The sequence below is a fragment of the Variovorax sp. V35 genome, from assembly GCF_041154465.1.
GTDB lineage: Bacteria > Pseudomonadota > Gammaproteobacteria > Burkholderiales > Burkholderiaceae_C > Variovorax > Variovorax boronicumulans.
Genome location: NZ_AP028666.1, coordinates 4,506,548 through 4,621,890 on the forward strand (window position 1 = coordinate 4,506,548; position 115,343 = coordinate 4,621,890).

The following is a 115,343-nucleotide window of genomic DNA, read 5'->3' on the forward strand; positions in this document are numbered from 1 at the left end:
CAGGTCGACGCCGTCTTCGAAGGCGAGCGTGGAGCCGGCAAACAGCGAGAGGGTGTCGAAGCCGCCGCGCCGGACCGTGTCGGTGCCCAGCCGCCCCTGACCGTAGGCGAGGGCGTCGTCGTCGACGCCGGCCTGCAGGGTGTCGGGCGCGAGCGGTGCGCCTTGCGCCACACCCAGCACCAGCACGCGGTGCCGGCGCACGCGGTCTTCCGCCTGCTGCAGCGGGTCCAGGTGCAGGCGCAGGCCCGGCGTGCCGAGCACCACGGCCAGCGTGCCGCCGGCCGCGCGCTCGCCGCCCGCGACGGCGCGCAGTGTGCCGTCCAACTGCAGCCCGTTGTACGACGCGAGCGAAATGCTGCCGCCGTTGCTGGCGACATCGGTGGCGCCCATTCCGGGCACGTCGAGCACCGCATGCGTGCCCGAGGCGTCGAGCAGCGCGCCCGGGCGCACGACGACGAAGTTCTGCGACGCGGTGGCCTTGCTCCCCACCGCATCGATCTCGCCGCCGACCACGATGCTGCCGCCGTCGCGTACCAGGCCGTAGCGCTTGCCGGTGGTGTCGGTGGCGGTGGCCGCATGCGCCGACGCATCGAGCACCGCCTGCCCGCCGATCCAGATCGAGCGGGCATGGGCCGTTGCATTGGCAATGTCGGCCTCGAGGTCGGTGATGTCCACCGTCTTCAGCACGATGCGCCCGCCGTTCGCGCGCAGCGTGCCGTCCACCGTGAGCTGACCGGCGCTGCGCACCTCGATGGCCTGGCCCGGGTCGACGTGGATGGCCGCGCCCTTGCCCATCACGGCCTGCACCGTCGGCAGCTCCTTGGCGAGCGTGGTCGTCGTGCCGGCCTGCAGCGACAGGCTCGCGCCCTTGCGCTGCGTGAGCACGGCTTGGGTGGTGTCTTCCTGGTAGAGCGGCGGCGTCCACACCTCGAGCGCGTCGGCCGGACGGCTGCCGGTGGCGACGTCCTGCGCGTGGGCGCCGAAGCGGTACACCGGCATCGTCACGTCGATCTGCGCACCGTCGGCCACCGTGAGGCCGTGGTTGCCGATGAGCGCATAGCGGCTGAAGCCCTTGTCGAAGAAACCGGCGTCGAGCATCAGCGTGTCGGCCTGCGCCGTGCCCGAGGTGTCGCCGATGGCGACGCGCATCGTCTGCACGCTCAGCGTGCCGCCGCCGTCCACGCCGTGGCCGCGCAGCACCGCGCCGTCGAGCGCGACATGGCCGCTGCCCGTGTTGAAGCCGTCCGCCTCGAGCGTGACGCTGCCGCCCTTGCCGCCTTGCTGTTTGGCCTTCGACAACAGCGCCGCGCCGGACGACACGTCGATGACGCTGCCGGTGCCCAGCACCACATCGCCGGTGCTGCGCACGGACACGCTGCCGCCGTTGCGATACGCCACGCCGCCCGCGTCTGCGGGGTTCGTCAGCAGGTGGGTCCACAGGCCGCGGGTGTCGAGCGTCGCACCGCCTGCGAGCACCACCGAGGTCGTGCCGCCGTCGGGCGCGGTGAGCGTGCTGGTGTCCTTCAGGTAGTTGAGGCTGACCTGTTCGAGCACGTTGCCCAGCTGGATGCCGCCGCCGCGCGCGACGAGGTCGGCGTTGACCTTCACGCTCGGGCTGTACAGCACGAGGTGGCCGCCGTCGCCGACCTGCAGCGCCTTGTCGACCGCGATGCTGTCGGTGGCCGCGATGCGCACCGCGCCCAGGCGAAAGCCGCTGAGCTGCGCCGCATCGAGCACCAGCGTGTCGCGGCGTTCGGCCGGCAACGCCGTCGCGAGGTCGAGACCGGCCGCAATGCCTTCGGCCGTGTCGCCGAGCACCACGTTTTTAATGCCGGCGCTGTCGAGCCGCCGGTGGATCGCACCGGCCGTCTTGTCGTAGTAGGCGTCGTAGCGGCCCACGACGAGCTGCCCGCGCTGCGCCACCGCGCCGGTCGACTGCTGGTAGCCGTCGAGCCCGGCCTGCCGCGCCTGTGTCTGCCGGTCGCCCTGGAAGGTCTCGCCGACGATCTCGCCTTCGAGCACCGCGGCCTGGGTGCCGACGATCAGCAGGCCGGCGTCGCGGCCCACGGTGTAGCCGCTTTCCAGCCGCGTCTGCGGGCCGATCAGCGGGTTGTAGAAGAAGCCCGTGGTCTTCTTGCCCCAGCGCGCGTGCTCGTCTTCGAAACCCTTGTAGACGCCCGTGTAGCGCAGGTCGCCCGGCGCCTTCGAGACTTCGTAGAGCCGCCCGTCCGCGCCCTTGAGCCAGCTCTGGTTGAGCCTGCCCGTGAGCACGTCGAGCGTGCCGCCCGAGATGTTGATGCTCGCGCCGCGCTGCGTGACCAGCTCGCCGCCGCTGAAGCCCACCACGCCGCCCTGCGCCATCCACTCGCCCACGCCGTGCGCCTGCGTGCCGAGGTAGCCGCCCACCTCGAGCAGGCCGCCGCCGGTGTACCAGCGCTCGCCCTGGTAGCCGCCGGTGCCGCCGGGCACGAAGACCAGCGAGCGCCGGTCGATCCACAGGTCGTTGTTGTTGAGGTTCTTGCTGTCGCGGTTGAGCGGCGCATCGCGCTGCTCGTTGCCCTGCACGTTGATCTTGATGTTGTTGGACTCCATCGCGAGCTTCACGCCCACCGCGCCCGACACGTCGATGCGCGCACCCTCGCGCACGAGGCTGCGCTGCTTCGCGTCGACCACCACCTGGCCGCCGGTGGCCAGCGTGAGCGAGCCGGTCTGGAACTCGACCGTGCCGCCGCTCGCAACTTCGACGCGCGACAGGTCGCGGCGGTCGTTGCCCGCCAGCACGATGCTGCCGGTGCCCAGCTGGACCGCCGGCGCCATGAGCCCGGCGCGCTGGCTGTCGAGCGCGGTCGCGCCGCCGGTGTCGAGCACGATGGCCGTGGTGCTGCCTTCGCCGAACCGGACCTGGCCCGTGGCGCCGGTCGCGTTCAGGTGCACCGTGCCGCGTGTGTTGACCGAGGTGCTGGAAAGGACGACGCCGCCCTGCACCACTTCGCGCCCGGCCAGCGTGACGTCGCCGGTGGTCGCCTGGATCAGCCCGGTGTTGCGCACCATGCCCGCCGGGCTGTTCGTGTCCAGCGTCACCGCGACTTCGTTGCCGCGCGTGGTCGAGCCCAGGTTGCCGTCGGTGCCCACGCCCTTGCGGATGGTGAAGTGATCGCCCGCCGCCAGCATCGTCTGCCCGCCGGGCGTGGCAATCTCGCCGGCGTTGTGCACCTCGGCGCCCAGCAGCAGCACATAGCCGCCGCCCTGCGTGGCCGAAGCGGGTGCGGGCGTGGAAAGCCTGGCACCGGCCTGCACCTCGACGCGGCCTTGCGCGTTCTTGAAGTTGGGTGTGTTGCCGTTGGCGTACACGCCGTGGGCCTGGAACTGCGCGTCGTCGATCTGCGCCGCCGCGGCCACGAGGTTGCGCGTGTCGACCTGGCTGCTGCCGCTGAACACGATGCCGTTGCGGTTGGCGACCATCACCGTGCCGTCGGCCCTGATCTGCCCCTGGATCTGCGAAGGCCGCGCCTGCGGGTCGTTCACCTTGTTGAGCACCGCCCAGTCCTTGCGCTGCGCGAAGGCCACGGTGGTGTTGCGCCCGACGTTGAAGGTCTCCCAGTTCAGGATCGCCTTGTCGGCCGTCTGCTCGACGGTGACGACCGTGCGGCCGTCGACCTGCCGCTGCGAATCACCGGTCAGTGCGCGCGCATTCGACCAGCCGGCGGTCAGCGAATTCGTGTCGACCTTCAGGCCGCCTTCGGCCAGGCCGTCGGGCACCGAGGGGTCGTTCTGCGCGGCGCGCCGCGCGGCCGCCTGTGCCGCCTGCTGCGCCGCGATGCCGCGTGCCGCCAGGTTCAGGTTGCCGATCGACTGCTGCAGCTGCTCGCTCGCGCGCTGCTGCTGCGCGAGCGGACCCGCGAGCTGCGCCGCCGGCAGCCCGTTGGGCATCAGGCCGGTGGCCGTGGCCGTGGCCTGCGCCGCGCCCTTGGCGTTGAACCAGGTCGGGCTGAAGGCGCGCTGCGCATGGGCCGGCGCGGCGGCCGCACCGGCGGCCAGCGCCAGCGCCATGGCCTGTGCCAGCGGCGAAATCCGGAAGCTCCTCGCCTGCACGGCAGCGCCCTGGCGGCGGCTGCGGTGTCCCTCGTGTGTGTTCATCTGACGCCCAGTAAAGAATGAAATGCACCGGCACGGAATCCGTGCCCCTTACTGGACAGACCGACAGACGCAAACAAAACCGCTAAGTTTCTGGACCAATCCTGAGTGCACGCGAGGGCCAATCAGGCTGTCACATTCATCAGCTAAGGAGCAGCACGCCGCCCGGCAGTGCGCGCACCTCGAGGTCGTACGAGCGCTGGATCTGCACCAGCACCGTGTCGAGCGAAGCGATGGCGAAACGCCCGCTGACTTCGCGCCCGGCCAGGCGCTGCGCCAGCAACACCACGCGGCCCGGCCGGTAGCGGTTGATCTCCTCGATCACGTGCGCCAGCGGCGTCTGCCGGAACACCAGCACGCCGCTGCGCCAGGCCGAGGCTTCGCGGGTGGCCACAGCCGCCACCGGCCCGAGCGAACCCGCGTCGTACAGCACCTGCTCGCCGGCCTGCAGTTCGCGCGTACCCTTCGCGTGCGTGACGCGCACGCGCCCTTCCAGGCAGGTCACGCAGCCCCGGCCCGCGAGGTAGCGCACCTCGAAGCGACCGGCCTGCGCCTCGCTGCGGGCCGCGCCCGCCACGACGCCGAAGGGCTGCGGCCCGGCCACCAGGTCGAGGGCCGCCTCGCCCGCGATCAGGTCGATGCCGACGACGCGGCCCTCGACGCTGCGACGCTGCACGCTGGTCTGCGTGTTGAGCACCAGGTCGACGCCCTCGGCCACCTGCACCGCGCGCTGCTCGCCGGTGGACGTGCGGTAGTCGGCGCTCCATTCGCCGAACGACGGCCACAGGCCCAGCGGCGGAGAGACCACCGCCACGCCCGCGGCGCCGGCCGCGCCCACCGCCGCGCCGAGGAACGCGCGGCGCGCAGCCACCGGCCGCGCCGACAGGATGGGAGGTCGTTGGACCTCGGCCGGCATGCCGCCGATGGCCGGGTCGAGCGCTTGCCACAGGCGCCGGGCCTGCGCCAGCGCGGGCTGGTGCAGGGGATTGCCGTCGCGCCAGCGGCGAAAGCCCTCGACGTCGTGCTGCGTGGCCGCGCCGGACGACAGCCGGCGCAGCCAGGCCTGCGCTTCGCGCAAGGCCTGTGCCTGGGCATCGGACGAGGTCATCGGGGCTTCAACCCGGGCGCGCTGAAAGATGTCGCATACCCATGAGACGGCTCTCGACGCGGTGAACCGCACTTTATTTTTCATGCGACTCCCTCCCTTGCGGCATGCGGTCCGCGCGGCCCATGCGGGCGGCGATGTGGTCATGCGCGTCCTTGAGTTCCTTCTCCACCGTGCGCAGCGAGATGCCCAGCCGCGCCGCCACCTCGCGCTGCGGCAGGTGCTGCCAGCGCACCATCACCAGCACCTGCCGGCGCCGTGGCGGCAGGCGCTCGATGAGCGCGCGCAGCGCGGCCAGTTCCGCGCGGTCCTGCGCGATCTGCGCGGGCCCCGGCGCGGGATCGGGGGTTTCGTCGAGCAGCGCCTCGATCTCGTCGGACGTGGCCAGGCGCCCCTGCTTCGCGACCTGGTCGTAGGCCAGGTTGACGGCCACGCGCAGCAGGTAGGCGGCGGGGTCGTGCACGCCGTCGATGTCGTCGCGGCTTTCCAGGCGCAGCCAGGTGTCCTGCAGCGCGTCGCCGGCGCGCTCGGCGTTGCCCAGCCGCCGCGCAAGCCGCTGCTTGAGCTCGTCGTAGCGCGCGACCAGGAAGTCGCGCAACGCGGGCAGCGCGTTCTCGGGCATGGCGGTGGCGTCAGTGCCGCACCGGGCACTCGAGCCCGGGCGTCTGCGAGCGCGGCAGGATCAGCATCGTGAGCGGCTGCGCCATGTCCGGCGGCGGCGCGCGGTCGATGCGCAGTTGCCGCAGCGTGTCGAGGATGGCCTCGTCGCGCACGCGCTCGCCGCTGGTGTGCAGCAGGAAGGCATGGGCGATGCGGCCGGTGCCGTCGATCACGAAGCGCATCGCGGCGCGGTAGCCGCCCGGCGCTGCGCGCGGGTGAGCGCACAGGGCTTCCCAGACGCGGGTCTGCACCAGCCCGTCGTAGCCGCGGTGCGCGGTGGCGGGCGCGGCCTGCACCGCATCAGCCGGGCGTGCCGGCGCGGGCACAGCCGGCGCGAGCCGGAGCACGAAGGCGGTCGTGGCCCCCACGCCGGCGTCGTCGGCGACCAGGCCCGTGCCCGCGAGCAGCGCATCGAGGGCGGCCTGCGCATCGAACAGGCCATGCACGGGCGCGGCGTGACGTCCGGCCACGCGTTCGGCATCGAAGAACACGGGCAGCCCGGTCGCGCGGCCGTACTGCTCCAGCGCGGCGGCCAGCGGCTGGGCTGCGATGTCGAAGGCGATGCGCGCGGCCTGCGGCCGAAGCGGCGCCGCGTCGGACTGCGCGCGGGCGCTCATCCACGGCCCGGTCATGCAGGCGACCAGCGCGATGCCGGCCAGGGAGACGAGAGGAAAGGAAGGAGGTGCATGCCGCATGAGTTCGATACGCCCGGCGAAAGCCGCGGCCCGGGGGGCATGTCGAAGCGGATGCTAGGTTCGCTGCATGACGTTCGGATGACTTGGCCGGTCAGCGCGAGGCCTTCTCAGCACTTCGGCGACCCGGCCTGCGCGCAGATCGGCACGAAGATCCGCGCCCCCGCGCGCTGCACCAGCAGCGCCGCCGTGCCGTCGGCCCCTTCCAGCGCCTGGGCCAGGGCTTCGGCGCTGTCGATCGGCTGGCCGTTGAGCGCCAGGATGACGTCGCCCGGCTGCACGCCCGCGCGCGACGCCGCCACGTTCACGCGTTGCACCAGCAGCCCGCCCTCGACACGCAGGAACTGCCGCTCGGCCGGCGCCAGCGGGCGCACCGCGAAGCCCAGGCGCGAGGGCACCGAGGCCGCCGCCGCCGCATCGCCTTGCAGGCGCGGCGTGTCGTAGCCCTCCACCTTCACCTCGACCACGTGCTCGGCGCGGTCGCGCCACACCATGAGGCGCGCGCGCTGCCCCGGCACCTGCTCGGCGATGAAGCCCAGCGCGTCGGCCGCCTGCACCACCTCGCGGCCCTGCACCGACAGGATCACGTCGCCGGTCTTCAGCCCGCCCCGCGCCGCCGCGCCGCGCGGCTCCACGTCAGTCACCAGCGCGCCGGCCGGGCGCGGCAGGCGGAAGGTGTCGGCCAGCGCCTGCCCCACCTCCTGCACGGACACGCCGATGCGCCCGCGCGTGACGGTGCCGGTGGCCAGCAGCTGGTCCTTGATGCGCATGGCGGCGTCGATGGGAATGGCGAACGACAGCCCCTGGTAGCCGCCGCTTCGGCTGTAGATGCGCGAGTTGATGCCGATCACCTCGCCGCGCAGGTTGAACAGCGGCCCGCCCGAGTTGCCGGGGTTGATCGGCACGTCGGTCTGCAAAAACTGCATCGACTCCGCGCCCGGCAGCAGCCGCCCCTTGGCGCTGACGATGCCGGCCGTCACCGAGTTGCCGAAGCCGTAGGGCGAGCCGATGGCGGCCACGCCGTCGCCGGGCTCCACGTCCGCCGGGTCGCCGATGCGCACGGTGGGCAAGCCGGTCGCGTCGATCTTCAGCAGCGCCACGTCGGCCAGTGCATCGAGGCCGATGAGCCGCGCCCGGAACTCGCGCCGGTCGGGCAGCTTCACGCGGATCTGCGTGCCGTGCGCGACGACGTGCGCGTTGGTCAGGATGAGCCCGTCGGCGCTCACGAGGAAGCCGCTGCCCAGGCTGCTCTCGTCGGCTTCGGCCGGCGGTGCGCGCAGCAGCCAGCGGTCGCTGAAGCGGCGCGCCGGCACCGACGGCCGCTCCACGCCGATGTGGACCACGGCCGGCCCGTAGGCCTTGACCAGTGCCGCGAGCCCCGGCACGGGCCACGGCATGGCGGCGTGCAACGGCACTGCAGCCGCAAGGCCCAGCAGCGCCACGCAAAGGCGCCGCGATCGGTCAGGTGCGCGCGACAAAGCTCAGCGTGAGTTGCAGCACCATCGGCTGGCGCATGTCGCGCGGCGGCGGCTCGGCCAGTGGCTGCGCGGTGAGCAGCGCGCGCAGGTCGGTGTCGGCCTGCGCATCGCCCAGCGAATCGAAGGCCACGCGCTCGACCTTGCCGCTGCCCGCGACCCACACGCGCACCACCACCGGCGCGGGCGGCACGGGCTGGCCTTCTTTCAGCATGCGTTCCTGCATCCAGGTGTGCAGGCGCACCACGGTGTCGCTGGCCGGATCGCTGAGCGACGACTGCAGCTGGTTGCTCGCGAGGTTGGCGTAGCTGATCCAGTGCTGCGGCACCTGCGGCTGGGCCTGCGCCGATGCGGCCAGGGGCGCGGCGGCGGCGGACAGCCCGAGGCCGAGCCCGCCGAGCGCCAGGCGCAGGCGGCGCCAGCCGAGGGTTTTGCCGAAAGAAAAGGTCATGGGAGTTCCAATGAAAAGTCGAAGAAGGACGCTCAGCCGCACAGCACGCCGACCGCCAGGGTCGAGGCCCGCGCGGCGGGCGACTGCTGCGGGCCGAGCTGCGGTTCGCGGCTTTGCGTGTAGGCGATGCCGTGGGCGTCCAGGAAGTCGCGCAAGCGCGCCGCCGGCACCGCGCGCACCCGCGTCACGCCGCCCGCCACGCCCGCGGCCGAGGCCGCGCGGCTGAGCACCATGCCCGACGCATGCGGCGCGGCGGCGACACGCTCGACCACCACGCCGAGCAACAGGCCGTCGGCGCCCAGCACCGCGCTGCCGCTGGCGCCGGGTTGCACGCCCGACAGCAGCTGCAGGCCGTCCACGCCGGGCACGGTCATGGCGTTGCTGAGCAACGCCGCGCGATCGGGCATGCGCTGCAGCACCGCGTAGGCCTCGGTGAACACGCCCACGCTGCCCGGGGCCGGCGCGCGCGCGTCCGCCGCGAGCGTGGCGTGCAGGTACGGCGTGAGGGTGGTGCGCAGCACCGCGACATCGAGCTCGGCGCTCTCGGCGATCACCCGGGCCTGCGCCACCTGTGCGTCCTTGAGGGCGAACAGCGAACGGCAGTCCGCCACCGCATGGCGCGCGGTCAGCACGTCGCCGGCGGCGTTGAGGAACACGCCGCTGGCGTTGGCCTCGGGCGGCGCGGCATGCACCGCACCGGCCAGGACGGCGAACGCCGTGGCCAGCAGGAACGACGCCCACGGGCGCGGGCGGGGGCCGGCAGAAGACAACAGCAGTGGGGGCATCGGACAGTCACGAAAGCTCTGAGACAAAGACGGAACTGCGCGCCCCGGAATGTCGTTTGTCACAAAAATTTCATCTGCCGCCCTTCCCTCTCACTGCCCCAGCAGACGCCGCTCCTGCGCCGTGAGCTTCGTCTTCTGCGCATCGCCCAGCGGCCCGCGCCCCAGCACCTGCACCGGGCTGTGCACGTCGTAGCCGACCGGGCGCGCCGTGGCGCGGCCCGCGTCGGCCGGCGCGGCGGCGCCGTCGGCGGCCTCGTTGCCGAAGCCCAGCACGCGCACCGAGAACACCGACGGCAGCGCCTGGCGCGCCGCCGCGCGTTCGCGCTGCATCGCCTCCTGCGCCGCGCCCACGGCCTGCGAGGCCGCCGCGCTGGCGTTGGTGAGCGCGCCTACGTTCACCGAAGCCACCACCGGCAGGCCGGCCGACTCGCCCTTGACCTGGATGTTGGCCGCGTTCACCACCTGCAGGGCCGCGAGGTTGACGTTGCCCGACACGCGGATGCCCGCCTCGCCCGCGTCGATGGTGCCCAGCGGCGCGATCAGGTCCATGTCGCCCGCAGGCACTTCGGCGATGGGCGCCAGCGTGGCCAGGCCGGCGCCCGAGCTGGGCACCTGCGACGACAGCTTCACGTTGCCGATGTTGTCGTACACGCGCTTGGGCGGCGTGTAGACCAGCGTGGTCTTGGAACCGCGGCCGGCGTTGATGTCGCCCTGCTCCGACCAGGCCAGGACGTCGCCGCCGAAGGTGGTCATCACGCGCGACAGGCCCAGCAGCAGGCTGCCTTCGCTGAACAGCTGGATGTGGCCCATGCCCTGCGTGATGACGCCCGCGCTGCCCGGCGGCACCGCGCCCTGCACGCCCACCACGATCTGCCCGCCCGGCGCGAGCATCTGGATGTCGCCGCCGAAGTCGGTGTGCACGCCCGAGGGGCCGTACAGGATGATGTCGCCGGTGCGCACGATCTCCTGGCCCGCCGCGTCGAGGTCGGGGAACAGCGTCGCGATCATGCCGCGCCCGCGCAGGTAGCTGCCGTAGCGCGGACCGTCCACGTCGTTGTACTCGCGGCCCCCGGCACGCAGCTCGGCGAAGTACACGCCGCGCAGGAACACGCGTTGCTGCTCGGGCGCCAGCGCCTTGAAGTACGCGAGCGCGCTGCCCGGGTCCTTCACGTCGGCGCTGGTGGCCACGAAGCCGTAGCGCTCCTTCAGCCATGCGGCCAGTTCGGCGTCGTAGGTCTTCACCACGCGGCCCGGCTGGCTGGCCAGCGACTGGCCGGGGCCCGACTCGGCGCGCTTCGCGGGGTCGAGGTAGCGATCGGCGATGGCCGAGAAGTCCGGCCCGCCCACGCCCATCGGGCCCATGCCGGCCATCATCGCGATGCTCGCGCCGGGGCGCGTGTCGCCCTCGGCCAGCGCGCCGCGACTCACCACGCTGGCGCGGTCGTCCTGCGTGATGTGGCGGCCGGCCGACACCTCCAGCGTGCCGGGGCCCGCCACCTGCAGGTTCGCGTACAGGATGTCGCGCCCGGCCTGCACCAGCGACACGTCGCGCGGGTCGTTGTTCACGATCAGCGCCTCGGTGCCGACGATGTCGCGCCCGGCGCGGATGCGTGCCGGCGCGGCCGAGCGGTACCAGGTCTCGGGCGCGGGTTCGCCGCTGGCCTGCACCTTGCGTGCCGTGCCACTGGCCAGGCCCAGGATGTCGCCGCGCACGGCGTAGAACAGCGAGGGCGGCGCATCGGCTGCGTGCAGCGCGCGGGCGCCCAGCGTGTCCGGTCCGAAGGCGAACAGAGGGTGGTTGTCGACCACCCCGTAGTTCGGCACGCCGGGCGATCCGACCATCGAGCCCTCCGGGCTGGTGTTGTAGACCACCGGCTGCTGGCGCGAGTTGTAGCCCACGAAGGCGGGCGCCCAGGGCGTGGGCAGCGGCGTGACCGCGCCCGACATCCCCACCGGATAGCCGCCGCCGAACAGCGAGTTGCCCGCCAGGAACTCGAGCGCGCCCAACGGCGAGGGCGCCAGCACCAGCGCACGGCCGGGCGCCTGCGTGGCGGGCGTGGCCGAGAAGCCGAAGTACAGGCTGCCCGAGGCCGCCGTCGCGCGCAGGATCGACGGGTAGACCGTGACGTTGTCGCTCATGTTGATGCTGCCCAGGTACCGGCCGGCGGCCTCCCGGTTCGCCAGGTCGGTGCCGGGCGTGAGGTTGCCGCCCGCGCTGAACAGGTTGATCGCGGTGCGGTCGGTCCACAGCGTGAACCAGCCCTGGCCGATGCCGTACTCGGTGCCGTCCAGCTTGAATGCCGAGCTGTTCGGCACCCGCGCGCGGCCCGCGTCGGCCACGCTGGTGAGCACCAGGTCGCCCGGCGTGTCCAGGTACATCGCCGAATCGCCCGGCACGAGCACGATGCCGGCATTGCCGACGCCGATGGTCGGGGTGAAGGGGTCGATGGGGCGCGTGTCCTTCACATCACCCTCCTGGCCCGGCAGCGAGAACGCGTACTTGCGGTAGCGCACCTCGACGCCGCCGATGGCGGAGGCCGACACGGTGGCCGCGCCGCGCAGGTTGACCAGGGCGCCGTTGAGGTCCTGGTACTGCGTATTGGTGCCAGAGCTGCCGTACTGCGCCGCGGCCAGGTTGGGGTTGACGACGCCGCCGATGCGCAGCTGCAGGTCGCCGCCGCCGGTGAGCGTCAGTTGCCCGTTCGCGTCGACGCGGCCCGTGCTGCCGACCGCCGCCACGATGGCCTCGCTGCGCTGCCAGACCTGGCCGTTGCCCAGCCGCGTGGTGAGGCCCGCGTCGCCGCCCGCGCGCAGCGTGAGGTTGCCGCCGCCCAGCGTGCCCATGCCGGTGAAGCCCACCAGGAAGGGCTCGGGGCTGCTGTCGGTGCTGAACTGCGCACTGGCCGGCAACGCGTAGGTGCCGAAGTTGATCCACCACGACGTCGCGATGCGGTCGCTGCCGGCCAGGGCCGTGCCCGAGCCCTGGCGCCACAGCCAGTTGCCCACCGCGGCGCTCGGCGCCTGTCCGCGCTCGCCCGAGAAGTGGCCCCAGACGTCGCCGACGACGTTGCCGCCCACCGTGATGTCGAGGTTGCCGCCCTGCTCGGGGTACCACGCCTGGTAGGCCGCGAGCGCGCCGCTGTAGTCCGCCGTCTGCGGGCCGATCACCGAGCCGCCGACGGCCTTGCCGCGTGCGAGGTTGAAGGGGTCGAGGCCGTTGGCGTCGAGCAGCGGCGCCGAGCGCGTGCCGGCCGTGTAGACGCCGAACGGCGACTCCATGACGAAGTTGCCGGCCGCCGCCAGGCCCAGGTCGCCGGTGCCGGTGCGCAGCACGCTGAACATCGGCGACAGCGGCGTGTACTTGGTGACGTCCTTGACGGGGTTGATGACCGTCGTGCAGATGCCCGGCCCCCACTCGCAGATCGTGACGTATTCGGGCAGCACCGGCGTGCCTTCGACGAAGCTCGGGTCCCAGTCGTCGCCGTTGGGGCCCCAGAAGTAGGAAAGGCGCGCCGGGTCGACCACGCAGGTGCCCTCACCACCCCAGTCGCAGTAGCCCGCCTCGAAATCCAGCGGGTCCATCGGCGTTCCCTCGTCGTGGCCCCACATGGGCCCGTTCGGCCCCCACAGGAAGCCGCTGCCGCCCGGCGTGAGCTTGACGTTGTACATCGCGTGGCTGTCGGCCAGGATGAGCGCGCCGTGCTTGGCCGGGTCGACCGCGCGGCGGTCGGCCGAGTCCAGGTCGGCGCCAGCCGTGAGCTGCAGGCTCCAGCTCGTCGTGCCCTGCCCCAGCATCGGCGCCACGGCCCAGTTGCGGCCCTGCACGCCGTCGACTTCGGGCCGCAGGTTCACGGCCGCGTCGTTCGGCAGCTGCACATCGGTCAGCGACGGAATCACCGCGCCGCGCGCCAGCGCGATGGTGCCGTCGGCCTTCATCGCGACCGGCAGGCGCACGCCCTTGGGCCACACCATCGCCTGCACGCTGGCCTCGGCGCGCAGCGCGGTGCCCGCACCCAGCTTCATGCCGCTGTCCAGCACCACGGCCTCGCCCAGCACCGTGCCGGCCTTCAGGCGCACGCTGCCGTCGGCGTTGTAGACGTTGGCGCGCAGCACCGTGCCGGCGGGCAGCGTGTAGGCCGCGCCCAGCGTCACGGTCACGGGCAGCACCGTGCCGGCCGGCAGCGCCATGGCTTCGGCGGGCACGTCGTAGTTCAGCAGCGCGTCCTTCGGGAACACGGTGCCCTTGTCGAGCACCACGCCGTCGATCGGCACGACGATGTCGCCGCCGTCGGGCGTGAACGGCGTGCCGAACTTCGTGCGCTGCTCGGTGAGGTACCAGCCCTTGTCGTCGGGCGTGGCCGGCGGCGGCGCGAAGCCGTCGTTGATGCTGCCGTACACGTTGAGGTTGCCGCCCGCGCGGATCACCAGCACGCCAGGCTCGCCGAAGCCGCGGCGCGCCGGGTCGTTGCGGTTCGCACCGGGGCCGTAGCGGTAGCCCGAGAGGTCGATGTCGCCGACCACGCTGAGGTCGCCCTCGCCGGTGCTGCTGACGATCTCCACGCCGGGGCGCAGGTGGTAGCTGCCCAGGCCCGCCAGGCGCGCCGACAGCGAGGTGTTGGCCAGCGCCTTGTCGATGAAGGCGCTGCTGTGGCCGTCGATCTCGTCGAGGTACTTCTGCGTGATGAGCTGCGGCACATGGCCCGTGACGTCGGGCGCGCTCGCCAGCGGTGCGTCGCTGTAGGTGCGGAAGGCGTTGACCGCGATGCTCTTCGCGCCCTGGATCGCGGGCGTGCCGCCGACGTTCACCGCCACGTCGTCGTCGCCACGTCGCGGCGCGTTCAGCGCGAGCGTGCCGCGCGATGCGCCGTCGTTGCCCTGCGCCGCGCTCACGGCCGTGCCCGCGCGCAGGTCGACGGCCGCGCCGCCGCCCACGGTCAGCGTGCCGTGCGTGCTCGTGAGGTCGACGATGGCGCGGTTCGGGCTGTCGATGATCTTGCCGTAGCTGTCCACGCGCAGGCCGGTGGCGTGCGCGTCGAGCGTGCCGTTCACCGTGAGGTCGCCCTTGGCCGCAAGGCGGATCGCGCCCACCTGGAAGCCGCTGGCGTCGATGCGGCCGTTCACCGTGAGGCTGCCGCCATCGAGCGTGACCTCGACCACGCGCGCCTTCACTTCGTCGCCGATGGCGAGGTCGCCCTGCTTGATCTGGAAGCGGCGCGCGCCCGTCACGCCGCCTTCGTTCAGGCGCGTGTTCAGGCCCGCGAAGTCGGCCACGGTCTGGCCGCGCACGCTGATCTCGGCCGCGTCGTAGGGCACCACCGTGCCGCCCGCGTCGTACGTGCCGCTCGCGGTGCCGAGGATGCGTCCGCCCAGGTCGATGCGGCCCGCACCGGCGCCCAGCGCCGTCGCCTGCAGCGTGCCGCCGCGGTTGTGCGTGGCCGACAGGTCGATCACCGAACCCGCCGCCTGCACAATGTTGCCGGCCGTGCTCGTCACCTCCAGGTCGCCGCCGCGGCTGTAGCGCGTCTGCTCGAAGAACTTCACGGCGCGGCCCGCCAGGTCGATGCGCGAATTGGCGCCCAGCGTCACGTCGCCGCTGGCCGTGAGCTGCAGCTTGCCCGAGGGCAGGCCCACCGTGCCGTCGATGGTGATGTTGCGACCGGTGAGCGCCAGTTGCGCGCCCAGCGCTGCGTCACCGGCGGGCTGCGCGCCTGCCGGTGCGCTCACCACGATATCGCCGCCCGCCGTGATGCGGTTGTTCGAGCCGGCCTCGCCGGTGAGCAGCGGGGTGCGCAGGTTCAGCTGGCCGCCCGTGTGGTCGTAACCCTTGCCCGTCACGTACGCGCCCTGCTGGTGGTACACGCCCAGCGTGCCTTTGCCGTTGGCGGTGATGCGCTCGCTCGCGTTCAGGTTGACCGTGCCGAAGCCCAGCGCGAGCCGGTCCGCCGAGTAGCCCGCGTCGGGTTGCGTGCTGGGCGCGTGGCCCAGCACGATGCGCGCGGCCGACACGTCGAGCGTGCCGTGGCCCAGCAGGCTGCCGATGGCGCCGCCCGGTGCGTTCCCACCGGGAAAGATCTCGTCGTTGCCGGGCGGGCGCGGCGTGAGGCCGGTCCAGATGAATTCGCCGGTCGTGATCTTCGCGGTGTCACCCGCGCCGCCGTAGCCGTAGATGGCGGGCGTGCCCAGCACCAGCCGTTCGATCGACGACACGCCGGTGGCGGGGTCGAGCGTGTCCAGCGACACCGCGCCGTAGATGTTCACCGACTCGCGCGCGTTCAGCACCAGCGTCTCGACCGCGGGCACGCCCTCGCCCTTGTTGCCGGCCAGCAGGTTCGCCAGGATGACCTGGTTCATCGACAGGCCCGACGGCAGCTGGCCGTTGGCCGCCGCCTGCTGCAGCGCCGCGTCGCTGCCCAGGTTGACCGAGGACACCGCCAGCAGCAGGCTCTTCGCGCCATAGCGCACGTTGTCGGCCATCGTGAACGAGCGGTTCGTGGCCACGGCCAGCGTGCCCTCGCCGTACAGCGTGGTGTGGCCGGTGCAGGCGCCGCTGGGGCACGCGCCGATCTGGACCGTGGCGGGTATCCCCCCGGCGACGGGCGGCAGCAGGTTGATCCAGCCGTTCGACAGGCCCAGCACCCCGCCCAGGCCCGCCGAGAACACCACGCCGTCGGTGGAATCGTAGGCCGGCGCACCGGCGCCCAGCGTGTTCAGCGACGCGCCCTGCTCCACCTGGATGCCGTCGCCGTAGCCGCCGGCCACGAGGAAGATTTCCGCGCCGCGCAAGGTCGCGCCGCTGCGCACGACAACATGGCCGGTGTTCGACTTGAAGGTTGCGTAGTTGTCGGCATACGGCAGATCGATCTGGCCGCCCAGGATCATCCGTGGCGCGCCGAAGGCGTTGAGCTGGTCGGCCTGCAGCGACGCGCCCGTGAACCCGGCCGTGCGCTGCGCGCCCGGCGCCGTCACCTCGATGGCGATGCCCTTCGCCGACAGCGTGCCGCCGAAGCCCGTGCTGCCGGCCGCCGGGTTGAACAGCGCCGTGCCGTCGAACTGCAGCATCGACACGCCGTCCTTCGGCTTGGAATAGAAGTAGTCCAGCAGCAGGTTGCGGGCGTCGGCCGCGATCTCGCCGCGCACGCCGCCGCGGCGTGCCGCGTCGGCCACCACGAAGGCGTCGTAGCCCATCTCGTTGTAGCTGGCGTGCTGCTTCACCAGCGCCGCCGGCGTGACGACCAGGTGGCTGGCCAGCGACGACTTCACCGCCGTGTTCGCCACGCCGAGGTAGCCGCTCGCCACGTACGAGCCGTAGCCGGCCGGCAGCGGCGTCGCGGGCAGCGCGCTTTGCGCCCCCACTTCCACGCGGAAGGCACCGGGCAGCAGCGCGTAGGTCGAAGGCAGCAGCGTGTAGGTGCCGGCCTTGAGCCCGCCCACGTCGTGATCGAGCGTGACCTGCCGGCCGATGGCCGGCTCGCCCGCGCCCGCGTCCGGCGACACCGGCGCGTAGCCGCCCTGGAAGCCCGGCACGATGGCGTACACGCCGTTGCCCGCCTTGCTGAAGGTGTTGGCCGGATTGGCGTTGGCCAGCGGCGTGCGCAGCACGTCCACCGAGCCGCCGCGTCCGCTCACGAAGCCCGCGCCCGTGAGCTCGCCGCCACCCGACAGGTCGAGCAGCGCGCCCTGGTGCCCGACCACGCTGTCGCCCGTGAGCAGGATGCCGCTGCTGCCGATGGCGCGCTTGTCGATGGGCGCGCCCGCCACGCTGTAGCCGATGCCGTCGGTCGTGCCGCCGTAGGGCATGACCAAGCCGGCGCCGCTGACCGAGGTGATGCTGCCCGGCAGCAGGTCGACCACGGTGGCGCGCGCCTCGAAGGTGCTGCGCCCGTCCTGTCCCACGATGAGGTTGCCCAGCGGCGCGCGCACGATGCCGCCCTGGCGCACCGTGCCGCCCCCGAGCGCCAGGGTGCCGAATGCCGACTGCGGCATCGCCACGTCGCCCTCGACCTGGCGGCGGATGTCGAGCACGCGGCCCTCGTCGTAGCCCGCGCGGATCTGCGCATTGGCGCCGGTGGCGGGGTAGATCTGCGCGGCGGTGAGCGTGAGGTCGCCCAGCGTCGCCAGCTCGGTCGTGGTCGCGCCCAGCAGGCCGAGCGTGGGCGTGCCGCCCAGCAGGCGCAGGTCGCCGCGGCTGGTCATGTGCACGGTGTCGAAGCCGCGGCGGTCCACCACCTGCGCGGGGCCGGTCTTCATGGCGATCTCGCCGTGCGCGCCGAAGCCCACGCGGTCGCGGATGTCGATCAGGTCGGCCTCGGCCGTGAAGGTGGCCTCGCTCGCGCGGGCCGATGCGCCGTGGCGCCAGGTGGTGGTGTAGATCACCTCGTTGTCCTGCTTCGGCGCGCCGGTCACGCCGGCCAGCCGCAGGTAGGACGAGGCGAGCCGCACGCTCGAATCGGTGGCCGCGCTGTCGGCCAGCGCGAAGCTGCCGGCGTACAGGCGCAGGCTCTGCGCGGTCGTGAGGTCGACGTGGCCGTCGAAGCTCATCAGGCCATTGACCAGCAGCGACAGGTTGCCGAAGCCGCCGTCGCGCACCTGGTCCGCGCTCAGGCGCCCCTTGCCGTAGGCCAGCGCCGCGTCGGCATGGCCCGGCTTGAGGGTGGCCGGCAATCCGCTGGGCTGCTGCGCCTGCGAGATCACCAGCTCGCGCGCCTGCCGCACGGCGTCGTCGACGGTGTAGATCTTCGAGAACACCGGCGCTTCGAGCGCCACCGCGAGCGTGCCGCCCGCCGCATTCGCGCCGCCCGCGTGGGCGCGCAGCGTGCCGTCCAGGTACAGGCTGTGCGCCGACTTGAGCACGATGCTGCCACCGTCGCTGGCCACGTCGAGTTCGCGCCACAGGCCGCCCACGGCCGGCACGTCGATGCGCGCGTGGCTGCCCGAGGCATCGAGCAGCGCACCGGGGCGGATGACGATCGCGAGGTCAGGTGCGTTGGCCGCGCCCTTGGCTTCCCAGTCGAGCGCGCCGCCGATGGCGATGGTGCCGCCGTTGCGCACCGTGCCGTAGCGGCGGCCGTCGTCGCCGATGCCGGTCTGCGCGCGCGCCGCCACGTCGAGCACCGCGCCTTCGCCGATCCACACCGAGCGGTTGTGCGGCTGCAGCGAGGTGCTCAGCGGCGAATTGAAAGCCGGCGCCTCGATGCCGATGGCGATGCGCCCGCCCCAGGCGTTGAGCCGGCCGTCCACCACGACGCTGCTCTGGCCGCCGCCGAGCAGCTGGATCGAGCGGCCCGGATCGACCGTCACCACCGCGCCCGCGCCGATGGCGAGGTTGCCGCCTTCGGTGATGCGGCGCTGCGCGCGCAGCACGAGGTCGGCGCCCTGGCGCTGCACGACCTCGCGGTTCACCGTGTCCTGCTGCAGCAGCGGCGGCGTCCACAGTTGCAATGCGATGCCGGCTTCATGATCGGCACCGGCCCCAGGGGCGATGCGGTAGACCGGCATGACCACGTCGAGCTGCGCGCCCGGCGCGACCGTGAGGCCCGCGTGGCCGTTGAAGTCGTAGGTGGAAAAGCCCGACTGCAGGCGCGACGCGTCGAGCACGAGCTGCGTCGCGTCCGACAGCGCCGGGTCGGGACCGATGAGCAGCGCGTGGCCCGTTTCGATCTTCAGCGTGCCGCCGCCGGTCGCGCCATGGCCGCGGATCTCGCCGCCGAGCGACAGGCGCCCCTTCGCATCGGTGGGCGACGCGGCCGAGTCGGCCACCAGCGTCACGTTGCCGCCCTTGCCGCCCCTTTGCTTGCCCTTGGCCAGCAGCGCCGCGCCCGACGACACGTCGATCAGGCTGCCCTGCCCGACCGTCACGCCGTGCGTCGATTCGAGGCGCACCGTGCCGCCGTCGATGACCGCGAGCGTGGCCGAGTCCTCAGGCGCCGTGCCGATGTCGACGCGGCGCCCGCGCAGGTCGAGCGTGACGCCGTCGCGCACGGTGAGCGACGAATCGGCGTCCTTCGCCAGCACGCGCGGCTGGGCGCCCGCCACCGGCGACGTGAAGACATTGCCGGCTTCCAGCGCGCCGCCGCGCACCGTGACGTCGGCGCCGATGTCGATGAACGCGCCGAGCAGGGCCATGCGCCCGCCGTCGGCCAGCGTGAGCGCCTTCTCGACGTTGATGCTGCCGCGCGTGCCGATGTCGAGCACCGACAGGCGCTGCGCATTCAGGTGCGCCGCGTCGAGCCACAGCGTGCCGATGCGCTCGTCGGCCAGCGCGTCGGCCGCGGCCATCTGTTGCGTGATCGGTGCCACGTCGCCGAAGCGCACGTCGGTGTCGAACAGGTCGATGCGGCCCAGCGCGCCGTAGCGCCCCACCGCCAGCACGCCGCCGCGCGCCACCGCGCTCTGCGACTGGCGGTAGCCGTCGTCCAGCGCGGCGTCGCGGGCGCGCGTCTGCTGCGCGCCGTTGAACACCTCGGCCACGATGTCGCCTTCGAGCACCGCCGTGGGCGCGCTCACCACCAGCCGGCCGGCGTCGCGCCCGACGGTGTAGCCGTTCTCCAGCGAGCGTTGCGGCGCGATCAGCGGGTTGTAGAAGTAGTCGGTGTTCTTCTTGCCCCAGCGCACGTGCTCGGCCTCGAAACCCTTGTAGACGCCGTCGAAGAGCATGTCCGACGGCGCCTTGTCCAGGCTGTAGAGGCGCCCGTCGCTGCCCTTGAGCCAGGTCTGGTTCAGGAAGCCGGTCTGCACGTTCAGCGAGCCGCCCGACAGGTTGACGTTCGAACCCGCCTGCGTGAGCACCTCGGCGCCGCCCAGCACCACGGTACCGCCCTGCGCGGCCCATTCGCCGATGCCGTGGCCCTGGTTGCCCAGGTAGCCGCCGACCTCGAGCAGGCCGCCCGCCGCGTACCAGCGCTCGCCCTCATAGCCGCCCACGCCGGGCGCCACGCGCACCAGCTTGCGCCGGTCGATCCACACGTCGCTGTTGAACAGCTTGCCGCTCTCGCGGTTGCGCGGGGCGTCGCGCGTCTCGTTGCCCTGCACGCTGACCTTGACGTTGTTCGATTCCATCGTCACGTTCACGCCCACGGCGCCCGACACATCGAGGCGCGCCTTGTCGGCCACGAAGCTGCGGCGCGCGGCGCTGGCCGCGATCTGCCCGCCGGTGGCCAGCGTGAGCGACTCGCCCTCGAAGCGGATGTCGCCGCCCGAGACGATCTCGATGCGCGACTGGTCGCGCCGGTCCGACAGCCGCGAGAGGTTGTCGAAGAGCGCAGGCGGCACGAGCGCGCGCGCGGCGTCCTGCGCGGCCGACTCCTTGAGGAGCGCGTCGCGCTGGCTGTCGAGCGCGCTGGCCTTGCCGTCGTCCTCGATCAGCACGGCCGTGACCGCGCCCTTGCCGACGGCCACGTTGCCGCGCGTGTCGGCGGCCGAGTTCAGCAGGTGCACCGTGCCACGCACGGCGACGGTGGAGGTGGCCAGCGCCACGCCGTCCTGGCGCACGTCGCGGCCGGCCAGCGTGATGTCGCCTTCGCGCGCCACGATGAGGCCGGTGTTGCGCACCGTGCCCGCCGTGCTGTCGGCCACGAACTGCGGCGCGATCTCGTTGCCGCGCGTGGTCGAGAAGGCATTGGCCTCGGTGCCCAAGCCCTTGCGGATCACGAAGCTGTCGCCCGCGGCGAGTTGTGCCTGGCCCTTGCGCGCGGCGATCTCGCCGGCATTGGCCACCTCCTTGCCCAGCAGCAGCACGTAGCCGCCGCCCTGCGTGACGGAGCCGGGCTCCTTGGTGGTCAGCCGTGCGCCGGCCTGCACCTCGACCTTGCCCTGGTCTTCCTTGCGCGTGGTGAAGCTCGGCGCGGTGTCGTTCGAGTAGATGCCGCGCGCCTTGAACTGGTCGTCGCCGATGTGAGCGGCAGCGGCCACGAGGTTGCGCGTGTCGGTCTGGCTGGTGCCGCTGAACACGATGCCGTTGCGGTTGGCGACGAGCACCGTGCCGTCGGCCTTGATCTGGCCCTGGATCTGCGACGGCCGCGCCTTCGGGTCGTTCACGCGGTTGAGCACGGCCCAGTCGGCCTGCTGCTTGAAATCGACCGTGGTGTTGCGCCCGACGTTGAAGGTCTCCCAGTTCAGGATGGCCTTGTCTGCCGTCTGCTCCACGGTGACGACGGTGCGGCCGTCGACCTGCTTCTGCGAATCGCGGTTGAGCGCGCGGGCGTTGAGCCAGCCGGCACTGAGCGAATTGGTGTCGACCTTCAGGCCGCCCTCGGCCAGGCCGTCGGGCACCGAGGGTTCGTTCAGCGCGGCGGCGCGTGCGGCGGCCTGCGCGGCCTGCTGCGCGGCAATCGCCTGCGCCGCGAGGCCCAGGTTGCCGAGCGACTGGCGCAGCTGCTCGTTGGCTTTCTGCTGCTGCGCCAGCGGGTTCGTCAGCATCGAGGCCGGCGTGCCGTTGGGCAGGTAGCCCGTGACCACGGCGGTGCCCTGCGCCACGTTCTTCTGCGCCATCCATGCGGCGCTGAAGGCGCGCTGCGCCTGTGCATTGCCCGCCAGGCCCGCCATGGCCAGCGCGAGGGCGGCGGCGTGCGCGACCGGCGCGCGGCGGAATGTCTTGTTGCTCATGTCATACCCCAGAGAAAAACCGTTCTGGAGAAGAGACCGGGCTCACCGGATGCGACCGACACGCGCGCTGCAAAAGTTCGGGAGAATTTGCTAACGAAGACGACGCGCCGCTTTTTTCACAGCCGCGTCACACAGCGCGGCTATCCGAGCAGCACGATGCCGGCGGGCAGCGACGTGAGCTTCGCGCCGTAGCTCACGGCGATCAGCGTCTCGACATGCGGCAGCTCGTCCAGCCGCAGCCGCGCCTGCACCTTGCGGCGGCCGAGTTCGGCGCGCGTGACGATGAGGCGGCCCGGGCGGTAGCGGTTGATCTCGTCGACCACGGCCGCGAGCGGCGTGTCGTCGAACACCAACACGCGCTCGCGCCAGGCGGCCACCGCCGCGAGGTCGGGCGCACGCGCCACCTCGGCCTCGCGCCGGCCGCCGTAGCGGATCTGCTGCGCCTGCCCGGCCACCAGGACGCGCTCGCCGTCGCGCAGCTCGACCGAGCCCGCGAAGCAGGTCACGCACACCTCGCCACCGGTGGCGCGCACATTGAAGCGGCTGGCCGACGCGGCCACGAGGCGCGCGCCGCCCACCGTCATGGTGAAGGGCGCGCGGCGCGCCGCATCGAGCTGCACCTGCGCCTCGCCGCCGAGCATGTCGAGCACGGGCGGCTCGCCCTCGGCGCCGCGCGCGAGGTTGAGGCTGGTCTGCGTGTTCATCTCGACCACCGCCGCCGCGTCGGCCAGCACCACGCGGCGCTGCTCACCGGTGCCGGTGCGGTAGTCGGCCGTCATGTCGGACAGCGCGGGCCACAGGCCGGCCGGCGGGCGCACCACCACGAAGGCGGCGGCACCGGCCGCGAGCGCGGCGCCGAGGAACTGGCGGCGGCCGAACATCGGCGGGCGCGACATGGCGATGGCCGTGGCCGCGCGCGGCGGTGTGTCCGTCGCGGGCATGCGCCGTGCCACCGCTTCGGCGGCGGGCCGGGTCAGGTCCCACAGGCGCGTCGCCTCGGCCATGGCCTGCGCGTGCTGCGGGCTGCGGGCGCACCAGCGGCGGAAATCCTGCGCGTCGCCGGTGGTGCCGCGGCCGGAGGTCAGGCGCACGAGCCAGTCGTGCGCCTGCGTTTCCAGCGCGGCGCGTTCGCGGTCGATTGGAGTGGGTGCGGCCATCATGTCTTTAGAAGGTGTGAATGGATCCGCCGTGGCCGAGCAGCCCGTTCAGGCACGTCCCATCAAGGCGCAAAGCGCAGCCATAGCCAGGGCTATGGCGAGCATTTGCAACGCGGAGGGGGCGTGTCTGGGCGGGATGAGCGGGCATGGCGGGTTCGTTCACACCTTCTCTGACTGTTTTCCCGCGCCGGGACCGAACCTTTGGATCACATCGCGGCCCAATCGGCCGGCGCAATGCACCAGCGCGGCCTTCACTTCACGCTCGACGATGCGCACCGACACGCCGTAGCGCCGCGCCAGGTCGGCATGCGGCGTCTCGTCCACGCGCGAGGCGATGAAGATGTCGCGGCGGCGGCGCGGCAGCTCTTCGAGTGCGCGCTCCAGCGCCTGCACCTCGCTGCGCGCCTCCGAGACGCGGGCCGGGTCGTGGCTGTCGTCCGAGAAATGCAGCAGCTCCTCGACCTCCACGAAGTCGAGCAGCCGCCCGTGGGAGATGCGCCGGTCTTCCGCCACGTTCGACGCGATGCGCAGCAGGTAGGCCATGGGGCTTTGCACCGGGCCGGGGTCGCTCATGCGCTGCACGCGCAGCCAGGTCTCGTGCAGCACGTCGTCGGCCTGCTCTTCCGAGCCCAGGCGGCGACGGAGCCGACTGCGGAAGTCGATGTAGCGGCTGGTCAGCAGGCTGCGCAGGAAGCCGGGGGTGTCCTGTTCCACGGCGTGCTCAGGGAGAAACCGCTGCGTCGCAGACGTCGGGGCGGTCGCCGGTGCGCGGCAGCAGCAGCACCGTGAGCGGCTGGTCGGCCTCGCCTTCGGGCGGACGGTCGAGCACCAGCGTGTTCATCGCGGCTTCGAGCGCGGCGTCGCGCTGCGCCAGGCCGGTGGAACTGAGCAGCCGCGTGCGCCGCACATGGCCGCTTGGGCCCACCCACAGCTGCACGAGCGCGCGGTAGGTGCCGGGGCGCGCATGCGGCCAGCGGCACAGCGTGCGCTCCAGCGCCTGCTGCACCACGCGCGCGTCGCGCGGGGACATGGCGGGGGCGGCGGGCGCGGCCGGCGCCGTCGCAACCACGGGCGGCGCCGCCTCGGCCTCGACCAGCGTGAAGGTGCGCGCGTCGGTGTGGCGCGCGGCCAGCCGCGTGCCGGCCAGCAGGCGCTGCAGCGCCTCGCGCGGGGTGAACAGGCCGTGCAACGCGGCGGATTCGAGGCCGGCGGTGAGCTGCCCGTCGAAGAACACGGACTGCCCCGTTGCCTGCGCATAGACCTGCACGGCGGTGGCCAGCGGCTGGGCCGGCAGGTCGAAAGCGATGCGCCCCACCGCATCGGGCGAAGGCGCAGGTTCGCCGGCATGCGACACGGCCGCGAGGGACAGAATTCCGAGGATCAGGGTCAAGACACACACCCACCGTGACCGAGCAACGCGAGACATGCCGGGTCCTGTGACGAAGGAGGAATCGCAGGCGCCGGGCTGGTGCCGCGTACTGCTTTGGTGCTCGGAATGCTAGTGACGCTTTGTGACAGCTTGAATGCATCGCAGCCACCGACCACGGTCCGAAGCGCCCCTGTCGCTGGCGACAATGCCCCCATGACGTTCGACCTCTTCGACGCCCCGCCACGCGCCGCGCGCGAGCCGATCGGCCCGGCCGCCTTCGTGCTGCCGGGCTTTGCATTGCCGCGCGCCGAGGCGCTGCTCGACGCCATCGACGCCATCGACGGCGTGGCGGCGCGCGCGCCGTTCCGCCACCTGGTCACGCCGGGCGGCTTCACCATGTCGGTCGCGCTCACCAACTGCGGCGCGCTCGGCTGGACCAGCGACCGGCGCGGCTACCGCTACAGCGCGGTCGACCCGGACAGCGGCGTGCCCTGGCCCGCGATGCCCGAGGTCTTTGCGCAGCTCGCGCGCGACGCGGCGGCGCTGGCCGGCTTCGACGGCTTTGCGCCCGACGCCTGCCTGGTCAACCGCTACCAGCCGGGCAGCCGGCTCTCGCTGCACCAGGACCGCGACGAGCGCGACCACGGCGCGCCGATCGTGTCGGTGTCGCTGGGCATGCCGGCGGTGTTCCAGTTCGGCGGGCTCGCGCGCGCCGACAAGACCACCCGCATTCCGCTGGTGCACGGCGACGTGGTGGTGTGGGGCGGCGTGGACCGGCTGCGCTTTCATGGCGTGCTGCCGCTCAAGGACGCACCGCATCCGCTGCAGGCGCGGCTCGGCGCGCAGCGCATCAACCTCACCTTCCGCAAGGCAGGCTGATGCGCGCATGACGAGTTCGACGACCCCCACCACCGAATCCCCCGGCCGCGCCATCCGCGCGCTCTACGCCGCGCTGTGGCACTTCGCGGCCGGTGCGCGTGCGCAGCTGCTGGCCGCCACCGCGCTGCTCGCGAGCTCGCAACTGATCCGCCTCACGCTGCCCTACCTCGCCGGCCAGGCCATCAACGCGCTGCAGCGCGGCGACCTGCCCGCGGCGGGCCGCTGGATCGCCACGCTCGCGGGGGTGTACGTCGGCGCGTGGGGGCTGCACGGGCCGGGCCGCATCCTCGAGCGCAACGTGGGCCTGAAGGTGCGCGAGACGCTGGCCGACCAGCTCTATGCGCGCATCGCCGCCGCGCCACTCGCATGGCACGACAGCCACCACTCGGGCGAGCAGCAGCACCGCGTGCACCAGGCCAGCCGCGCGCTCGCCGACTTCGCGCAGAACCAGTTCATCTGGCTCACCAACGCCGTCAACTTCGTCGGGCCGCTGGTGGCGCTGGCGCTGCTGTCGCGCACCAGCGGCGTGACGGCGCTCGCGGGCTATGTGCTGATCGGCGTGGTGATCGTGCGCATCGACCGCGCGCTCATGAAACTCGCGCGCGCCGAGAACGACGCCGACCGGCGCTACGTGGCCGCGCTGCTCGACTTCCTGGGCAACGCCTCCACGGTGATCGGCCTGCGGCTGCAGGGCGCGTCGCGCCTGTTGCTGCGCCGTCGCATGGCGGCCGTGTCGCTGCCGCTGAAGCGCACCGTGGTGCTCAACGAAGGCAAGTGGTTCGCGGTCGACCTGATGGGGCTGGCGCTGACCTGGGGCCTGGTCGTCATCTATGTGTGGCAGGCGCGCGCGCCGGGCCAGGCCGTGATGCTGGGCGCGGTGTTCATGATCTACCAGTACGCGCAGCAGGCGGCGGGCGTGGTCACCTCGGTGGCGGCCAACTTCAGCTTCTTTGCGCGCATGCACACCGACTACAGCAGCGCCGAGCCGATCTGGCATGCGCCGACGAGCCCCACGCTCGAGGCCCCGCCCGAGGCAGTGCCGGCGCACGAACGCATCGACGCCCAGGCGCCGTGGACGCAGCTGCAGGTCGCGCAGCTGCAATGGCGCTACGCCCCGCGCGGCGTCGTCGCCGTCACCGTCGCCGATGATCCGGCCGCGCCCGCACGCAGCGGCCTGCACGACGTGGCGCTCTCGCTGCGCCGGGGCCAACGCGTGGCGCTCGTGGGGCCTAGCGGCGGCGGCAAGAGCACGCTGCTGCGCGTGCTGGCCGGCCTGTATGCGCCGCACGGCGGCACGCTCTCGCTCGACGGCGAGCGGACCGACTGGGCCCGGCTGCGCCAGCTCGCCACGCTGATCCCGCAGGAGACCGAGCTGTTCGAGGCCAGCGTGCGCGAGAACCTGGCCTTCGGTCGCCCCTGCGACGATGAGCGCCTGCGCGCCGCGCTGCACACGAGCACCTTCGACGAGGTGCTGCAGGCCACGCGCGGCGACCTCGACAGCGCGATCTCGGAACGCGGCTTCAACCTGTCGGGCGGCCAGCGCCAGCGGCTGTGCCTGGCGCGCGGCGTGCTCGCCGCCGAAGGCAGTTCGCTGCTGCTGCTCGACGAGCCGACCAGCGCGCTCGACGCCGCCACCGAGGCGCGCGTGCTGGGGCGCATTGCGGCGGCGTTTCCGCAGGCCTGCGTGATCGCCTCGGTGCACCGGCTGAGCCTGCTCGAACGCTTCGACACGGTGATCCTCATGGAAGCCGGCCATGTGCGCGACCACGGCCCGCGCGACGAGGTGATGGCGCGCCAGCCGATGCTTCGGGAGGCAGTGTCCGGCAACAAGCAGTAGGAACCCTCCTGCGCCAGAACGCGGCGTTCACACCCGCCGCGCTGGCATGCCTTCTGCAACAGTATCGACATCCATTTGTTCACGCTTGGCCCTGCGCGGTCCCTTTTTGCGCGCCGGCTGCGTTCCAATCACATGGTTCTTCATTCCGCGAGCGTTTCCCGCCCCATGCGTTCTTCCCGCGCCACCCTTCCGCTCGCCCTGCTCGGTGCCCTGCTGGGCCTGTCCGCCTGCACCACCGGCACCACCGCCGAACAGCGCCAGGCCGCCGCCAGCAAGCCGCCGCCCACCGACTGCATGGCCTGGGTCGGCGCCGACCGCAACGCGCGGGTGGGCGGCTACCTGCTGCCGCAGGCCGGCACCGCGGTGAACGCCGGCGGCCCGCGCGTGTGCGTGCCCGTGCTCATGAGCGCCTACCCCGTGCCCACCAATTACGCGGGCGGCGACTACCACGTCGGCGCGTTCACCGACGACCAGCTCAAGGCGCGCTGGCGCACCTGCAAGGCCGAACCGGTCTGCTTCGAGCGCGTGAACGCGCAGATGCAGCGCTGGCTGCCGCCCAACAAGGCGCGCGCCACGCGCGTGACGGGCGCGGTCGATCCGGCCGGGCGCATCGATGCCGACAGCCCGACGGTCGATCTGAAGCAGATCCGCCGCCCCGCCTTCTTCGCCAAGGCGCCCTACCGCGAAGGCATTGCCGAGGCCGACGCGCGCACCCACATCGTCGAGTTCACCGTGCCGCGCGACACCTTCGAGCGGCTCGACCTGAAGCTCGCCGACCCGATCAAGCTGCGCGGCTGGTACCTCGAAGGCGCGGGCGTGGACGACGGGCGTGGCCGCAAGGTGCGCGCCCTCGCCGTCATGGCGGCGGGCGGCGGCGGGCAGCTCACGGCCCTCCAGCACCCGGACGAGGTGGCCTACCGCATCGAGGGCGCCAGCGGCAAGGCCGTGCCGGTGTCTTTCCCCAACGGCACCACCGAGGCCATGGGCCAGCGTTGGTGGCGCGAGAACCTGCACGCGCTGAACCAGGCCGGCTTCGACGTGCTGGCCTACGACCGGCGCGGCGAAGGCCTGTCGGGCGGCGTGAGCGACACCAACACGCTGGAGCAAGGCGAGGACGTGTTCCGCGTGCTCGCGCAGCTCGAGCACGGCCAGGGCCTGCGGGTGCTCACGCCGGCGGGCCAATTGCTCGAAGGCAACGCCGCGCGCGGCCGGCTGCTGGCCGGCCAGAAGGCCAGCGAGATTCCGCTGGTGCTGGGCGGCTACTCGCGCGGCTCGATGTCGACCGCCTGGGCCATGACGCGCAACTACGTGGCCGCCTGCAGCTTCGACATGCCCGTGCCCAACTGCACGCCGGCGCGCGGCTGGCGCAACATCCGCGGGGCGATCCTGCTGTCGTCGTTCGCCAGCGGCGCGGGCTACCTGCCCGACGCGCCCGACCTGGCCGACCGCAACCTGTTTCTGGGCGGCATGGCGGCGGACCACCACATCCTTTTCTATCCGAACTCCGCCACGCTCGCGGGCATGGACCGCTGGCCCGCCGCCTTCTTCGGCAAGGGCCTGTGGGACCGCGCCGAATCGCTCGAAGGCACCGTGGCCGCCTACAACCGCATCCGCGGCGTGAAGGAGATCGTGCTGTCGCGCGGACCGCACGCCATCGAGACCTGGCCCGAGTCCGAGCGCCGCTACCTGCGCGAGCGCATGGTGGCCTACGCGAAGGTGGTGATCGTCGGCGGGCGCACGGTGCCGGGCGCGCGGCCTTGGAAAGACTTCAAGTCGCTGGTCGCCACCACGCCCGACGTGTGGGAGCCGTCGTCGCGCCCGGGCACCGGGCCCGGACGACAGCCCTGACATCAACGGTCGGCCGCCACAATGGCGGCCATGGACCTGCTCAAGACCCTCGGCCTCTTCATCGCGACCGCGCTCGCGGAAATCGTCGGCTGCTACCTGCCCTACCTGTGGCTCAAGCAGGGCCAGTCGGCCTGGCTGCTGCTGCCCGCCGCGCTGAGCCTGGCGCTTTTCGCGTGGCTGCTCTCGCTGCACCCGACGGCTGCCGGCCGCGTGTATGCGGCCTACGGCGGGGTCTACATCGGCGTGGCCATCCTGTGGCTCTGGGCCGTGGACAAGGTGACGCCGTCCACCAGCGACTGGGTCGGCGTGGCCGTGTGCTTCGTCGGCATGGGCATCATCATGTTCGGGCCGCGCAGCGCGGCTTGAGGCGAGTGACCGCGATGAACCTGCGCGACTGGGCGCGCCGCATCAAGCGCGACGCCGTCACCCTCTGGTTCGCCTGCCGCGACCCGGCCACGCCGTGGCTGCCGAAGGCGCTGTGCTGGTTCACCGTGGCCTATGCGCTCAGCCCCATCGACCTGATTCCCGACTTCATTCCCGTGCTCGGCTACCTCGACGACGTGCTGCTGCTGCCCGCCCTGATCTGGCTCGCGGTGCGCCTGCTGCCGCCCGAGGTCATCACGCGCAGCCGCGTGCGAGCCGAGGAATGGATGGCACGCACGGGCAGCAAGCCGACGAGCAAGGCCGGCATGGCCCTGGTCATCAGCATCTGGGTGCTGGCAGCCGCCGGGCTGGCCTGGTGGCTCTGGCCGCGCTGACGATTTCACGCCGGCAATTCCCCCGCTTCACAAGGAGCCGAAATGTTCTCTCATGTCTTCTTCAGCGTCTCCGATTTCGACCGCGCGCTGGCCTTCTACGACGCGGTGATGAACGGCCTCGGCCTGGAGCGCCGCTTCTGCGAGCCGGAGAAGCCCTGGGCGGGCTGGCACAGCGCGGGACGCGCACGGCCGTTCTTCGTGATCTGCCAGCCCCACGACGGCCGGCCGCACGATGCGGGCAACGGCCAGATGGCGGCGTTCACCGCCGGCACGCGGGCGATGGTCGATGCGGTGCACCGCATCGCGCTCGCGCACGGCGGCAGCTGCGAGGGCCCGCCAGGGCTGCGCACGCACTACCACCCCGACTACTACGGCGCGTACTTCCGCGACCCGGACGGCAACAAGCTGTGCGTCGTGTGCCACGACGCGGCGGGCTGAACCTCGTTCAGCCGGCGCGGCTGCGCGAACTCTTGCGCGGGCTCTCGGTGCGCGCCACGCGCGCGGCCTCGGCGGCGGCGTTCACCTGCTCGATCCACAGCAGCGCATCGACGTGCGCCATGAAGCGCTGCAGGTACTGCGGCGACAGGTCGCGCATCAGCGTGAGCGCGCGCTGCACCAGGTGGTGCGTGTTGAGCGGGCCGGCGTTCTTCGGCACCTTGGCGAGCGACTGCGTCACGCGCTGGTCGGCGGCGAGCCTGGACCAGGTGCCGCGGAAGTAGCTCAGCGTCTTGAGCTCGGGCGCCGTGGACAGGCTGGGCACGGTGTCACCGTCGGTCGCCTCCGCATCGGGCGGGGGTGGCAGCGGTGCGAGCTGGGCGATGTGGTTCATCAGCTCGGCGAGCGCGGTGTGCAACGGTGCCTCAGCCGACGCTTCGGCCTCGGGTTCGACCTTCTCCAGATCGGCGCGGTAGGTCGCCATGAGGCTGGCCAGCCGCGCATCGAGCAGGCGCCGTGCCTCGCCCTCGTGCGCCGCCGCGCGCTGCGCCATCGCCTCGATGAAGCGGAAGCGCACCGGGTCGAAGCGGTCGTCGCCGCGCGCGCGCCAGGCGTCGAGCGCCGCGACGGGGTCGACCTGATTGTCCGGTGCGGCGTCGTTACTCACGGGGCTTCGCAGCGTCGGGTGCGTTCTTGGGCCGGGGCGTCGGCGCCATCTCCACGCGCCGGTTCTTCGCGCGGCCTTCGGCGTCGCTGTTCGAGGCCACGGCCTGTTCGGCACCGAAAGCGGCAGCGAACACCGACGACGAGGGCACGCCCTCTTCGATCAGCGCGCGCGTCACGGTGAGCGCGCGCTGGGCCGACAGCTCCCAGTTGTCGGCGAACAGGCGCGCGCCGTCGCGCATCTGCCGGTCGTCGGTGAAGCCGCTCACCATCAGGATCTCGTCGCGCGCCTTCAGGTAGGCGCCCAGCGGGCCGGCCAGGCTCTTGAGCAGTTGGCGGCCACCGGGCTGCAGGTCGGCGGAGTTGAAGGCGAACAGCACGCTGCCGCTGATGCCGATGCGGCCGTTGTTGAGCGTCACGCGGCCCGCCGCAAGCGGACCGGCCAGCGCCTGTTCGAGCGCCTCGCGGCGCTGCGATTCGGCGCGGCGCTGCTGCACCTCGGTTTCAAGGCGGCTCGCCAGGTCCAGCTGCATGCCGAGCACGCACACCAGGATCAGCACGAACGCGCCCAGCATGCCCGCCATCAGGTCGCCGAACACCGCCCACACGGGGACGGTTGGCTCCAGGCCGGCGTCGAGGTCGATCTCGTCGCGCACCATTTCAGGCCTCGCTGCCTGCGGTCTGGCGGCTGGCGAACTGCTGCAGGTCTTCGACGATCTGCTTTTGCGACATGATGCTCAGGTCGATCACCTCGCGCGCCTGCGCCACGTAGTAGGCCAGCTGCTCGTCGCTGCGCGCCAGCGACTTGCCCAGCGCGCCTTCGATGCGCTGCAGGTGCGCCACCAGCTTGTCGTTCGATTCGCCGAAGCGTTGCACGGCGAAGCCGAAGGCCTCGCCCAGGCTCGCCACCTCGACCGCGCCGCCGGTGATCTGCGCGGCGATGCCGGCCATCTTCTCGGTCTCGCTCTCAACCTTCTCTGTGAAGCGGCTGCCCACGCGTTCCATCATGTCGGCCGAGGCCGTGACGAGCGCGTCGATGGCGCTGCGCTGCTCGGTGGAGGCATGGTTCACCGCGCCCAGCAAGGTCTCGAGCGTGCCGAGGATGCGGCTGCGCTCTTCGAGCATGTCGTTGTCGCGCGCCATGCCGTCGGACAGCTTCTGGCGCAGCTCGGCGATCACGTCGGCCGCGGCCTTCGGTGCTTCGGCCGCCACCTGCAGCAGCTGCGCGACTTCGGCGACGGTCTGCTTGGCGTTGGCCTCGGCCTGCGCCGACATGTCGCGCACGGTCTGCGCCAGCGTCTCGCTCATCTGCTGCTGCTGGCTCAGGCTGTGTGCGCCGGCCTGCTGCCATTCCTTCTGCAGCGACGCGGCCATGATCTCGAGCGAGCCGCTCCAGGCCGCAAGGCGCTGCGCATCGCGCGTGGCGAGCTCGGTCTGCAGGTTGGCATGCGCCTCGCGCACGGTGTCGAGCAGCGAGGCAGCGGCGCGGGGTGCGTCCGATGCGGCCTGCAGCAGCTGCGCGACTTCGGCGACGGTCTGCTTGGCATGCGCCTCGGCCTGCGCCGACACGTCGCGCGCGGCCTGCGCCAGCGTGTCGCTCAGTTGCTGTTGCTGGCTCAGCGTGTGCGCGCCGGCCTGCTGCCATTCCTTCTGCAGCGACGCAGCCATGGCTTCGAGCGACTGGCTCCAGACCGACAGGCGCTGCGCATCGCGAGCGGCGAGTTCGGTCTGCAGGCTGGTGTGTGCTTCGCCCACGGTGCGCAGCAGCGCGACCGAATGCTGTTCGAAAGTGGCGGCGGCGGCGGCGAGCGCCTGGTGCGAATCACCGGACAGTTTTTCGCTGACGCGCTGGTGCTGCGCGAGCGCGCTGCCCCAGGTGTCGGACACGCTGCCCACGGTGCTTTCGAGGCGGGCGGACACGCCGTCGACGAGCGCGGCCGAGCGCTGCTCGAAGGTTTCGGCAAAGCGTTCGAGCGTGCCGCGCAGGTCGCTCGACAGCGCCCCGCTCGCGCGCTCGTGTTCGGCCAGCGCGGCCTTCCAGGTGTCGGCCACGCCGGCGGTCGAAGCCTCGAAGCGGCCCGTGAGGCCTTCGAGCTGCCGTTCGACGGCCTGCGCCATGCCGCCCTGCAGCGACGCCGCTTCGCGCGCGATGCCGAGCATGGCCGCCTCGACCACGGGCTGGATCGTCGCGCCGGCGATGCGGGCAGTGTCGGTGAGGCTGTCCTTCAGCGAGCGATCGACCGAGGCGGCCAAGCCGCTGTAGGCGGCTTCGGCCTTCTGGTGGAAGCTGTCCTGGCTGGCGACGAGGCGCTCGTTCTGCGCCTGGCCCTGGCGTTCCAGCGCGGCCATCATGGTCTGCAGTTGGCCGACCAGCTCGGGCATGACCTTCGCCACGGGCTGGATGGTTTCACCGGCGATGCGGGCGCTGTCGGCCAGGCTGTCCTTGAGCGAGCGATCGACCGAGGCGGCCAGGCCGCTGTAGGCGGCTTCGGCCTTCTGGTGGAAGCTGTCCTGGCTGGCCACGAGGCGGTCGTTCTGCGTCTGGGTCTGGCGCTCCATCGCGGCCATCATGGTCTGCAGCTGGCCGACCAGTTCGGGCATCACCTTCGCCACGGGCTGGATGGTTTCGCCGGCGATGCGGGCGCTGTCGGCCAGGCTGTCCTTGAGCGAGCGGTCGACCGAGGCGGCGAGCCCCGTGTAGGCGGCTTCGGTCTTCTGGTGGAACTGGTCCTGGCTGGCGACGAGGCGTTCGTTGATCGACTGGCTCTGGCGGTCCATCGCGGCCACCATGGCCTGCAGCTGGTCGACCAGCGCGGGCATCGCGTGAGCCTGTTGCTGCATCAGCTTGAACGACTCTTCGCGGCGGTGCGCCAGCGAATGGCCGCGCAGCGACGTGGCGATGAGCGTGTCGAGCGACTGCCCGGCCAGCAGGCGTTCGCGCCGGCACAGCGCCGAGGCCAGGCCCAGCATGGCCGATGCGGCCACGCCCGCCACCGAGGTGCCGAAGGCCAGGCCCAGGCCGCGCACGGGTGCCGACAGCGAGTTGCGGATGGCCTGCACGTCGGTCGCGCTTTCGAGCGCCAGCCCCGTGCCGTTGAGCGTGACCACCATGCCCAGGAAGGTGCCCAACATGCCCAGCAGCACCAGCAGGCCCGCGAGGTACGGCGTGAGCGCCGGCCCCGGCAGGCCGACGCGCTCGCCTTCGATGCGCAGGCGCACCGCGTTGCGCAGCGAAGGATGCAGGCCGGCGAGCCAGTCGCCGAGGCTCGCCGGCGGCGCCGACAGGTCGTTCACCGCATGCGACAGCGTGCCGGTGGCCTGGTGGAAGCGGTGCAGCTCCAGCGCGCCCATCAGGTAGAACGCGCCGATCAGCGCCGTGATCACCAGGGCCAGCGGGTTGTGGCCGACATAGCTGGCACCGACCCAGCACACGACGGCCAGGCCCACGAGGAAGACGGCGTAATGGAAAAATCTGTTCATGGAAGCTTGTTGTCTCTTGTAGGGCGGCAGGCTAGCGATCGCGAAGGGCCTCGAGCAGGCCTTCGACCGGTTGCATGCGAATGTCCAGCTCGGCCCGCAGCACGCTTTGCATGTCGCGGCCGAACACGTCCAGCCAGCCGGCGGCGGCGGTCGCTGGCGGCTGGGGGTTGTCGGGGGTGGCGTCCTGCGCGGCCTGATGGGCCTCGCGCAGGCGCTTGAAGTGTTTCTCCAGCAGCGTGGGCACGCTCGCCAGCAGGCTGCGTTCTCGCGCGCCCACCACCTGCTCCAGGATGGCGTCCACCGCGGCCAGCCGGGCCAGCTCGGGCGAGCGGGTGGCGAGCCGGGCCCGCAGGCGCGCGCGCAGCGGTTCGATGGCTGTTTCCATGGCCTGCTGCCGCGCGAAGTAGCGGCGGCGGTACGGCGGGAAGTCGTCGTTCGCGCCGGGCAGCACCGAGGCCACACCGCCGTCTGCATTGCCCTTGGCCAGCGCGGCCTTCAGGCGCGCGCACTCCTGCGCCTCCTCGGCGCCCTCGGACGCCCGGACGCCGGACACGGCGACGCCCAGATCGGAATCCAAAGCTGCAGACAAGGAGATGGCGTCGGTCCAACTGAACCACTGACTCAAACGATCCGCGAGGGCTTGCCTGGATTCGGGAACGTCGATGTCGCTCAATTGAGCGAGCAAGCGAGTGAGCGCCGAGCCGGTGAAGCCTGTGCGCCGTGACACTTGCACCATACCGCGAGAGAGGGAGAAAACCGGGCAGTTTACACCGGTCAACTGGCGGCTTTCCCTCTGTGAACTGGTGCACAGGAAGCGCGGGAGAAGTGAAACGGGGTGTGACAGGAGCCGAGGAAATCCGGGCCTTCCCGCCACGTTCCTTCTGCCCTTTTTTGGGCGGTCTATGAGCGATTGGAGCTGGCCGCGGTCAGGCTCGACGGGGGCCTTGCGATCGAAGGTGATGTCGACCCATCCGCCGGATGACGCGAGGCATACCCCGTCATCTGCTCCAGTTGCTTTTGCCGCTCGGCAATCGCCAGTTCTCGCGCGCGAGGGCCATACCGTCCGACCGAAAAAGCCTTGCTGACCGATTTCTCCGGGCTGACTCTGGTCATCGCGATCCACATCGGATTCTTCCCGCCCGGCTCCTCCCGAAAATACACCCCCGCCACACCACTCTTGTTGTCGCGCCGCACGCGCTGGGCGATCTCGCGCTTCAGCACCGGCAAGTGTTCGCGCACGAATTGATCTCGATGCGCCTGGGCATGCGCCAAGGCACCCTCGCGACCGCCGTGGGTGTTGAAGTAGAACGCCTTGACCATGCGCACCTTGTTACGGCGAATATCGACGCTCCAATAGTCGTCGTAGCCGTAGATTCCGTACATGGGATTGGGATTGGGGGTGCCTCTTGGCATGGATGCTCCGAAAGATCGCGCCGCTTTGCGAACTCAATTGATCTGCGTGTTGCGCATCTCCAAGTGCTCGAAGTAGCTGCCAGTGAAGTCCACATGTTCCCCGCGCAGGCCATCGGCCTGAACCGTGGTGCCCGTGCATCCCAGCACCGCGACATCGGACCAGTGCCCCCCATCGAAATTCAAGCCGTTCCACTGGCAGTTGTTGAACTGACAGGCACTGAGCCGACTTTGCTGGAACTGTGACTGCGAGAAGGTGCAGTTGGAGAACGTGCACCCAGAGATGGAAATGCCCTCGAAGTCGCACGTGGTGAAGGTGCAGCCCGAGAACTGGCATCCGGTCCAGCCGGCCTGCTTGAACGTGCACGCAGCAAAGCTGGTGCCGGTGAAGACAGTGGTGGCGAACTGGGCGAGGTTCAGGTCCAGTCCGGCATAGGCATAGCTGTCGGCCATGCCGGCAAGACCTGCGGGGGCACCTCCGGCGCCTTTGCGCCAGAGGTTGTGGTTTTGGATGATCACTTGGGAGGGCATGGTCTTGGGCTCATTGATGGCAACACATCAAGACATTTGGAATTTCAATAAAAATCAGAATTGGCAAACAAGATGTTATTTCCAGCAGGGTCTTTCAAATAAATCCACTCTCCGTATGGCTGAGAAACGTTTCTTATAACAAGATCACTGAAGCTCTTGAATATCAAGTCCTGCCAACCGAAAAACTCTTCATCCCAAGAAGAAATCAGACCGAATGCCACCACGGGAAGGTCCGCGTCATCGACCTCCTTGTAGGCGCGCAACAAAGAGTTGTTGTCACGAAAATTCAGGACCAGAGACGGTGCGGAGCTGTGAGTCATTCTTGCGATTCTGAGTCCAGATCCATCAACATCATCAGTCGCAAGGGAAAATCCGAAATTCCTATAGAACTCAATGCTGCCCGGAATGTCGCTTGCATGAAGATGGATCAACACTCTAGCCATTTAAATCTCTCAACACCCCTTCGACACAGGACGACGAAATTCCCATCAGCAACACAGCCCCAAGATTATTCACACCGAATGTCGCGCAAAATCGGAGGCCTTCCTAGCGATTGTTGAAAAATTCAAATCACAACTTCGCCAAGATTAGATTTGAAATTTCATCGATTTCCTTGCTAGAAAACGAATCAACCGGATCGATCTCCGCACCATATGCAAGATCAATCTTAATATTAATACGCCTCCCCAAAAATCGGCAACGCAGCACATCTGCCTCTGCAATAGAAACCATCTCCTCAAGAAGAAGGCCCTCGGCTTTTAATCGATCAATTGATCCTTCAACTTCCTCAATCGTAAGTGCATGGAATTCCTTCATCATAGGCGCCTTAGCTTGCAAGTTAATTCGCCATCAACGCGAAATTTCAGCCGACATCCTGATGGATGCTCCAACTCGAGATGTCGAAATTCAGATTATCCTCGAAGCTCTCCGAGATTATTTCTATTAAATTTCCAGAAGGATCCATGATTCTCGCAAAATAGAACCCAGGAGTGCATGCAAGCATGTCAAACTCAACCCCTTTTTCTTTCAAATTTCGGCAAAGACTGGGAAAACTCTTCTCGACGAAAAATTCATAGAGCGACTCTTTATTTCTTCCACCCCCTCCTTTGGCAAAATTTGAATACTTAAAGCAAATTGCCAAATTTGAATGATTCGGCACTCGCAGGATATTCAATTCCAAATCTCGTTCATAACCCAGAATACCTTCATAGAAATCATTCATCCTATCGAGCATTCCTTTTTCCCGGAGCATCGGAATATGAATAGTGAATGGTTTCGTCATCTTCCGTATCGTCCTTTTGCTTTGGGGCGAGAGCTTTCTTTCGAGCTATCTCTAGCAGCCACGGCCGCACACTGATTGTCTCTGCATGTCATGCCGCCGGCCCTACTCCGCACCTCTCCATCGAAGCGCCCAAAAGCTTGAGTCACGGAATTTCGATACTTCCTAACATCCTGAATTCGTTGCGCAAGAAATTGAGGCACATAGACGCAGCAGAGGCTTCCACCGCAGCTTGCATCCCCTCAGAACCACGTGTTCCCGCCCCTCGGATCGATAACAGATTCACCCCATTTAATTCAAACCAAGGAGGCCAATAGGGACGAAAAATCTTCCGTCAATTTTTCGACATTTCCATAAAATTCATTGCCTGCATTTTCCGCCTCGATTTCGTGTCTCCAAAGATATATTCCGGAGAACCCACCATGCCCTCCGACAAACATCAAAATCAAATCCCCGCCAACGGTTCCTCCAATAGGAATCGAATTTGACGGTATTCGATTTTCATACCCAACAAGCTTCGATCGAATGGTTTGAGAGATATTTTTCGGACCATCAACAGCAAAAAATTCGCTCAGTGAAATCTTTTTTCCATTCAAAACAAATCCATTTCTATCTGGCACCCCGCCGTTAACCGTAGACAAAAATTCTCGATAATCTTCTGGCAAACGGCCAAAATCGGCTTCAAGTTCATTTATTTCATCCTCGCTCGCCGGCCCTATTTTCGATGCGGCAAGAAGCTCTTTTTTAAGAGATTTTTTATACGGAATTCCAAGTTTTTCAAACTTTGAAAGTTCAGCCTCACTGAGGCCCAGCGATTTAAAATTGACCATGAATTATCTCCTGGTACCACAAACAGCGGCACCTCCGGTGTGCCGAACCGCGTCATGAATATCGGCGGGAATAAGCTGGAGGCGCCCATCATACTGCGTATGATGCCAGCGGTAGCCTGGCGGCGCTTTTGATCCAAATCCGTTATTTGCACCAAATGCTGCATCATTTGCAGCCCTGAAGTCTGCATCGTCGTTATTGAAACTTCCAACATTCACTTTTTTCACCGCATATCTGGAAAAATCGGGAAACCCCAACATATTAAACGGGACGCCATGCGGATACTTGCCACGAACACTGGCCGGCAGATCGGAGCCGGTCATGGTTTTGCCCGCGAAACAGTAATTAAGCGGCCTTCTGCCGTTCACTGGACGGACGTGTGCTCCTGCGTGTGTCGGTGCTCCTGTTTGCGGTCGGCGCGGCTTTAATCCAAGCGGGTCAAGCCATTCAACTGGGTTTTTCGTATATGCGTAAAAATTCGAATCCCCGAAAAATCCAATCGGATCACTCGATACAAACCTCCCACTGTGCGGATCGTAGTAGCGATACCGGTTGTAGTGCAGCTCCGTTTCCTCGTCGAAATACTGCCCTTGGAACCGAATCGGATTCGTGATCCCCGCGACCCCTGCCGCCTTGCTGATCGCCTGCTTCGCCTCGCCCCAGGCCTTGTAGTTCGCGCTCCAGCAGACCTGGCCTTCCGAGTCGGTCAATTCCTGTGGCGTGCCGAGGTGGTCGCACTGGTAGAAAGCGATTTCTTCGGGCCTGAACGGTTCGGCGCTGGCTTGCTGCAGTCCCTGCCCGTTCCATAGCGGGTCCTGCTCGATGTCGTAGGCCCCGCCGTTGGCCTGCATCAGCGCCTTCACGTCGGTGGTGGGGCTCAGATGAAGGGGCGCCTGTCTTCGCACCTGCGCCAGCGGCACGAAGCTGTCCTTCTCGTGGACGTAGTGCACGGTGTGCGCCTGCTCTCGGGCCCTGGGGTCCAGCGGCGTTGCGCTTTCGTAGGCGAGGTTGTCGCCGTCCCAACCGAAGAGGGTCTCTCTCGATCCGCTTGTCTTGGCAATGCGCCGGCCCATCGGGTCGTAGCGGAAGGTCGTGGTGCCCTCCTCGCTCTTTGCGCTGACCATGCGGTTGAAGCCGTCCCAGCTGAAGAGGGTCTTCTGCCCGTTCTTCGTCCGCTGGATGAGGTTGCCGTGCGCATCGTATTTGTAGCTCGTGCCTGCGTACTCTTTGAGCAGGTTGTCCAGCAACTTGCCGGGGGCCACGCCCTGTTCGCGCGCGAGTGCTGCCGTGCCGGGCTCCTTCAGTACCGGGTCGGCGATGTTGCCAGCAGGGTCGAAGGCGAACACTTCCTTGCCCAGTTGGCTCTGGGCCTCGAGCAATCTCCCGACCGGGTCGTAGCGGTAGTCCAGCCGCCCGCGCCGGCTGTCGCCGATGCCGGTGAGTTGACCGGCTTTGTCGTAGCGGTAGCTGCGGCGGATGCCGATGGCGGCGGCGCCTGTGGTGCCGGGAGCCGGTTTCGTGTGGGTGATCTGCTGCTCGAGCAACCGCCCGGCAGGGTCGTAGGTTTGCGTCTGGGCCAGGCCGTTGTGCTGCTGGCGGCCGACTTCACGGTGGAGGTCGTCACGTTCCAGGCTCAGGATGTCCTGGCCGTCGAGCAGCAGGCCGTGCACATGGCCGCTGCCGTAGGTGAGCCACTCCTGGGTGTGGCCGTCGGGGCGGGTGCTGCCGACTCTCTGGTTGAGTTCGTTGTAGCGGTGCTGCCAGATGGCGGTGTGCCCCCTGGCGAGATCGGCATGGTGCTCACGGGTGAGGTTGCCGGCGGGGTCGTAGAACCACTGGAGCTTGGCATCCTGGTTCCGGGCTTCGACGAGGCGGCCGTTGCCGTCGTAGGCGAAGGTTTCGGCTTGGGCTGCGGCCTCGCGTTCGACAAGTCGACCCAAGGGGTCGAAGGCGAGTCGGGTGACCAGCCCTGCTTCTGCCACTTCGGTGAGCACGCCGCTGGTTGCTTCGTAGCGGTACTGGGTCACCTTGCCGTCGAAGCCGGTTTCTTCGAGCAGGCGACCGACGGGGTCGTACTTGAAGCGGTAGTGGCTGCGGTTCTCGTTGTCGAGCTGGGTGAGGCGCCCCAGTTTGTCCCATTGGTAGCTCAGCGTGTGGCCTGCAGCATCAGTGCGCCCAGCGATGAGTCCCGCATCGGCGTAGCGGTAATGGGTGCTGCGCGCCAAGGCGTCGGTGTGCGTCAGCAGGCGGCCCTCGGCGTCGTGAGCCAGGCGCTCGCTGGTCTGATCGGGGTGGATCACTTCTTCGAGCTGGCCCGGGTGATTGGCACCCGCCTGGGCTGCCGTCAGCGCTTGCTCGTCGAGCGTGGTGTAGCGGTACCTGGTGACCTGGCCGGCGGCGTCGGTGCTTTGGGCAAGGCGGCCTTGAGGGTCGTAGGTCCAGGTGATCGTCTTGCCCGAGCAGTCGGTGTAGCTGGCGAGTTCGCCCGTCGGGGTGTAGGCGAGCTTCTTGACACCGCCCTTGGCGTCAGTGATCTGCACCGGCCGCCCGGCCTTGTCGTAGGCGTATTGGGTCTTGTGGCCGAGCGGGTCGGTTTCCTCGGTGAGGTGACCCTGCGGGTTGTAGTCGCGCCGCCAGGCGCCGCCTTCGGCATCGCGCACGCCGGTCAGGCGGCTCAGCTTGTCGTACTCGAAGTGGACCTGGCTGCCATCGGCCTGCGTGTGGGTTTGCAGGTTGCCAGCGTCGTCGTAGACATAGTCGTCGGTCGTGCCGTCGGCGTGCACATGGCGGGTGATGTTCTTGGCGTCGTCGCGGAAGAACCATTCCTCGTTTTCGTCCGGGTGGATGACGCGGTAGGTGTAGCCAAGGATGTCGTAGTAGATCCACGTTTCCTGGCCCAACGCATCGGTCACATAGGTCAGGCGGATGTTCTCATCCCACTCCAGGCGAGTGTCGAAGCTGCCGTCGTCCGCCCATTCGCGAATCGCCTTGGCCTGCGCCCCGGTGCCGTCGTAGGCCAGGTTCATGCCGCGGCCCGTGCGGTCGGTGTAGCGGGTGATGAGGTGGTGGCTGTACTGGTAGGCCCAGGCGGCGCCGTTCTCGTCCTGCGCCGCGACCAGGTCGCCCGCTCCGTCGTGCGTGTACGCGGCGAGTTGACGAACGACCTGCCCGTCTTTCAGCTCCCAGACGGATTCGATGCGCCCCGAGATCGCATGCGGCCGGATGCCGACGTGTGCAAGCGTGACATCACCCTGCTTGCTGACGACATCGCTCAGCACCTGCTCGCCGGAAGGCAATGCATGGTCGTAGCGCAGGCCGATCGCGGCGCCGTCCTTGGCATGTTGAGCCACCAGGCGGAAGTGCTGCTTTCCTTGGGTGGCGGCCTTGCTGCTGACCGTGTCGACGAGTTCGTAGCTCTCGCGCCAGTCGGCCAGCTCGCCGGCGGGCAGCGGTTTGCCGAAGTCGAGCACCAGCAGTGTGTCGCTCACACGCGTGGCACTGAATTCCTCGATGGCGTTGCGATGGCTTTGGCCCACGGGCAGCCAGGGGATGTCGTGGCTGCGACCGTCGGCGGCACGGTAGACCAGTGCGCGTCGGCCCTTGGATTCGACAACGTCGATGCGCGTCGTGTACGGGATCAGCCAGCGCGCGCCGAAGCTGCCCTGGTCAAAGGCCTCGAGGTCACTGCTGTAGGTGCGGTTCCATTCGATGGGCAGCGTGGCGGGCAGCACGAAATCCGTGTGGGTGAAGCTCTCGCTTCCTGTGGCGAAGCTGATGGAATTGCGGGTCTTGGCCTTGGCTGCCCCCTGCTTGCAGCAGTTACCGCTGCCGGTGGCGCCAGCCTGGGTGTTCACGGCGCCGAGTTCGTGACCCGGCCTGGCGGCCTGCGCCTGGGTACCCCTGGTAGGCGGCACCACAGCGGCACGCTTGGCCTTGAATTTCTTCACAGCGGCAAACAGGCGCTTGAGCAGCCACATGATCGAGCGCTCGGTCTCGGCACTGGCCAGCGCTGTCAACTTGGCTCGCAGCGCCCCCTTGAAGTCGGTCAGGCTGCTGATGACGATGTTGACCACCGCCTTGGCCTTGTCCGGCAGGCGTGCGGCCGCCACCTTGACGGCGTAGTTGGCCGCCTGTTTGGCATAGCGGTCCGCGGCGGCGAGCATGCGGTTCCACATGCTCTCCTTCTTCGGGTTGTAGGTGTTCCTCTCCGGCTTGGGGCCCGCGATCTTGAACAGGTCTTCGCCGCCGGTGCAGCGGCGCAACACGCTGATGAGGTCGTCGACGACGCCATCGGCCTTGTCCGCGCAATTGTTCAGGATGCCCGAGAGCTTGCTCATTGCACCGTCGACAAACTTCTCGATCTCGCCCGCGATCTTGTCGTTGAGGTGCATCACCAGCACGGAGATCAACGCATCGCCAATGTTCGAGGCGCTGTGCTTGAGCTGCTGTTTGACGAGATGCAGTGCCGGGCGCAGGCTCATGCGGGCAGCCGCCATGCTCGGCGGTGCGGGAATGACACCGATCAGGTTGATGCCCAGGTTGACCCACGCAAGAAAATCAACAGCCTCTTTCTTGATGAATCGTCCGCTGATCAGGACGATGTCCATGATCACGTCGATCAACGCCATGATGTTGCCGATGACAGGCAGGCTGCCCGCCACGGTGCTCAGGCGTTCCAGCGTGACGTAGTCGTTGCTGATGTCGCGCAACCACTTGTCGAAGCGCGCCGCGCCGGCACCGATGTCCTGCGGTGCGATGGCGTTGAGCGGCGCGACCGCGGTCTGCTTCTCGCGCGGCTTGGTTTCCTGCGGTCCCTGCGTTGCCATTTTTTGTGCTTCCTCGATCTGATTTGTTCTCTTCAGGCCCGCGCAACCGGCGGGCCTGTGTCGCCGTCAACCTGCGAAACCGGGCGTTCTGCCAGTCATGGCTGTCGCAGGGTTCGCGCCGCCCGCGGACGGCAGGCTGGGCAATGCGCCAGGCAGCTTGGGAACGAGCGACGCCGCCGCACCGCTCACGCTGCTCTGCGCCGCGGCAGCCGCGCCCGCCAGCCCGCCATTCATGCCACCGGCCACCACGCTGCCGGCCACGCCTGCTGCAGGCGCCCCCATCGGGCCGAGCGCACCGCCGACGGCCTTTCCAATGGCTTGGGTCGCTGCGCCAGAGGCCATCTGCCCCGCTTGCCCCAGCAACGCCTGCGCGCCGCCTTGCTGCACGGCCTGGACGGCCGCAACGGCTTGCTGCGCCGTTCCGGCCACCTGGCCGATCTGTCCCAACGCGCCCTTGGCTCCGCCCAGAACGCCCTTGGCCGACAACAGGTTCGCTGCAGGCAAGGCCCCTGCATCGCCTGCAGGGCTCGTCGTCGATTTCTCGTCCATCGGCTTGGGTGGCCATTCGTGCGGTGGCCCGAAGTAACTGCCCTCGTCCCAGGGATCGCGCGGATCCGGACCGAAAGTGATCTTGGCGCCGCCGATCGGCAAGCCCGACACCGTCGCGAAACCTTTGGCATCGAGGTTGCCGCTGTGGGTGCCGCCTTCCGAATCCACCACGGTGTACTCGCCCTGCTTCACGGCCTGTCGCGGCGTGCCATCGCTCTTGATATAGTGGTTGTGCAGATCCAGTTGCCCTTTCGGCAGCTGGGTCGGCTCCGGCAGTTTGGGCGACCCTTTGCTGTTCGGTCCGACCAGGCTGTGCACGGCTGCATGCTCGCGCCAGATGCCATTGGTGCCGCTCTCGATACCGCTCGCGTTCCAGCGCGTGTAGCTGGTGCCGCCATTGACCAGGACCTCTTCCTTGGCAGTGATGGTGATGCGATTGGCCTCCATCTTGATGTCGAGCTTGGCGATGACATTGATGCAACTCTTGAGTGCCGTGATGTCGATGTCCGCCGCTGCCGCCACCAGGCGAATGCCTTTCTCGAAGGCTGCGATGCGCACCGCGTCCTTGGCACTGACCAGCAAGCTCTTGCCCGCTGCAATGCTGGTGTGCGCCCCGCTGGTGATCGCATGGTGCTCGGTGCTCACCAGATGAATCGAACCACCCGTGGTGGCCTCGATCCCCGAAGGGCTGGCCAGCACCACATGCGGCTCGTTGAGTTCGGGGAACTCGCCCTCGGCCTTGTTGCCGCCGCCCGAACCCTTGATCGCATCGTTCTGCGCCTTCAGGCTTTGGGTCACTTCGTCCTGGTCGCCGGCCTCGTGCGCCTTGGCCTGCTGCGCCGCTTCGCTCAAGCCCTCGTGCAGCTCCCGTCCCTGGGTCAGGCGCTGCACCGTCTCGCCCATGTCGGTGATGTGGGCCTGGGCGTTGGCGCGCGCCTCGGTGCTGATCAGGAGTCCGTCCTGGGCCCGGATCGCACCGTGACCGTCCGTGCGCAGCTCGAAGCCCTGGCCCCGGGCATCCTTGCGTCCGGCGTTGTCTTCGATGCGCGTGATGTGCCCCAGGCTCAGGGAGCTGCTGTCGTGGTCGCTCTTGAGCTGCGCCTGGATCTTGCCTTCGGTGTCGTCCAGCAGCAGGTGGTTGCTCTTGCCGCCGGCCTCGTTGCCGCTGGCGCCTGCGAGTTCACGGCTTCTGAGTCCGGTCAGGGCCTTTTGCTCGGGCAGCTTCCACGGCGGCATGCGCTGCGCGTTGTAGACCACCCCCATGACGATCGGGTGGTCGGGGTTGCCGTCCAGGCATTGCACGATGACTTCCGAGCCGACGCGGGGCGTGGAGACGGCACCGGTCTCGCCACCCGCCCAGGGGCTCATCACACGCACCCACGCGGAGCTGCGCTCGTCGCTCTGGCCTTCGCGGTCCCAGTGAAATTGCACCCGGATACGGCCGTACTCGTCGGTGTGGATGCTGCCCTCGGCAGACGGCCCCACCACGGTCGCCGTCTGTGGCGCCATGACGCTCTGCTCCACGCTGTGGAAGCCTCGACCGGGGCGCCAGGGAACGAAGCGGCGGCTGCAGGTGAAGCGGTTGCTGTATTGGGCGAGCTCGCCTGCTCCTTGCAGGTAGTTGTTGCTCGCGCTGTGCTCGATCTCCAGGATCAGGAATTCGCTCTCGGGGCCTGTGCCCTGGGTGCGCCCGAAGTGATCGGTGAGGCGAAAGTAGCGCCCGGGCAGTACTTGCCGGTTGTTGCCGCGCGCATCGAAGTGCTTCGCAACTGCTTCGATCTCTTCGACGCGCCGCTTGGCAAGCGCATCGCCTTCGCGGCTGGTCTTGAAGTGCCGGTGGCCGCCGTATTCGTGCACTTCCAGCTGAGGGACGTCGCCTTGCTGGTTGCCGCTGGGGGTATCGGCGTGCTGGGCTCGCGGGTTCTTGAAGTCGAAGGCGCTGACGGCCGTGTGCCCGGACACGAGGGTGCGTGCAGCACTCCACTGGTGGATGGCATCTTCTTCCTGTGCGCCACCTTCGCGCTGGAAGCGGATGTCGGGCGTCGGCCCGTCCACGGCTTCGGCCAGTGTGGTGTCGTCGGCGAGAACGAGGGTGTGGCCTTGGGCCGTATGTTCGTACCAATAGCTGTAGCCGGCGGCTTCCCAGCGCCGGTGCAGGTAGTTGTGGTCGCTCTCGCCTTGGGCACCTCCGCCTTGGGCGGCCATGGTGATGGGGAGGTCTTCGCTGCGGACTTGCCACTTCCATTGCGGCAGGGTGTCGTAGTCGTTGAAGATGGCCTGGGTCTGCTCTTGCAGGTTCTGGCGGTGGAACAAGCGGTTGTTCGAGCGCAGGCGCAGGTATCTCAACCACGGGCCAAGCCGGGCTTCGTAGAAGGCAAGGTTGCCGTCGGTCTTGACGAGACGGAAGGCGAAGACGATGCCGGTGAAGTGACGCAGGCTGCCATCCGCACGCACGAGATCGATGCACAGCATCTTTCCTTGCAGGTCCTTGAGCGCCAGGTCGGCATTGCTGGAGAGCAGCTCGGCCGTGTATTCGAAGTCGCGCGACACGCCTTCGCTGGCCTCCAACCGGTTGACGACCAGCCGCGCACCCGCAGGTTCGCCGCCCTGGGGAAACGACAGGCGCAGCAGCCGGTCGTGCTGGCGGTCGAGAAATGCCCCTCCGCTCTGGATACCTTCGGCCATGTGGCTCTACTCCCTGAAGATGCAACCATCGTCGCGATGGTCAGCTGAAAATTGATCGGACATCCGCAGCCCTCTCACACCTCAACGTGGCAGCTTGATGTTGGAGCCTTCCAGCTTCAAGCCGCGACCTAGCCTCTTGAGGTCGGTGGTCCCGCTTTGCTTTAACTCTTTGATCTGCGCCCCGCTCATGTTCACGGACTTTGTGAAACTCACATCGTCCAGCTCCAACACCTCCGCGCGAGTGTTGGTGAAATCAGCTTCCCCAATTTCCACCTTCCTGAGTACAAGATTTTTAGTATTGAGATGCTGAGATTGCAGTTGGGGAATCTTGCTATCGCGAATCAAAATAGATTGACTGACGTTCGAGGTGCGGGTCGGATCCTTAAGAGAAAATCCGCCTGCGATCGTGACCCCGTCGGTGCCGTTACCTCCTCGTATCGAGCCTACGCCGAAGATCGTTCCCTCAATCGCGATGGTCCTGATCCCACCTGCAAAGGCCTCGAACACATCCATACCGTTGCCTGTGATCTTGCTGTCTCGCACAGTAAGACTTTTGGCTTTCTTGACGTAGCCAAGGATCACGCCGGCAGTCACTCGCTCCATCAGGATGTCGCCGTTGACCGTCGCGCTTGTCATGTTGAAAGTGCCTTCGATGAGAGTGTCGCGGATGGTGAGGGATTGGAAGTCTGCGGGCACCATGCTGAAGTCGCCACGCAGCTTGCAGCCTTCGATCAACACGTCGGCGAAGACTCCGCCCGACTCCTTGCTTCGGGGGGTGCACTTCATATCTTCAAACTCGCATTGCCGAAGCGTGAGCTTTGCGTGTCCTTCAACGACAAAGTACTTTGCTGTGCAGCCAATGAATTCCGCTTCGCCATCGCTGCCGACGCCTCCCCAATGATTCCGATCGGGATTGGTGCCAACGAACCGACAAGACTCAAAAACAAGGGCCGTGCTTTTTTCGCCGGCATACCCTATGGAACCGTCCGTCCATGCGCATCGCAAGAAGTGAACGCGGTTGGTTTTGCCGTACCCAAAGATGCCAGAGAACCGACAGTCTTCATACCGCACGTCCGTGGAGTTTCCAATCTTGATCTGATACGCACCGACGAAGTCGCAGTTCTTGAACAGGATGTGATTCCAGTCAACGTACTGAAAACTCTCACCGCTGATCTCCGCGTCCTCAATGGTGAGTAAAGCGTCTCCGACTTCCTTTTTACGAAGCTCTGGGTCTTTGAGGTACTGAAAGATCTTTCCAAACTCGCGGATGTTCTTTTTGGACGTGGCCATGCTGCAAGCGGTCAAGAGTGGGGTCGAGGAAAGGAACAGCGCAGGAAGCGCAGTCAAAGCGGAGCGACGATTCATTGAGTGAGAGATCACTTGGGCCTGATTGCATCGAGCGGCGATGGATACCCCATGGCGGGGCAGTGCTCGGCCAGGAAATACCAATCCGGCACCTCCCCCCTCTCTCCGCCGACACGGCCGAGATCGGACATCGTTCTCCTTGCATTCGTTCTCACCACGCTGATCGGACATTCGCAGCCTTCCCTCTGCCTCAACGTGGAAGCTTGATGTTGGAACCCTCTTTGTTGAGGTTGCGACCAAGCTTGCCGATGTCGGTGCCGCCGACCTGCTTGAACTCCTTGATCTGGGTGTTGGACAGGTTCAGCGTTTTGGAGAAAACGACTGAGCTGAGCATCAAACTGTCGATGACGCTACTGCCAAGATTCAACGCCGAGGCAATCGACGTGTTGCTGATCTCAAGACTCCCTATGCGGCCATTGCGCATATCAACCTCCTGAAAATTGCCCCCTTCCACCAAGAGCCGCGCTGTGTTCAGGTAGGTCGCATCGATTCGACTGGCTTTCATATTCTTGAGCGTCACGCTTTGGCTGACTGGAGGACGGCTCTTGTATGCGGGCTCCTGCTCCGCTCCACCGACCCATGGCGCCTCAGAGTCCGGCGCGCTCGGCAGCACGCAATCGTTCAACAGCACGCTCGTCACGCGATTGGCGGCCAGGTAGAAGACCTTCTGACCACTGCCACTAATCTTCACGCCACTCAAGTTGATGGCTTTTCCCGACGCGACGGCGAGATTCATCTTCTCTGCGTTGACTCGCTCCATCAGGATTTCGCCCTTGAGCGTCGCTTTGCTCAGGTCCAAGGTGTCGAAGGTGCTATCACGGATCGTGAGGGATTGGAAGTCTGCGGGCACCATGCTGAAATCGCCACGCAGCTTGCAGTCTTCGATCAACACGTCGGCGAAGACTCCGCCCGACTCCTTGCTTCGGGGGGTGCACTTCATATCTTCAAACTCGCATTGCCGAAGCGTGAGCTTTGCGTGTCCTTCAACGACAAAGTACTTTGCTGTGCAGCCAATGAATTCCGCTTCGCCATCGCTGCCGACGCCTCCCCAATGATTCCGATCGGGATTGGTGCCAACGAACCGACAAGACTCAAAAACAAGGGCCGTGCTTTTTTCGCCGGCATACCCTATGGAACCGTCCGTCCATGCGCATCGCAAGAAGTGAACGCGGTTGGTTTTGCCGTACCCAAAGATGCCAGAGAACCGACAGTCTTCATACCGCACGTCCGTGGAGTTTCCAATCTTGATCTGATACGCACCGACGAAGTCGCAGTTCTTGAACAGGATGTGATTCCAGTCAACGTACTGAAAACTCTCACCGCTGATCTCCGCGCCCTCAATGGTGAGTAAAGCGTCTCCGATTTCCTTTTTTCGAAGCTCTGGATCTTTGAGGTACTGAAAGATCTTTCCAAACTCGCGGATGTTCTTTTTGGACGTTGCCATGCTGCAAGCGGTCAAGAGTGGGGTTGAGGAAAGGAACAGCGCAGGAAGCGCAGTCAGAACGGACCGACGATTCATTGAGTAGGAGATCACTTGGGTCTGATTGCATCGAGCGGCGGTGGATATCCCATGGCGGGAAAGTATTCGGCCAGGAAATACCAATCCGGCACCTCCCCCTTCTCTCCTGCAACACGGCCAAGACCGGCCATCGTTCTCCCTGCGTTCGTGCTCACCACACTGATCGGGAAAACCCACGGATCTGTGCATTGCATGTCCTTGACCCAGTCTTCGTCTTCCTTCATCGGTTCTGGCTTTCGCAGACCCATCTCGCAAAAAGTCGCCTGGATGCGCCGAAATGCAGAATCGGCCGGCTTGCCCACCACACCTGTTGCAAAGGCTCTTGAGAGTGCCGCCATCCCTTCGTTGCTGACTGTCGCGCTGCCGGGAGAGCCTGGTTTGTCCAGATTGGTGTCAACGCGGTGCCATTTCTTGAGGCCGCTTCTTTCGTCGCCCTCAAACACCCACAGCGTCAAGCTTGCAATGCAGTTGAGCTTTTTCATCTGTCGACTCAGTCGAAGCGGGATCTGCGTGTTGCCCATCGCGAACTGAGGAAGGTCGCCAAACTCGAGCGGCTTGTCGATGTTGCCCTTCGCCGGCAGGCCGCTCATCACGTGCAGGTAGTCCAGCGCCACGCACAGCCTTGGCTTCTCGTTGTACGCCTTGCCGTCTTCGATGCGGCAGCGGTAGGTGCTGACTTGGCTGATATTGCCCGTGGACGGATCCAGCAGGGTTCCCGCAGGTGGCCGCCCTGTCCATGCGCTCAATTCACCGTCCAGATTCTGGTAGCCGATGGGGCCACCGCAACTGCTGACGATCAGGGCCGTCTGCGTATCGGCGGGCACGGTCTGCACCTCGTGAATCCCCGGGTCCGTGGCCGATACGACCTGGACGTAGGGCTTGGTATCCGGCCCGTCGCTTTGCCACTCGACCTGATAGACGCCGCTGCGATGGCTATGGCCTGACAAATGCCAGTCGACCTGTGCACCGCCCTTGGGTCTGCGCCGGCCCGCGCGCACGTAGTGTTCAAAGTAGTGGGCAAGCCCTCGCTCGCAGGTCCCCACATTGACGTGGTTGAAACCCGCGGGCTCATCCGGCAGGCCGGTAGCGCTGTTGTGCGGCCACAAGCGCGCCTTGACCAACCTCTTCTTCACGTTGCTGTACGGCTGTGGCTCATCAAAGCTCACGATGGTGAAGTGGCTGGCTACCGTAAGGCTTGTTTTGCTACCGGCAGCCTTGTACTTTTGGGCCTGGGAGAGCAACTCGAATTGCGCTGCGCTCCACGACTCTGTGGCGCGCGGCAAGATGCCCGCGCCTTGCCTGTCGACACCACCGAAGTCTTCCATATGTGGCAATTTGGCGGGATCGACCAGTTCGCCCAGATTCTTGAAGTTTTCGTCGGTTCCCCAACCCATCGGCGCGATGACCTGGAGGGTTCCTGCGGCACTGTCATCGTCGCTCTGGGCGCCATAGGCGACCACCACATCGGCCAATGGCGTGAACAGCGCGTAGAACCAATCGAACTGGCCGCTGTGGAAATTGAATCCCGTCAGAGCCTGCCCGTAGGTTGGACCATATGCCAGGCAGGCTTCGTAGATGGTCATGTTGTGGTCACGACTCATCCCTTCATTGGCTTTGCCGCGGGTCCAGTCACTGGCCGCTTCGATCTGCTTGCGGTGCTCTGCAAGTTCGCTGCCGTCCAGGGTGCCGCGTGCCGTCTTGAGCGCCTTCGAGAGACCTTCGTTGAGGCCACCCAGCCTGTCCTCGGCAGCCCGGGCGACCTGCTCGACACCTTCTACACCCCGACCTGCCGCCTCGCTTGGAGAAACACCGGTGGCTGATTTGAACCAGCCGGATACCTTGTCGACGACGGTCCCCGCTCGACCGCGCAAGGCACCGCCACTGCCAGTGACCGCAGCCCTGGCAATCTCGCTGCGTTTCGCGGGGTCGGCCGCGGTTTCCAGCACGCCGAGCTTGAATGCCCAGTTGGCCATGTCTCCGGCCTCCACCCGCGCACTGATGCCGTAGGGCACCTGGTACGCCTCATGGTTGCCGCTGGTCATGAAGATGGGCAGGCTGTGCTTGCGGTACATCTCACGGACCAGGCTGAACACGAGCATGTCGTCCAGCCCGCGCGGGTACAGCCTCTTGCCGTTGGCCGGGTCATCGATGTTCGCCAGCAGGTTGAAGCTCTTCCATTGCTCGCCGATGGCCTTGTTGCCCGTCGCTTTTCCTGCAGCGACCTGCGCCGGATTGAGGTTGCGGTTGAAATCGATCAGATCGCCGGTGAGCAGCACCGCATCGGCCTTCTCGATCTTGTCACCACCCAAAGCCATCTTCTCGAACAACGCGCGCAGCGCATCGAAGCTGTTGCACACCTTGGTGCCGACTGGCGTGTTCCATTTCACATCGGCCACATCGCCTTCGAGCACCTGGGCCATGCTCTTGCCCATCGCGGTATGGCGAACATTCACGTGCACGTCGGAGAGGTGGCCCAGCTTCAGAGGGCGTGCAGGCATGTACTTCACGGGGTGCCAGCTCTGCAAGCGTTCGCCTGAGCCAGTTTTTTGCGGAGGCAACTGGTTGGCCGTGGTGCGGGCGCCTTTGGACAGGTCGAATTCGTGGAGGTTCGCGAAGTGGAAAGGGTCCTTGGTGGATTGCTCGCGCAGGAACTTGGCAATCATCAAGTCCTGCGGCTCGGCGTGCGTGGCGTTGGGCAGGAGCTGCTTGCCGGCGTCGTTGAGTTTGACCATCCAGGCAAAGCTCATGAAGCCGCCCGAATTGATGCCCTGGAACGGCGCGGCCTTCAGATCGATCTCTATCTCGTAGACGTCGCCGCCTTGCAGGTCCTTGTAGACCTGGGCCGCCATCGGTGCGATGGTGGCAAAAGGCCGCCGATGGCGATCCTTGATGAGCACCCCCGCTCCGAAGAGGCCGACCCGCCAGGCCTTGATGTGCTGCGGAGCCGTTGCACAGGTATTGCCATCGCCAAACAGCGTGCCGGTGGTCGTGTCGGTCTGGGTGCCCTTCTCCTTGATGGAGTAAAGCCGCAAATGCCGGTCGACGAATACATGCAGGTTGGGTGCAGGCGCGGGGATGAGGCCGCCTGCACCCGAGGCCGCCTTCAAGCTCGACTCGCCGACGATGAAGATGCTGCACTTGGTCTGCCCTTCTTTGAGCAGCAACGGCGTGCCCAGGCTCGGATAAAGGATGAGCGCCGATTTGTCGACCGGGTCACTGCAATCACAAACGCCCGGGATGCGGCTCTTGGCGGATTGTGCGTTGGCAGCGCTGCTGCCGAGGTTGGGAACGGTGGCCATGATTCAGCGAACTTCGGTGCGCGGGATGTGAAAGGGATGTGCGGACACGGCAGCGAGACGTCGTTGGCGCAGGGGTTCGAGCAGTGCGTGCGAATGCAGCGCAAGCACCTGCGGCGCTTCTTCGACCAGGTCTTGCCATACCGCGTTGTCGATGTCCGCGATGGCGGCACCGAGGCCTCGCTCGCCAGTGACCGCAGCGGCAAGGACGGGTTGCAGTGCCTGTGCATCGGCAATGTCGGGGTGCAGGCGCAACCCCATGGCCAGCAACATGTATTGATCGGCCCAGTCGTCCAAGCCAAGACGCCGGGCATCGTCACGCAACTGGTGCGCCAGGCGGTGTTGCAACGCCGGCGCCATGTGATCGAGTTCACCGGGCTCGATGTCGTTTTCACGCACGGAAGCGAGCATGGTTTCCGCCGTGTTGAGCTGGTCGAGTGCCAGCAGCAGTGGCTGGTCAAGCGGCAGCGGCTCGGCGCGCGGGGCTGCCCTGTTGAAACTGGGCCCTTGCATCAAGCGCGGTGAGAAATCGGCATTCCAGGCGGCCCACCAATGAAATGCCTGCATGAATTGCTGGCGATCCGCTGCAGGCCAGCAGCCGGGCATGTCCAGCCCGATGCGTGGGTCGAACCAGCGCAGCACCGCACCGCAGGGTTCATCGCCCTCGATCATCGGGTCCGGCGGAATCAGGCCCTCCAGCCAGCTTCTCATGTGGCTCGCCAGGTCGCCCAAAGCGAGGGGCGAGGCCACCATGCTCAACGCATGATGAACGCCTGCATGCAGGGCCAGCGTCTCCAGCAGAGTGCCCGCTGGCTGCACCGGAAACCGGATCAACCACGGCCCCTGATCGGCGAGTTCGGATTCGGGCGTGCCTTCGAACAAGCGCTCCATCTCCAGCCCATGCACTTGCACACTGAGGGCGATGGCCCCGCGATCGGCCATCTCGCACTGGCCGAGTTCGACCAGCGCATAGCGCGGCATGCTCGCACTGCAGGCCAGCAGCACACCCATGTCATGCACCAGTGTCTGCGCGACTTCCTTGTTGAACGCCGCGGGCTCGTGCGGCTGCAGACCGCCGTCGACCGGCGTCGCTTGTTGGGTTGGATACGCTGACACGGTCACTGCCGAGGTGCCACTGCGGCAGCGCGCGCTGCAGCCTTTGCCATGCACTCTTTGCACACGGCTTGAGGTAAACGCATCTCCGGCACCGGCAGGCTCTTAGGGCCCGTCGTGATGTGGGAAGCCGCGTGCTCGCGCCAGATGCCCTTGGTGCCGTTCTCGATGCCTGCTCCGTTCCAATGGGTGTAGCTGGCACCGCCGTTGATGATCACTTCTTCCTTGGCCGTGATCGTGATCTTGTTGGCTTCGGCCTTGACGTCCAGTTTGGCCAGGATGTTGATGTTGTCCTTCAGGGCCTGGATGTCGATGTCGGAATTGGCGGCGATGAGCCGCATGCCTTTCTCGAAGGCTGCGATGCGCACCGCGTCCTTGGCACTGACCAGCAAGCTCTTGCCCGCCGCAATGCTGGTGTGCGCCCCGCTGGTGATCGCATGGTGCTCGGTGCTCACCAGATGAATCGAACCACCCGTGGTGGCCTCGATCCCCGAAGGGCTGGCCAGCACCACATGCGGCTCGTTGAGTTCGGGGAACTCGCCCTCGGCCTTGTTGCCGCCGCCTGAGCCCTTGATCGCATCGTTCTGCGCCTTCAGGCTTTGGGTCACTTCGTCCTGGTCGCCGGCCTCGTGCGCCTTGGCCTGTTGCGCCGCTTCGCTCAAGCCCTCGTGCAGTTCCCGTCCCTGGGTCAGGCGCTGCACCGTCTCGCCCATGTCGGTGATGTGGGCCTGGGCGTTGGCGCGCGCCTCGGTGCTGATCAGGAGCCCGTCCTGGGCCCGGATCGCACCATGACCGTCCGTGCGCAGCTCGAAGCCCTGGCCCCGGGCATCCTTGCGTCCGGCGTTGTCTTCGATGCGCGTGATGTGCCCCAGGCTCAGGGAGCTGCTGTCGTGGTCGCTCTTGATCTGTGCCTGGATCTTGCCTTCGGTGTCGTCCAGCAGCAGGTGGTTGCTCTTGCCACCGGCCTCGTTGCCGCTGGCGCCTGCGAGTTCACGGCTTCTGAGGCCCGTGAGGGCCTTTTGCTCGGGCAGCTTCCACGGCGGCATGCGCTGCGCGTTGTAGACCACACCCATGACGATGGGGTGATCGGGGTTGCCGTCCAGGCACTGCACGATGACTTCCGAGCCGACGCGGGGCGTGGAGACGGCACCGGTCTCGCCACCTGCCCATGGGCTCATCACACGCACCCAGGCGGAGCTGCGTTCGTCGCTCTGGCCTTCGCGGTCCCAATGAAATTGCACCCGGATGCGGCCGTACTCGTCGGTGTGGATGCTGCCCTCGGCAGACGGTCCCACCACGGTCGCCGTCTGTGGCGCCATGACGCGCTGCTCCACGCTGTGAAAGCCTCGACCGGGGCGCCAGGGAACGAAGCGGCGGCTGCAGACGAAACTGTTCCTGTACTCGGCCCGCGACCCCTTGGGTTTGCCCTCCGCGGTGGCGGGCTCCTGCAGGTAGTTGTTGCTCGCGCGATGCTCCACCGAAAGGACGAGGAATTCGCTTTCAGAGCTTTCGCCTTGCGTGCGTCCGAAGTGGTCGGTCAGCCGGAACCAGCGCCCGGGCAGGACGAAACGATTGTTGCCCTGCGCCTCGAAGCGCTTGGCCTTCGCCTCGATCTCGCCGATGCGCCGACGTGCCACACCTTCGCCTTCGAGCGACGTCTTGAAGTGACGCGCGCCACCGTACTCATGCACCTCCAGGTGAGGCACATCCCCCTGCTGGTTGTTACTGGGCATAGCGGCGTGCTGCGGACGCGCGTTCTTGAAGTCGAAGGCGCTGACGGCCGCTTGCGCCGAGACCAGCTCGCGCACGGCACTCCACTGGCCGACGCCATCTTCTTCTTGCGCGCCACCCTCGTTCTGGAATCGGATCGCAGGTGACGAGCCGTCCACGGCCTTGGCAAGCGTGCTGTCGTCGCACACATGCAGGGTGTGCCCTTCGGCCGAGTGCTCGTACCAATAGCTGTAGCCCGCCGCCTCCCAGCGCCGGTGCAGGTAGTTGTGGTCAGTCTCACCGCCAGCCCCGCCGCCCTGCACAGCCATCGTGTGAGGTGTATCGTCGCCGCGAACGAGCCACTCCCATCGGGGTAGAACGCCGTAGTCGCCGAAGATGGCCTCGGTCTGCGCGCGCAGCGTCTGGCGATGGAAGAGGCGATTGTTCGCGCGCAGCCGCAGGTACTTCAACCACGGGCCGAGCCTGGCTTCATAGAAGGCCAGGTTGCCGTCCGTGCGCACGAGCCGGAACTCGAAGACGATGCCGGTGAAATAGCGAAGTGTTCCGTCGGGACGCACCAGCTCGACGCAAAGCATCTTGCCCTGCAGGTCCTTGAGCGCCAAGTCGGCATTGCTGCTCAGGAGCCCGACCGTGAAATCGAAGTCGCGCGACAGGCCTTCCGAAGCACAGAGGGTATTGACCACGAGGTCGCCACCTGCGGGCTCCCCGCCCTGGGGGAACGACAGTCGCAGCAGCCGGTCGTGCTGCCGGTCGGCGACAAGCGCCGCGAGATGACGGCTCGACGCGTCGCTCATCGGATGCGACCGTGCAAGAACAATCTCGCCACGATGTGGTTCACGCGGACTCCCCCTTTTGATTCTTTTTTCAAGAAAGGCGCGCAATCACGCGCCTTTCTCAATTGCATCCAAATACATCAGGCACGCTCCCTACCTGATCATGTGAAGGTTAATTTTCTTTCTATTTGATCTCCATTTTCTCATGCGTGCCAGAGGAGTTTTCGCTGGAGAACTGCGAGTAAGCCATTCGTTTTCCAATCGAGCAATGGACTGCCTCCGATTTAAATGGCGCCTTGTTAAGGCGTGAGATCAAACCGATGGAAATTCATGGGAGTGAAAAATAAATTGAGCCAAAAGTTCAAACTTTCTAATTCGCCGAATTTGTAAAAGCGGGGCGTGTTGGTAGCGACAGCTGTACACGACCTCGATGCGCACGAGAACGTGTTGCGCAAGGGGGCGCTCCACACTTTCAACGCGTTTTGCAATGCGAACTGCTGCCAGTGGCGCGCCGGCAAGCAAGCGGGGGAAGGCCACCGAATACCCAGAACAGGTGAGTGTGCTTGTTTACATTTGTCGTAAGAATGAATACTTTCAATTCCCAGTAGCCGAAGAGCCGCAGAGCTTGGTCAGGGTGGGATCTGGACAGCTTGGTCACTCTGACAAATGTCGTCGACTCATTCGGTTTCCGCCTGCCCCTGCCACCTTCAGGACATGGACCGCCAGCCGCGCAGAGGGTGGATGCGCCTGCTGCCCTGGCTGCGCCTGTACCGTTGCTCGAGCTGCAGCAGGATGCGGCTCCTGTCCAAGCAGAAGGTGGACAGCGCCCGCCTCCTGCACGCGGCCCAGGTGCGCGCACGCGGGGGCTGAGGGCGTCGGCTCCGATTTCCCTGCTATCATTTTTTCGTTCGTGCGCCCTGCGCGAACCGGGCCGAGGACGACCTCGGCCTTGCACCTTCACCTTGCAAGGGACGGCCCTTTCCTGACTTCTCGCGAAGTTTCGACATGGCCGCACTGCTCCCTTCCTGGCGCCTCGCTGCGCAACGCTTCTTCTCCCGTTTCCGTCTTTCTCGCGCTTGCGCCACCGGACCGGATGCCTTCCGGTTGACGATCGGTGCCGTGCGCCTGCACGTGCGCACGGGCGCGACCCGGCTGTCCTACCGCGCCGAATGCCCGCGCGCGTGCACCGCATCGGGAGCCGCGCGATGAACGGTCTTGATCTGCACTGGCCCGCGCTGACCATGGCGGTGGCGCTGGCCTACGCTGCCTGGCATGCGCGCCGCGAAGGCTGCGAACCGCGCGACGTGAAGGCCCTGTGGACCGCGAGCGGGCTGAGCCTCGCCGGCAGCGGCCTGCTGGCCCTGGCTTCCCTCTTGATGTCGGAGTGACAACGCCCATGACAACAACACCTTCCCCCGCCCGCCTCGTGCCGCCCGCCACCTGGGCCCTGATCGCCGCCGCCTGGCTCGTGGTCGGGCTCTTCGTGGCCTTCGGCGACCGCTGGCTGGCCGCGCCGATCAGCCCCGTGGTGGCCGGCTGCGTCTTCCTGGCGCTGTTCGTCACCATCCTGGCCGCCTCGTTCGGCGTGGTGCGCGAGGCGGACCACCTGGCGCACCAGCTGGGCGAGCCGTATGGCACGCTAATCCTGACGCTCTCGATCGTGTCGATCGAGGTGATCCTCATCGTCTCGGTGCTGCTGGGCCCGGGCGAGTTTCCGACCATCGGGCGCGACTCGATCTTCGCCGTGATGATGATCATCCTGAACCTCGTCATCGGCATCTGCCTGATCGCGGGCGCGGCCCGCCACGGCGACCAGGAATACAACGCGCAGGGCGCCGGCGCCTACCTGTCGATGATCGTGCTGCTGACCGGCACGGCGCTGGTGCTGCCCAACCACAGCTCGGGCGCGGGCGAGTTCACGCCGGTGCAGGCGATCGGCATGTCGGTGCTCACGGCCGTGCTGTACGGCGCGTTCCTCTGGATGCAGATGCGCAGCCACCAGCGCTTCTTCATCCAGCCGGCGCCGGGGCGGATGTCGGTGCGGGCGGTCGCGCCCTCGCCTGCGGTGCAGGCCCGTCACGAAGCCCTGGACAAGCGCGCCGTGGCCGTTCGCTCGCTGCTGTTGCTCGCGATGATCTTGCCCATCGTGCTGCTCGCGCACTACCTCGCCGTGGTCACCGACTACGGCATTGCCGCGGCCGGCGTGCCCGCGGCCGTGGGCGGCGTGCTCATCGCCATCATCGTGTTCACGCCCGAGTCGATCACCGCCGTGCGCGCCGCGATGAACAACGAGATGCAGCGCGCCATCAACCTGTGCCTGGGCGCCTTCGTCTCCACCGTCGGGCTCACGGTGCCGGCCGTGCTGGTCATCGGGCTGGTCACGGGCAAGCAGGTGCTCATGGGCATCTCGGGCGCGGAAACCCTGCTGTTCGCGGTGACGGCGGTGCTGAGCCTGCTGAGCTTCAACGGGCAGCGCACCTCGCCGATCCAGGGGCTCATGCACCTGATGCTGTTTGCGGTGTACGGGATGCTGCTGTTCCTGCCCTGAGGCCGCGCAACCGGGTTACACCGCGGCCTGCGCCTTTGCCAAGGCGGGCGGACGCCCCCGTTGAGGTACCTCACCCTCTCCGGGGCCTCCCCTGCCGGCGCCACGACCTCTCGCCACCCTCGTGCAGTGGCCCATTTATCCGCATGAAATCTAATGCAAATATAGTTACCAAATGTTAATGGAACAAGATTTCAATTGCATCTGAACACCAAAGTAGTAATGTGAACTCGTCACACGTTGTGGTCTCTGGCAAGAAAAATGTATTCCAAACTGTCACTGCCAAGCGCTCCCGTCCGTACCGCGATCTCTCGCGGTGCCTGACATGGTCCATGCACAGGATGCATCCCCATGCGAGTGCGCGGCTCCGCCCCCAGCATCGACGCCAGCCTGGCGGCGGATGCGCTCATGGTGGGACGCATGCGCCTCGTGCTGTCGATCTCGGCCCTGCTGGCGATCACGGTAGACGCCGCCGATAGCCACAACCAGGTTCCCGCCACGGTCTGGCTGGCCTTCCTCGGTTACATCCTTCACAGCCTGCTGATCCACGTCTGCACGGCGGTGGGCCGGCCTTACTTCCAGGGCCGGACCATCCACTGGTCCGACGTGCTGTGGTTCACGCTGATCGTGGCGGTGACCGACGGCACCCACAGCCTGTTCTTCCTTTTCTACTTCTTCGCCATCCTCACCTCCTCGTTCCGCTGGGGCTTCGAGGAAGGCGCCCGCGTGACGATCGCCTCGGTCGCCTCGTTCACCGCCTGCGGGCTGGCCACGTGCACGGGCGACACGTCGCAGCTGCTGATGCGCACCGCCTTCCTGCTGGCGCTCGGGCACATGATCGTGTACTGGGGCGGCTCCAAGCTGGCGCTGCAACGGCGCCTGGCGCTCCTGGGCGACGTGAGCCAGCTGTCGAACCCGCGCTTCGGCGCCGGACGCACCATCGCCCGCACGATGGAGCGCACGCTGGCCTTCTTCCGGGCCAGCCATTGCATCCTGCTGACGCGCGACCTCGCCACCGGCACCTGGCTGCTGCGCACGCTGCGCGAGGACGACACCTGCGAGCAGGTGAGCATCGAGACCATCGGCCGCCTCGCGGAATCGCCGCTCATGGCCCTGGCGCCCGACAGCGTCGTGCTGAGCAGCCGCCTGCCCTGGCCGCTGAACCACCTGCGCGCGCAGCACCGTGTCTTCGAAGCCGGCACGACCGCCTGGCGCAGCGCCGACGAAGCCGGCGCGGCGCACTGCACCACCATCGCCGCCCTGCTGGAGGCGCGGGCCTTCATCAGCGCGCCGCTGCCGATGCGCCTGGGCGAAGGCCGGGTGTTCATCTCGTCGCGCGACGGGCGGCTGGGCAAGTCCGACGCGCTGTTCCTCGCCCACCTCATGGAACAGATCTTCCCGGTCATCGAGACCATCGAGGTGCTCGACCGCATGGCCTCGGAAGCCGCGTCGACGGAGCGCCTGAAGATCGCGCTCGACCTGCACGACACCGCCATCCAGCCCTACATCGGCCTGCGCATGGGCCTGTGCGCGCTGCGCAAGCGGGCCGCCGCCGACAACCCGCTGCGCGAAGACCTGGACAAGCTCGCGGACGTGGCCGACGGCGTGATCGCCGACCTGCGCCGCTACGCCGGCGAAGTCAGGCACGGCACGAACGATCCCGGCGGGCTCGTGCGGCCCCACCTGGAGCGCCAGGCCGCGCGGATCAAGGGCCTGTACGGCATCGACATCGACATCGTGATGGCCATCGACGGCCCGCTGCACCTGGACGACCGGGTCACCGCGGAGCTGCTGCAGATGGTCAGCGAAGGGCTGAACAACATCTGCAAGCACACCCATGCGCGCCACGGCAGCGTGCGCATCGACTGCAAGAACGGCCAGCTGGCGTTGTGCATCGAGAACGACGCCTGCCAGGAAAGCTTCACCGCCTTCCACCCCCGCTCTCTCACCGAGCGCGCCGCGGCCCTGGGCGGCCAGGCGCATGTCGACCGATGCGCAAACGGCGGCACGGCGGTACGGATCGAAATCCCGATCTGACCGCCCGCCGCAGACACAGGAAGGAGTCCGTCATGCAAACCCTCGACCATCCCGACCATCCCATTGCCGTGCTGCTCGTGGACGACCACAAGACCATGCTGTGGGGCCTGTCGAAGCTGATCGACGGCGAGCAGCCACGCATGAAGGTGGTCGGCACGGCCAGCTGTTGCGACGAGGCGGTGGCCACGGCGCAAAGCCTCGCGCCCGACGTCATCGTGCTCGACCTCGACCTGGACGGCCACAGCGCGCTGGACATCCTGCCCCGGCTGCTGACCAACGAGGTGTCGCGCGTGATGGTGCTGACGGCCGAGAAAGAGCAACGCACGCTCGACCTGGCCATACTGCGCGGCGCGCGCGGCGTGGTGGGCAAGGACGCCTCGGCGCAGCAGCTGCTCGACGCCATCGAGCGCGTGTTCCGTGGCGAGCTGTGCGTCGACGCGCAGACCATGGGCCGCGTCTTCTCCGAACTCACGTCGGCCAGGAAGCCGCCGAAGGCCGACCCCGACACGGCGCGCCAGGCCACGCTGACGCACAAGGAGCGCGAGATCATCCGCATCGTCGCGACCGGATGCGGCGCCTCCAACAAGGCGCTCGCCGAGCGTGCCTTCGTCACCGAGCACACGCTGCGCAACCACCTGTGCGCGATCTACCAGAAGCTGGGCGTCACGAACCGGCTCGAGCTGTACATCTACGCGATCAAGCACCAGCTCGACGCGCTGGCGTCCTGATCCGCCGCAGCGGCGCCCAGCCGGCCTTCCGGCCCGGTCGGCTCCTCACTGATGCCCGGTCAGCATCGGCCCGATCATCCGGATCACGCGGATCGCCGCCGGCGTGAGGATCACGAGCGAGATGCACGGGAAGATGCACAGCACCAGCGGCAGCAGCATCTTGGTCGGCACCTTCGCCGCCAGCTCCTCGGCGCGCACCTGGCGCTTGTGACGCAGGTCGTCCGAAAACACGCGCAGCGACTCTCCGATGCTGGTGCCGAAGCGGTCCGCCTGGGTCAGCATGGTGGCGAAGGTGCCTATTTCTTCCACGCCCGTGCGCAGCGCCAGGTTGCGCAGCGACTTCTCGCGTGTGCCGCCGGCGCGCATTTCCAGGTTGGTCCAGTGCAGTTCCTGTGCGAGCGCCCGGCTCTTGATCTGGATTTCCTCCGTGACCTTGGCCAGCCCGGCGTCCAGCCCGAGCCCCGCCTCCACGCACACCAGCATGAGGTCGGCGGCGTCGGGAAAGTTCTCGAAGATCTCGCGGCGCCGCGTGCGGATGCGAAGGTACAGCAGCGCGTTGGGCAGGTAGCAGCCGGCCAGCGCCGCCAGCGCCAGCCACAGCAGCATCGTCATGCCGCCCGCCGAACCCGCCGCGCGCAGCATGAGGAACGCGACGGCCGCGAAGCCCAGCGGCAGCAGCGTCTTCAGGCCGAAGTAGATGAGGTACGCATCCGGGTGGCGGATGCCGGCATTGAGAAAGCGCACGCGCATCGGCGACAGGTCGGCGTCGCCGGTCGGCGACGACAGCTGCGCGAACGGCCCGACGAGCTTGACGGCGGTCTCGGTCCAGGCCGACTTGCCGGACGGCATCGCCACCGCCTGCAGCCGCTGCGCGGTGCGCGACGGGGAGAACCACACCGCCAGGCCGATGACCGTCAGCGACACGGACAGAAAAACCAGGATGGGGAACAACATGGCCATGACGCTTCTCCTTCAGACGTGAATCTTCACGATCTTGCGCAGCAGCACGATGCCCACGAGCATCAGCACCAGCATGTAGCGCAGCACCGTCTGACCGATCGGGTCGGTCCACAGCGGCGACATGAACTCGGGATTGAAGATGTTCATGAGTGCCGCCAGGGCGAACGGCATGATGCCCAGGATCCAGGCCGACAGCCGCCCTTCCGACGACAGCACCCGCACCCGCGCGAGCAGCTTGAAGCGCGCGCGGATGAGCTGGCTCAGGTTGCCCAGCACCTCGGTCAGGTTGCCGCCCGAATCGCGCTGGATCAGCACCGACACCACGAAGTAGCGCAGGTCGGTGAGCGGCACGCGCTCGCTGAGGTTGGTCAGCGCCTGCTGCAGCGAGACGCCGAAATTCACCTCGTCGGCCACCAGGCGGAACTCGCTGGCGATCGGGTCGGGCATTTCCTCGCCGATCATCTGCACGCCGCTGGCAAAGGAGTGGCCCGCGCGCAGCGCGCGCGTCACGAGGTCCAGCGCGTCCGGCAGCTGCTTTTCGAGGCGATCCAGCCGGCGGCTTCGCTGATGCTGCAGGTACAGGATGGGAAGCAGCGCGGCCACGGCCCCGGCCAGCAGCGCCAGCCACACGGGCTGGTGCGCCAGCCACACGGCGAAGAACGCGAACGCACCGAGTGCACCGCAGGCCAGCAGAAAGCTCGACACCGTCCACTCCAGCCCCGCCTGCAGGATGAAGCGGTCCAGCCGGTGCGCCCGCGGCAGCGCCAGCAACTGGCGCTGCATCCACGGCATGTCGCTGAGCATGCGTTCCTTGGCGAGATGGGCCTGCGGCGTGCGGTCGACCGCGGCGGACATCGCCTGCAAGCGCTTTTCGATCTTGCGCGCGCCGGGCCCCTTGTAAGACCGCCACAGCAGGTAGAGCCCCTCGATCATGAGCAGCGCGGTCACGAAGACCAGCACCGTGACCGTGACCAGCGTGTCACCCCCCAGGTTGTCGAACATGGCGCGCTCCTATTCGTAGTGCTTTTCGGGATCGAAGATGCTGTCGGGCAGCTCCACGCCGTACGCGTGCAGCCGCTCCATGAACTTCGGCCGCACGCCGGTCGCATGGAAATGGCCGCGCACCTGGCCGTCGGGGCTCATGCCCGTCTGATGGAAGGTGAAGATCTCCTGCATGGTGACGATCTCGCCCTCCATGCCGGTGATCTCCTGGATGCTGGTGACCTTGCGCCGCCCGTCGATCAGCCGCAGCACCTGGACGACCACCGTGATCGCCGAGGCGATCTGCTGGCGCACGGTGCGGTGGGGCAGGTTCAGGTTCGCCATGCCGATCATGTTTTCCAGCCGGGCCAGCGCATCGCGCGGCGTGTTGGCGTGGATGGTGGTGAGCGAGCCTTCGTGGCCGGTGTTCATCGCCTGCAGCATGTCGACCGCCTCGGCGCCGCGCACCTCGCCGATCACGATGCGGTCGGGCCGCATGCGCAGCGCATTGCGCACCAGCGCGCGCTGCGTGATCTCGCCCTTGCCTTCGATGTTCGTCGGCCGCGTCTCCATGCGCGCGACGTGCGGCTGCTGCAGCTGGAGCTCGGCCGCGTCCTCGATGGTGATGATGCGCTCGGATTCCGGAATGAAGCCCGAGAGAATGTTCAGCAGCGTGGTCTTCCCTGCCCCGGTGCCGCCCGAGATCAGCATGTTGACCTTGGCCTGGGCCAGGCCTTCGAGCATCTGCGCCATCGGCGGCGTGAGCGACTTGAGATCGTTCACGAGGTTGTTCATGCGCAGCGGGATCTTCGCGAAACGGCGGATCGACATCATCGGCCCGTCCAGCGCCACCGGTGCGATGACGGCGTTGACCCGTGAGCCGTCGGGCAGCCGCGCATCGACCATGGGGCTGGACTCGTCGATGCGGCGCCCCACCAGCGAGACGATCTTGTCGATGATGCGCAGCAGGTGCTTCTCGTCGGTGAAGCTCACGTTGGTCAGCTCCAGCCGGCCCCGCCGCTCCACGTAGATGCTGGTGGGCGAGTTGACCAGGATGTCCGACACGGTCGGGTCGGCCATCAGCAGCTCGATCGGGCCGAAGCCCAGCATCTCGTGCTGGATGTCGCGGATCAGCGTGCGCCGCTCGATGTCGTTGAGCGCCTCGGGCTCTTCCTGCAGCAGCCGCCCGACCATGGTCGAGATTTCCTGCCGCAGCGCGTCGGGCTGGAGGGTTTCGAGCGCCGCCAGGTCGAAGCGATCCAGCAGCTTCAGGTGCATGCGCTCCTTCAGCAGCTTGTAGGTGTCCGAGGCGAAAGGCGACGCGGTCAGCTCGACGACCGGCCCCGCCGGCCGCGCGCTGGCATCGCTGTCGATCGCATTGAGTTGTTCCCTGAATGACATGTTGGCACCTCCGCCTGGGTATTGATGGGAATCCGTCCTGTCTCAGGCACGGCGGAACAGCCGCCCCATGAAGCCGGGCGTCGTTTCCGGCCGCGGGCTGAGGGTGTGGGCAATCTCGTCGAGGCGCTTGGCGAGTGCGCTGCCGCGCGACATCTCCGCCAGCGGCACGCCGCGGTTGATCGACGCATCGACGTCCTTGCCGCCGTCCGGCACCGTCGTGAACGTCGCGCCGGGCAGCGACCGGCGCATGTCCGACAGCCCGATCTCGCCGCCGCCGGTGCTGCGGTTCACCAGCAGCTCGACCTTGCCGGCGGCGTAGCCGAGCGACTTGAACACCTGCATCAGGCGCGTCACGTTGCGGATGTGCGGCAGGCTGGTCTGCATCACGGGAAAGATGCGCTCCGCGCGGTCGAGCACGCGCAGCGTGAGCGTGTCGATGCGCGGGCCGAGGTCGAAGATCACGAAGTCGTACTGCGCGAGCGCCACCTGCAGGATGGCATCGATGTGCTCGGCCTTGACGTCCATTGCGCGCGCCAGGTCCTCGGGCGCGGGCAGGATGCTGTAGCTGGGCGACACGCGCACCACGCTCGCCGCCAGCAGCGAGGCGTCGAGGCGCCCGATGTCGCGCGCCACGTCGGCCATCGTCGCGGTCGGGCGCAGGTCGCTCACGTACGACAGCGCATCGCCGAACTGCAGGTTCAGGTCGATCAGCAGCACCGAGCGCTCGCGCGACAGCTGGTGCGCGACGTTGGTCGCGAGAAAGGTCGCGCCGCTGCCGCCCTTGCAGGGCATGAACGCCACCACCCGCCCGGGGCTGCGCGCCTGCGAACCGGCCATCTTGAGCGCGATGCGATCGACGGTGGCCTCGAGCGCGGCGGTGTCGGCAGGCGACGGCAGCACCTCGCGCACGCCTGCGCGCATCGCGTGGATCAGGAACTCGGGCGTCTGCATCGCGCACAGCAGCACCACCGCCACCGCCGGATGCCGCAGCGTCAGGGCCTCCACCAGCGAGAGCTCCTGCGGGTCGCAGCACATGCCGTCGACCAGCAGCAGGTCGGGCCCGACCTTGTCGACGACCGCCTGCATCCGGCTCTTGCCGCCTTCGAAGAGCGACACGGCATGGCCGCGCGGCTCCAGCACCTTGCGCATGTCCTGCAGGTGGTTCGGATTGGGGGAAACGATGGCGATCTTCATGGTCATGGTCGTGTCCGGTGTGTTGCTAGGAGCAGACGGCGTTGCTGTTCGGGTCCTGCCCCATGATTTCGCGCGGCAGGTAGGTGGAAAAACCCGGCATCGGGATCGGGGAACGAGTTCCGAATCCGATGGGTGAAATCCATCGGTAGTCGAGATCGACGATGCGGACGTTCACGCCGCTGCAATTGGCGGAAGTACAGGTCGCGCTGATGCTGCCTGCCGCGTCGTACCAGTCGACACTGACATTGGCTGCCGTCAATTGGGGCAGGAATTTCTGCATGTTGGAAAGCACGACCGTGGCGTTTCGGTCGCACACGACGGCCGCGCGAGCACCCCAGCGCGTCGCTTCGGCGGCTGCATTCCACGTCCACAACATGCGCACGAAATCCATGATGCCCAGCAGGAAGGTCAGGAAGAACATCAGGACCAGCGCGAACTCCACCGCGGTCGCACCCATCTGTCTTGTTCGATTCATGATTGACCTCGCATGGTGGCGCTGATATCCCCGAAGGGAATTTCTCCGTTCGCATCACCAAAACCAAGCCCGAACGCGCCGGTAAGCAGCGGGCGGAACTTGTATCCCGTGACCTTGATGGTCACGGTATTGATGGCCGGGCCGCTGCCCTTGAATTGCCAGGTCGGGGTGGGGACGTGAGAAGTGGTGAGGCCCAGGACCAATGGCGAGCCGTCACCGGCCGGGTTGCCATAGACCACCAGGTTCCTGGCCGTCGTGATCTTGGAGGGATCCGTGGTTGCGATCGACGGGTCCTGGGTGGACAGATAGCGAGAGGCGTCGCGCAGCGATTTCGCGATGGTGTTGTACTGGTACAGCGCCCGCCCGAATTCGGTCGTGATGAACGTCAGGATGAGCAGCAATGGAAGAATCAGGGCGAACTCGACCAATGCCACGCCGTTCTGTTTCTTTTTCATGCCAGCTCCTACTGAACGAGCGTCGGGACCCTGGGCCCGTTTGTGCCGCCGGCCAAACCCGCGGTGGCGCATGGACTGCCGGCGAGCGTCGCATCGCCAATGAACTCGAGCCACATCTTCGACTTCTTGCCGCTCGCATTCTTTTCCAGCGGATGCAGCATCAGCATGCAGCCGAAACCCTTGAGCGTGATCGATGGGCAGTCGACCACCGCAGTCGTGACCACACGTCGATTGGCACCCTTGGTGTAGTCGGTGGCATTGAAATTTCCCTGAGTCTTGAGGTTCTTGGTGTCGGGGTTCTTGTTGTCCCCTTCGTAAGGCGCGAATGAATTGCGCTTGGCAGCAAATCCGTTCGAGCCGGCGTCGTCATACCTGCCTGGCTTCACGGCGGCAGCGCTGTCGGCATACCAGGCGTACCCGGTCTGATCGGGAACGGCAGTCGCGGCGTTGAGGCTGCCCTGATAGATGCCGAAGCGGGTATTCCACGCGGCAACCGCTCCATTGGTCTTGCCCGCCTTGCCGATGTTTGTATCCATACCGGGAAGACCGCATTGCCCACTGCTGGTCAGGAGATCCTTGATCTCGCGCGCCCCGCCGCCGCTGCCGGTGAAATCCACCCAGTGAAACTGACCGGACTCCACATCGTCGTTGTCATTGGTCACGCCCTCGACCCATTCCCCCCGCGTGAACCCCCAGCCGGGGGCGGTGGATTTTTGGCAGATACCGACTGGAATGAGGCAGTTGGACTGGGACGGAGCCCTGGTGGCAACGGCGACTGCGGCCACGCTGTGCGATGCCCCATAAGTAGCACTTCCGCTGAACGCGCCCAGGGCATTGAGGATCCAAGGCGCGATGCCCGACTTCGTATGCAGGCACTTGGCGTACCTGGCATTCGCGACGGGCGTAAAGGTATGGCTGTAGGTGCCGATCAGCGAGTCGCTGAACACGATATCGGTCTGGGCGATGCCGGTCGCCCCACCTTGAAAATTGATCTTGTTGAGATCGGCCGCGGTCTTTCCTGCGCTGGTGGCACGCGTCAACGCATCGCTGGCGCCGTCGAGCTCCTGCGCTGCAGACAGGGCACAACTGTCCATGGCGGTTTGCAACTCCGTTTTCACAATGAAGAGGCGACCGAAGTCCAGTGCGATGCCCATGAACCCGAGGAGGAACAACAGGACCAGAGCGACGGTGACGATTACCGCGCCGCCTTGGCTGTGGCCGGAAGTGTGGACTTTCATGATCGGCTTCCTGAGTGTGGGTGGCGGTTCGAAAAATCTCTGTGCTTCAGCCACATGTCACGCCGCCAAGGCAGGTGCGGACGAGATCGACAACATTGCTGAGGCCGGTGTCCGTCACCAATGGCCGCAACTCGATGGCCAGCAGGATCGAGATCACAGCAATGACCAGCGCGTACTCCATCACTTGGGCGCCGCTCTCATCCCGCAAGAATGACTTGAACATGATGAGTACCTCGCTTTGTACTGGGCGGCGGCGGGCAACGGACAAGCCGGCCCCGCCACCGCCACCGCCATAGCCATCGTTCCAATAGATGCGATTGCCGGGCTTAAGGGTTGCAGACGGCCATGTTGCCCTGGAGGCAAGCGGCCACGCGGTTGATGAAGGTTGTGAAATAACCTCCGGTGGTCAGGCCCTGCAGTGCAATGACGAGGGCGATCGACACGACTGCGATGATGAGCGCGTACTCGATCACTTGCGCACCATCCTCTTCCTTGACGAACGAGGACATGAAGTTGCCGGCACGGACAAAAAGTTGGTTCATTTTTTTCACCTTTGAATTGCAGTAAGAAAACAGAAAAATCTTGCGTTGGTTCTTGGGTTGATTGACTTCTATCTTTGCGTGGCAACTCCTTTCTGAATGGAATTCAAGAATCGTTCGAGGGCCGCCTAACGACCCCCGCCGCCGTTGTCTCCACCACCAATCCCGCCACCGATGTTGATGACGTTCACCGCCGGCGGCGGCGCCTTGTAGGACTTCTGGTACTGCACCATCGACTCCCGTGCCGCCCGGCCGTCCATGCCCGCCACCGGATTGCCGTCCTTGCCGGCATCGGGATTGATCGTCATCTTCCTTTTCGCGTCGCGCACCGCGTCGCCGAAGCGCGCGTCGTAGTTGGGAGTGACGTGGGAGCATCCGGTGCCCAGGAGCAGCGTCAATGCGAGAGTCGTCGACTTGATGAACATGGTGATGCTCCTCACTGGGTATTGGTGGCCGGTGCGGCCGGTGCCGGGGTGGCGCTTTCGAGGCTGCCGTTCAGATAAACCTCCGCACGGCTGGGAACGACGTGGTTGTCGGTCGGCAGGCGAGGCGACTCGGCCAGCGGCCGGACCAGGCGGGGCGTGATCACGAACATCAGCTCGGTCTGGTCGTTCTGGAACTCCGTGCTGCGGAACAACGCCCCCATCACCGGCACTTCGCCCAATCCGGGATAGCGCTTGATGGACTCCGTGACGTTGCTCTTGATGAGCCCCGCGATGACGAAGCTCTGCCCGTCGTTGAGTTGCACGGTGGTGTCGGCACGGCGCACCGTGAGCGATGGCAGCACGGCGGTCACGCCGCCGATGGTGGTGAAAGGCGAGCCGGTTTGCGACAGGTCCGACACCTCCGAGACCATCTTGAGGTTGACGCGGCCGCCGTTGAGCACGGTGGGGGTGAACTTGACCCCGATGCCGAACTCCTTTTCTTCCAGCGTGATGTTCGTGCCACTGCCGCTGGAGGAGCTCTGCGCCACCGGAATGAAGATCTTGCCGCCCGACAGGAAGCTCGCCTGCTGGCCGCTGATGGCCATGATGTTGGGCTCCGCCAGGATGCGCACCAGGCCGTCGTCCTTCTGGCCGTCGATGGAGATCGACGTGCGACCGATCCTCAACGCCTCGATCAGGCCGCCACCGCCGCTCAGGAAATTGGAGATCAGCGAATAGCTGTTGAGACCACCGTTGCCGGAGCGGGCCAGCCCGACGCGTGCGCCAAGGCGGTCCAGCAAGTTCTTGCTGATCTCGGCGATCTTCACTTCGAGCATGACCTGCTGTGGCGCAGTGACACGCAGCAGGTTCACCACCTTCTTGCCGTCGGCGCCGTAGGCCGAGGCCAGACTCATCACGTCATCGAGCTTGAGCGCGTCGCTGATCTCGCCGGTGAGCACGATGGATTTTTCTGCGCTGCGCACCCGGATGCGGCTCTCTTCCGGCATCAGCTCCGCCAGCTTGGACTGCAGCGCCCCGGGGTCGACGGTAACGACCACATCCTTGATGTAGCAGGTGCCGTCGGCACTTTGCAGCACCACGTTCATCGAGCCGGCCTGGCGGCCGCGGAAGAACAGGTCGGTCGGACTCAGCAGCGTGACCTCGATGTCAGCTACGCCGTCGCCCACGTTCGCATTGGGCGCTGGCATCGCTGCCCCGGGCTGCGCCGGCGCTGCTGGCGCAGCCGCCCGGCCCTGCGGCTGTCCGCCGAACACGATGCGCACCACGCGCGCCTTCAACGGAATGACCACCGACTTGCCGAGCACGGCATAGGTCGGCTCGGAGTCCGGAATGATGGCGGTGCAGCGCCGGCTGGCCGGGGCTGCGGGTGCTGCCGCAACAGTTGCTGCTGCAGCGGTTGCAGCAGGCGCAGGCATGGCGACGGCCGTGGCCGGGGCGGCTGCCACGACCTCCGCGGCCATGGCGGGGGTCGCCACTGTCGCGAGGGTCGCCAGCAGACGGGCGATGGTTGTTGTGAGTGGGCGCACTTGGTGTTCCTCCTGATGGACGATCAGAAACAGGTGACCGAACGGGCGGCGCTCTGGATCACCTCCACGCATTCGGTGGCTCGCGGCGTGGCGGGACCTGCCAGCCGCACCCGCGGGTGGGCCGGAGCCGCCGCGGTGGAGACCGGCACGATGTCCTTCTTCTCGCCGAACAGCTGCCCCTTGGTGATGCCCAGGGTGGCGACCGTGGTCTTGTCCATCTGGTTGCGCAGCACGAGGGACAGGGTGCCCACGCTGCGTGCCAGGTCGAGCTTCTCGGAGTCTTCGAGCGAAAGCTCGAGCGTCACCGCGCTCACGACCTTCGGCTTGGTGTCGTCGCGGTTGGCCTCCTGGGCCACCGCCAGCACCAGCACCTTCTCGAGCACGGTCTTGCTGATCTGCAGCGCGTCTTCGCCACGCCCTTTGTCCTGCTGGGCGTTGACCATCACGTCGACGTAGTTGCCCGGCAGCGCGAAGCCCGCCACGCCGACGACGTCGTTGACGCGCACCGTCATGGCCCGCTTGCCGCTGGCGATCACTGCCGACAGCCCGCCCTGCGTGCCCACCGGCGCCAGCTTGCCCTCCATGAGCGCTTCGCCGCGCAGCACGCCGACCTTCACCACGCGGTCGTTCAGCGCCTTGATGTCGCTGAAGGAGCCGTTCGGCACCGAGCCGCTGGGCCAGTCGACCGTGGACAGCATCTGCGCGTTGACGCGGCTGCCCAGGTCGATGTCGACGGCGGCCACCACGACCTTGTTGGACGCGATGCCACTTTGTCGGGAGATCCAGCCGGTCGCGTAGACCGCAGCCGCCAGCCCGAACAGCAGGGCCAGAAAGATCAGCCCGATCGCCTTGATGTTCTTCATACGAACCTCCGCCAGGGGTGAAACATGTAGGAGCTAGACAAAGCCCAGCTGGTGCGCCAGCACTTGGACCACCGTGCCCGCCGCGATGCAGACGCCGTAGGGCAACTTGCCAACGGACTGGCTCGCCTGCAGGCGCCCGTCGGGCCGCATGCCTGCGATGGTGGAAATGACCATGCCCTGCGCTGTGGCCTTGACGTTGCCAAGCATGTGGACCAGGCGGCGGCGATGGATCGCGAAGGCCAGCGCCGCGACGCCGCCCGCGATGAAAGTGAAGAGCAAGGCCATCAGCGTCTGCTGGGGCCCCAGGAAGGCCCCGGTCATCGCCATCAGCTTGACGTCGCCGGCGCCCATGATCCCGAGCGCATAGAACGGCAGCATCGCGGCGAAGCCCACGGCCAGGCCACCGAATGCACTCGCCGCGCCCGACGCCGGCGTGCGTGCCGCCATCGTTCCGTAGATAAGGGCGAAGCACGCGCCGCCGAAGGTCAGCCAGTTGGGAATGCGATAAGAGCGCCAGTCGCTGACAGCCGCCACGCCGAGCAGCGCGAAGAGCGCCAGCATGCGGATGTCGGTCGCCAGCATCGCGAGCAGTTCGAGAACAGCGTTGAATTCCTGCATGGCGGGCTCCCCGTGTTCAGGCACTGCGCCGCAGGGCGAGCACCAGCAAAATGGCCACGACCATCACCAGCGCACCGATCAGCGCAACCTCCATGAACGACATGCCGGCGTCTTCGCGCAGCAGGCTCAGGGCGGTTCTCGGCAGAACTTCGAGCGGTTCCATGCGGTGTCCCCGGTGGTCGTGGCCGGCCGAAACCGCTGGCCTTCCCGGTGTGGGAAGAAGCGTTCGGCATGGGGATGACTGTAGGAATCGCACCGCCTTCGCACATGAGCGGAGCGCCCTTTTCTGGGGGAGTCAGGTGTCCCGCGACGGCACGGGGACAGGCATGACAAAACGCCTACCCCGCAGGGCAGGCGAAAGCGCAGGCGCGCTTCAGATCACCTGCGCGTCGCGCAGTGCCTCGAGCTGCGCCTCGCCCAGGCCCAGTTCGCCATACACCTCGGCGTTGTGCTGCCCCGTGCGCGGCCCCGTGGCGGCCGGGCGCACGCCTTCGCGCCCCACGAAGCGCGGCACCGGCGCCGGTGCGGGCACGGTGCCGAACTGCTCGTCGGGCACGTCGATGAAGGCACCGCGTGCCTGCATGTGCGGATCGGCCCGCAGGTCGGCGATCGAATACACCTTGCTGTAGGGCACGTCTTCGCGGTCCAGCCGCACGGCCAGTTCCGCGAATGGAAGACTGCCGCACCAGTCGGCAATGATGCGGTCCAGCGCCTCGAGGTGGCGGATGCGCGCGGCGTTGTCGGCAAAGCGTGCGTCGGTGAGCAGGTCGTCGCGGTTGATGGCACGGCAGATGCGCGCGAAGATCGGCCCACCCGTGCCCACCAGCGTGAACCACACGCCGTCGAGCGCGCGGAACACGTTGGACGGCGCGGTGTAGGTGGCGCGCGAGCCCGTGCGCTCGCGCACGACCCCGCCGATGCGGTGCTCGGCCGCCAGCGGATCGAGCAGGCGCGACATCGCCTCGGTGGCCGACAGGTCGATCTCGGCGCCCCGCTGCCGATCGCGCGGCAACGCATTGCGCTCGGCCAGCGCGGTGCTGATGGCGAAAGCGCCGAACAGGCCCGCCACCACATCGCCCAGCGGGTAGTTCATGTGCTGCGGCGGACCATCGGGCTCGCCGGTCAGGTGCGTGAACCCGCTCATCGCTTCGAAGATGCGCGCAAAGCCCGGCCGGCGCGCATACGGGCCGGTCTGGCCGAAACCCGTGAGGCGCAGCACGATGAGGCGCGGGTTGGCCGTGTGCAGCGTGGCGATGTCCAGGCCCCAGCCGTCCAGCGTGCCGGTGCGGAAGTTTTCCACCAGCACGTCGAAGCCGGCGATGAGCCGCAGGAACAGCGCGCGGCCCTCGGGCTTGCGCACGTCCAGCGAGATGCCCTTCTTGCCGCGGTTCGCGGTCTTCCAGAACAGCGGGTGGCCCTCGTGCACCGGCGTGAGCCCGCGCAGCGGATCGCCGCCACCCGGCAGCTCGAGCTTGACGACGTCGGCGCCCATGTCGCCGCACAGCGTGGCCGAGAACGGCGCGGCGAGCACGGTCGCCATGTCGAGAATGCGCACCCCGTGCAGGGGCGCGTGGTCGGCAGGCTGGCCCATCAGTTGCCCTTCAGGTCGACGCGCTTGAGCACGGGGTCCCACAGCTTGCGGTCGGCGGCAATGCGCTGGCCGTAGGCGGGCAGCGACGGGTCGAGCGCGGCCGCGCCCAGCTTGGCCAGCTTGTCCTTCACCGCGGGCAAGGCCTTGGCCAGTGCCGCGCGCAGCGGACGCGTCACCGCATCGGGCGTGCCCTTGGGCGCGACGATGCCCACCCACAGGCCGCTGTCGAAGCCCTGCAGGCCCAGCTCGGCGAAGGTGGGCACGTCGGGCGCCGAGGGCGAGCGCGTGCGGCCGGTCTGCGCCAGGATGCGGATCTGCCCGCTGCTCATGTAGGGCAGCGTGCCGCCGAGGTTGTTGCACATCACCGGGATGTGGCCGGCGATCAGGTCGTTCACCGCCGGTGCATTCCCCTTGTAGGGCACGTGCTGCATCTTGATGCCGGCCTGGTGGTTGATCATTTCGCACACCAGGTGCGACGGCGTGCTCGGGCCGGCGGAGCCGAAGGCGAGTTGCCCCGGCCTGGCCTTGTCGGCGGCGATGAGCTCGGGCAGCTTCTGGTACGGCGTCTTCGCGTTGACCGCGATCACGTTGGGCAGGTCGGCCACCAGGCCCACGGGCACGAAGTCGTCCACCGGGTTCCAGGTGAGGCCCTTGTGCACGTAGGGCAGGAAGATGTTGGTCAGGCCCGCCATGAGCAGCGTGTAGCCGTCGGGCGCCGACTTGGCCACGAGCTCCGAGCCGATGAGGCTGCCGGCGCCGGGCTTGTTCTCCACGATGACCGGCTGGCCCAGCGCATGGCCCAGCGCCAGCGCCACCTCGCGCGCCACCAGGTCGGTGCTGCCGCCGGCGGGGAAAGGCACGACCAGCTTCACGGGGCGGTCGGGGAAGGCAGCCAGGGCCAGCGAGCCGGCCAGGCCGAATGCAAGGCCGGCGGTCAGGTGCGACATTTTCTTGATCAAGGACGTCATCGTCTGTCTGCAGTTTCTCTGTGTGTTCAGCGTGTCAGTGCGTGAGGAAGCGGCGCCCGAGCGTGGCGCGGTGCAGCTCGGAGGCGCCGTCGTAGATGCGGAAGGGCCGCAGCTCGCGCACGATGAGGGCGATGGGCGCGTCTTCCGACATGCCCAGCGCGCCGCACATCTGCGCCGCGCGGTCGGCCACGCGGTTCAGGGCTTCGGACACGAAGACCTTCGTCATCGCCGACTCGGTCTTCACCGACAGGCCCGCGTCCATGCAGCGCGCGCAGTCCAGGCTCATGAGCCGGCTGGCGTGCAGGTCGATGTGGCAGTCGGCCACCATCGCCTGGACCTGCTGCAGGTCGGCCAGCCGATCGCCGAACGACGTGCGCTCGCCCACGTAGGCCTGCGCGATCTCGAGCGCGCGCCGCGCACGGCCCATGAGCCGCAAGCAGTGCGACAGCCGCGCGGGCTCCAGCCGCTGCTGCGCCGCCACGAAGCCCGAGCCCACCTCGCCCAGCACCGCGTCGGCGTCCACGCGGCAGGCGGTGAAGCGCAGCTCGCCATGGCCGCCGACGGCGAAGGGGTCGACGGCGCGGATGGCGCGCACCAGCGAAAGGCCCGGGTGGTCCATGTCCACGATGAACTGCGTCGGTCCTTCGCCGGTCTGCGCCAGCACGATGCAGAAGGCCGCGCCCACCGCGCCGGTGATGAACCGCTTGTGGCCGTCGATGACCCAGCCATCACCCTCGCGCCGCGCGGTGGTGCGCAGCATCGACGGGTCGGAGCCCGCGCCGGGCGCCGGCTCGGTCATCGCGAAGCACGAGCGGATGCGGCCCTCGGCCAAGGGCCGCAGGTAGCGCTGCTGTTGCGCGGGCGTGCCCTGGCGCAGCAGGCTGATCATGTTGGGCTGGTCGGGCGCGGCGCAGTTCAGCGCGGCCGGGCCCAGGTAGCTGCGACCGGCCTCCTCGAACACCGCCGCGCGCTCGACCCACGACAGGCCCAGCCCGCCCTCCTCCACTGGCATCTGCGGCAGGTACAGGCCCAGCTCGCGCGCGACCGGGCGCAGCTGCGACAGCGCCGCGTCCATCGCCCGCGGGTCGTGCACGTGGGCATTCGATTCGAGCGGGATGCAATGCCGCTCGACCAAGTCGCGCACCCGTGCCACGAGGTCGGTGCGCACGTTCATCGCGCACCCGCCTCGCGCAGCGCCAGCTTGGCGATGTTGAGCTGGTGGATCTGGCTCGTGCCCTCGTACAGGCGGAACAGGCGCACGTCGCGGTAGTAGCGCTCGATGGGGCTGAAGTCGGCCACGTAGCCCGAGCCGCCGAACATCTGCACCGCGCGGTCGGCCACGCGGCCGCACATCTCGGACGCGAAGTACTTGCACATCGAGGCCGACATGGCCACGTCCTCGCCGCGATCGCGCGCACGCGCCGCCTCGAGGATCATCGAACGCGCCGCGTAGATCTCGGTGCGGCTGTCGGCGATCATGGCCTGCACCAGCTGGAAGTCAGCCACGGCCTGGCCGAACTGGTTGCGGCCACTCGTGTGCGCCATGGCCAGGTCCAGCATGCGGATCGCCGGGCCCGTGCACAGCGCCGCCAGGTGCAGGCGCTGCTTGTTGAGCACCTTCATCACCGTCTGGAAGCCCATGCCCTCGCGCCCGCCGATGAGCTGGTCGGCGTGCACGCGGCATTCGTCGAAATGCACGTCCGACACGAAGGAGCCGGCCTGGCCCATCATGCGGTAGGGCTCGCCGGTCGTCAGGCCCGGCCCGCGCTCGACCAGGAACGCCGACACGCCCTTGCTGCCCTTCGAGCCGTCTTCGGTGCGGGCGATAACGGTGAACACATCGGCCACCGGTGCGTTGGTGATGAAGCGCTTGCTGCCGTTGAGCACGTAGTGGTCGCCCTCGCGGCGCGCGGTGGTCTGCACGTTGCTCGCCTCCGAGCCCGCCTCGGGCTCCGTGAGCGCCAGGCAGCCGGTGAGTTCGCCTGTGGCCATGCGCGGCAGCCAGCGCTGCTTCTGCGCCTCGGTGCCGTCGGCCACCAGCGCTTCGGAGCCGATGCCCGTGTTGGTGCCCACGCGGGCACGCAGCGCCACCGACGACTGCGACAGCTCCATGGCGCACAGCACCAGCTCCTCGGTCGTGAGGCCCAGGCCGCCGTACGCCTCGGGAATGCTCCAGCCGAAGTAGCCCTTGCGCTGCAGCTCGTCGACCACGTCGGGCGGGATGTCGTTGTCGCGGCTGACCTGGTCTTCCAGCGGATGCCAGCGTTCGCGAACGAAGGCGCGGATGTCGGCCCGCAGGGCCTCGAAGTGGGGGGTGTCTCGGATCATGGTGGCCGCGACTGTAGGAAGCAGGTCCACAATTGCCGGCACTGAATTTCAATCATTGAAACTGCAATTCACTCCCATGCCCCGCCCTGTCCAGAATCGCCGCCAGCCCATGAAGCATTCCGACGACCTGCGCCGGGTGCGGGACGAAGACCCGTACATCGCCGGCACCCTGGCCAAGGGCCTGCTCATCCTGCAGACCTTTGTCGGCGACCCGCGCGCGCACGCCAACAGCGAGTTCGCGGCCAAGCTCGGCCTGTCGCGCCCCACCGTCTCGCGCCTGTGCCGCACCCTGCTCACCATGGGTTTCCTGGACCACGACGAACGCCTGGACCGCTACTTCATCGGCCCCGCCGCCGTGGCGCTGTGCTACCCCTACGTCATCAACACGCCGATGCTGGCCCTGCTGCGCCCGGCCATGCAGCAGCTGGCCGACCGCGTCGAGGGCGCGGTGTCGGTCGGCGTGACCAGCGACCTCGACGTGGTCTACCTGGAAACCTGCGCCCACGAGGGCGGCACCCTCAAGCGCCCCGGCGTGGGCGCCGTGCGCGGCATCGTCGAAACCGCCATGGGGCGTGCATGGCTCGCGCAGCTGCCTGCGGGTGAGCGCCAGGAGTTCCTGGCCCGCGTGAAGCACGAGCGGCCCGACGAGCACGCGCGTTGCCTCGAAGGCGTGCGCGAGAGCGTGGCGCACTACGGCAAGCGCGGCTTCGCCATCAACCTGGGCGATTCAGGCTTCGGCGTGCTCGCCGCAGGCGCCGCCGCACGCATCCGCTACGGGCCGCGCCGGCTGCTGTTCAACTGCGCGGTGCCGGGGTTCCGCTGGAAGAAGGCGCAGCTGCTGGACACCATCGGGCCGGGGTTGATGCAGCTGGTGGAGGCGGCGGATCGGCAGTCGGGGTTGCGGTGAGGGGTTACGGATTGCGGGATTCGTGATCCGTACCGGGACGGCGTCTGGCTGCGTGTGGGGAGGTGACCGTATTGGCAGCGGCAATCCCAAACGGGCAAAGTGAAAATCGCCAATGCTGACGCGGGGTTACAGAAAGATTGAGGCAAACCGGCGCCGCCAACGCGATTGGCAAGAAATGAGCAGGTCGAGGCCATGAAACGGCCAGGAAGTGTAGAGACGCACGCTTTTTGGCACAGATTTGCATTTGATTTGGCACAGCAGCTTCACTGATCACTGCTGGACGACCTTCATGCGCTTGAACTGATCCATCTGGTTTTCGTTGTTGGCTTGCAGAGCCCGGCCCATGTCGGCTAGCACGGCACCCCGGTCGGAACGGGAGTCGATGTAGAAGGTGTTGATTGGGGCGAAGTGCAGCCCGCCCGCGCTACCGCCCGCGCCCTGGGCCATCACGCCCAGGCGGCCCTGGCCATCACGCTTGAGCGGCAAGATGCCCTCGGCGCCGGCCTCGCCCATCAGGCCAATGCCCTTGGCAAACGGAAAGACCGTGGGCCTGTCAACGACGCTGTTCGCATAGGAGTGCAAGCCCGGCGACGCGAAGACGTTGCCCTTGGCGCTCGCGATGCCGACCATTGCTCCCAGGCCCCTGAAGAGCGTGCCGACCGCCCCCAAACCGGATGCCCCGCTGGCCTGGCCACCTCCCGATGTACTGGCCTTGATGCCTGAGCCTCCGGAGAGCACCTCGCCCATGAACTTGGCGAAACCGTCAACAGCAGGCTTGAGCGCCTTGTCATACAGGGCGTCCGCGATAGACGTGACAACAGTGCGCTTAAGCGAGTCGCCGAAGCTCTTGAAGAGGTCATCGTCGCCCGACAACGCGTCGGCCACGCCCTGGCGGAAGATGCCCCGAAAGTCCTCGGAGGTCTTGCGTACCTGGTCCTCGACCTTCTTGGTTTGCGCGTCCGTCGCCTCCAATCCTTCGGTCACGCCCGTGGCCGCACGCAGTCGCTTCAAAGCGTCGATGCGCTTCTCGACCGATTCGATGTAGCCAGGAACGACGCTGTTGGTCGCTTCCAGGTCAACGCGCTGGCTTTCGAGCTGGGCGATGGTCAGGTCGATCAGGGCCGACTTGGCCTTGCCGTGAACGGTGTTCTGCGCCTCCAGCGCTTCGGCCTGTTCGTGAATGCTCTCGGTGGCCTGCCGCGTGGTCGCGAGCAGTGAGAGCTGCGGCGCAAGCTGCAACTCCTGCACCTCGCGCTCGGACTTGCTCTGGATGTTGATGCGCTGCTGGCGCGCCTCGCTCAACTGGCCTTCGAGCGTCTGCTGTTCCTTGGCCGAGTCCTTCTTCTGGCGCACGAGCGCGAGTTCACGCCGCAGGGCCTCTTCCTGGTTGCTCAGATTCTGCAGCTGGAGGTCGCGCTTTTGCTGCACGGCCGCGATGTCGCTGAGCTGCTCTTGCTTGCGCAGGCTGTCGATCGCGTCGATGCCGTCAGCTGTCTGCATGGACATGAGCTTGTAACCGTGCTTGACGCCCTCGATGCGGGCGTCGATGTCGCGACGCTCGGCGCGTGCGATCCCGGCGCCGCTGCCGTTGACACCCTTAAGTTGCTGGTCTCGGGACTTGGCCAGGGCGGCTTCGACTTCGAGCTGTCCAGCTTGGGCCTTTTTGATGACGTCCGGACTGGCACCATCTTTCTCCAGCATCGCCTTGTGGCTTGCGAACGCTTGGCGGGTAGCCTGCAGCTTCTGCTGGTATTCCTCTTGCGCAGCGGACGCCGTCTTGATGCCGTCCGTGGCCTTCTTCCAGGCTTGCTCGGTACCGGCAACGGTGAGTGTGACGTCCTGGGTGACAGCGCTCGTGCGCTCGCTGGCTTTGTTCAAGACCTCCAGGCGCTTCTCCATGTTGGCGATGCCGTCATCGAGGCTCTTCACCGTCGATTTAACTTGCGCGCCGTTTACCCATTCCGTCGAACTGTCCTTACCCGAGGCGAGCAGCTCGTCGCGCTTCTTCTTCCAGTCCTCAAGTGCGGCACGCAGCGGTGCAATATCCCGATCTTCTGGACGCCCGCCTGCGGCTGCAGTCTTCTCCGCGCGCTCGATTTGCACACCAGCAGCTGCGGCTTCGTCGGCCGCAGACTTGAGCTTGTAAAGCCACATGGCCAGGCCGGAGACAGCCATGATCGCAATGCCGACCGGCCCACCGAGTGCGCCCACGACTACGCCAAAGCCTCGTGCGGCAATCGACGCTGCGCCCTTGGCGGCCGAGAGGCCGGCCGTCGCGGTCACGGCCGCGTTGGTAGCGGTCGTTTGCGCCACCGTGGCCGCCGTCACGGCCGCGTGCACACGGGCCTGCTGCTGGCCCAGCACCGCCAGCTCGCCCATGAGGGCGGCATGCCGCGCCTGCGCGACCGTGAGGGAGGTCGTCGCTTCACGGACAGTAGCCAGAGCGAAGCTCTGCGCACCTGCTGCTCGCGCGGCCTGGATCTGGGCCTCGGCCTGCACCATCGTTGCTCGCGCCGCGTCCATCTTCGCGACGACCTCGGCGCGCGAGGTCGCAATAGCTTCCCTCGTCTGGGCCAGTTGCGTGATCTGAGCGGTGGCCGCCGCAGCGTCGGCCTGGGCTGCAGCCTGGCGAGCCTGCATTTCAGCCAGGAGTGCCGCCACTTTCTGCCGAGAAGTTGCGACGACCTCGACGTTACCGGCTGCCTGCGCCGCAGCTTCGACGCGCGCCAGGCGAGCAGCCTGGGCTAAGTCCATCTGGGCGCGAACAGCACTGACGGCCTCGGCACCCCATTGGCCAATGCGAAAGGTCGCATAGGCGCCAGCAACGGCTGTGATCGCCTCGCGGTGCTCCCAGAGGCCCGAGACAACATCCCGGGTTACACGCAACGCAGATGCGGCACCTTCCGCGTAACCACGGATTCCCTCCACGAGCTGGGTGTTCAGATTGGCCTTGCCGGCTTGGTCGAACGTCAGCACCAGCTTGGACGCTTCGCCTACGGATTCCTTGATGGCGGCCGTGAGCGGTGCCATGCCCGCTGCGGCAACCCGTGTAGCTCCTTCTTGGAGTTGGTCGAACTGGCCCTTGATCGTTCCGCTATAGGCCTGCGTCGACGCCTCAAACCCCTTGAGTCGAGACATGAGGAACGTGAATAGGCCTTCGCTTGACGCCTTGGCGGCGGTAATGTCCGAGTCCTTCAAACCGAGTGCGTTCGCGAGCATGGAACTCGCTGGCGTGATCCCGCCTGCCACCAGGTCACGCAGCTCTTGCACGACCTGGCCCGCGTCCAAGCCCATCGATTTAACGGCGTTGGTTCCAACCACTGTCAGCTGCCTGATCTCATCGAGCGACATTCGCGCGGCCAGGCCGGGCGCCATGATGGCCTGGAACACCGAGACCAGTTCCTGACTGCTGGCGGCGGTGCGCAGCGCGTCGTCGTTGAGCTGGCGGATCATGCTCGACGAGACCGACAACCCCTGATGGAACGTCGTCTGCTGGCCGTTGATGGCCGTCATGGAGCCCATGATGCCCGCCATCCCCATTTCTGCAACTTCGATCTCTTTGGTGAAACTGAAACCTGCACGCGGAAGCGACGTGATGGCATTCGCGATGCCTGTGATCGCGTTTGAGACCAGGGACAGGCCAGCAGAGCCGACGACGATGTCACGTAGGGAGAGACTGAGCTGAGTCAGGTTTCTTGTCCCGCTGCGGGCAGCGTCTTCCACTGCACTCCTCATCCGAGAGAATTCGTGCGTGGCTTGCGGAATCTGCGTGGAGATCGAGGACGAGTCCAAGACCATGCGGATTCCGATTTGACGGGTGATTTCCATTGATTTTCCTGAAGGCCGGGTGCCTATTTCTTGACAAATTCCTGAGGCTGATGCGCTCAGATTTCGTTGCCGTCGATGGCCTTCGGGGGCCAGTTGAGAAAGCCGTTACTTCGAGCGATCGCTTCGGCCAGTGAGGCAGTCGCTCTCCTTTGATCCTGCTTTGGTCTACCCATCAACGACCGATGTGAGTCCGTCCCTGAGGGGGCAATCCCTTTCGTCACGATGCGGGTTATCTGACGTTCGTGAAGGCCGTACTCCTTCGCGAGTTCCCGCGTCGACTTGTGGGAGAAGTCTGAGAGGATGCGTGCATCGCGCTGCGCCAAGAAAGCGCTGTTCGCTGTCGGAAGAGTCATGCGCAAACCCAGTCCGTCAATGCTGTATTCCTTGCTCAGCTTGACCAGATTTTCGAAACCGATGATTTCCGCATATGGGTGATCCGACTTCGGATTGGCGGGGATGAAGATGCGAAGCCCCCCAAAACGCTCGACCAATCGCATCGTTGCATCGATGCCGATGAGCTGTTCAAACTCTTGCAGTCGAGGTGAAAGACGAGCGAGGGGAAGCTCTGCCCATCTATTGATGTCGCTGTGATTCGGTTCGGAAATGGTTCGTGTGGTGGCGTGTTCCATGGATCGGTACGTAGCAATGGAGGTACCGAATGTGCCGAGCGCACCGTGCGAACCGAAGAGGGCAGCGCGTCACCCCGGGGATGACGCGGATCGGCGTTGCACCGATCCCGCGGTGGTGGCATGCCCTGCGTCTGAGCAATGCCTGATGAATGGTTCTAGCGTTCGCAGAGGCTCTGATTGGCGGCCAGAGCCGCGTTGGTAGCTTTTTGAATACTGCTTCGCATGGCTGCGTTCAACACGCGCAGGAGCGCTCCCAGTTCGGATCGATCAACGTCAAGCTCAAGGTGATGAGCATCGGTGGTGCTGCCCATCGAGACGAGGCGTTCGACGGCCTCGAATGCAAGTTGTTCGTCGGCGATCTCTTCAATCCCTTCCAACGTGCGCCGCGCGAGCGAGCGCTCGATCATCAGTGGGCTTTCTGTGTCGAGCGCGTCAAATGCACGGCTGGTGAGGGTGCAAGGTCTTTTCATCTTGGAACTCCGTTGTTTCAAACGCTCCCCCGACTGCGACTGATCGCGGCCTGGAGCTTCTTTTCTGTGTCGATGATCGATCCACTCACTAGGTCCAGCAATGCGGAGAGGTCACCGCTTCTGATGCCGTGGAGATCGGTCGCCTGGCTTACACGGGCCAGGTCAGCAACGGCGCGCAGTGCGCAGCCTGTGGATCGCATGTCGCATGCGAGATCTTCGACCTCGTCGATATAGCGATCTCGTGTTTGGAGCGCGGCGCTCGGGGCGCTCGGTAGACTCTGATTCATATGTGGCTCCAGCACGGTTAAAGGGCGGGACGATTGAGAATCGACTCAACGGCGCGAGCAGAGATCGGTGCATGCCGCATGCCAACTTCCTGGATGGCATCGGATTTCGAGAGCCCGAGACCGTTGGGAGGCTTGGCCGTCAGATGATCGAAGTCGTGGCGGATGAGGCGATTTCGTTTCTCGTCTCGGACCTGTTTGCAGGTCGGGATCACCAAGGATGTACCACCGTAGTTTTTGGAAAGAAGCTGCATCGCAACCTCCCCGACAATCTCCGCCATCAAGGACCACCGCCGAGCACCCGCAGGGTTTGCATTTGGATAAAGTGGGACCTTGACTTCGACGCCCGGCCAGGCATTCAGCAGCGCCAGCGCCGCATGCGCACCGATGCATGAGACAAGGTTGCGCACCGTTTCAGGCATGAGGTGTCTGAAGTCAGAGAGATCGGCTTCGCTCAGAGGAGCCAGCCGTTGAACGGTGACCACGTTCATTCGGAAGTCTCTCCTGCAGTGGCACCATCAGATCGACCGCGAAGCGTTCTACTGAGCGCGCCAACCAGTTTGTGTAGCAATGCAGGGCTGGCAAAGTCAACGCGGTCGCACCAATGGTTGCGCTTGCAGATCGCATCGGCATAGGCGAGCGTCGCACCGAGCTGAGAGAGCAACGCGTGAACTTTCGTCATCAGCGCGGCCCGGTCTGCGCCCGGAATGACGCGACGCCGGCCGCCGTCCCGTGTCGGATGCCGAGCACCACTGCGACGCATGTAGTCCAACACCTGGGAAAGTTCGGAGAGGGTCAGCAACGTGGCGCTGTTCTTGCCCGTCTGACCCATCAGCATCGCGCGGTAGGTCGCATCGTCCATACCGAGTTGCCGCTGCGCGGCCTTGACTGCCACGACCCTAGCGGTGCGCTGGCGTGCCAAGGCCTCTGTGGCCGCGTTAGAGCGCAGTTTTGATGTGCGGGGTGGGACAACCATCAGCGCTCTCCGTTAAAGCGTTCCGGGCCCTTGGGAACGGATGTCAGTTGCCGATACGGACCTTTCAGGAACCGGCACAACGTGCCATAGCTGATCGGTTCGCCCCATTCGGCACTCCATGCCTTGCAAAGGCTGAGATAGACCGATTGGACCGTGGATGACTTCATTCGACGCCGCAGCTTGAACGCGAACACCATCCAGGGCTTGATCGTCGTGACAGTCGCGAGGCGTTTCGGCTTGAGATCGTCGGCGGTTAGCCACCGGAACAACGTTCTTTCGGACGGGAGCGCGCGAGTCACGATGCCATCGCGGGTTTTCATCCTCGCCTGAACAAGGCAAGCCTGCACCGCGGCAGACGAGGGACCATCGAGTTTCCCTGCGCTGGCGCTCGCCATGAACTTCTGAGCGGCAAGCTGAAATGAACAACGGTCTTCCCGCTGAAGGTCCTTGATGCTCTGCAGCACGGTGTGACGTGCGTCGCTGACACGTTGGTTGCGGCTAGGTGCCGTTTTTCCGGACTCATCCTTACCGACGATGGCTTGCAGTGTCTTCTGGGTGTTCGGGTCGAACACCACGGAATATCGATACCGCATGATCGGAGGCAACCTTCCAAGGTCTTGGGCCAAACGCCAGATCACGTGCCCACGACTGAGGGTGGAAAGCCCCGGTGCACGACGCTTGAGCCGGTGCACAACCCCGACGCGCTCCAGCGCCAACGTGTATTTCAGAAGGCTGTGATACGCGTTCCTCTCGGCGCTGTTGACCAGTGTGGTGAGCAAGTCTTCGAGGGTGAACTGCCCAAGCTGGCGCATGAGCCACCAAGCCCTCTCGCGCAATGTAGGCGCCGTACGTGCCCGGCGACGGCTTTTCCGAGGAGAAGGCGCAACCTGCGCGGCCAACTCCTGCAATACAGCTTCGTCCATCACACCCCTCCAGCGCTACGAATACGGCGTTTTCGGGATTCGCGCATCGCGCGCGTGAAGTCGTCGCACAACTGGATTTGCCTGACGTCTTCCAGCTCGATTCGCTGCTTGCCGAGCTTGCGAGCAACCGCTTCCACAAGATGGATGGCGCTCATCACCAGCCGCATGCTGGCGTCCGCTTCGTCATGGATGCGAGCGACGACGGCAGGTGCGATCTCGACTTCCGAGAGCTGTGCGCAGGCCGCAGCAACATCGGCATGGGTGCTCCGATTGAACTGGCAAATACGCGCTCGGCTGCTGATCTGGGTGCGGCGCGCCAGCTTCGGCACATCCTGCTCCATCAGGATGAGGACCATCAAGGTGCACGTCTTGTCCGTAATGCCGCGCAACCGTTCCAGGCACGCGGCGGCGTTGGCGAACGCGAAGCCCCCCTCGTCGACCACAATGGGTAGCTCCTCGGTGCCGATGATTTCCTCGATCTTTTTCTCAAAGCCTGTCGTGTGCTCGATGCCGAGCTTCTCAGCCAAGTCGACCATCATGCGACGCACCGTCCAGTCAACCTGCGCAGTGAGCATGACGGCGCCGCGCTCCGCTGCCCAGTTGTGCAGGGTGCTGGTCTTGCCCTCGCCAGGGCGCCCGTGCACGACGATCCACCCGGACTCCTGGGAGCCACGGTTTTCCTGAAGCGCCACATGGGCTCGGAACCGCTTCGAGTTCTCCGTTTTTACAAATTCACGTCTCATGTCTAGAATCGCCTCTCGTTAGCGTCATCAAAATCGGCCAGGGTCTGATCACTACTCATTCCCCGGCCACCTTTTTCCCGGTGGCTCTCTGAGATGACTCCTCAGAAGATCCATCGAAATCTTCAAGATCGTTGAGACGCGCATCGCGCGCTGTCTCTGCTGCATTTCTCGCAGCGTGGTCTTCCGCATCGATCTGCTCACCGAAAAGTTCCATCGCCAAATCGCTGAACGCGGTGGGGCGCTCAGGCTTGGGCATTTCAGATGGCGCAGAGCGCATGTCCATCGGCGCCACAATGCTTGGCACGCTCGGCGTCAGGGGCTGCAGTGCAGGGTGGCTCGCGATGCTGAAAGGCAGCACCTGGCCCGTGGGCGATGTTTCGAGCGCCGGAGGTGCCATTCGCTCTTCGATCTGGTTGATCTGCCGCTCCTTTCTCTGTATCTGAGCCTTGGCGCGCTTCTCCAGCGCGAACTCGTAGTAGCTCAGACTGCGATACGCCGTGGCCTCCATGAATGTGGCCTCGCACAACAACCTGCCTGCCAAGTCCTTGACCCAGACACGCGAGCCGTCCATCGTGTCAATGGCTACCATTACTTCCTCGCCGTTGAAGTCGCCCAAGGTTGGGTGGTAGTAGCGCTGGCCGTTGAACGGGCTGACCGTCTCGCGCGTAACGGTTCTGCGCATGTGCGGGCGGAACAAGTCGATGAGACTGGCTTCGTCCATTGCCACAGGCTCCCAGCCTGCGTCCCTGGCGGCGTCCAGTGCCTGCTGTGGCGTCATGTGCGCCTTGCGCCCGGTGGCGGGGTCGATGGCCTTCGGCAAACTGGAATGCGGGGTGCTATTGAACTTCTCGACCTTTGCGTTGAGCCAAGCGCAGGCCTCCTCGAAGCTGCCGAAGACAATGCCCTTCCCTTGGAGTTGTGCTTGGCGCTTGAGCAGGTCGCGTTCGGCGAATTCGCCCTTGCGCGCTGCTTTCACCATCTTCTCGGTGAGCTTCTTCACGCGCTTGAGGACGAGTGAATCCATGTTGGCGCCCTGGTACGTTGCGAGTTCGCGGGCCTCGCGGTCGAGGTAGGTATTGAAGTTCTCGCAGATACCGTTGGCTTGGCTGTTGCCAATCTCCATCGGATGCACGATGCTGATACCCGCACGCGTCGACAAACTGGAGATCGGATCGAATTCGATATTGCGGTTCTTGACGCTGCCGGTGCTGTCGGTCTGCCAGACGGCGGGAACGCCACCGAAGCGAATGCAGTTTTCTAGCCCCTTCAAAATGACTTCGGTCGATTCTGAGAGGCCGATGGCCGGGGGAGTGACGTAGCGAGTGGCCACGTCCCGGAAGTGCCAGACCTCGTAGGTGACGAACTCGCCGGTAACCGGATGCGGCGCGGTGAAGTGGGTGTTCCAGCCATCAGCATGGACCTCAACGAAGGGTTCCAGGCCCTCGGCGGTGCGATGCTGGTAGTTCCTATGTGCGCGCAAGCTGCTGCCGTGATGACGGCCTTTGAGGGCGTCGAGTCGGCTGTATTTCTCGCGAAAAAAGCGCGCCAGCGTGTCGTAGCTGATGGGCTCTCCCCAATCCGCATTCCAATTGTTAGCAAGCTGTTCGTGCACCCACTTGAGCGTGGGTTTTTGAGGACGCCCATGCAGCTCTGCTGCTGCCCACATCCAGGGCTTGGCCTCGATGTCCCGCAGAGGCTTCTTTGGGGTGAGATTCCCAGATGCGAGCCAACGATAGAGGCTTCTCTCAGACGGGAATCCCGCGGCGTTCAATGCACTTTTTCGGCCTCGGCCATCGCGGGCGGCGCAAAGGACAGCGGCGGCAACGTTCCCCTCCAGTTTTCCTGCTTGAGCCTGTGTAAGGAACGTCACCACGGCTCGCTTTAACGAACAGGCAGCTTGCTCTTGGAGGCGAAGGATTGCTGAGCGAACAACCTGGCGGGCATCTCGGGTGGCGCGTGTCTGCTCGGTTTCCTCGTGGCCAAGCGTCAGCGCAGGGCTGCTGCTCCCCGCTAAATCAATACTGGCAGGGAGGCCCGCCACCATTTGCGTCGATCCAAACTTCTCGGGGTGTCGAGGTAGAACCTGGTTGAACCCTTCAACGGCCTTGGCTCCTTTCCATTGCAGGACGGCCGTGCGAACGCGAGCAGGTAGCGCCGGCAAGTCAAAAATAACCTTTTTCCCCCCGTTTACAGGCACCTCAGAGGACGGCCAACCCTCGCGGGCAGCGCGACGCCGAACAGAGCGCGCGTCTATGCCGAGAGCCCCCGCGAGGTCAGCGGCGTCGATGCTCTGCTTAAAAGGCTTGGTCATGACCTTGACACCGAAAGCCGTCATCAATCAGACCGAAGGCTCGTGCGAAGCTGGGCGGGGTGTCGCTTCCCTGACGGGCAATACACCCTGCTTCAGCCCGAGCAGCACTGCAGCCGTGTGCGCTTTGCCGCGCCGGCCTTTCACACGGCCGTGCAAGAGATCGCAGACGATCTGGCGAGGTAGCGAGTTCGACCTCGCCCAGGCCGAGATGGATTCCCCACGTTCATCGAACTCCTGCAGAACTTGCTCGCGCGTCTTCAATTGCTTCATGAACCTAGTCCCGTCGTAAAATGCGCAAAATCCATTCGATGCGCATGAATGTGTGCGTCAATCATTTGATGCGTATGATTGTACGCAATAACTCACAAACATGATGGGGTTCGCGTGAAAAATGATGGCGAGAGCGTGGGCGCGCCTGGATGCCAGGGTTTCCCTGCTCGGCTGAGTCGAGTAGTTCAGGTCGACGGAGTAAGGGCATTCGCCCGTGGCGCAGGGCTTTCGGAGGGGGTCGTCCGCAAATACCTGAATGGCGAGAGTTTCCCGACGCTTGATCGTTTGGAAAAAATAGCAGGGACCGCAGGCGTTTCACTTGGATGGCTCGCGACAGGCGAAGGCTTCCCGGTCCAGGGGATCACATTCGACGAGACCGAGGCTCGTATCGAGGGGCTATCCCGCTGGATCAGTCTGCATGTCCTTGCCCTGAATATCGGTCTGGTGATGCACAACCCGGAATTCGCACCTCATCAGGGCAGAGTGGTTCCCTACGTGCTGACTGATGTCCCGTTCGGGGAGTTCATTGCAAGGATGTTTGCTGAGCTTGAGGCGCGCCAAATCTGGGATGACGATAGTAAAAAGGACAAGTTTCTCCATGACGAAGTCCAGAATAGGCTCATCGCGCTGTATCAAGATTGCCTCAATGGCACGCCGCCACCTCTGCCTCGTTGGGTGTTTGCAATGAGCTCTACTTCAGAGAAAGCCTAAGGCACAGCGCGAACTGCACGGGGAGCGCATCGCCCCAGGTGAGCGGAGTACCACGTTCGTGGCGACTACTCTTGCAACTGGCCAGCCGCATCGACGAGCTGCTTCCCCATGATTGACAGGCTAGTGAACGAGAGGCTGCACCAGACGCTCGGCTTCTGGACACTCGCTGTATAGGTTGCATCGACCGTTTGAATCCGTCAGCGAAAGCAGTCTTCAGTTTTGGGATGCGAACGACTGAGCGCGCGAGCTCGAAGGAACGCTTGGGCGGTGCGGCCGGAAATGGCCGTTGTCGTGCCAGCGGGTGGCCTTAGTTCGACATCATGGCTGCAAGTAGCACAGCGATCGTGTCAGACCTCATACGGTTGATCGGAGGGGGGGCGGCGGCCAAAAAGTTCGGCCGTGCCACCGCCGAATTTCCTCTATCTAATGACCTAGCCTTAGCTGAGTCCATCGGCCAGTGTGTGCCGCGTAAGCAGGTTGATAGAGGACCTAGTGCATATCCTAGAGCGCGCTCCCACATCCATTGTGTAACATGTACTAACAAACAAGGACTGTAGTGAAAGTTCAAAAGATGCGGATTAAGGGGCTGAACAATGCCCCAGGATGGATTGAAATTTCATTTCATGAGGATATTAATATCCTCACTGGAAGAAATGGAGCCGGCAAAACCACCCTTTTAAAATCGATTTGGTATGGTGTCAGTGGGAATATCGAGCACCTGATTCGTGAAGTGGTTTTTGAGGCCTATGAAATAGAAACGTCGTCCTATTTTCTGAGCGTAGAGCGTAAGGAATCTGGATCCGCAGATGTTCGCAATATAGAGTCGTACACAATACAAATCAACGACAAACGAGGGCGGGCCTTGGCGCCAAGGAAAACCGAATCACGGGACCGCATTGAACGTGGGATGGCTGCGGGCGCTGTTAATATTGCCAACCACATCACAGTAGGGATTGACGATAACACGTCTGTATTTTTTCCCACCTTCAGACGCATCGAAGGGGGATTTGGAATGGCCGAGGTAGAGGCGCCGCGATACAGCCGGGCTCACTATTTGCCGTCGTCGCAAATGCAAGAAGCCCTTGAGGCACTTTCTGGATTTCTGACCACTCCCGGCCACCAATTTGTTGCATCTACATCGACATCTGATCTGAAAGTGCTTCTCAATAGCAAATACGCAGAGCTTTCAAACAGGGTCAATAATGATTCAGAAAATCTGCTTAAAAACATATTTTCTCTTGTGCGAAGAAGTCACGAATATTCCACGCCAAACGAATTTGATGCAATCTATGAGTCCAGAAAAACCCTGCATGATATCAATGCGGCGGCATCTGAATTTGAAGCACGTCGGGAAAAAACATTTGCCCCGTTTGGCGTATTGCTTAAATTGGTTGAAAGTATGCTTTCCCACAAAGGTGTTCGACTCACGGACACCCTAATTGCCGGCGATGCGGCCAAGGCAATCGATTCGACAAAGCTAAGCGCGGGCGAAAAGCAGATGCTTAGCTTCCTCTGTTATAACGCGTTTGCCTCTCAGAGCAAAATATTCATTGATGAGCCCGAGTTGAGTTTGCACGTCGATTGGCAGCGACAACTGGTCAGAACACTAGTTTCCCAGCAGCAAGAAAATCAATTTTTCATCGCAACTCACTCGCCATTCATTTATTCGCAATATGCGGATAAAGAGATTGTCATCTCGCCTGACCGCGGATTTGAAGACGAGCTCCCGTTCGACGAGGCGGTTCTTGAACCACCAATAGATGGACCGTACTCGGAGTTTGACGCTTCAAGCGGCATATGGCGGTTCGAATCATGAGTGGACCCACGCGGTCTATGACCGTCGACGAGATTGTTTCTACTCTAAGACACGGGAGTCTTTCCTATTTGGTGGTGGAGGGAAAAACAGAGATGCAACTGTACCGGCATCTCGTCGCCGGCGTTCAAGCTGGAGCCCTCGAACTACAGGTCTGCGATGGCCGTGACGCTCTACTTGCAATTTATAAACGTCGAAATGAATTTGCGCGAGTTCGCGTGATTTTCGTGGCAGACCAAGATTTGTGGATACACCAGCCGTCCCTTAAGGCCTCGTATCCTGATGTGATTTGGACAGACGGCTACTGCATCGAGAACGATATCCTTCAAGCTTATCCAATAGCTGGAAAATTTCTCGAAGCAGATGAGCGAGCCAAGCTTGATGCCGGTCTTGACGTTCTGATTGATTGGTTCGCCTTTGAAGTCAACGAATTTTTGAACGGGCGGGATGCTGAAACTAGGCACGCGGTGCCGAATGTATTTGATAAAAAAATTGAGGCGATGTGTGAGCATTTCGCCGCACGCAGAGGTTGGGTTGCGCCGCCGCCCGCCGTACGCGCAGCCTTGCGAGCGGATCCATGGCGCCTCATCCGCGGAAAGCAGTTGGTGCACCTGCTGGCGCGCCAGTTAGACAAGGTAGGGAGGGTGCCGCGCTACGGGCCAGCGGCGATTGTGGACATCTGCATTCGTTCTGGCACCACCCCCTTAGGCGGTTTGGCCAACCAAATTCGTGCCCGGCTCAAGCCACCGTCTCCTACGCAGGCAGCGGCATAGCGGCGGTGAAAGCTGCCCCGGCCTGTCCCTCACCACACGGAGTTCATGGACGCACACGGAGCGACCCACCGGGCTACCGTCAGCACACTCCTCCCGCGTGCTGAAACCTCGATGGTGTCGCCTTCCTCACTGACTTAAGCGGCCATGGCGAGATAGCGCTTTGCAAGCGAGCGGCTGCTTTTGGTCCCGGAGCATAAGTAGGTCGAGGCGTTCCAAAGCAGCCCCACGGGGCAACACAGAGTTGGCTGCGGCTGGGCCTCAGTTCTAAGGTGGGTGCTGGTTTCTTACGACTGTCCGACCCTTGCCCGTTCAAAAGTCTCGTCCTGAGGCATCGATGCGCCAAAGTTTGTTTTCGATCAATGGTTTAGTACTGAGGAAGAGGTCGGACCGATGCTGTCGCTTCGCGTCCGACCTTCGGTTTGAAGGTCGGACAGCGCCTTTACGGCTGATCGAGGCCCGCAGCGTCATTTCTCCATCATCTCAATGGATTAGCCCACCGATGTAAAACGACCGCCCTGTGGCCCATCGCCCAAGGGCTTTGACACTGCGGCTTGCCCGATGAACTGCGCGAGAGGGCGCGTGCTTCTCAGATGAAGTTGGTGGCGTGCTGGCAGCGACCTAGGCCGAAGCGTCGCTCAGTTCGTACCGAGGCTGGCTGAGTTCGTGTCAAAACTGCTGCCTAGGCTGCTCATTCCGTTTCAAATCGCCATACCAGCGAATGCAAGCTCTAAGGGGCCGTATTTCCTTGTAAATCAACTACTTGCATGAAATTAGGCTAGTGAACTGCCTGTGTCAAAACGGATGCACCCCCACATGCGCTGCGCAGCATGCCGAACGCTGCGCGCAGCGCGCCAGGCCGCGATGCTCTTAAAATGAGAGTAATTCTCAATTGCATCGCCTTCCCTCTTCATGCCTTCCGCCGACACCCACACCGTGCACGCGCTCTACACCGAGCATCACGGCTGGCTCAGCACGTGGCTGCGCCGGCGCCTGGGCTGTGCGCACAGCGCCGCCGACCTGGCGCAGGACACCTTCGTTCGCGTCCTGCTGCGACCGCAGGTGCTGCCCACGTTGCGGGAGCCGCGCGCCTACCTGACGACGCTGGCCAAGGGCGTGGTCAGCGAACACTGGCGCCGGCAGGCCCTGGAGCGCGCGTACATCGATGCGCTCGCGCAGGTGCCCGAGGCGCTGGCGCTGTCGCCCGAAGACCGCCTGCAGCTGCTGCAGACGCTGGAGGCCATCGACGCGATGCTGGACGGCCTGCCGCCCAAGGCGCGCGAGGCTTTCGTGCTGTCGCAGCTCGAAGGCCTGACCTACGCACAGATCGCCCAGCGCCTGGCGGTCAGCGAACGCACCGTCAAGCGCCACATGGCCCTGGGCTTCGCGCATTGCCTGGCGCTGGTGGAATGAGCGCACGGCCACCCGCATCCGCACCCGACAGCGCCGCGCTGGGCGAGGCCGCGCAATGGCTGGTGCGGCTGCACTCCGGCCGGGCAGGCGAAGCGGACCACGCGGCCTGCGCGGCCTGGCGCCATGCGGACCCGGCGCACGAGCGTGCATGGCAGCGTGCCGAGCGCCTGTCGCAACAGTTCGGCGCCGTGCCGGCGAACATCGGCGTGCCGGTGCTGGCGCGCCAGGCACGCGGCAACCGAAGGGCCGCACTGCGCACGCTGGCCGTCCTGGCGACTGCCGCGCCGGCCGCCTGGCTCGCCTGGCGCCTGGCGCCGTGGGACAGCTGGACCGCCGACCACGCCACCGCCACCGGTGAACGGCGCGACGTGCGGCTGGCCGACGGCAGCCGCGTGCTGCTCGACACCGGCAGCGCGATCGACGTGCGCATCGACGGCACGCAGCGCACGGTACGACTGCGCGCGGGCGCCATCCGGGTCACGACCGCGGCCGACGCGCGCCCCTTCATCGTGGAAACGGTGCAGGGCCGGCTGCGCGCGCTCGGCACGCGCTTCACCGTGCGCCTGGGCGAGGACGCGCACGAGACCGCATCGCCCGATGTGCGTCTGGCCGTCACCGAGGGCGCGGTCGAGGTCACCTTGCGCGGCGCGTCGTCGCCTGCGGGGATCGTTGCGGCCGGCCGGCAGACCGTGTTGAACGCCCAGGGCGCCTCGGCCCTCACCGCCGTCTCGCCCGAGAGCCAGGCGTGGACACAGGGCGTGCTCTACGCCGAGAACATGCGCCTGGCCGACTTCTGCGCCGAGCTGTCGCGCTACCGGCCCGGCCTGCTGCACTGCAGCCCGGAGGTGGCGAACCTGCGCCTGTCCGGTGCGTTCCAGCTGCGCGATACCGACTACGTGCTGTCGATGGTGGCCACCACGCTGCCCGTGCAGGTGCTCACGCGCACGCGGTGGTGGGTGACGGTGGTGCCGGCCTGAGATCGAAAATTTTTTCGCTGATTCCTGTCCCTTTTTGAAGCCTGGTCGGGCAAGCCATGGAGCCGTGCTGCGAGTACGGCAAGAACAGGACCACCGAACCATGGCATTGCCCTCCTCCCGCACCGCGCCCATGCGGCCACTTTCCCTTTGCATGCCCGCGCGCCCGAGCGCCGTGACCCACGGCGTGAGAACCCTCTGCCTGGCCTTCGCGCTCGCCGCTTCGGGCGCCGCGACCGCACAGGCGAACCCGCCAGCAGCCGCCACCGCGGCCTACGACATTCCCGCAGGCGCACTGGGCCCGGCGCTGTCTCGCTTCGCCGCACAGGCCGGCGTCACGCTGTCCTTCGAACCCTCGCTGACAGAAGGCCGCCGCACCGGTGGATTGCGCGGCACCCATGCGGTCGGGGACGGCTTTTCGCGACTGCTCGCGGGCACCGGCCTCGAAGCGGTCGCACGCGCAGGCGGCGGCTACACGCTGCGTCATCCGGCACCCGGCGCGACCCCATCGGCCGCACCGGCGGACGCGCAGAGCAACCTGCTCAGTGAAGTGCGCGTCACGGCGCAGGCCGAGCGCAGTGCGATCACCGAAGGCTCGGGGTCGTATGCCAGCCGCATCGTCACCGTCGGCAAGGGCGAGCAGACGCTCAAGGAGATCCCCCAGTCGGTCACGGTGGTCACGCGCCAGAAGATGGACGACCAGAACCTGCACACCATCGACGACGTGCTGGCCCAGACCACCGGCATCACGATGTACGACAGCCCGATGGGCGGGCGTTATGTCTACTCCCGGGGCTTCCGCGTGGACAGCTACCAGTACGACGGGGTGAACCGCGCCTTCTACTACCCCCAGGCCAACAGCTTCACGAGCAGTGCCGCCACGCTGGATCGCGTGGAGGTGGTGCGCGGCGCCACGGGCCTGCTGCAAGGGGCCGGCTCGCCCAGCGCCACGATCAACATGGTGCGCAAGCGGCCGACGGCCGACAAGCAATTGCAGTTCTCGGCCAGCGCGGGTTCATGGAACAACTACCGCGCGGAGGTCGACGCCAGCGGCCCCCTGAACGAAGCCGGCACGCTGCGCGGCCGTGTCGTCGCGAGCGGCAACGACCGCGACTACTTCTACGACACCGCGAAGAGCCGCACCGGCGTGCTGTACGGCGTGCTCGCCGCCGACATCGGGCCGCAGACCGTGCTCACCCTCGGCGTCAGCCACGAAAAACTGCGCGCCACCCCGTTCTTCCAGGGCTTGCCGAGCTACAGCAACGGCGCCGACCTGCACCTGCGCCGGTCGACCTACCTGGCGGCCGACTGGAACCGCTGGAAAAGCGCACAGACCTCGGCGTTCGCCGAACTCGCGCACCGCTTCGATGCCGACTGGTCGCTCAAGGTCACCGCCGGCTACGTGCGCGAGCAGCAGGACATCAAGTACGCCTTCCCGCTGGGTGCCGTGAATCCGGTGACCCTGGCGGGCAACGTGATGTACGGCGGCCTGTTCGATTTCAAGACCGACAACAAGACGCTCGACCTCGCCGTCGACGGCAAGTTCGACGCCTTCGGCAGAAGGCATTCGGTGAGCTTCGGCGCCAACACCGGACGCATGTTCAACCACAGCGACTTCTCGCTGATGCAATTGGCCGGCGTTGCCAACAACGTCTTCGCACCGGTCTCGGCGATCGCCGAGCCGAGCGACGCGACCTTCGTCGCCAGGCGCTACCGCGGCGGCGACACCGAGACGCGCATCACCCAATCGGGCGCCTACGGTGTCGCGCGCCTGAGCCTCAGCGATCCGTTGACGCTGGTTGCCGGCGCCCGTGTCACGCGCTACCGGGCCAGCGATCGCGACCGCATCACCGGCGACCCGGCGACCGCGCCCTATCGCGAAAACGGCGTTCTGACGCCCTATGGCGGACTCATCTACGCCCTGACTCCGCAATGGTCGGCGTACGTGAGCTATGCCGACATCTTCCAGCCACAGAACGCGATGACCGCCGCCGGCGACATGCTGCCTCCCGTCAAGGGCCGCAACTACGAGGCGGGCCTGAAGGGCGAACTGCTCGACGGTAAGGTCAACGCTTCGCTGGCGCTGTTCCGACTCGACCAGAACAACCGGGCGCAGGAAGACCTGGTCAATGTCTGCACGAGGAGCACCTACTGCTCCGTGTCCACCGGCAAGGTGCGCAGCGAGGGACTCGACGCGGAGATCAGCGGCGAAGTGGCGCGCGGGTGGCAGGTGTTCGCGGGCTACACGTTCAACCACTTCAAGTACCTGAACGACACGGCCAACGCCGGCATCGATTTCGCCAGCACGTATTCACCCAAGCACATGGTGCGCGTGTGGACCGAGTACCGACTGCCCGGCGCGCTGAACGCCTGGACGCTGGGCGGCGGCGTGAACTTCCAGACCGCTAGCTCACGCACCACGGGGTCCATCAAGCTGGAGCAGGCCTCGTACGCGGTCTGGAGCGCGCGTGTCTCCTACCAGATCAACCGCAACTGGTCGGCCGCACTGAACGTGAACAACCTGTTCGACAAGACCTACTACCAGACCGTCGGCGCGCCGGCCTGGGGCAATGTCTACGGCGAACCGCGCAGCGCCATGGTGACCTTGCGCGGCAACTTCTAGACAGGATGGCCGCCTGCCCAGGCAGGCGGCCCCCATGCCAGATGTCTAGGGGAAAAGAACGGCGCCTCCGCGATTGAGGTCCGCCAGCAATGCGCCCTGAACATAGACCGCATAGTCGGCGAAGAACATCGCGGCGCCCCCGCTCGCTCCGGTAGGAACACTCAGGCCGGCGTAGAAAAATCCTTGGCTCGCCTGGTCATTAAGTCGCGCGAGTCCTTCGGTCGTATTGATATCGACCGGGCCTCCAGGCATTTCATCCGAGAAGCGATAGGCCACCGCCGCGGGCTTGCTGCTGTCGAGTTCGTAGGTATTGAAAACGCCTCGGACGGGCTGTCCGCTGCGGTTCGCAAAGTACTCGAAATAGCCCCTGTAGCGGAATCCGCTTTGACCGCGGCTGGTGAGTTGCGGCTTGGGATCGGAGACGATGGGTTCGAACGCGTAACTGTAGGTCGCCCCTGCGGCTGCAGAGCTTTTGACGACGATCGCATTCACGCTCGGGCTGAGACCCAGCTCCGTATTCAGGAAGCGATAGCCTTCCTGTCCCCACGCATTCAACTGGGCGATGAAGTCTGCCGGCATCATCAGATCGAAGCTGAACTTCCGATAGGTGTAGGTGACGGGCTGACTTTCGTTCTTGACCAGGATGAAGCTGGCCTTGCGGATGGCGTTGAGGGAATCGTCCAGGGTGTGCGTCTCCCCCACCAGGTGGTGCAGCACATAGCCCTTGGCGCCCTCGTCTTCCAACCGCTGCAGCAGCGCGTTGCTGGCCCCGTCCCAGCCATCGCGACCGGAGAAGGTGAGCGTGAATTCCTTGTAGCTGTATTTGTGGTTGGTGGCTTGCGGATTGACATACAGCGAATTGCTTCCCACGGGGCGCATGCGGACACTGCCCTTGGCGCCCTGGTCGTTCAGTTGCTGCACGACGGCCGGCACGGATGCAATGTAGGAATCCTTGTCCCCGTCCCAGGCGGACGGGAGCGTCTCATATTGCGCGGGTGCAGGTGTTCCGGGTTCCTGGGTTCCAGGTTCTTGCGTTCCTGGGCCTGGCGTTCCAGGCCCCTGCGTCCCGGGCCCTTGCGTTCCAGGGCCTTGTGTTCCAGGCCCTTGTGTTCCGGGGTCGTCCGTTCCAGGCCCGATAAGCCCCACGGGGAAGCCACCTCCACCTCCGCCCCCGCTGCCACCCCCACATGCCGCAAGCATCAAGGCGACTGCCGTTGCAGCAGCCACTGCAGATTTTCTGAATTTCATTCCCTTGCCTTTCAATTTTGTCGAAGCCAATGCTGCCGATATGGCAACGTTGTCCATGGCGATCGGGACTCCCAACGTGGCCCGTCAGATCGCCGTCGACGTTTGTATGGCTGGCGGGAGAAATTTCCCCATGCCGAAAGTCACACAACCTGAAAGCTATGGGAATTTGATATTTGTTTGTGAGGCAGTTATGACTAATGGGAACCATGAGATCGGAAGAGAGACGGCGTCTTCTCTTTCCAATATCGAGAGGATGCACGTGACGATTCGGGATTTTCCTTCCCGATCTATTTTTCTCACCTGACTTTGAAAAGAAACGTCTTGGCAAGGCGTCTCTGAAACTGGAATCGGCCCACCAGGCGAACAGCGCCGTGGCAATGACACCGCAGACAATCAGGTAACCGGCGACGGGTCTCTGAAGTAGCGGGTCGCCGGAGAAAAGATCCGTGCCTGCCCCGTGACGGATGTCAATTCCGCCATCGCCTGCAGGAGCGCAGCGGCGCTCACCGGCTTGAACAGCATCGGCACCCCCGATGACTGTGCACGCCGCAGTTGCTGCGGGGCTGTCTCGCCAGTTATCAGTAGAAGGGGAATGTCGAGCTGAAAGCGCTCGAGCAAGCGCAGGCCGACCTCGAGTCCATCTCCCCCGTCGGCCAGCCGGTAGTCGCACAAGAGCATCGAGAACGGAAGGCTTTTCGCATCCGGGTGCATCAATGCTTCGACCGCATGCGATTCGTCCGTCACAGCCACCACATCGACGGCGTGCGCGCGCAGCAGTGCCGCCATGGCCAGGCGAATCTCCGCTTCGTCGTCGATCAGCAGCACCGGCCCGTGCAGGTTCGGTGCAGCAAGGCTGCGATGCGCGGGCATCTCCAGTTCATCGAGCAGCAGCTCGGCCGGTGCGGTGATCGCTGCCTCGGCTTGCGGCAGGACCACGCGGAAATGCGTGCCACGTCCCGGTCGCGAGTGCACCTCGATCGGGTGAGACATCAGGTGCGACAGCCGCTGGACGATCGACAGCCCGATTCCGAGTCCGCGCGCCCGGTCGCGGCCCGGGTTGTCGACCTGATAGAACTCCTCGAAGATGCGGCTCAACTGCTCAGGCGCAATGCCGACGCCGGTGTCGCGAACCTCCAGCCACACCTTGTCTCCTCGCCGCCGCGCGACCACGCTCACACCGCCCTCGTGGGTGTACTTCAAGGCGTTGTCGACCAGATTCGAAAGCAGGCGAAACAGCAGCTGGATGTCGCTGCGCACCCACATGCCACTGGCACGGACGCGCAATTGCAGGCCCTTCTGTTCAGCGTAGGGGGTGAAGGTCTGGTTGAGGACAAGAAGCAGCGCATCGAGTTCCAGGGCCTGCGGTTCAGACACGACGACGCCTGCATCGAGATGGGACACGTCGAGCATGGTGTCCAGCGACGCGCCGAGCGCGTCGACGGCGCGCATCAGGCGTTTGGCATTCGTTCTTTCAGGATGGTCGTGCAGTGCGGTTTCCATGGCCGCGCCGAACAGTGCAATGGCATGCATCGGCTGGCGCAGGTCGTGACTGGCCGCGGCAAGAAAGCGGGTCTTTTCCGCGCTGGCTCGCTCCACGGCGGCGATGCGTTCGCGCAACTGTGCGGCGAGCATCTCGTTCTCGAACTGCAACATCAAGGAGGCTGTCAGCCGCTTGTTCTGCTTCACCCCTTCGTGCAGTGTCAGTACCAGATTGGCGAAACTGAAGAGCGCCAGAAACCAGTGCAGCATGCCACCGTGCCAGATCAAGGCAAGAATCAGCCCGCCCATCACGGGGATGCCGCAGCCGAACATGGCCCCCTTGATCGGCCAACGGGCCTGAATGGCCCGGGTCCAGCTGACCATGATCACGACGATCACAACGGTCGTCATTGCCGGGCTCTGGATGAGCACGAGGAACAAGGCGCATGGCAGCGCCGTGGTCACGCTGACCAGCGTGACGATCCACGTGTAGCGGCGCGCCCAATGGTGGCTTTCGGACAAGGGGACATCCGGCGTCCACCGCGGCGCAAGCAAGGCATACAGATTCATCGACACGACGGCGGCGACCATACCGATCACCAGCAGGTGGTGGGTCGAATCGATGTTGAAGTAGCCGAAGATGCCAATGGCAATGGCGAAGCCGATGTGCGCACAGGTGGCCGTCGTGTGCGCGGCATACACCGAGGCCACGTGTTCGCGGAGCACCCGATGGTCCAGATCGGCGGCCGCCGGGGCCTGATGCATCGATCGGGCAGCGTCATTCATGAATTGGCCCTTCGTTCTTGTTTCTTCGACGATCGCGTTGCACCTCCTCCGGTGAATCAACGCAGGCTGCTGATCAGTTCCGCGCGCGATTGCACACCGAACAGCAAGAGGATCGTCGAAACATAGTTCTTCACCGTGCCTTCGCGCAACTCGGCCAACAGTGCGATCTCCTTGTTGGACTTGCCTTCGAGAATCATCTGCAGCACACGCGCCTGGCTTCCTGTCAGCGAACTCAGGGCGCCACCAGCGGCACGGCGGGGTGCCCGCGCAACCCACCTGGACGTACCTGGCAGGCCATCGACAACGTCTCTCCCGAGCAGGCCGCAGGCACGGATGAAGCTCACGACCTCCTTGAGGTTGGCCGATTTCGGCAAGAACGCGCTGGCGCCCTGAGCCAACGCACTTTGCGCAATGGCGTTCTGGGCCAGCGCGGTGGCGCCGGCGCCCGACAACGCGACCACGCGGGCCTGCGGATAACGCTGGAGAAAAACGGACACGCCGCTCAGGCCTCGTGTGTCAGGAAGTGCCAGATCGAGCAACACCAACCCGATGCTCGCCTGAGAGCGCTCATACACAGCCAGTGCCTGCGCCATGCTGCTGGCTTCGAAGACCTCGACCGCCGGCCCGTCGGGCGAAGCCTGCGCCTGGAGCAAGGCACGCACGCCCAGGCGCACCAGGTCGTGGTCGTCCACGATCAGGATGGCTGATGCCCGGGTCGACACAGGAATGCTCATGGCGCGCATGTTAGGGTCATGCGCCGCCGGCCGAAAGTGACGAAAGTCAACTCACCAGCAGACCTTCACTCCTTTTTCAGCCCGATCTGCAGCGCAATCTGCCCGAAGCGCGCAAGGTCTGACCGGGCACCAGTGGTTCATTGCTTTGGTCGTCGAGATGCTGGCGCGGGAGCCGGCTGCATGCACTGCGCGGGCTAGGCCCGGAACCAGATCCTGAGCGTCACGTACATCGCATAGCCCAAGCCCAGCACGCACCACGCCAGGAAGAACAGGTTGGCCCAGTAGTCGCCCGCATGCGCCGCCAGCGTGTAGACCTGCCCCACGCAACCCTTTCCGACGCAGGGCACCTCGCCCCGGACCAGGGCGCGCAGCATGGCGAAGAAGAGGTAGCAGGTCACGCCAGCGGTCAGCAGGAATCCGACGGGCCCGACGAGCCCCTGGGTGAGTTCGCCCTTCTCATCGCGATAGCCCTTTCGCAGCAGCTTCTGTCCGTACCTGTACCAGGCATATCCGAGCAGGAGCATCAGGGCGTAGTAGAGGAAGGCGCGCATGGGTCCTGTGATCGTCGGGGTGTGGCGGGCGTGAGTGCTTCGGCAATGATCGTAGCCGAGCAACTCACGCGCGCCACCCGCGCCCACTACCGGGCGCTGGCCACGATGGCGATGCCCCGAATCTGCCCGGCGCTGGGCGCGTCCACCGGCTTCGCGTAGCGCGACGGCGCAAAGCGGTGCAGCAACTCGGCCTCGCGCAGGCGCGCCGAATCCAGGTTCGCCAGCTTCACATGGCCGAAGCCGCGCACCGACAGCGGCAGCGCCGCGATGCGTGCGGCGGTCGGCTGGTTGTCGGGGGTCAGCGCGGTGGCCATCTCCTGCAGCAGGCGGTCGAAGTGATCGATCAACGCGCGCTCGGTGCGGCGCTCCGCCGTGTGGCCGAACAGGTCGAAGGGCGTGCCGCGCAGGCGCTTGCCGTGGGCCAGCCATTTCATCGCCGGCAGCATCCATCCACCGAGGCGCACCTTGGCGGGTGCCTGTCCGTGCGCGGGGCGCGAGAGCAGCGGCGGCGCCATGTGGAACTCGAGCTTCAGGTCGCCTTCGAACTGGTCCTTCAGCTTCTGCAGAAACGCACCGTCGGTGTACAAGCGCGCGACCTCGTACTCGTCCTTGTAGCTCATGAGCTTCAAGAGGCTGCGCGCGGCGTTGCGCGTGAAAGGCAGGCTCGCATCGCCGCCCGGCAGTGCGGACTCGACCGCCTGCAGTGCGCGAATGCGTTGCTCGAAGCGCGCGGCCCACGCGGCGTTCTGGTAGCCGGTGAGATGGCGGCGCGCATCGGCGAGCAGCGTTTCCAGCGGGCGGTCGTCGACCTGGTGCGCCGCAGCCTCGACCGGTGCCGCACGCAACTGGTCAAGCGCCGCAGGGTCGCCCGCCGCGAGCCGCCCCAGCGAGAACGCCGACTGGTTGGCCGCCACGGCCACGCCGTTGAGTTCGATCGCGTGCATGAGCGCTTCGAGGCTCAGCGGCACGAGGCCGCGCTGCCACGCATAGCCGGTTGCCACGATGTTCGCGGCCAGCGTGTCGCCCAGGAACTCCTCAGCCAGGCTCTGCGCATCGAAGGTCTCGACCTGTTCCTCGCCCGCGACGAAGCGCATCTTCTCCAGCAGCAGGTCGACATGCAGGTCGGCATCGGGGTTGCGCAGCGACTCGGCCACCGGAATCTCGTGGATGTTCGCGAGCACGCGCGTGCGCCCGTGCCGCACGGTCTGCAGCGCGTCGGCCGAGGCGCCCACCACCACGTCGCACGCGAGGATGGCGTCGGCCTGCTGCGTGTCGATGCGCACCTGGTTCAGCCGCTCGGGCGTGTCGGCCAGCCGCACGAAGCTCAGCACCGAGCCGCCCTTCTGCGCGAAGCCCATGAAGTCGAGCACGCTGGCCGACTTGGCCTCGAGGTGCGCGGCCATCGCGATGACCGCGCCCACCGTCACCACGCCGGTGCCACCCACGCCGGTCACGAGCAGGTCGTACGGGCCGGTCCATGCGTGCGGCGCGGGATGCGCGAGCGCGCCCACGCGGTGCAGGAAGGCATCGCGCCCGGCCGCGAGCGCCCCGCTCTTGCGGCGCAGCTTGCCGCCGGTGACACCCACGAAGCTGGGGCAGAAACCCTTGGCGCAGGAGTAGTCCTTGTTGCAGCTGGTCTGGTCGATCTTGCGCTTGCGGCCCATCGGCGTTTCGTGCGGCAGCACGGCCACGCAGTTGCTCTGCACGGTGCAGTCGCCGCAGCCTTCGCACACGGCCTCGTTGATGAACAGGCGTTTGGGCGGATCGGCCAGCTCGCCCTTCTTGCGGCGACGGCGCTTCTCTGCGGCGCAGGTCTGCTCGTAGATGAGCACGGTCACGCCGGGCATCTCGCGCAGGCGGCGCTGCACCTCGTCGAGCGCGGCGCGGTCGTGAAACTCGGTGCCCGCCGGAAACTTGTTCTTGATGGCGTCGTAGTGATGGATGGCATCGCTCACCACCACCACCTTGGTGACGCCCTCCGACTCCACCTGCCGCGCAATGGCGTCCACGCTGATGACGCCGTCGACCGGCTGGCCGCCCGTCATCGCGACCGCGTCGTTGAACAGGATCTTGTAGGTGAGCGTGGCCTTGGCCGCCACGGCCTGGCGGATCGCGAGGTAGCCCGAGTGGTAGTAGGTGCCGTCGCCCAGGTTCTGGAACACGTGCGGCGTCTTCGTGAACATCGCGTGCGAGATCCAGTCGACGCCCTCGCCGCCCATCTGGATCAGGCCCGCCGTGCTGCGGTCCATCCAGTTGGCCATGAAGTGGCAGCCGATACCCGCGCGCGCCGTCGAGCCTTCAGGCACCTTGGTGCTGGTGTTGTGCGGGCAGCCGGCGCAGAAGTACGGCAGGCGCTTGACCGCATCGCTCGCGTTGGCCAGCAGCTCGGGCGGCGTGAAGTCGCGCACATGCTGCAGGTGATCACCCAGGTCGTGGTTCTCCGGAAAGTGCGCGGCCAGCCAGTGTGCGACCAGCTCGATGAGGCGCGACGGCCGCAGCTCGCCGAGCGCCGACACCAGCGGCTGGCCCGCGTGGTCGTGCTTGCCCACGAGCACGGGGCGCGCCTCGGGCGGCGCGTTGTAGAAGATGTCGCGCAGCTGCGTCTCGACCACCGCGCCCTTCTCTTCCACGATGAGGATCTCGCCAAGCCCGCGCGCGAATTCCTTGAGGCGCGTCTGCTCGACCGGAAAGCTCAGGCCCACCTTGTACAGCCGCACACCGGCGCGCGCGAGCTGATCGGGCGAGAGTTCGAGCCGGCGCAGCACCTCCATCAGGTCGTGGTGCGCCTTGCCGCAGGTGACGATGCCCACCTTGGCATGCGGGCTCACGATGACATGGCGGTCGATGCTGTTGCGCCGGGTGAAGGCGGCCACGGCCGCGAGCTTGTCTTCCAGCCGCGACTCGATGCGCAGCGACGGCAGGTCGGGCCAGCGGTAGTGCAGGCCGTCGGGCGGCGCGGCGTGGCCGGTGGCGGCGCGCACGGCGTCGGCGTCTTCCCAGGCGGCCACGCGCGCGTTCACCGCATCGAGGTCCACGGTGCCCGCGCTCTCGACGATTTCGGACAGCGCCGCCATGCCGACCCACGCGCCCGAGTAGCGCGACAGCTCGTAGCCGTACAGGCCGAACTCCAGGTACTCGGCCACGCTGGCAGGCTGCATCACGGGCATGCGCCAGGCCATGAAGGCGTGGTCGCTCTGGTGCGGCATCGACGACGACACGCAGCCGTGGTCGTCGCCCGCCACCACCAGCACGCCGCCGCGCGGCGACGAGCCGTACGCATTGCCGTGCTTGAGCGCATCGCCCGCGCGGTCCACGCCCGGGCCCTTGCCGTACCACATGGCGTACACGCCATCGACGGTGCGCTCGGGGTCGGATTCGACACGCTGCGTGCCCAGGACCTGCGTGGCTGCGAGCTCCTCGTTCACGGCAGGAACGAAGCGGATGCCGGTCTTCTTGAAGCGCTCGCCGGCCTTCCAGATGGCTTGGTCGACCATGCCCAGCGGCGAGCCGCGGTAGCCGCTGACGAAGCCCTGCGTGTGCAGGCCGCGTGCCGCGTCGCGCTGTTTCTGCATCGCCAGGATGCGGATCAGCGCCTGCGTACCGGTGAGGAAAACCGAGCCGGCATCGGCCCAGAGGTTGTCGGAGAGTTGGTAGTCGGGCCGTCGGAGTGCGGTCGCTTCAAGTGGGGCGTTCATGCCCGGAATTGTTCGGCGCTCCCCCAAGTAAGTGTTTCTTCAATACACTGGCGCAGACCCTTGTTTGAAGAAGAATCCACTCGAAAATCACGATGAACGTCGGTTCTGTTTCTCTTGACGAGCATTGCCTCAAGATTCTTTCTGCACTGCAGCATGACGGCCGGCAGACCGTGCAGCAGATTTCCGAGGCCGTTGGCCTGTCGCCCACACCCTGCTGGAAGCGCATCAAGGACATGGAGGCGGCCGGCGTCATCCGCGGCTACACCGCGCTCGTCGATCCCGAACACGTGGGCCTGCACGTGTCGGCCGTGGCCGAGGTGAACCTCGACCGCCACAGCGAGGCGATGGTGCAACGCTTCGAAGAAGTCGTGGCCGCAAGCCCGCAGATCATCCGCTGCGTGTCGGCGACCGGGCCCGCGGACTACATCCTCAACGTGACCGTGCCCGACATGAAGCACTACGAGCGCTTCCTGCACGAGGTGCTGTTCAGCCTGCCCGGCGTGACGCACGTGCGCTCGAGCATCGTGCTGCGCGAGATCAAGTCGGAGACGGCGCTGCCGCTCGGGCATCTGCTGGATGCGAAGGCCGGGCTGGCGGGGTCACGGCGCTCGCCGTAGCGGCTTCTAGCGTTTGCGCCGGATGACGTACGCGTTCTGCGCCAGCTCGAAGCCAAGCGTCGGGTAGTAAGACATCGCGTCGGGCGCAGACAGCAGGATCAGCGACACCTCGTCGCCGATGATGGCCTGCGTGCGCTTCACGAGTTCCCGGCCGATGCCATGGCCCTGGTACTTCTTGTCCACCGCCAGGTCCGACAGGTAGCAGCAGTACGCGTGGTCGGTCAGCGACCGCGACAGCCCCACCAGCTCGTTGTCGACCCAGGCCGACAGCAGGAGGCTGGGCGCGGCGAACATCCGCGCGATCCGGGCGAGATCGTTCGTGGGGCGCTTGATGCCGGAGCGGTCGAAGACGCGGGCGACGTCGGCCGGGTCCAGGGGCACGTCCTGACGGTAGTCGATGGTGATGTTGTTCATGTGTTTCCTGGGTAGCGCCTGCGCCTGGCTCATTCCGTCTCGGAAGACCCGAGCTTCTTGAGTTCGGCGAACTTGGCCGCCATCGTCGGGTTGCCGCGCGTCAGCTTCTTGATCGTCACGTCCTGCGCCTTGTCGTTCGCAAGGCGCAGATTGCGGTCGGTGCCGAGCAGCGCTTCCTTGGTCTTCTGCAGGTGATCGATCGACTTGTCGATCTCCGCGATCGCCTTCTGGAAGTGGCCGTGGGCCAGGTCGTAGTTCCTGCCGAAGGCGGCCTTGAAGGTCTCCAGCTCGGTCTCGAACTTCGTGATGTCGATGTTCTGCGCCTTCACCAGCGCCAGCTCCGACTTGTACTTGAGCGAATTCATCGCCGCATTGCGCAGCAGCGTGATGATGGGCAGGAAGAACTGCGGGCGCACGACATACATCTTCGGGTAGCGATGGAACACATCGACGATCCCGGTGTTGTAGAGCTCGTTGTCGGGCTCGAGCAGCGACACCAGCACCGCGTACTCGCAGCCCTTCTCGGTGCGGTCCTTGTCGAGTTCCTTCAGGAAGTCTTCGTTCCTGTTCTTCGTGGCCGTGCGGTCGTTCTCGTTCTTCATCTCGAACATGATCGAGACGATCTCGGTGCCCGCCTCGTCCGCGTCGCGGAAGATGTAGTCGCCCTTGCTGCCCGTGCGCGCGTCGTTGTCCTTCTCGAAGTAGGCGCGGGGAAACGCCATCGACCGGATGCGGTTGAACTCGGTCTCGCAGTGCTGCTCCAGGGTCTCGCCCACCATCTTGGTCGACAGGCGCGCCTTCATGTCGCGCAGCCGCTCGATCGCGTCGTCGCGGTCCTTGATCTGCGTTTCGTACTTGTCCTTGAGCGACTTCTCGGCGAGCTGCTTCTCGAGCTCCGCCCGCTCGAGGCCGCTCTTCCACTGGTCCCGCTCCTTCTCGACCACACTGACGGCCTCGCTGATCGCGAGCTTCTTCGCCACCTCGATGGCGTCGAGCCGGGCCTTCAGTTCCTGGATTTCCACGTCCTTAGCGGCGGCGCTCTTCTGCAGCTCGCCCACGTGCCGTGCCTCGGCGAGCGCGGTGGCGGCCAGCTTGTCCTGCTTGGCCTTTTCAAGCTCGTTGGCGAGCGCGTCGCGCTCCCGCTCCACGGCGCCCAGGGCCTCGCTCACGGCCAGCTTGCGCGCGACATCGCCGGCCTCGAGCTTCGCCTTGAGTTCCTGGATCTCGCCGTCCTTGGCGGCAGCGGCCTTCTGCAGTTCGCCGGCGGCCCGGGTCTGGGCAAGTTCGACGGCGGCGCGCTTGTCGCGCTCGGCCAGTTCCAGCCGCTCGTGCAGCTGCTTCTCGAAATCGCCGTCGCGCACCTGCTTCAGGATGTCCGCGTAACCGGCTTCGTCGATCTTGAATGCCTTGCTGCAATGGGGGCAGATGATTTCGTGCATGGCTATGTGCGCTCCACCGTCAGGGTGGGCGTCGACAGGAGAGGGAGTGCAGCGAAGCGCCGCGCCGTTCGGGCGGGATCGCAGGGAGTGATGCTGTTCATAGGGTCAGGGACATGGAGCCGTCCGACTGTAGCCGGACAGGAAGCGCCGGCGAGCGGCAGGCACGTGAAGACCGGGGGCGACGTCCGCGAACGGATGATCTGTTCTCGATCACGTTGCTAGAATCGCCGCTGCAAAAATCGACTCTGACCTGTTCAGAGCTCCATCCCGCCGTAAGCGTTTACGTCAACCAACGCATCACCAGTGGCACCCGCATGCCGACTGGCGGTGCGCGTGGGTCGCTTCGGTGCTCATCGTCCCGCCCATTCGACCGGCTGGTGCCGCCTTTGAAAACTCAAGGAGCGGCGCTCGATGACGAACGTCCAAACAAACTCTTCTTCCCTGCGCACGTTGGTCTGGATGACCCTCGCGCTATTTCTCGCCTACCTGTCTGTCGCGATGTCGATGCCGGCTGTGACGCTTCACGTGTCTCAGACGCTGGGCATGGGTAATGTCGCGTCCGGCCTGGGCGTCGGCATTGCTTTCCTGTCCACCATCCTGAGTCGCGGCTGGGCGGGTCGGCTGGCTGACGAACGCGGCGGCAAGGTCGCCATGTTCCGGGGCCTTGTCCTCTATGCGGCGGCATCGCTCCTGTGCTGGGCCTCCTCGCTGCCCGTGCTGGGCCATGACGTCGGCGCGTACCTGGTTCTTCTGGTGGGACGTCTCGTGCTGGGCCTCGGCGAAAGCTTCGCGCTCGTCGGCATGCTGGGCTGGGCGATGGCGGCCATGGGCCCCGCGCGGTCCGGGCAGGTCATGGCGCTCGTCGGCACCGGCATGTATGGCGCATTTGCAGTGGGCGGGCCCCTGGGCCTCTGGCTGCTGGAAAGGCTCGGCTTCGCCGGCCTGATGGCGGGCAGCATCGCCCTGCCGCTGGTCAGCGGCGCGATGCTGTGGTCCATCGCGCCCGCCATGTCTGCACAAGGGCGCCGCGCACCGTTCTCGGATGTGCTGGGACTCATCTGGAAGCAAGGCGCGGTCGTGGGCCTGCAAGGCGTCGGCTTCGCCGCCCTGGGCGCATTCTTTCCCCTGTACTTCCTGGCCCATGGCTGGCAGGGTGCCGGCTATGGACTGACGTGCTTCGGCCTGGGCTTCGTCCTGGTGCGTCTGCTGGCGGGTCGCTTGCCCGACCGCATCGGCGGCACCAAGGTCGCGCTGGTCTCCCTCGCGATCGAAGCTGTGGGTCAAGCGCTGCTGTGGCTGGCGCCCCATCCCGTCGTGGCGATGGTGGGCGCACTGCTGACCGGCATGGGATGCTCGATGGTCTTCCCTGCCATGGGACTGGAGGCCGTCAAGCGCGTGCCCGCCCACCTGCGCGGAACGGCCATCGGCGGCTTCGCGGCGTTCCAGGATCTGGCGTACGGCGTCACAGGCCCGATGGCGGGGCTGATTGCCGACCACTACGGTCACGACAGTGTGTTCCTGGTGGGGTTGATCGCGACGGTTGTGGGGATCGGGATGACGTGGCGGCTCGCGAGGGTGTCTCGCGCTGAGCGCGTATCGACGCTGGCCTGAGGCTGTGGCAGGTCGACCGAAGGCCTGCTCCGGGCCGGGATTTCAAGCAAAGGACCGTCGATATTTGACGAGCCCGCGCTTGATCCAGCCATCGAAGCCGCAGCGCTCGAAGAACCGATGGGCGTCCTCACGCTCCACCGAACTCAGCAACACGATCTTCGAGCAATCGCTCGCCGCGCAGAACGCCTCGACCTCCCGCATCAGCGCGACCCCGACCCCTCGGTTGCGAGCGGCCGCGTCGACGACGACGTTCTCCACGACAGCGAACGGCTGTCGCCCGTACATCACGTCTTCGCACAGCGAGACCAGCACCGTGGCGCACACCTGGCCGTCGATCTCCGCAACAAGAAGCGCCGTCCTCGGGTCTTCGGACAACGCCTGAAGGCGTTCGGGCAGCACGCAGCGCGCCGCGTCTGCGACCAGTTGGCCGTAGAGCGCATCGATGCGTGCGGCGTCGTCGGACACCGCACGACGGACGCTGAGGGACGGGATGGACATGCAGGCGGTCTCCGCAAAACTACGTCGGGTTCGGGCGAGGCCCGCTTCTGGCGGGATTCTCCCGCAGCCCTGCTCCGGCGAAGCGCGCGACGCCCACATAGACTGTGGAAATGTCCCAGCCCTCGCCCGCCTTCAGCACGTCGTCCACCACCAACAACTACGCCGAGAAAGCCGCCCGCCTGGTGCCAGGCCTGCACGACCTGCAGACGATGGCAGCCCTGCTCGTCGCCGAACGCGCGCCGGATGCGGCCCACGTGCTGGTCATCGGCGCCGGTGGTGGCATGGAGTTGAAGGTGCTCGCGCAGGCACATCCCCGATGGCATTTCCTCGGCGTCGATCCGTCGCAGCCCATGCTCGACCTCGCCGCGGAAACGCTCGGTGCGCTCGCCGAGCGGGTCGCGCTGCACCACGGCTACACCGACACCGCACCCGAAGGCCCGTTCGATGCGGCGACCTGCCTGCTGACGATGCACTTCCTGACGCTCGATGAACGCAGGTCGACGCTGATGGAAATTCGTCGCCGACTGAAGCCCGGTGCGCCGTTCGTCATGGCGCATCTCAGCTTTCCCCAGGCGGACGGAGAACGAGAGTTGTGGCTCTCGCGCTATGTCGCTTTCGCGGCGGCTTCCGGTGTCGATCCGAACAACGCACGCAAGGCGGCGTCCGCGATCGGCTCGACACTGACGCTGCTCAGCCCGGCGCAGGAAGAGGCATTGCTCGAAGAGACGGGTTTCACCAACGTCCGCCTGTTCTATGCAGGCATGGCCTTCAGGGGCTGGGTGGCGCAAGCCTGAGCCGAATCCTCACTCCGGCGTCTGCAGTTCCGCCCACGCCGTCAACATCTTCACCTGCGTGCGCAGCCAGCTCGTCGGCATCGACTGCGTGCCCCACACCGCGATGCGGCCTGCGTGTTCGCCCATGAGCCAGAACTGCCGCACGGCCATGAAGGCAGCGATGGCCTCGACATCCGCCGAGGCCAACGGGCGCGCGCTGCGGTAGCCCGCCAGGTAGCTGCGCCAACGCGCCAGCGACGTCGCGTCGAGCGATCCGCCCACTGTGCGCGGGTGCATCGCCCACAGGTACACACACAGGTCGTAGGCCAGCCAGCCGGGGCCCGCGTCGTCGAAGTCGAAGAACGAGGCGACGCGCACGCCGTCAAGACCCTCCGTCACGAAGTTGTTCATGCCGTGGCAATCGCCGTGCCCGTGAACGCGCGTCAGGGCGGGCATCGCGGCGATGCGGGCTTCGAGCGCGCGTGCGATGGCGCTGAACTCCGGGCGCAGCGCGTCGGTCATGGTGGGCGCGGCGTGCAGGCGCTCCAGCGACGCGTGCAGCAGGTCGGGCAGTTCCAGGGTGTAGCGGCTGGCGGGGCCGTGGTAGTCCTGCGCGGCTTCGTGCAGCAGTGCCAGGCCGCGGCCGGTGGCTTCGACGTCGGGCAGCACGTCGCCGGGCACGTCGCCGTCGAGGTGCTCGAACAGGATCAGCGGACGCTCGCCCTCGGGCAAGTCCATCGCGACAGCATGTGCGCCATCGCGTGCCGCCAGCGCACCGGCCACCGGCACGCCCCTGGCCTTCAGATGCACGAGCAGCGCCGTTTCGTAGCCGATGTTGGGGGCGCCGCGCGGGCGGTCGGCGCTCAGGCGCGCGACGGCGTGGCGGCCGTCGGCAAACTGCAGGCCGTAGACATGGTTGAAGCTGCGCCGCAGCAGCTCGCACGACCGGACCTCGCCGAAGTCGTAGGCCTGCACCACCTTCTCCGCGATGGCGGCGCCCGTGGGCGTGGTCTGTGCGATCTGGGCAGAGCGGGCGGGCGTCGTCACGGGTGCGGCCTTTCGGGAGCGTGGGGCGCGCGATTCTGCCCTACCCTCCGTCGCCTCGCCGCATGGCGTCAACGCTCCAGATCGCGATCGAGCGAGGCGCCCCCGTCTCCCACCTGGCGCCAAGCAGGCGCCAGCGCCTTGCGCGCCGCATTGAGCTCGGCCATCGAGATGTGCAGCTCCGCCATGGTCTGCACCAGCAGCTCGAGCAGCGCGGCGCGCTGGCGCAGCCGCACGGTCTCGGCGCGGCGCGCGCGTTGGGCCTGGCGCGCCGCGGCCTGGATGGCGCGGCCCGTGGGCGAGTCGTGCGAGGGATGGTGGTGGTCGTCCACGGACAGGCCGGATGCAGCGCGCATGGGCAGTGGCATCACGCGGCGGCGGGCACACCCTGGACGGCGGCGGTGGCAGCAGCGGCGTCGGCATTCGCCGCGTCGCCGCGCGTCTCGGCGGCGGGGCCGTAGTTGCGCAGGTGCAGGAAGAACTCGCCCATCATCTGCATCCACAGACGCACGGCGAAGGCCAGGTAGGCGGGGCTGACGCCGCCGGCCACGACGACGTCCATCTCGAGCACGACGAAGTCGCCGTGCTGCGCCACGCGCGCAAAGCGCTTGCTGCGGTGCCAGGCGGCGAGCACGGCCTCGGGCAGCGTGCCGCCCTGCACGCGCAGCGGGCAGCTCAGGGTGAAGTCGGTGTACTGGGTGGTGGTGACGGCGTTGCCCCACAGCACCTGGAAGCCGATGCCGTGGCTGGCGCTGTGCAGGCGCACCACGCCATCCTGTTCGATGGCGGTGACGGCGCCGCCGGCGGCCTTGATGGCATCCGACACCTGGTCGGGCGTGACGGCGTCGAGCATCTCGAAAGGCGCCGGCGTGGCGGCCTGGTCGTCGGTGTCCGGGGTCGTGGCGGTGGTGTTCATGGTGTGGTTGTTCTTTCAGGAAAAAGGGGGAACGGGTTCAGTTGGTTTTCTTGAGCGCGGCGTCGAGCGCGGCGCTGTCGATGCTCAGTTGCGCCGGCGGCGCCAGCTGGGCCATGTAGGCCTGCACCAGCTGCTGCTGCCGCTGCTGGCGCAGCGCGGCCTGCAGTTGCGGCTTCATCTCCTCGAGGGTGGCGGTGCGCGCGGGCTGGGTGTCGAGCAGCTTGACGATGTGGAAGCCGGCCTCAGCCTGCACCGGTTCGCTGACCTGGCCCTGCTTGAGCCTGGCCACAGTGTCGCGCAGCTCGGGCAGGATGCGCGCGAGCGGCAGCGTGTCGACCTCGCCGCCGCGTTCGGCGCTGCGGCGGTCCTGCGAGCTGGTGCGCGCCACGGCGGCGAAGTCGCCGCTGCGGGCCTGCTTGGCGAGACGATTCGCTTCGTCGCGCACCTTGGCGATGGCGGCCGGGTCGCGCTCGGGCGTGGCCAGGTAGATCTGCGCCACGCGGTAGGCGGCCGGCAGGTTGAAGCCGGTCTTGCCCTGGTCGTAGGCGGCCTTCACCTCGGCGTCCGAGGGGAAGCCCGCGGGCACCTGGCTCACGGATTCGAGGTAGCTGGAGGCGACGATGCGCGCGGTGATCTCGCGCGTGGCGGCGTCGATCTTCGCCTTCACGTCGGGCCGGTCGGCCCAGCCCTTGGCGCGGGCATCGCGCAGCAGCGCTTCGCTCACGAGGCGCTGGCGCAGCCAGCCGTCGAGGCTCGCGCGGTCGGCCTTGACAGCGGCGCGTTCGGTCTCGGGCAGGGTCTGCAGCAGCTTCTCGATCTCGTCCTGGCCGATGGTCACTTCGCCGATGCGCGCGACCACGGCGGGGCCGGGCGCGGCGGGTTGCTGCGCGGCGGCCACGCCGACCGACGAGACGAGCAGCACGCCGGCCGCCGCGCGCAGGCGGCGGCCGAGTCCGGCTGCGGGAGTGGCTTGTGCGGGGTTCATTGGGGCTTTCCTTCCGTGGCGGATGCAGCAGCCGCAGGCGCCGGCGCGCTCACGGCGCGCACGTCGAAGCGGCTCTCGTAGAGCTTGTCGCCGTACTGCTGCGCGATCTGTTCGTACTTGACGCGGCTTTGCGCCGCAAAGGGTTGGCGCGAGGCGAGCACGCTGCCCACGTCCATGGTTTCGTAGGCGCGCAGCACCTCTTGCCCGACGGCATACAGCTGCGTGTTCTTGGCCTCGCACTGCGTGAGCGCGGTGCGCTGCAGCGCGGCCTCGCCGGCCAGGCGCTGGCGTTCGGCCTCGGAGGCGCGCGCCATCTTCAGCAGCTCGTCGTAGGCGCCGCGGAACTGCGCGATCTGCGCGCCCGCCTTCTCGCTGGCGGCCTGGGCCTGCTCGCGCAGCTGCGCGTTGCCGGCGCTGGCCTGGCCGCGCGCGTGGCGCTCGGAAGCGAGCTGGGCCTGGCTGGCGGCCAGTTCCTTCTTCAGCGTCTCGAGCTCGGACGCGGCCGGCGCCGCGCCGGGTGCCGCGGAGGCCTTGCCCGCGGGCTGGCCGGCCTTGAGCGCGGCCAGCTCGTTCTGCGCCTGCTGCAGCTGGGTGGTGGTGGTGCGCAGCTGCGCGCGCAGCCGCTCCTCCATGCTCTGGCCCTGCGGCTGCTGGGCCTGCGCGACGCCGGCCGTGGCGGCCAGCGCGGCCAGGGCCAGCGCCGGGAAGATCGTTCGGGACACGGCGGACTCCTTCTTAGAAACGCGCATTGAATTCGAGCTGCAGGGTGTCGATCGACAGCGGCGGGCCGTAGACCTCCTTGGTCGAGATCCAGCGGCCGGTGAACCACATGTTCTTGTCGATCGCGTACGAGCCGCCCAGGAAGTAGCCGCGCGCATTGGTGCCGCCGCCGTGGAAGCTCGAATCGTTGTAGCCGTCGGGCATGGCGTCGGGCTCGATGCGCTTGTAGCCCGCGAGCACGTTCCAGTCGCCGCGTGCGGCCGGTGCCGGCTTGCCGTAGGTGGCCTGCAGCATGTAGGCGTTGCCGCCGCTCTTGAAGTCGGACTGGGTGGTGCCGCCGGTCGGGCCGAAGTTGTTCACGATGGCGCCGCGGATGCCGCCGCGCTTCCAGATGTCGTTGGCGTCGTAGGCGGTGTTGCGCACGAAGTTGGCGTCCAGGCGCAGGTTGTTGCCGGCCACCTGGGTGTCCCAGCGCAGGTTCAGGTCGATCAGGCGGAACTTCGAGGCCAAGCCCACGTACTGCGGCTGCGGCGTGCCGGCCGGGTTGAGCGGGTCGAGCGAGATGTCGCGCAGCAGCATGAGCGTATTGCCCTTCTGCATGAAGGCCGGGCGCGACCAGTCGGTGCTGCAGCCGTCGGCGCCCGCGTACAGCGCGCAGGGCTCGGAGACCTGGCCGCTGACGTTGCGGAAGTTGTAGTACGCCAGCGCGCCGCGCACGCGGTTGTCTTCGTTGATCTTCCAGTCGGCGCCCACCTGCGCGCCGAGCAGCCACTTGTTCTCGCTCTTCATCTTGCGCTGGCTGCGCGTGGGCGAACCGTCCGCCGAGTACTCGAGCGGAATGAGGCCCAGCGTGCCGAACAGCGAGAGGTCGCGGTTCGAAGCGAGCTTCTTGTCGAACTGCGCGGCAATGCCGTCGAAGTTCAGGTCGCTCGAATACAGCAGGTCGGTCGACATGAAGGGGTTGGCAAACCGACCGCCGGTCACGGTGAGCCAGTCGGTCGGCTTGTGCGAGATCCACATCTGGTCGAGCCACACGCTCTTCTTGCCCAGGCCACCGCCCAG

The 115,343-nt window shown here is 66.4% G+C and carries 90 protein-coding genes (2 of these 90 running past the window's edge); 21 read left to right on the forward strand and 69 right to left on the reverse strand.

The annotated features are described in order from the left end of the window. From ACAM42_RS20925 to ACAM42_RS20975, 11 genes are all read right to left on the reverse strand, one after another. A protein-coding gene (locus ACAM42_RS20925) for a filamentous haemagglutinin family protein (RefSeq protein ID WP_369629242.1) crosses the window boundary here: on the reverse strand, nucleotides 1-4,137 show its start. The gene continues 8,475 nt to the left of window position 1, outside the view; only the first 4,137 of its 12,612 coding nucleotides appear in the window; it begins with the start codon at nucleotides 4,135-4,137; its stop codon lies beyond the left edge, outside the window. Nucleotides 4,138-4,276: 139 nt separating this feature from the next. After that, complete coding sequence (locus tag ACAM42_RS20930) at nucleotides 4,277-5,242, reverse strand: FecR domain-containing protein (protein WP_369629243.1); 966 nt, start codon at nucleotides 5,240-5,242, stop codon at nucleotides 4,277-4,279. Between the two features lie 73 nt (nucleotides 5,243-5,315). Further along, nucleotides 5,316-5,861: an RNA polymerase sigma factor gene (locus ACAM42_RS20935; RefSeq protein WP_369629244.1), complete on the reverse strand. Its 546-nt coding sequence runs from the start codon at nucleotides 5,859-5,861 to the stop codon at nucleotides 5,316-5,318. Nucleotides 5,862-5,871: 10 nt separating this feature from the next. Beyond that, nucleotides 5,872-6,594, reverse strand: a complete 723-nt coding sequence (locus tag ACAM42_RS20940) for a TonB C-terminal domain-containing protein (protein WP_369629245.1) — start codon at nucleotides 6,592-6,594, stop codon at nucleotides 5,872-5,874. A gap of 107 nt (nucleotides 6,595-6,701) precedes the next feature. Continuing rightward, nucleotides 6,702-8,033 (reverse strand): trypsin-like peptidase domain-containing protein, encoded by a 1,332-nt coding sequence (locus ACAM42_RS20945; RefSeq protein WP_369629246.1) that lies wholly within the window; start codon nucleotides 8,031-8,033, stop codon nucleotides 6,702-6,704. Between the two features lie 19 nt (nucleotides 8,034-8,052). Continuing rightward, nucleotides 8,053-8,517, reverse strand: coding sequence for a hypothetical protein (locus ACAM42_RS20950; RefSeq protein WP_095947094.1), 465 nt, complete (start codon nucleotides 8,515-8,517; stop codon nucleotides 8,053-8,055). A gap of 32 nt (nucleotides 8,518-8,549) precedes the next feature. Then, nucleotides 8,550-9,302 (reverse strand): serine protease, encoded by a 753-nt coding sequence (locus tag ACAM42_RS20955; protein ID WP_369629247.1) that lies wholly within the window; start codon nucleotides 9,300-9,302, stop codon nucleotides 8,550-8,552. Nucleotides 9,303-9,392: 90 nt separating this feature from the next. Continuing rightward, nucleotides 9,393-21,902, reverse strand: coding sequence for a filamentous haemagglutinin family protein (locus ACAM42_RS20960; RefSeq protein WP_369629248.1), 12,510 nt, complete (start codon nucleotides 21,900-21,902; stop codon nucleotides 9,393-9,395). A gap of 140 nt (nucleotides 21,903-22,042) precedes the next feature. Continuing rightward, complete coding sequence (locus tag ACAM42_RS20965) at nucleotides 22,043-23,062, reverse strand: DUF4880 domain-containing protein (protein WP_369629249.1); 1,020 nt, start codon at nucleotides 23,060-23,062, stop codon at nucleotides 22,043-22,045. Nucleotides 23,063-23,218: 156 nt separating this feature from the next. Further along, nucleotides 23,219-23,773 carry an RNA polymerase sigma factor gene (locus tag ACAM42_RS20970; RefSeq protein WP_369629250.1) on the reverse strand — a complete coding sequence of 185 codons (555 nt, stop codon included), beginning with the start codon at nucleotides 23,771-23,773 and terminating at the stop codon, nucleotides 23,219-23,221. Nucleotides 23,774-23,780: 7 nt separating this feature from the next. Beyond that, entirely contained in the window at nucleotides 23,781-24,449 is a 669-nt protein-coding gene (locus ACAM42_RS20975) for an STN domain-containing protein (RefSeq protein WP_369629251.1), read from the reverse strand. A 192-nt stretch (nucleotides 24,450-24,641) separates the two neighbouring features. Here ACAM42_RS20975 and alkB point away from each other — a divergent pair, with 192 nt between their 5' ends. The 6 genes from alkB to ACAM42_RS21005 all read left to right on the forward strand — a co-directional run bounded on the left by alkB (nucleotide 24,642) and on the right by ACAM42_RS21005 (nucleotide 30,188). Continuing rightward, nucleotides 24,642-25,307 (forward strand): DNA oxidative demethylase AlkB, encoded by a 666-nt coding sequence (gene alkB / locus ACAM42_RS20980; RefSeq protein WP_369629252.1) that lies wholly within the window; start codon nucleotides 24,642-24,644, stop codon nucleotides 25,305-25,307. 7 nt (nucleotides 25,308-25,314) lie between these two features. Continuing rightward, the gene (locus tag ACAM42_RS20985; RefSeq protein ID WP_369629253.1) at nucleotides 25,315-27,144 is read left to right on the forward strand and encodes an ATP-binding cassette domain-containing protein; all 1,830 of its coding nucleotides are present in this window, start codon (nucleotides 25,315-25,317) and stop codon (nucleotides 27,142-27,144) included. A gap of 165 nt (nucleotides 27,145-27,309) precedes the next feature. Then, the gene (locus ACAM42_RS20990) at nucleotides 27,310-28,992 is read left to right on the forward strand and encodes an alpha/beta fold hydrolase (RefSeq protein WP_369629254.1); all 1,683 of its coding nucleotides are present in this window, start codon (nucleotides 27,310-27,312) and stop codon (nucleotides 28,990-28,992) included. 30 nt (nucleotides 28,993-29,022) lie between these two features. Continuing rightward, nucleotides 29,023-29,358, forward strand: coding sequence for a YnfA family protein (locus ACAM42_RS20995; RefSeq protein WP_139706707.1), 336 nt, complete (start codon nucleotides 29,023-29,025; stop codon nucleotides 29,356-29,358). Nucleotides 29,359-29,372: 14 nt separating this feature from the next. After that, nucleotides 29,373-29,750: a YkvA family protein gene (locus tag ACAM42_RS21000; RefSeq protein ID WP_095745826.1), complete on the forward strand. Its 378-nt coding sequence runs from the start codon at nucleotides 29,373-29,375 to the stop codon at nucleotides 29,748-29,750. Nucleotides 29,751-29,792: 42 nt separating this feature from the next. Continuing rightward, entirely contained in the window at nucleotides 29,793-30,188 is a 396-nt protein-coding gene (locus tag ACAM42_RS21005; protein ID WP_369629255.1) for a VOC family protein, read from the forward strand. Between the two features lie 7 nt (nucleotides 30,189-30,195). Here the strand turns inward: ACAM42_RS21005 and ACAM42_RS21010 are convergent, their stop codons facing one another. The 17 genes from ACAM42_RS21010 to ACAM42_RS21090 form a co-directional block, all read right to left on the reverse strand. Continuing rightward, nucleotides 30,196-30,852 (reverse strand): DUF2894 domain-containing protein, encoded by a 657-nt coding sequence (locus ACAM42_RS21010; RefSeq protein ID WP_369629256.1) that lies wholly within the window; start codon nucleotides 30,850-30,852, stop codon nucleotides 30,196-30,198. Then, nucleotides 30,845-31,507, reverse strand: coding sequence for an OmpA family protein (locus ACAM42_RS21015; protein ID WP_095745829.1), 663 nt, complete (start codon nucleotides 31,505-31,507; stop codon nucleotides 30,845-30,847). Before ACAM42_RS21015 ends, ACAM42_RS21010 begins: the two co-directional genes overlap by 8 nt. A 1-nt stretch (nucleotide 31,508) precedes the next feature. Then, a complete protein-coding gene (locus ACAM42_RS21020) occupies nucleotides 31,509-34,328 on the reverse strand; it encodes a DUF802 domain-containing protein (RefSeq protein WP_369629257.1) in 2,820 nt (939 codons plus the stop codon). A gap of 31 nt (nucleotides 34,329-34,359) precedes the next feature. Then, nucleotides 34,360-35,064, reverse strand: coding sequence for a DUF3348 domain-containing protein (locus tag ACAM42_RS21025; RefSeq protein ID WP_369632792.1), 705 nt, complete (start codon nucleotides 35,062-35,064; stop codon nucleotides 34,360-34,362). A 164-nt stretch (nucleotides 35,065-35,228) separates the two neighbouring features. Then, a complete protein-coding gene (locus tag ACAM42_RS21030; RefSeq protein WP_095947080.1) occupies nucleotides 35,229-35,711 on the reverse strand; it encodes a hypothetical protein in 483 nt (160 codons plus the stop codon). Nucleotides 35,712-35,774: 63 nt separating this feature from the next. Further along, a complete protein-coding gene (locus tag ACAM42_RS21035) occupies nucleotides 35,775-36,269 on the reverse strand; it encodes a pentapeptide repeat-containing protein (protein WP_369629258.1) in 495 nt (164 codons plus the stop codon). 44 nt (nucleotides 36,270-36,313) lie between these two features. Then, nucleotides 36,314-36,589 carry a hypothetical protein gene (locus tag ACAM42_RS21040; RefSeq protein ID WP_159276292.1) on the reverse strand — a complete coding sequence of 92 codons (276 nt, stop codon included), beginning with the start codon at nucleotides 36,587-36,589 and terminating at the stop codon, nucleotides 36,314-36,316. 250 nt (nucleotides 36,590-36,839) lie between these two features. Continuing rightward, the gene (locus ACAM42_RS21045; protein ID WP_369629259.1) at nucleotides 36,840-37,085 is read right to left on the reverse strand and encodes a hypothetical protein; all 246 of its coding nucleotides are present in this window, start codon (nucleotides 37,083-37,085) and stop codon (nucleotides 36,840-36,842) included. Nucleotides 37,086-37,131: 46 nt separating this feature from the next. Next, nucleotides 37,132-37,551: a VOC family protein gene (locus tag ACAM42_RS21050; RefSeq protein WP_369629260.1), complete on the reverse strand. Its 420-nt coding sequence runs from the start codon at nucleotides 37,549-37,551 to the stop codon at nucleotides 37,132-37,134. A 293-nt stretch (nucleotides 37,552-37,844) separates the two neighbouring features. After that, entirely contained in the window at nucleotides 37,845-38,378 is a 534-nt protein-coding gene (locus ACAM42_RS21055) for an SMI1/KNR4 family protein (protein WP_369629261.1), read from the reverse strand. A gap of 3 nt (nucleotides 38,379-38,381) precedes the next feature. Then, nucleotides 38,382-43,202 carry an RHS repeat-associated core domain-containing protein gene (locus tag ACAM42_RS21060; RefSeq protein ID WP_369629262.1) on the reverse strand — a complete coding sequence of 1,607 codons (4,821 nt, stop codon included), beginning with the start codon at nucleotides 43,200-43,202 and terminating at the stop codon, nucleotides 38,382-38,384. A 66-nt stretch (nucleotides 43,203-43,268) separates the two neighbouring features. Continuing rightward, a complete protein-coding gene (locus tag ACAM42_RS21065) occupies nucleotides 43,269-46,436 on the reverse strand; it encodes a type VI secretion system Vgr family protein (RefSeq protein WP_369629263.1) in 3,168 nt (1,055 codons plus the stop codon). Between the two features lie 81 nt (nucleotides 46,437-46,517). Then, a complete protein-coding gene (locus tag ACAM42_RS21070; protein ID WP_369629264.1) occupies nucleotides 46,518-47,801 on the reverse strand; it encodes a hypothetical protein in 1,284 nt (427 codons plus the stop codon). A gap of 190 nt (nucleotides 47,802-47,991) precedes the next feature. Then, nucleotides 47,992-49,245 (reverse strand): hypothetical protein, encoded by a 1,254-nt coding sequence (locus tag ACAM42_RS21075; RefSeq protein WP_369629265.1) that lies wholly within the window; start codon nucleotides 49,243-49,245, stop codon nucleotides 47,992-47,994. A gap of 86 nt (nucleotides 49,246-49,331) precedes the next feature. Next, nucleotides 49,332-52,619, reverse strand: a complete 3,288-nt coding sequence (locus ACAM42_RS21080; protein ID WP_369629266.1) for a metallophosphoesterase — start codon at nucleotides 52,617-52,619, stop codon at nucleotides 49,332-49,334. Nucleotides 52,620-52,622: 3 nt separating this feature from the next. Further along, on the reverse strand, nucleotides 52,623-53,732 hold the full coding sequence (locus ACAM42_RS21085; RefSeq protein WP_369629267.1) for a DUF4123 domain-containing protein: 1,110 nt from the start codon (nucleotides 53,730-53,732) through the stop codon (nucleotides 52,623-52,625). 2 nt (nucleotides 53,733-53,734) lie between these two features. Continuing rightward, entirely contained in the window at nucleotides 53,735-56,254 is a 2,520-nt protein-coding gene (locus ACAM42_RS21090; protein WP_369629268.1) for a type VI secretion system Vgr family protein, read from the reverse strand. A gap of 984 nt (nucleotides 56,255-57,238) precedes the next feature. On the opposite strand from ACAM42_RS21090, the gene ACAM42_RS21095 reads away from it, so the two are divergent. The 5 genes from ACAM42_RS21095 (at nucleotide 57,239) to ACAM42_RS21115 (ending at nucleotide 61,543) form a co-directional block, all read left to right on the forward strand. After that, nucleotides 57,239-57,442: a hypothetical protein gene (locus tag ACAM42_RS21095; protein ID WP_369629269.1), complete on the forward strand. Its 204-nt coding sequence runs from the start codon at nucleotides 57,239-57,241 to the stop codon at nucleotides 57,440-57,442. Further along, a complete protein-coding gene (locus ACAM42_RS21100; protein ID WP_159276280.1) occupies nucleotides 57,439-57,621 on the forward strand; it encodes a hypothetical protein in 183 nt (60 codons plus the stop codon). Before ACAM42_RS21095 ends, ACAM42_RS21100 begins: the two co-directional genes overlap by 4 nt. Before the next feature lie 8 nt (nucleotides 57,622-57,629). After that, nucleotides 57,630-58,781, forward strand: coding sequence for a calcium:proton antiporter (locus ACAM42_RS21105; protein WP_369629270.1), 1,152 nt, complete (start codon nucleotides 57,630-57,632; stop codon nucleotides 58,779-58,781). Nucleotides 58,782-59,129: 348 nt separating this feature from the next. Beyond that, complete coding sequence (locus ACAM42_RS21110; protein ID WP_369629271.1) at nucleotides 59,130-60,815, forward strand: sensor histidine kinase; 1,686 nt, start codon at nucleotides 59,130-59,132, stop codon at nucleotides 60,813-60,815. Between the two features lie 32 nt (nucleotides 60,816-60,847). Continuing rightward, on the forward strand, nucleotides 60,848-61,543 hold the full coding sequence (locus ACAM42_RS21115) for a response regulator transcription factor (RefSeq protein ID WP_070061157.1): 696 nt from the start codon (nucleotides 60,848-60,850) through the stop codon (nucleotides 61,541-61,543). Between the two features lie 45 nt (nucleotides 61,544-61,588). Here the strand turns inward: ACAM42_RS21115 and ACAM42_RS21120 are convergent, their stop codons facing one another. The 18 genes from ACAM42_RS21120 to ACAM42_RS21205 all read right to left on the reverse strand — a co-directional run bounded on the left by ACAM42_RS21120 (nucleotide 61,589) and on the right by ACAM42_RS21205 (nucleotide 77,126). Beyond that, nucleotides 61,589-62,497: a type II secretion system F family protein gene (locus ACAM42_RS21120; protein WP_169805048.1), complete on the reverse strand. Its 909-nt coding sequence runs from the start codon at nucleotides 62,495-62,497 to the stop codon at nucleotides 61,589-61,591. 18 nt (nucleotides 62,498-62,515) lie between these two features. After that, complete coding sequence (locus ACAM42_RS21125; RefSeq protein WP_369629272.1) at nucleotides 62,516-63,505, reverse strand: type II secretion system F family protein; 990 nt, start codon at nucleotides 63,503-63,505, stop codon at nucleotides 62,516-62,518. Between the two features lie 9 nt (nucleotides 63,506-63,514). Next, nucleotides 63,515-64,885 (reverse strand): CpaF family protein, encoded by a 1,371-nt coding sequence (locus ACAM42_RS21130; protein WP_062474163.1) that lies wholly within the window; start codon nucleotides 64,883-64,885, stop codon nucleotides 63,515-63,517. Nucleotides 64,886-64,927: 42 nt separating this feature from the next. After that, nucleotides 64,928-66,085 (reverse strand): CpaE family protein, encoded by a 1,158-nt coding sequence (locus ACAM42_RS21135; RefSeq protein ID WP_369629273.1) that lies wholly within the window; start codon nucleotides 66,083-66,085, stop codon nucleotides 64,928-64,930. Between the two features lie 19 nt (nucleotides 66,086-66,104). Then, nucleotides 66,105-66,554: a TadE/TadG family type IV pilus assembly protein gene (locus ACAM42_RS21140; RefSeq protein ID WP_369629274.1), complete on the reverse strand. Its 450-nt coding sequence runs from the start codon at nucleotides 66,552-66,554 to the stop codon at nucleotides 66,105-66,107. Next, the gene (locus ACAM42_RS21145) at nucleotides 66,551-67,009 is read right to left on the reverse strand and encodes a TadE/TadG family type IV pilus assembly protein (protein WP_369629275.1); all 459 of its coding nucleotides are present in this window, start codon (nucleotides 67,007-67,009) and stop codon (nucleotides 66,551-66,553) included. Before ACAM42_RS21145 ends, ACAM42_RS21140 begins: the two co-directional genes overlap by 4 nt. Before the next feature lie 8 nt (nucleotides 67,010-67,017). Next, nucleotides 67,018-68,247 carry a pilus assembly protein TadG-related protein gene (locus ACAM42_RS21150; protein ID WP_369629276.1) on the reverse strand — a complete coding sequence of 410 codons (1,230 nt, stop codon included), beginning with the start codon at nucleotides 68,245-68,247 and terminating at the stop codon, nucleotides 67,018-67,020. A 46-nt stretch (nucleotides 68,248-68,293) separates the two neighbouring features. Continuing rightward, nucleotides 68,294-68,470 carry a Flp family type IVb pilin gene (locus ACAM42_RS21155; RefSeq protein WP_369629277.1) on the reverse strand — a complete coding sequence of 59 codons (177 nt, stop codon included), beginning with the start codon at nucleotides 68,468-68,470 and terminating at the stop codon, nucleotides 68,294-68,296. Nucleotides 68,471-68,573: 103 nt separating this feature from the next. After that, nucleotides 68,574-68,789: a Flp family type IVb pilin gene (locus ACAM42_RS21160; RefSeq protein ID WP_139702492.1), complete on the reverse strand. Its 216-nt coding sequence runs from the start codon at nucleotides 68,787-68,789 to the stop codon at nucleotides 68,574-68,576. Nucleotides 68,790-68,914: 125 nt separating this feature from the next. Further along, nucleotides 68,915-69,211, reverse strand: a complete 297-nt coding sequence (locus ACAM42_RS21165) for a hypothetical protein (protein WP_062474152.1) — start codon at nucleotides 69,209-69,211, stop codon at nucleotides 68,915-68,917. 11 nt (nucleotides 69,212-69,222) lie between these two features. Continuing rightward, the gene (locus ACAM42_RS21170; RefSeq protein ID WP_369629278.1) at nucleotides 69,223-70,758 is read right to left on the reverse strand and encodes a type II and III secretion system protein family protein; all 1,536 of its coding nucleotides are present in this window, start codon (nucleotides 70,756-70,758) and stop codon (nucleotides 69,223-69,225) included. A 23-nt stretch (nucleotides 70,759-70,781) separates the two neighbouring features. Further along, nucleotides 70,782-71,621, reverse strand: a complete 840-nt coding sequence (gene cpaB / locus ACAM42_RS21175; protein WP_062474148.1) for a Flp pilus assembly protein CpaB — start codon at nucleotides 71,619-71,621, stop codon at nucleotides 70,782-70,784. A 33-nt stretch (nucleotides 71,622-71,654) separates the two neighbouring features. Then, nucleotides 71,655-72,239: a prepilin peptidase gene (locus ACAM42_RS21180; protein WP_062474146.1), complete on the reverse strand. Its 585-nt coding sequence runs from the start codon at nucleotides 72,237-72,239 to the stop codon at nucleotides 71,655-71,657. A 16-nt stretch (nucleotides 72,240-72,255) separates the two neighbouring features. Then, nucleotides 72,256-72,402, reverse strand: a complete 147-nt coding sequence (locus ACAM42_RS21185; RefSeq protein WP_167395048.1) for a hypothetical protein — start codon at nucleotides 72,400-72,402, stop codon at nucleotides 72,256-72,258. Between the two features lie 210 nt (nucleotides 72,403-72,612). After that, complete coding sequence (locus tag ACAM42_RS21190; RefSeq protein ID WP_139702496.1) at nucleotides 72,613-73,830, reverse strand: CaiB/BaiF CoA-transferase family protein; 1,218 nt, start codon at nucleotides 73,828-73,830, stop codon at nucleotides 72,613-72,615. Next, complete coding sequence (locus ACAM42_RS21195) at nucleotides 73,830-74,798, reverse strand: Bug family tripartite tricarboxylate transporter substrate binding protein (protein ID WP_369629279.1); 969 nt, start codon at nucleotides 74,796-74,798, stop codon at nucleotides 73,830-73,832. Before ACAM42_RS21195 ends, ACAM42_RS21190 begins: the two co-directional genes overlap by 1 nt. Nucleotides 74,799-74,832: 34 nt before the next feature. Continuing rightward, nucleotides 74,833-75,972, reverse strand: coding sequence for an acyl-CoA dehydrogenase family protein (locus tag ACAM42_RS21200; RefSeq protein ID WP_369629280.1), 1,140 nt, complete (start codon nucleotides 75,970-75,972; stop codon nucleotides 74,833-74,835). Then, entirely contained in the window at nucleotides 75,969-77,126 is a 1,158-nt protein-coding gene (locus tag ACAM42_RS21205) for an acyl-CoA dehydrogenase family protein (protein WP_369629281.1), read from the reverse strand. The genes ACAM42_RS21200 and ACAM42_RS21205 overlap by 4 nt, the downstream gene beginning before the upstream one ends. A 109-nt stretch (nucleotides 77,127-77,235) precedes the next feature. On the opposite strand from ACAM42_RS21205, the gene ACAM42_RS21210 reads away from it, so the two are divergent. Next, nucleotides 77,236-78,033, forward strand: a complete 798-nt coding sequence (locus ACAM42_RS21210) for an IclR family transcriptional regulator (RefSeq protein ID WP_240531139.1) — start codon at nucleotides 77,236-77,238, stop codon at nucleotides 78,031-78,033. Nucleotides 78,034-78,303: 270 nt separating this feature from the next. Here the strand turns inward: ACAM42_RS21210 and ACAM42_RS21215 are convergent, their stop codons facing one another. The 9 genes from ACAM42_RS21215 to ACAM42_RS21255 form a co-directional block, all read right to left on the reverse strand. Continuing rightward, a complete protein-coding gene (locus ACAM42_RS21215; protein ID WP_369629282.1) occupies nucleotides 78,304-81,861 on the reverse strand; it encodes a phage tail tape measure protein in 3,558 nt (1,185 codons plus the stop codon). 56 nt (nucleotides 81,862-81,917) lie between these two features. Next, a complete protein-coding gene (locus tag ACAM42_RS21220; protein WP_369629283.1) occupies nucleotides 81,918-82,490 on the reverse strand; it encodes a Mor transcription activator family protein in 573 nt (190 codons plus the stop codon). 155 nt (nucleotides 82,491-82,645) lie between these two features. Then, nucleotides 82,646-82,960 (reverse strand): hypothetical protein, encoded by a 315-nt coding sequence (locus ACAM42_RS21225; protein ID WP_369629284.1) that lies wholly within the window; start codon nucleotides 82,958-82,960, stop codon nucleotides 82,646-82,648. Between the two features lie 304 nt (nucleotides 82,961-83,264). Further along, the gene (locus tag ACAM42_RS21230; protein ID WP_369629285.1) at nucleotides 83,265-83,735 is read right to left on the reverse strand and encodes a Mor transcription activator family protein; all 471 of its coding nucleotides are present in this window, start codon (nucleotides 83,733-83,735) and stop codon (nucleotides 83,265-83,267) included. After that, a complete protein-coding gene (locus ACAM42_RS21235; RefSeq protein WP_369629286.1) occupies nucleotides 83,732-84,139 on the reverse strand; it encodes a phage protein GemA/Gp16 family protein in 408 nt (135 codons plus the stop codon). Before ACAM42_RS21235 ends, ACAM42_RS21230 begins: the two co-directional genes overlap by 4 nt. Nucleotides 84,140-84,219: 80 nt before the next feature. After that, the gene (locus ACAM42_RS21240) at nucleotides 84,220-85,143 is read right to left on the reverse strand and encodes a hypothetical protein (RefSeq protein WP_369629287.1); all 924 of its coding nucleotides are present in this window, start codon (nucleotides 85,141-85,143) and stop codon (nucleotides 84,220-84,222) included. Continuing rightward, nucleotides 85,143-85,886, reverse strand: coding sequence for a hypothetical protein (locus tag ACAM42_RS21245; RefSeq protein WP_369629288.1), 744 nt, complete (start codon nucleotides 85,884-85,886; stop codon nucleotides 85,143-85,145). Before ACAM42_RS21245 ends, ACAM42_RS21240 begins: the two co-directional genes overlap by 1 nt. Before the next feature lie 55 nt (nucleotides 85,887-85,941). Next, nucleotides 85,942-88,197: a Mu transposase C-terminal domain-containing protein gene (locus ACAM42_RS21250; protein ID WP_369629289.1), complete on the reverse strand. Its 2,256-nt coding sequence runs from the start codon at nucleotides 88,195-88,197 to the stop codon at nucleotides 85,942-85,944. Nucleotides 88,198-88,224: 27 nt separating this feature from the next. Then, on the reverse strand, nucleotides 88,225-88,467 hold the full coding sequence (locus ACAM42_RS21255) for a DNA-binding protein (protein ID WP_369629290.1): 243 nt from the start codon (nucleotides 88,465-88,467) through the stop codon (nucleotides 88,225-88,227). 114 nt (nucleotides 88,468-88,581) lie between these two features. Between ACAM42_RS21255 and ACAM42_RS21260 the strand changes: the two genes are divergently transcribed. From ACAM42_RS21260 to ACAM42_RS21285, 6 genes are all read left to right on the forward strand, one after another. Next, the gene (locus ACAM42_RS21260) at nucleotides 88,582-89,178 is read left to right on the forward strand and encodes a helix-turn-helix domain-containing protein (RefSeq protein WP_369629291.1); all 597 of its coding nucleotides are present in this window, start codon (nucleotides 88,582-88,584) and stop codon (nucleotides 89,176-89,178) included. A gap of 556 nt (nucleotides 89,179-89,734) precedes the next feature. Then, nucleotides 89,735-90,994, forward strand: coding sequence for an AAA family ATPase (locus ACAM42_RS21265; RefSeq protein WP_369629292.1), 1,260 nt, complete (start codon nucleotides 89,735-89,737; stop codon nucleotides 90,992-90,994). Between the two features lie 17 nt (nucleotides 90,995-91,011). Continuing rightward, nucleotides 91,012-91,764: a DUF4435 domain-containing protein gene (locus ACAM42_RS21270; protein WP_369629293.1), complete on the forward strand. Its 753-nt coding sequence runs from the start codon at nucleotides 91,012-91,014 to the stop codon at nucleotides 91,762-91,764. A gap of 909 nt (nucleotides 91,765-92,673) precedes the next feature. Next, complete coding sequence (locus ACAM42_RS21275) at nucleotides 92,674-93,174, forward strand: sigma-70 family RNA polymerase sigma factor (protein WP_369629294.1); 501 nt, start codon at nucleotides 92,674-92,676, stop codon at nucleotides 93,172-93,174. Continuing rightward, the gene (locus ACAM42_RS21280) at nucleotides 93,171-94,151 is read left to right on the forward strand and encodes a FecR domain-containing protein (protein WP_369629295.1); all 981 of its coding nucleotides are present in this window, start codon (nucleotides 93,171-93,173) and stop codon (nucleotides 94,149-94,151) included. Before ACAM42_RS21275 ends, ACAM42_RS21280 begins: the two co-directional genes overlap by 4 nt. 151 nt (nucleotides 94,152-94,302) lie before the next feature. After that, a complete protein-coding gene (locus ACAM42_RS21285; RefSeq protein WP_369629296.1) occupies nucleotides 94,303-96,771 on the forward strand; it encodes a TonB-dependent siderophore receptor in 2,469 nt (822 codons plus the stop codon). A 45-nt stretch (nucleotides 96,772-96,816) separates the two neighbouring features. On the opposite strand, the gene ACAM42_RS21290 is transcribed toward ACAM42_RS21285, so the two are convergent. The 5 genes from ACAM42_RS21290 to ACAM42_RS21310 form a co-directional block, all read right to left on the reverse strand. Continuing rightward, on the reverse strand, nucleotides 96,817-97,704 hold the full coding sequence (locus ACAM42_RS21290; protein ID WP_369629297.1) for a hypothetical protein: 888 nt from the start codon (nucleotides 97,702-97,704) through the stop codon (nucleotides 96,817-96,819). Between the two features lie 708 nt (nucleotides 97,705-98,412). Next, on the reverse strand, nucleotides 98,413-100,284 hold the full coding sequence (locus ACAM42_RS21295) for a hybrid sensor histidine kinase/response regulator (protein ID WP_369629298.1): 1,872 nt from the start codon (nucleotides 100,282-100,284) through the stop codon (nucleotides 98,413-98,415). Between the two features lie 56 nt (nucleotides 100,285-100,340). Further along, a complete protein-coding gene (locus ACAM42_RS21300) occupies nucleotides 100,341-101,018 on the reverse strand; it encodes a response regulator transcription factor (RefSeq protein WP_260684864.1) in 678 nt (225 codons plus the stop codon). A 194-nt stretch (nucleotides 101,019-101,212) separates the two neighbouring features. Next, nucleotides 101,213-101,569, reverse strand: coding sequence for a hypothetical protein (locus ACAM42_RS21305; RefSeq protein ID WP_159271376.1), 357 nt, complete (start codon nucleotides 101,567-101,569; stop codon nucleotides 101,213-101,215). An 86-nt stretch (nucleotides 101,570-101,655) separates the two neighbouring features. Beyond that, nucleotides 101,656-105,264: an indolepyruvate ferredoxin oxidoreductase family protein gene (locus tag ACAM42_RS21310; RefSeq protein ID WP_369629299.1), complete on the reverse strand. Its 3,609-nt coding sequence runs from the start codon at nucleotides 105,262-105,264 to the stop codon at nucleotides 101,656-101,658. Between the two features lie 92 nt (nucleotides 105,265-105,356). On the opposite strand from ACAM42_RS21310, the gene ACAM42_RS21315 reads away from it, so the two are divergent. Next, nucleotides 105,357-105,881 (forward strand): Lrp/AsnC family transcriptional regulator, encoded by a 525-nt coding sequence (locus ACAM42_RS21315; protein ID WP_369629300.1) that lies wholly within the window; start codon nucleotides 105,357-105,359, stop codon nucleotides 105,879-105,881. A 6-nt stretch (nucleotides 105,882-105,887) separates the two neighbouring features. On the opposite strand, the gene ACAM42_RS21320 is transcribed toward ACAM42_RS21315, so the two are convergent. Together ACAM42_RS21320 and ACAM42_RS21325 are read right to left on the reverse strand one after the other, a co-directional pair. Continuing rightward, nucleotides 105,888-106,295, reverse strand: coding sequence for a GNAT family N-acetyltransferase (locus tag ACAM42_RS21320; protein ID WP_369629301.1), 408 nt, complete (start codon nucleotides 106,293-106,295; stop codon nucleotides 105,888-105,890). A 29-nt stretch (nucleotides 106,296-106,324) separates the two neighbouring features. Then, nucleotides 106,325-107,734: a DUF2130 domain-containing protein gene (locus ACAM42_RS21325; protein WP_095745864.1), complete on the reverse strand. Its 1,410-nt coding sequence runs from the start codon at nucleotides 107,732-107,734 to the stop codon at nucleotides 106,325-106,327. 411 nt (nucleotides 107,735-108,145) lie between these two features. On the opposite strand from ACAM42_RS21325, the gene ACAM42_RS21330 reads away from it, so the two are divergent. Further along, nucleotides 108,146-109,345, forward strand: coding sequence for an MFS transporter (locus ACAM42_RS21330; RefSeq protein ID WP_369629302.1), 1,200 nt, complete (start codon nucleotides 108,146-108,148; stop codon nucleotides 109,343-109,345). A gap of 42 nt (nucleotides 109,346-109,387) precedes the next feature. Here ACAM42_RS21330 and ACAM42_RS21335 read toward each other — a convergent pair whose 3' ends face one another. Next, nucleotides 109,388-109,843 carry a GNAT family N-acetyltransferase gene (locus tag ACAM42_RS21335; protein WP_369629303.1) on the reverse strand — a complete coding sequence of 152 codons (456 nt, stop codon included), beginning with the start codon at nucleotides 109,841-109,843 and terminating at the stop codon, nucleotides 109,388-109,390. A gap of 110 nt (nucleotides 109,844-109,953) precedes the next feature. Between ACAM42_RS21335 and ACAM42_RS21340 the strand changes: the two genes are divergently transcribed. Next, nucleotides 109,954-110,637 carry a class I SAM-dependent methyltransferase gene (locus tag ACAM42_RS21340; protein ID WP_369629304.1) on the forward strand — a complete coding sequence of 228 codons (684 nt, stop codon included), beginning with the start codon at nucleotides 109,954-109,956 and terminating at the stop codon, nucleotides 110,635-110,637. A 9-nt stretch (nucleotides 110,638-110,646) separates the two neighbouring features. On the opposite strand, the gene ACAM42_RS21345 is transcribed toward ACAM42_RS21340, so the two are convergent. The 6 genes from ACAM42_RS21345 to ACAM42_RS21370 all read right to left on the reverse strand — a co-directional run. Next, nucleotides 110,647-111,663, reverse strand: a complete 1,017-nt coding sequence (locus tag ACAM42_RS21345) for a phosphotransferase enzyme family protein (RefSeq protein WP_369629305.1) — start codon at nucleotides 111,661-111,663, stop codon at nucleotides 110,647-110,649. 68 nt (nucleotides 111,664-111,731) lie between these two features. Then, a complete protein-coding gene (locus ACAM42_RS21350; RefSeq protein ID WP_070061194.1) occupies nucleotides 111,732-112,016 on the reverse strand; it encodes a hypothetical protein in 285 nt (94 codons plus the stop codon). An 11-nt stretch (nucleotides 112,017-112,027) separates the two neighbouring features. Further along, nucleotides 112,028-112,576: a YbjN domain-containing protein gene (locus ACAM42_RS21355; RefSeq protein WP_369629306.1), complete on the reverse strand. Its 549-nt coding sequence runs from the start codon at nucleotides 112,574-112,576 to the stop codon at nucleotides 112,028-112,030. Nucleotides 112,577-112,613: 37 nt separating this feature from the next. Next, nucleotides 112,614-113,561: a peptidylprolyl isomerase gene (locus tag ACAM42_RS21360; protein ID WP_369629307.1), complete on the reverse strand. Its 948-nt coding sequence runs from the start codon at nucleotides 113,559-113,561 to the stop codon at nucleotides 112,614-112,616. Then, nucleotides 113,558-114,283 carry a hypothetical protein gene (locus tag ACAM42_RS21365; RefSeq protein ID WP_369629308.1) on the reverse strand — a complete coding sequence of 242 codons (726 nt, stop codon included), beginning with the start codon at nucleotides 114,281-114,283 and terminating at the stop codon, nucleotides 113,558-113,560. Before ACAM42_RS21365 ends, ACAM42_RS21360 begins: the two co-directional genes overlap by 4 nt. A 13-nt stretch (nucleotides 114,284-114,296) precedes the next feature. Continuing rightward, nucleotides 114,297-115,343, reverse strand: the 3' portion of a protein-coding gene (locus ACAM42_RS21370; protein ID WP_369629309.1) for a putative porin. The gene runs 813 nt beyond the window's last position; only the last 1,047 of its 1,860 coding nucleotides appear in the window; its start codon lies beyond the right edge, outside the window; its stop codon occupies nucleotides 114,297-114,299.

Excerpts from the sequence above, each read along its gene's own strand:
- ACAM42_RS20930 (WP_369629243.1), bottom strand. The coding sequence starts at position 5,242 with ATGACCTCGTCCGATGCCCAGGCACAGGCCTTGCGCGAAGCGCAGGCC.
- ACAM42_RS20935 (WP_369629244.1), bottom strand. The coding sequence starts at position 5,861 with ATGCCCGAGAACGCGCTGCCCGCGTTGCGCGACTTCCTGGTCGCGCGC.
- ACAM42_RS20940 (WP_369629245.1), bottom strand. The coding sequence starts at position 6,594 with ATGCGGCATGCACCTCCTTCCTTTCCTCTCGTCTCCCTGGCCGGCATC.
- ACAM42_RS20950 (WP_095947094.1), bottom strand. The coding sequence starts at position 8,517 with ATGACCTTTTCTTTCGGCAAAACCCTCGGCTGGCGCCGCCTGCGCCTG.
- ACAM42_RS20955 (WP_369629247.1), bottom strand. The coding sequence starts at position 9,302 with ATGCCCCCACTGCTGTTGTCTTCTGCCGGCCCCCGCCCGCGCCCGTGG.
- ACAM42_RS20960 (WP_369629248.1), bottom strand. The coding sequence starts at position 21,902 with ATGAGCAACAAGACATTCCGCCGCGCGCCGGTCGCGCACGCCGCCGCC.
- ACAM42_RS20965 (WP_369629249.1), bottom strand. The coding sequence starts at position 23,062 with ATGATGGCCGCACCCACTCCAATCGACCGCGAACGCGCCGCGCTGGAA.
- alkB (WP_369629252.1), top strand. The coding sequence starts at position 24,642 with ATGACGTTCGACCTCTTCGACGCCCCGCCACGCGCCGCGCGCGAGCCG.
- ACAM42_RS20985 (WP_369629253.1), top strand. The coding sequence starts at position 25,315 with ATGACGAGTTCGACGACCCCCACCACCGAATCCCCCGGCCGCGCCATC.
- ACAM42_RS20990 (WP_369629254.1), top strand. The coding sequence starts at position 27,310 with ATGCGTTCTTCCCGCGCCACCCTTCCGCTCGCCCTGCTCGGTGCCCTG.
- ACAM42_RS20995 (WP_139706707.1), top strand. The coding sequence starts at position 29,023 with ATGGACCTGCTCAAGACCCTCGGCCTCTTCATCGCGACCGCGCTCGCG.
- ACAM42_RS21000 (WP_095745826.1), top strand. The coding sequence starts at position 29,373 with ATGAACCTGCGCGACTGGGCGCGCCGCATCAAGCGCGACGCCGTCACC.
- ACAM42_RS21005 (WP_369629255.1), top strand. The coding sequence starts at position 29,793 with ATGTTCTCTCATGTCTTCTTCAGCGTCTCCGATTTCGACCGCGCGCTG.
- ACAM42_RS21015 (WP_095745829.1), bottom strand. The coding sequence starts at position 31,507 with ATGGTGCGCGACGAGATCGACCTCGACGCCGGCCTGGAGCCAACCGTC.
- ACAM42_RS21020 (WP_369629257.1), bottom strand. The coding sequence starts at position 34,328 with ATGAACAGATTTTTCCATTACGCCGTCTTCCTCGTGGGCCTGGCCGTC.
- ACAM42_RS21025 (WP_369632792.1), bottom strand. The coding sequence starts at position 35,064 with ATGGTGCAAGTGTCACGGCGCACAGGCTTCACCGGCTCGGCGCTCACT.
- ACAM42_RS21030 (WP_095947080.1), bottom strand. The coding sequence starts at position 35,711 with ATGTACGGAATCTACGGCTACGACGACTATTGGAGCGTCGATATTCGC.
- ACAM42_RS21035 (WP_369629258.1), bottom strand. The coding sequence starts at position 36,269 with ATGCCCTCCCAAGTGATCATCCAAAACCACAACCTCTGGCGCAAAGGC.
- ACAM42_RS21040 (WP_159276292.1), bottom strand. The coding sequence starts at position 36,589 with ATGACTCACAGCTCCGCACCGTCTCTGGTCCTGAATTTTCGTGACAAC.
- ACAM42_RS21045 (WP_369629259.1), bottom strand. The coding sequence starts at position 37,085 with ATGAAGGAATTCCATGCACTTACGATTGAGGAAGTTGAAGGATCAATT.
- ACAM42_RS21050 (WP_369629260.1), bottom strand. The coding sequence starts at position 37,551 with ATGACGAAACCATTCACTATTCATATTCCGATGCTCCGGGAAAAAGGA.
- ACAM42_RS21055 (WP_369629261.1), bottom strand. The coding sequence starts at position 38,378 with ATGGTCAATTTTAAATCGCTGGGCCTCAGTGAGGCTGAACTTTCAAAG.
- ACAM42_RS21060 (WP_369629262.1), bottom strand. The coding sequence starts at position 43,202 with ATGGCAACGCAGGGACCGCAGGAAACCAAGCCGCGCGAGAAGCAGACC.
- ACAM42_RS21065 (WP_369629263.1), bottom strand. The coding sequence starts at position 46,436 with ATGGCCGAAGGTATCCAGAGCGGAGGGGCATTTCTCGACCGCCAGCAC.
- ACAM42_RS21070 (WP_369629264.1), bottom strand. The coding sequence starts at position 47,801 with ATGAATCGTCGCTCCGCTTTGACTGCGCTTCCTGCGCTGTTCCTTTCC.
- ACAM42_RS21075 (WP_369629265.1), bottom strand. The coding sequence starts at position 49,245 with ATGGCAACGTCCAAAAAGAACATCCGCGAGTTTGGAAAGATCTTTCAG.
- ACAM42_RS21080 (WP_369629266.1), bottom strand. The coding sequence starts at position 52,619 with ATGGCCACCGTTCCCAACCTCGGCAGCAGCGCTGCCAACGCACAATCC.
- ACAM42_RS21090 (WP_369629268.1), bottom strand. The coding sequence starts at position 56,254 with ATGAGCGACGCGTCGAGCCGTCATCTCGCGGCGCTTGTCGCCGACCGG.
- ACAM42_RS21095 (WP_369629269.1), top strand. The coding sequence starts at position 57,239 with ATGGCCGCACTGCTCCCTTCCTGGCGCCTCGCTGCGCAACGCTTCTTC.
- ACAM42_RS21100 (WP_159276280.1), top strand. The coding sequence starts at position 57,439 with ATGAACGGTCTTGATCTGCACTGGCCCGCGCTGACCATGGCGGTGGCG.
- ACAM42_RS21105 (WP_369629270.1), top strand. The coding sequence starts at position 57,630 with ATGACAACAACACCTTCCCCCGCCCGCCTCGTGCCGCCCGCCACCTGG.
- ACAM42_RS21110 (WP_369629271.1), top strand. The coding sequence starts at position 59,130 with ATGCGAGTGCGCGGCTCCGCCCCCAGCATCGACGCCAGCCTGGCGGCG.
- ACAM42_RS21115 (WP_070061157.1), top strand. The coding sequence starts at position 60,848 with ATGCAAACCCTCGACCATCCCGACCATCCCATTGCCGTGCTGCTCGTG.
- ACAM42_RS21120 (WP_169805048.1), bottom strand. The coding sequence starts at position 62,497 with ATGTTGTTCCCCATCCTGGTTTTTCTGTCCGTGTCGCTGACGGTCATC.
- ACAM42_RS21125 (WP_369629272.1), bottom strand. The coding sequence starts at position 63,505 with ATGTTCGACAACCTGGGGGGTGACACGCTGGTCACGGTCACGGTGCTG.
- ACAM42_RS21130 (WP_062474163.1), bottom strand. The coding sequence starts at position 64,885 with ATGTCATTCAGGGAACAACTCAATGCGATCGACAGCGATGCCAGCGCG.
- ACAM42_RS21135 (WP_369629273.1), bottom strand. The coding sequence starts at position 66,085 with ATGACCATGAAGATCGCCATCGTTTCCCCCAATCCGAACCACCTGCAG.
- ACAM42_RS21140 (WP_369629274.1), bottom strand. The coding sequence starts at position 66,554 with ATGAATCGAACAAGACAGATGGGTGCGACCGCGGTGGAGTTCGCGCTG.
- ACAM42_RS21145 (WP_369629275.1), bottom strand. The coding sequence starts at position 67,009 with ATGAAAAAGAAACAGAACGGCGTGGCATTGGTCGAGTTCGCCCTGATT.
- ACAM42_RS21150 (WP_369629276.1), bottom strand. The coding sequence starts at position 68,247 with ATGAAAGTCCACACTTCCGGCCACAGCCAAGGCGGCGCGGTAATCGTC.
- ACAM42_RS21155 (WP_369629277.1), bottom strand. The coding sequence starts at position 68,470 with ATGTTCAAGTCATTCTTGCGGGATGAGAGCGGCGCCCAAGTGATGGAG.
- ACAM42_RS21160 (WP_139702492.1), bottom strand. The coding sequence starts at position 68,789 with ATGAACCAACTTTTTGTCCGTGCCGGCAACTTCATGTCCTCGTTCGTC.
- ACAM42_RS21165 (WP_062474152.1), bottom strand. The coding sequence starts at position 69,211 with ATGTTCATCAAGTCGACGACTCTCGCATTGACGCTGCTCCTGGGCACC.
- cpaB (WP_062474148.1), bottom strand. The coding sequence starts at position 71,621 with ATGAAGAACATCAAGGCGATCGGGCTGATCTTTCTGGCCCTGCTGTTC.
- ACAM42_RS21180 (WP_062474146.1), bottom strand. The coding sequence starts at position 72,239 with ATGCAGGAATTCAACGCTGTTCTCGAACTGCTCGCGATGCTGGCGACC.
- ACAM42_RS21185 (WP_167395048.1), bottom strand. The coding sequence starts at position 72,402 with ATGGAACCGCTCGAAGTTCTGCCGAGAACCGCCCTGAGCCTGCTGCGC.
- ACAM42_RS21190 (WP_139702496.1), bottom strand. The coding sequence starts at position 73,830 with ATGGGCCAGCCTGCCGACCACGCGCCCCTGCACGGGGTGCGCATTCTC.
- ACAM42_RS21195 (WP_369629279.1), bottom strand. The coding sequence starts at position 74,798 with ATGACGTCCTTGATCAAGAAAATGTCGCACCTGACCGCCGGCCTTGCA.
- ACAM42_RS21200 (WP_369629280.1), bottom strand. The coding sequence starts at position 75,972 with ATGAACGTGCGCACCGACCTCGTGGCACGGGTGCGCGACTTGGTCGAG.
- ACAM42_RS21205 (WP_369629281.1), bottom strand. The coding sequence starts at position 77,126 with ATGATCCGAGACACCCCCCACTTCGAGGCCCTGCGGGCCGACATCCGC.
- ACAM42_RS21210 (WP_240531139.1), top strand. The coding sequence starts at position 77,236 with ATGAAGCATTCCGACGACCTGCGCCGGGTGCGGGACGAAGACCCGTAC.
- ACAM42_RS21215 (WP_369629282.1), bottom strand. The coding sequence starts at position 81,861 with ATGGAAATCACCCGTCAAATCGGAATCCGCATGGTCTTGGACTCGTCC.
- ACAM42_RS21220 (WP_369629283.1), bottom strand. The coding sequence starts at position 82,490 with ATGGAACACGCCACCACACGAACCATTTCCGAACCGAATCACAGCGAC.
- ACAM42_RS21225 (WP_369629284.1), bottom strand. The coding sequence starts at position 82,960 with ATGAAAAGACCTTGCACCCTCACCAGCCGTGCATTTGACGCGCTCGAC.
- ACAM42_RS21230 (WP_369629285.1), bottom strand. The coding sequence starts at position 83,735 with ATGAACGTGGTCACCGTTCAACGGCTGGCTCCTCTGAGCGAAGCCGAT.
- ACAM42_RS21240 (WP_369629287.1), bottom strand. The coding sequence starts at position 85,143 with ATGGACGAAGCTGTATTGCAGGAGTTGGCCGCGCAGGTTGCGCCTTCT.
- ACAM42_RS21245 (WP_369629288.1), bottom strand. The coding sequence starts at position 85,886 with ATGAGACGTGAATTTGTAAAAACGGAGAACTCGAAGCGGTTCCGAGCC.
- ACAM42_RS21250 (WP_369629289.1), bottom strand. The coding sequence starts at position 88,197 with ATGACCAAGCCTTTTAAGCAGAGCATCGACGCCGCTGACCTCGCGGGG.
- ACAM42_RS21255 (WP_369629290.1), bottom strand. The coding sequence starts at position 88,467 with ATGAAGCAATTGAAGACGCGCGAGCAAGTTCTGCAGGAGTTCGATGAA.
- ACAM42_RS21270 (WP_369629293.1), top strand. The coding sequence starts at position 91,012 with ATGACCGTCGACGAGATTGTTTCTACTCTAAGACACGGGAGTCTTTCC.
- ACAM42_RS21275 (WP_369629294.1), top strand. The coding sequence starts at position 92,674 with ATGCCTTCCGCCGACACCCACACCGTGCACGCGCTCTACACCGAGCAT.
- ACAM42_RS21280 (WP_369629295.1), top strand. The coding sequence starts at position 93,171 with ATGAGCGCACGGCCACCCGCATCCGCACCCGACAGCGCCGCGCTGGGC.
- ACAM42_RS21285 (WP_369629296.1), top strand. The coding sequence starts at position 94,303 with ATGCCCGCGCGCCCGAGCGCCGTGACCCACGGCGTGAGAACCCTCTGC.
- ACAM42_RS21295 (WP_369629298.1), bottom strand. The coding sequence starts at position 100,284 with ATGAATGACGCTGCCCGATCGATGCATCAGGCCCCGGCGGCCGCCGAT.
- ACAM42_RS21300 (WP_260684864.1), bottom strand. The coding sequence starts at position 101,018 with ATGAGCATTCCTGTGTCGACCCGGGCATCAGCCATCCTGATCGTGGAC.
- ACAM42_RS21305 (WP_159271376.1), bottom strand. The coding sequence starts at position 101,569 with ATGCGCGCCTTCCTCTACTACGCCCTGATGCTCCTGCTCGGATATGCC.
- ACAM42_RS21310 (WP_369629299.1), bottom strand. The coding sequence starts at position 105,264 with ATGAACGCCCCACTTGAAGCGACCGCACTCCGACGGCCCGACTACCAA.
- ACAM42_RS21315 (WP_369629300.1), top strand. The coding sequence starts at position 105,357 with ATGAACGTCGGTTCTGTTTCTCTTGACGAGCATTGCCTCAAGATTCTT.
- ACAM42_RS21320 (WP_369629301.1), bottom strand. The coding sequence starts at position 106,295 with ATGAACAACATCACCATCGACTACCGTCAGGACGTGCCCCTGGACCCG.
- ACAM42_RS21325 (WP_095745864.1), bottom strand. The coding sequence starts at position 107,734 with ATGCACGAAATCATCTGCCCCCATTGCAGCAAGGCATTCAAGATCGAC.
- ACAM42_RS21330 (WP_369629302.1), top strand. The coding sequence starts at position 108,146 with ATGACGAACGTCCAAACAAACTCTTCTTCCCTGCGCACGTTGGTCTGG.
- ACAM42_RS21335 (WP_369629303.1), bottom strand. The coding sequence starts at position 109,843 with ATGTCCATCCCGTCCCTCAGCGTCCGTCGTGCGGTGTCCGACGACGCC.
- ACAM42_RS21340 (WP_369629304.1), top strand. The coding sequence starts at position 109,954 with ATGTCCCAGCCCTCGCCCGCCTTCAGCACGTCGTCCACCACCAACAAC.
- ACAM42_RS21350 (WP_070061194.1), bottom strand. The coding sequence starts at position 112,016 with ATGCGCGCTGCATCCGGCCTGTCCGTGGACGACCACCACCATCCCTCG.
- ACAM42_RS21355 (WP_369629306.1), bottom strand. The coding sequence starts at position 112,576 with ATGAACACCACCGCCACGACCCCGGACACCGACGACCAGGCCGCCACG.
- ACAM42_RS21360 (WP_369629307.1), bottom strand. The coding sequence starts at position 113,561 with ATGAACCCCGCACAAGCCACTCCCGCAGCCGGACTCGGCCGCCGCCTG.